105 protein-coding genes, 1 rRNA gene and 1 riboswitch (1 of these 107 running past the window's edge) are annotated in these 115,343 nt (G+C 41.3%); of the genes, 23 read left to right on the forward strand and 83 right to left on the reverse strand.

Translation table 11 applies throughout. From position 1 onward, the window contains the following. Together KJS58_RS18225 and KJS58_RS18230 are read right to left on the reverse strand one after the other, a co-directional pair. Nucleotides 1-200, reverse strand: a 16S ribosomal RNA gene (locus tag KJS58_RS18225); the annotation flags it as partial. A gap of 567 nt (nt 201-767) precedes the next feature. Beyond that, nucleotides 768-1,646 (reverse strand): nucleotidyltransferase-like protein, encoded by an 879-nt coding sequence (locus KJS58_RS18230; protein WP_213534602.1) that lies wholly within the window; start codon nt 1,644-1,646, stop codon nt 768-770. Nucleotides 1,647-1,776: 130 nt separating this feature from the next. Here KJS58_RS18230 and KJS58_RS18235 point away from each other — a divergent pair, with 130 nt between their 5' ends. After that, nucleotides 1,777-2,142: a DUF2614 family zinc ribbon-containing protein gene (locus KJS58_RS18235; RefSeq protein ID WP_213534604.1), complete on the forward strand. Its 366-nt coding sequence runs from the start codon at nt 1,777-1,779 to the stop codon at nt 2,140-2,142. A gap of 166 nt (nt 2,143-2,308) precedes the next feature. Here KJS58_RS18235 and KJS58_RS18240 read toward each other — a convergent pair whose 3' ends face one another. From KJS58_RS18240 to KJS58_RS18290, 11 genes are all read right to left on the reverse strand, one after another. Beyond that, nucleotides 2,309-4,039, reverse strand: a complete 1,731-nt coding sequence (locus KJS58_RS18240) for a glycosyl hydrolase family 18 protein (protein ID WP_213534606.1) — start codon at nt 4,037-4,039, stop codon at nt 2,309-2,311. A gap of 117 nt (nt 4,040-4,156) precedes the next feature. Beyond that, nucleotides 4,157-4,576, reverse strand: a complete 420-nt coding sequence (locus KJS58_RS18245; RefSeq protein WP_213534608.1) for a Fur family transcriptional regulator — start codon at nt 4,574-4,576, stop codon at nt 4,157-4,159. 187 nt (nt 4,577-4,763) lie between these two features. Further along, nucleotides 4,764-6,674 (reverse strand): DUF4097 family beta strand repeat-containing protein, encoded by a 1,911-nt coding sequence (locus KJS58_RS18250; protein WP_213534610.1) that lies wholly within the window; start codon nt 6,672-6,674, stop codon nt 4,764-4,766. Nucleotides 6,675-6,907: 233 nt separating this feature from the next. Then, the gene (locus KJS58_RS18255; RefSeq protein WP_213534612.1) at nt 6,908-7,621 is read right to left on the reverse strand and encodes an MgtC/SapB family protein; all 714 of its coding nucleotides are present in this window, start codon (nt 7,619-7,621) and stop codon (nt 6,908-6,910) included. A gap of 34 nt (nt 7,622-7,655) precedes the next feature. Next, a complete protein-coding gene (locus KJS58_RS18260; RefSeq protein WP_213534614.1) occupies nt 7,656-8,138 on the reverse strand; it encodes a GNAT family N-acetyltransferase in 483 nt (160 codons plus the stop codon). Between the two features lie 74 nt (nt 8,139-8,212). Next, nucleotides 8,213-9,652, reverse strand: a complete 1,440-nt coding sequence (gene gatB / locus KJS58_RS18265; RefSeq protein WP_213534616.1) for an Asp-tRNA(Asn)/Glu-tRNA(Gln) amidotransferase subunit GatB — start codon at nt 9,650-9,652, stop codon at nt 8,213-8,215. 28 nt (nt 9,653-9,680) lie between these two features. Then, nucleotides 9,681-11,138 carry an Asp-tRNA(Asn)/Glu-tRNA(Gln) amidotransferase subunit GatA gene (gatA, locus tag KJS58_RS18270; RefSeq protein WP_213534625.1) on the reverse strand — a complete coding sequence of 486 codons (1,458 nt, stop codon included), beginning with the start codon at nt 11,136-11,138 and terminating at the stop codon, nt 9,681-9,683. A gap of 23 nt (nt 11,139-11,161) precedes the next feature. Then, on the reverse strand, nt 11,162-11,449 hold the full coding sequence (gatC, locus tag KJS58_RS18275) for an Asp-tRNA(Asn)/Glu-tRNA(Gln) amidotransferase subunit GatC (RefSeq protein WP_213534627.1): 288 nt from the start codon (nt 11,447-11,449) through the stop codon (nt 11,162-11,164). 134 nt (nt 11,450-11,583) lie between these two features. Continuing rightward, a complete protein-coding gene (locus KJS58_RS18280) occupies nt 11,584-11,970 on the reverse strand; it encodes an ATPase (RefSeq protein WP_160035831.1) in 387 nt (128 codons plus the stop codon). Nucleotides 11,971-12,226: 256 nt separating this feature from the next. Further along, the gene (locus tag KJS58_RS18285) at nt 12,227-12,862 is read right to left on the reverse strand and encodes an MBL fold metallo-hydrolase (protein ID WP_213534634.1); all 636 of its coding nucleotides are present in this window, start codon (nt 12,860-12,862) and stop codon (nt 12,227-12,229) included. Then, a complete protein-coding gene (locus KJS58_RS18290) occupies nt 12,863-13,429 on the reverse strand; it encodes a thioredoxin family protein (RefSeq protein WP_213534636.1) in 567 nt (188 codons plus the stop codon). A 249-nt stretch (nt 13,430-13,678) separates the two neighbouring features. On the opposite strand from KJS58_RS18290, the gene KJS58_RS18295 reads away from it, so the two are divergent. Then, nucleotides 13,679-14,017, forward strand: coding sequence for a hypothetical protein (locus tag KJS58_RS18295; RefSeq protein WP_213534638.1), 339 nt, complete (start codon nt 13,679-13,681; stop codon nt 14,015-14,017). 42 nt (nt 14,018-14,059) lie between these two features. Here the strand turns inward: KJS58_RS18295 and KJS58_RS18300 are convergent, their stop codons facing one another. The 5 genes from KJS58_RS18300 to yyaC form a co-directional block, all read right to left on the reverse strand. Next, nucleotides 14,060-15,502, reverse strand: coding sequence for an O-antigen ligase family protein (locus tag KJS58_RS18300; RefSeq protein ID WP_213534640.1), 1,443 nt, complete (start codon nt 15,500-15,502; stop codon nt 14,060-14,062). 139 nt (nt 15,503-15,641) lie between these two features. After that, a complete protein-coding gene (locus KJS58_RS18305) occupies nt 15,642-16,808 on the reverse strand; it encodes a class I SAM-dependent methyltransferase (protein ID WP_213534642.1) in 1,167 nt (388 codons plus the stop codon). A gap of 103 nt (nt 16,809-16,911) precedes the next feature. Continuing rightward, the gene (locus KJS58_RS18310) at nt 16,912-17,556 is read right to left on the reverse strand and encodes a DUF6483 family protein (RefSeq protein WP_213534644.1); all 645 of its coding nucleotides are present in this window, start codon (nt 17,554-17,556) and stop codon (nt 16,912-16,914) included. A 134-nt stretch (nt 17,557-17,690) separates the two neighbouring features. After that, on the reverse strand, nt 17,691-18,482 hold the full coding sequence (locus KJS58_RS18315) for an alpha/beta fold hydrolase (protein ID WP_213534645.1): 792 nt from the start codon (nt 18,480-18,482) through the stop codon (nt 17,691-17,693). 126 nt (nt 18,483-18,608) lie between these two features. Then, nucleotides 18,609-19,184: a spore protease YyaC gene (yyaC, locus tag KJS58_RS18320; RefSeq protein WP_249717613.1), complete on the reverse strand. Its 576-nt coding sequence runs from the start codon at nt 19,182-19,184 to the stop codon at nt 18,609-18,611. Between the two features lie 100 nt (nt 19,185-19,284). Here yyaC and KJS58_RS18325 point away from each other — a divergent pair, with 100 nt between their 5' ends. Beyond that, a complete protein-coding gene (locus KJS58_RS18325; protein ID WP_213534647.1) occupies nt 19,285-19,509 on the forward strand; it encodes a DUF1128 family protein in 225 nt (74 codons plus the stop codon). A gap of 139 nt (nt 19,510-19,648) precedes the next feature. Here the strand turns inward: KJS58_RS18325 and KJS58_RS18330 are convergent, their stop codons facing one another. Then, nucleotides 19,649-20,659, reverse strand: coding sequence for an asparaginase (locus tag KJS58_RS18330; RefSeq protein ID WP_213534649.1), 1,011 nt, complete (start codon nt 20,657-20,659; stop codon nt 19,649-19,651). Between the two features lie 177 nt (nt 20,660-20,836). Between KJS58_RS18330 and KJS58_RS18335 the strand changes: the two genes are divergently transcribed. The 4 genes from KJS58_RS18335 to KJS58_RS18350 all read left to right on the forward strand — a co-directional run bounded on the left by KJS58_RS18335 (nt 20,837) and on the right by KJS58_RS18350 (nt 22,927). Next, on the forward strand, nt 20,837-21,514 hold the full coding sequence (locus tag KJS58_RS18335; RefSeq protein ID WP_213534651.1) for a phosphatase PAP2 family protein: 678 nt from the start codon (nt 20,837-20,839) through the stop codon (nt 21,512-21,514). 86 nt (nt 21,515-21,600) lie between these two features. Beyond that, nucleotides 21,601-21,858 carry a GlsB/YeaQ/YmgE family stress response membrane protein gene (locus KJS58_RS18340; protein ID WP_213534653.1) on the forward strand — a complete coding sequence of 86 codons (258 nt, stop codon included), beginning with the start codon at nt 21,601-21,603 and terminating at the stop codon, nt 21,856-21,858. Nucleotides 21,859-21,922: 64 nt separating this feature from the next. Further along, entirely contained in the window at nt 21,923-22,477 is a 555-nt protein-coding gene (locus KJS58_RS25855) for a YtxH domain-containing protein (protein ID WP_483874592.1), read from the forward strand. Nucleotides 22,478-22,570: 93 nt separating this feature from the next. Continuing rightward, nucleotides 22,571-22,927 carry a DUF5665 domain-containing protein gene (locus KJS58_RS18350; RefSeq protein ID WP_249717614.1) on the forward strand — a complete coding sequence of 119 codons (357 nt, stop codon included), beginning with the start codon at nt 22,571-22,573 and terminating at the stop codon, nt 22,925-22,927. Between the two features lie 93 nt (nt 22,928-23,020). Here the strand turns inward: KJS58_RS18350 and KJS58_RS18355 are convergent, their stop codons facing one another. From KJS58_RS18355 to KJS58_RS18405, 11 genes are all read right to left on the reverse strand, one after another. Beyond that, complete coding sequence (locus KJS58_RS18355; RefSeq protein WP_213534655.1) at nt 23,021-24,013, reverse strand: magnesium transporter CorA family protein; 993 nt, start codon at nt 24,011-24,013, stop codon at nt 23,021-23,023. A 107-nt stretch (nt 24,014-24,120) separates the two neighbouring features. After that, on the reverse strand, nt 24,121-24,894 hold the full coding sequence (locus KJS58_RS18360) for a sigma-70 family RNA polymerase sigma factor (RefSeq protein WP_213534657.1): 774 nt from the start codon (nt 24,892-24,894) through the stop codon (nt 24,121-24,123). Further along, nucleotides 24,891-25,343 (reverse strand): anti-sigma B factor RsbW, encoded by a 453-nt coding sequence (gene rsbW / locus KJS58_RS18365; protein WP_213534659.1) that lies wholly within the window; start codon nt 25,341-25,343, stop codon nt 24,891-24,893. The genes KJS58_RS18360 and rsbW overlap by 4 nt, the downstream gene beginning before the upstream one ends. 18 nt (nt 25,344-25,361) lie before the next feature. After that, nucleotides 25,362-25,700 (reverse strand): STAS domain-containing protein, encoded by a 339-nt coding sequence (locus tag KJS58_RS18370; protein WP_213534661.1) that lies wholly within the window; start codon nt 25,698-25,700, stop codon nt 25,362-25,364. Between the two features lie 90 nt (nt 25,701-25,790). Beyond that, nucleotides 25,791-27,446, reverse strand: coding sequence for a response regulator (locus KJS58_RS18375; RefSeq protein ID WP_213534663.1), 1,656 nt, complete (start codon nt 27,444-27,446; stop codon nt 25,791-25,793). Nucleotides 27,447-27,463: 17 nt separating this feature from the next. Then, nucleotides 27,464-28,336 (reverse strand): CheR family methyltransferase, encoded by an 873-nt coding sequence (locus tag KJS58_RS18380; protein ID WP_160035797.1) that lies wholly within the window; start codon nt 28,334-28,336, stop codon nt 27,464-27,466. Nucleotides 28,337-28,432: 96 nt separating this feature from the next. After that, nucleotides 28,433-32,143, reverse strand: coding sequence for a response regulator (locus KJS58_RS18385; RefSeq protein ID WP_213534664.1), 3,711 nt, complete (start codon nt 32,141-32,143; stop codon nt 28,433-28,435). A 4-nt stretch (nt 32,144-32,147) separates the two neighbouring features. After that, nucleotides 32,148-33,320, reverse strand: coding sequence for a SpoIIE family protein phosphatase (locus KJS58_RS18390; RefSeq protein WP_213534666.1), 1,173 nt, complete (start codon nt 33,318-33,320; stop codon nt 32,148-32,150). Nucleotides 33,321-33,546: 226 nt separating this feature from the next. Next, nucleotides 33,547-33,891 (reverse strand): YflT domain-containing protein, encoded by a 345-nt coding sequence (locus KJS58_RS18395; protein ID WP_213534668.1) that lies wholly within the window; start codon nt 33,889-33,891, stop codon nt 33,547-33,549. A gap of 93 nt (nt 33,892-33,984) precedes the next feature. Continuing rightward, a complete protein-coding gene (locus KJS58_RS18400; RefSeq protein ID WP_213534670.1) occupies nt 33,985-34,515 on the reverse strand; it encodes a hypothetical protein in 531 nt (176 codons plus the stop codon). 117 nt (nt 34,516-34,632) lie between these two features. Next, complete coding sequence (locus tag KJS58_RS18405) at nt 34,633-35,157, reverse strand: DUF948 domain-containing protein (RefSeq protein ID WP_213534672.1); 525 nt, start codon at nt 35,155-35,157, stop codon at nt 34,633-34,635. A 355-nt stretch (nt 35,158-35,512) separates the two neighbouring features. Between KJS58_RS18405 and KJS58_RS18410 the strand changes: the two genes are divergently transcribed. Both KJS58_RS18410 and KJS58_RS25860 read left to right on the forward strand, forming a co-directional pair. After that, nucleotides 35,513-35,674: a DUF1328 domain-containing protein gene (locus KJS58_RS18410; RefSeq protein WP_160035785.1), complete on the forward strand. Its 162-nt coding sequence runs from the start codon at nt 35,513-35,515 to the stop codon at nt 35,672-35,674. A 122-nt stretch (nt 35,675-35,796) separates the two neighbouring features. Beyond that, the gene (locus KJS58_RS25860) at nt 35,797-35,949 is read left to right on the forward strand and encodes a hypothetical protein (protein ID WP_483874593.1); all 153 of its coding nucleotides are present in this window, start codon (nt 35,797-35,799) and stop codon (nt 35,947-35,949) included. 495 nt (nt 35,950-36,444) lie between these two features. Here the strand turns inward: KJS58_RS25860 and KJS58_RS18420 are convergent, their stop codons facing one another. Beyond that, the gene (locus KJS58_RS18420) at nt 36,445-37,320 is read right to left on the reverse strand and encodes a cation diffusion facilitator family transporter (RefSeq protein ID WP_213534676.1); all 876 of its coding nucleotides are present in this window, start codon (nt 37,318-37,320) and stop codon (nt 36,445-36,447) included. 322 nt (nt 37,321-37,642) lie between these two features. On the opposite strand from KJS58_RS18420, the gene KJS58_RS18425 reads away from it, so the two are divergent. Continuing rightward, nucleotides 37,643-37,828 carry a hypothetical protein gene (locus KJS58_RS18425; protein WP_213534677.1) on the forward strand — a complete coding sequence of 62 codons (186 nt, stop codon included), beginning with the start codon at nt 37,643-37,645 and terminating at the stop codon, nt 37,826-37,828. A gap of 85 nt (nt 37,829-37,913) precedes the next feature. Here KJS58_RS18425 and KJS58_RS18430 read toward each other — a convergent pair whose 3' ends face one another. Beyond that, nucleotides 37,914-39,539: an ABC-F family ATP-binding cassette domain-containing protein gene (locus tag KJS58_RS18430; RefSeq protein ID WP_213534679.1), complete on the reverse strand. Its 1,626-nt coding sequence runs from the start codon at nt 39,537-39,539 to the stop codon at nt 37,914-37,916. 267 nt (nt 39,540-39,806) lie between these two features. On the opposite strand from KJS58_RS18430, the gene KJS58_RS18435 reads away from it, so the two are divergent. After that, complete coding sequence (locus tag KJS58_RS18435) at nt 39,807-40,943, forward strand: virulence factor (protein WP_213534681.1); 1,137 nt, start codon at nt 39,807-39,809, stop codon at nt 40,941-40,943. 140 nt (nt 40,944-41,083) lie between these two features. Then, a riboswitch (Lysine riboswitch) is annotated at nt 41,084-41,295 on the forward strand. Between the two features lie 105 nt (nt 41,296-41,400). Next, nucleotides 41,401-42,852: an amino acid permease gene (locus KJS58_RS18440; RefSeq protein WP_213534683.1), complete on the forward strand. Its 1,452-nt coding sequence runs from the start codon at nt 41,401-41,403 to the stop codon at nt 42,850-42,852. A 41-nt stretch (nt 42,853-42,893) separates the two neighbouring features. Here KJS58_RS18440 and KJS58_RS18445 read toward each other — a convergent pair whose 3' ends face one another. The 4 genes from KJS58_RS18445 to xylA all read right to left on the reverse strand — a co-directional run bounded on the left by KJS58_RS18445 (nt 42,894) and on the right by xylA (nt 49,795). Further along, nucleotides 42,894-44,015 (reverse strand): transglutaminase domain-containing protein, encoded by a 1,122-nt coding sequence (locus KJS58_RS18445; RefSeq protein ID WP_249717617.1) that lies wholly within the window; start codon nt 44,013-44,015, stop codon nt 42,894-42,896. Nucleotides 44,016-44,209: 194 nt separating this feature from the next. Beyond that, on the reverse strand, nt 44,210-46,570 hold the full coding sequence (locus KJS58_RS18450) for a YcdB/YcdC domain-containing protein (RefSeq protein ID WP_213534685.1): 2,361 nt from the start codon (nt 46,568-46,570) through the stop codon (nt 44,210-44,212). A 262-nt stretch (nt 46,571-46,832) separates the two neighbouring features. Further along, the gene (xylB, locus tag KJS58_RS18455; protein WP_213534686.1) at nt 46,833-48,326 is read right to left on the reverse strand and encodes a xylulokinase; all 1,494 of its coding nucleotides are present in this window, start codon (nt 48,324-48,326) and stop codon (nt 46,833-46,835) included. A gap of 152 nt (nt 48,327-48,478) precedes the next feature. After that, nucleotides 48,479-49,795: a xylose isomerase gene (xylA, locus tag KJS58_RS18460; RefSeq protein WP_213534688.1), complete on the reverse strand. Its 1,317-nt coding sequence runs from the start codon at nt 49,793-49,795 to the stop codon at nt 48,479-48,481. Between the two features lie 343 nt (nt 49,796-50,138). Between xylA and KJS58_RS18465 the strand changes: the two genes are divergently transcribed. Together KJS58_RS18465 and KJS58_RS18470 are read left to right on the forward strand one after the other, a co-directional pair. Next, nucleotides 50,139-51,299 (forward strand): ROK family protein, encoded by a 1,161-nt coding sequence (locus KJS58_RS18465; RefSeq protein WP_213534689.1) that lies wholly within the window; start codon nt 50,139-50,141, stop codon nt 51,297-51,299. Nucleotides 51,300-51,454: 155 nt separating this feature from the next. Continuing rightward, nucleotides 51,455-51,652 (forward strand): hypothetical protein, encoded by a 198-nt coding sequence (locus tag KJS58_RS18470; RefSeq protein WP_211749725.1) that lies wholly within the window; start codon nt 51,455-51,457, stop codon nt 51,650-51,652. Nucleotides 51,653-51,764: 112 nt separating this feature from the next. Here KJS58_RS18470 and nagZ read toward each other — a convergent pair whose 3' ends face one another. Both nagZ and trxB read right to left on the reverse strand, forming a co-directional pair. Then, complete coding sequence (nagZ, locus tag KJS58_RS18475; protein WP_213534691.1) at nt 51,765-53,090, reverse strand: beta-N-acetylhexosaminidase; 1,326 nt, start codon at nt 53,088-53,090, stop codon at nt 51,765-51,767. A gap of 217 nt (nt 53,091-53,307) precedes the next feature. Beyond that, nucleotides 53,308-54,255 (reverse strand): thioredoxin-disulfide reductase, encoded by a 948-nt coding sequence (gene trxB, locus KJS58_RS18480; RefSeq protein WP_213534693.1) that lies wholly within the window; start codon nt 54,253-54,255, stop codon nt 53,308-53,310. Nucleotides 54,256-54,591: 336 nt separating this feature from the next. On the opposite strand from trxB, the gene KJS58_RS18485 reads away from it, so the two are divergent. Next, a complete protein-coding gene (locus tag KJS58_RS18485) occupies nt 54,592-55,323 on the forward strand; it encodes a ZIP family metal transporter (protein ID WP_213534695.1) in 732 nt (243 codons plus the stop codon). 114 nt (nt 55,324-55,437) lie between these two features. Here the strand turns inward: KJS58_RS18485 and KJS58_RS18490 are convergent, their stop codons facing one another. From KJS58_RS18490 to KJS58_RS18575, 18 genes are all read right to left on the reverse strand, one after another. Continuing rightward, entirely contained in the window at nt 55,438-57,387 is a 1,950-nt protein-coding gene (locus tag KJS58_RS18490) for a heavy metal translocating P-type ATPase (RefSeq protein WP_213534697.1), read from the reverse strand. 354 nt (nt 57,388-57,741) lie between these two features. Beyond that, nucleotides 57,742-59,055 (reverse strand): homocysteine synthase, encoded by a 1,314-nt coding sequence (locus KJS58_RS18495; protein WP_213534699.1) that lies wholly within the window; start codon nt 59,053-59,055, stop codon nt 57,742-57,744. Between the two features lie 194 nt (nt 59,056-59,249). Beyond that, nucleotides 59,250-60,092 carry a sugar phosphate isomerase/epimerase family protein gene (locus KJS58_RS18500; protein ID WP_213534701.1) on the reverse strand — a complete coding sequence of 281 codons (843 nt, stop codon included), beginning with the start codon at nt 60,090-60,092 and terminating at the stop codon, nt 59,250-59,252. Between the two features lie 29 nt (nt 60,093-60,121). Further along, nucleotides 60,122-60,874, reverse strand: a complete 753-nt coding sequence (gene kduD / locus KJS58_RS18505) for a 2-dehydro-3-deoxy-D-gluconate 5-dehydrogenase KduD (RefSeq protein ID WP_213534703.1) — start codon at nt 60,872-60,874, stop codon at nt 60,122-60,124. A 19-nt stretch (nt 60,875-60,893) separates the two neighbouring features. Next, complete coding sequence (locus KJS58_RS18510) at nt 60,894-61,646, reverse strand: DeoR/GlpR family DNA-binding transcription regulator (RefSeq protein ID WP_213534705.1); 753 nt, start codon at nt 61,644-61,646, stop codon at nt 60,894-60,896. Nucleotides 61,647-61,684: 38 nt separating this feature from the next. Next, a complete protein-coding gene (gene kduI, locus KJS58_RS18515) occupies nt 61,685-62,515 on the reverse strand; it encodes a 5-dehydro-4-deoxy-D-glucuronate isomerase (RefSeq protein WP_213534707.1) in 831 nt (276 codons plus the stop codon). A gap of 191 nt (nt 62,516-62,706) precedes the next feature. After that, nucleotides 62,707-63,384 (reverse strand): deoxyribose-phosphate aldolase, encoded by a 678-nt coding sequence (gene deoC / locus KJS58_RS18520; RefSeq protein WP_213534709.1) that lies wholly within the window; start codon nt 63,382-63,384, stop codon nt 62,707-62,709. Nucleotides 63,385-63,627: 243 nt separating this feature from the next. Further along, the gene (cyoD, locus tag KJS58_RS18525) at nt 63,628-63,963 is read right to left on the reverse strand and encodes a cytochrome o ubiquinol oxidase subunit IV (protein ID WP_191803969.1); all 336 of its coding nucleotides are present in this window, start codon (nt 63,961-63,963) and stop codon (nt 63,628-63,630) included. Nucleotide 63,964: 1 nt separating this feature from the next. Next, complete coding sequence (gene cyoC / locus KJS58_RS18530; RefSeq protein ID WP_213534711.1) at nt 63,965-64,582, reverse strand: cytochrome o ubiquinol oxidase subunit III; 618 nt, start codon at nt 64,580-64,582, stop codon at nt 63,965-63,967. Continuing rightward, nucleotides 64,582-66,555 (reverse strand): cbb3-type cytochrome c oxidase subunit I, encoded by a 1,974-nt coding sequence (locus KJS58_RS18535; protein WP_213534713.1) that lies wholly within the window; start codon nt 66,553-66,555, stop codon nt 64,582-64,584. The genes cyoC and KJS58_RS18535 overlap by 1 nt, the downstream gene beginning before the upstream one ends. Nucleotides 66,556-66,584: 29 nt before the next feature. After that, on the reverse strand, nt 66,585-67,499 hold the full coding sequence (gene qoxA / locus KJS58_RS18540; protein WP_213534715.1) for a cytochrome aa3 quinol oxidase subunit II: 915 nt from the start codon (nt 67,497-67,499) through the stop codon (nt 66,585-66,587). A 280-nt stretch (nt 67,500-67,779) separates the two neighbouring features. After that, complete coding sequence (locus KJS58_RS18545) at nt 67,780-68,046, reverse strand: hypothetical protein (RefSeq protein WP_249717620.1); 267 nt, start codon at nt 68,044-68,046, stop codon at nt 67,780-67,782. 332 nt (nt 68,047-68,378) lie between these two features. Continuing rightward, a complete protein-coding gene (locus tag KJS58_RS18550; RefSeq protein WP_213534716.1) occupies nt 68,379-69,743 on the reverse strand; it encodes a GH1 family beta-glucosidase in 1,365 nt (454 codons plus the stop codon). Nucleotides 69,744-70,004: 261 nt separating this feature from the next. Next, nucleotides 70,005-71,702, reverse strand: coding sequence for an ABC transporter substrate-binding protein (locus KJS58_RS18555; protein WP_213534718.1), 1,698 nt, complete (start codon nt 71,700-71,702; stop codon nt 70,005-70,007). Between the two features lie 107 nt (nt 71,703-71,809). Further along, nucleotides 71,810-72,709 carry a carbohydrate ABC transporter permease gene (locus tag KJS58_RS18560; protein ID WP_213534720.1) on the reverse strand — a complete coding sequence of 300 codons (900 nt, stop codon included), beginning with the start codon at nt 72,707-72,709 and terminating at the stop codon, nt 71,810-71,812. A 15-nt stretch (nt 72,710-72,724) separates the two neighbouring features. After that, on the reverse strand, nt 72,725-73,708 hold the full coding sequence (locus KJS58_RS18565) for an ABC transporter permease (RefSeq protein WP_213534722.1): 984 nt from the start codon (nt 73,706-73,708) through the stop codon (nt 72,725-72,727). A 170-nt stretch (nt 73,709-73,878) separates the two neighbouring features. Beyond that, entirely contained in the window at nt 73,879-75,435 is a 1,557-nt protein-coding gene (locus KJS58_RS18570) for a response regulator transcription factor (protein WP_213534724.1), read from the reverse strand. Beyond that, nucleotides 75,435-77,228: a cache domain-containing sensor histidine kinase gene (locus KJS58_RS18575; RefSeq protein ID WP_374705834.1), complete on the reverse strand. Its 1,794-nt coding sequence runs from the start codon at nt 77,226-77,228 to the stop codon at nt 75,435-75,437. The genes KJS58_RS18570 and KJS58_RS18575 overlap by 1 nt, the downstream gene beginning before the upstream one ends. Before the next feature lie 191 nt (nt 77,229-77,419). Here KJS58_RS18575 and bacA point away from each other — a divergent pair, with 191 nt between their 5' ends. Continuing rightward, nucleotides 77,420-78,217: an undecaprenyl-diphosphate phosphatase gene (gene bacA, locus KJS58_RS18580; RefSeq protein WP_213534728.1), complete on the forward strand. Its 798-nt coding sequence runs from the start codon at nt 77,420-77,422 to the stop codon at nt 78,215-78,217. A 74-nt stretch (nt 78,218-78,291) separates the two neighbouring features. On the opposite strand, the gene KJS58_RS18585 is transcribed toward bacA, so the two are convergent. The 10 genes from KJS58_RS18585 to KJS58_RS18630 form a co-directional block, all read right to left on the reverse strand. Next, complete coding sequence (locus tag KJS58_RS18585) at nt 78,292-78,618, reverse strand: thioredoxin family protein (protein ID WP_213534730.1); 327 nt, start codon at nt 78,616-78,618, stop codon at nt 78,292-78,294. Between the two features lie 34 nt (nt 78,619-78,652). Further along, nucleotides 78,653-79,561: an aldo/keto reductase gene (locus KJS58_RS18590; RefSeq protein ID WP_213534732.1), complete on the reverse strand. Its 909-nt coding sequence runs from the start codon at nt 79,559-79,561 to the stop codon at nt 78,653-78,655. A gap of 159 nt (nt 79,562-79,720) precedes the next feature. Further along, nucleotides 79,721-80,725: a siderophore ABC transporter substrate-binding protein gene (locus tag KJS58_RS18595; protein ID WP_213534734.1), complete on the reverse strand. Its 1,005-nt coding sequence runs from the start codon at nt 80,723-80,725 to the stop codon at nt 79,721-79,723. Nucleotides 80,726-80,862: 137 nt separating this feature from the next. Further along, complete coding sequence (locus KJS58_RS18600; protein WP_213534736.1) at nt 80,863-81,621, reverse strand: iron ABC transporter ATP-binding protein; 759 nt, start codon at nt 81,619-81,621, stop codon at nt 80,863-80,865. Then, the gene (locus KJS58_RS18605) at nt 81,618-82,565 is read right to left on the reverse strand and encodes an iron chelate uptake ABC transporter family permease subunit (RefSeq protein ID WP_213534737.1); all 948 of its coding nucleotides are present in this window, start codon (nt 82,563-82,565) and stop codon (nt 81,618-81,620) included. Before KJS58_RS18605 ends, KJS58_RS18600 begins: the two co-directional genes overlap by 4 nt. Then, nucleotides 82,558-83,508, reverse strand: coding sequence for an ABC transporter permease (locus tag KJS58_RS18610; RefSeq protein WP_213534739.1), 951 nt, complete (start codon nt 83,506-83,508; stop codon nt 82,558-82,560). Before KJS58_RS18610 ends, KJS58_RS18605 begins: the two co-directional genes overlap by 8 nt. 295 nt (nt 83,509-83,803) lie before the next feature. Next, nucleotides 83,804-84,100: a putative quinol monooxygenase gene (locus KJS58_RS18615; RefSeq protein ID WP_213534740.1), complete on the reverse strand. Its 297-nt coding sequence runs from the start codon at nt 84,098-84,100 to the stop codon at nt 83,804-83,806. Nucleotides 84,101-84,111: 11 nt separating this feature from the next. After that, a complete protein-coding gene (locus tag KJS58_RS18620; protein ID WP_213534741.1) occupies nt 84,112-84,750 on the reverse strand; it encodes a nitroreductase family protein in 639 nt (212 codons plus the stop codon). 24 nt (nt 84,751-84,774) lie between these two features. Next, complete coding sequence (locus KJS58_RS18625) at nt 84,775-85,236, reverse strand: MarR family winged helix-turn-helix transcriptional regulator (RefSeq protein WP_213534742.1); 462 nt, start codon at nt 85,234-85,236, stop codon at nt 84,775-84,777. 166 nt (nt 85,237-85,402) lie between these two features. Next, complete coding sequence (locus KJS58_RS18630; RefSeq protein WP_213534744.1) at nt 85,403-85,966, reverse strand: DUF420 domain-containing protein; 564 nt, start codon at nt 85,964-85,966, stop codon at nt 85,403-85,405. A gap of 410 nt (nt 85,967-86,376) precedes the next feature. On the opposite strand from KJS58_RS18630, the gene KJS58_RS18635 reads away from it, so the two are divergent. Then, nucleotides 86,377-87,549: a cation:proton antiporter gene (locus KJS58_RS18635; RefSeq protein ID WP_213534746.1), complete on the forward strand. Its 1,173-nt coding sequence runs from the start codon at nt 86,377-86,379 to the stop codon at nt 87,547-87,549. 154 nt (nt 87,550-87,703) lie between these two features. Here KJS58_RS18635 and KJS58_RS18640 read toward each other — a convergent pair whose 3' ends face one another. Beyond that, the gene (locus tag KJS58_RS18640) at nt 87,704-87,877 is read right to left on the reverse strand and encodes a GapA-binding peptide SR1P (protein WP_160035697.1); all 174 of its coding nucleotides are present in this window, start codon (nt 87,875-87,877) and stop codon (nt 87,704-87,706) included. 130 nt (nt 87,878-88,007) lie between these two features. Continuing rightward, nucleotides 88,008-88,715: a DsbA family oxidoreductase gene (locus KJS58_RS18645; protein ID WP_213534748.1), complete on the reverse strand. Its 708-nt coding sequence runs from the start codon at nt 88,713-88,715 to the stop codon at nt 88,008-88,010. 312 nt (nt 88,716-89,027) lie between these two features. Between KJS58_RS18645 and KJS58_RS18650 the strand changes: the two genes are divergently transcribed. After that, nucleotides 89,028-90,413, forward strand: coding sequence for a phosphodiester glycosidase family protein (locus KJS58_RS18650; RefSeq protein ID WP_249717623.1), 1,386 nt, complete (start codon nt 89,028-89,030; stop codon nt 90,411-90,413). Nucleotides 90,414-90,498: 85 nt separating this feature from the next. Here the strand turns inward: KJS58_RS18650 and KJS58_RS18655 are convergent, their stop codons facing one another. The 6 genes from KJS58_RS18655 to KJS58_RS18680 all read right to left on the reverse strand — a co-directional run bounded on the left by KJS58_RS18655 (nt 90,499) and on the right by KJS58_RS18680 (nt 95,242). Then, nucleotides 90,499-91,110, reverse strand: coding sequence for a flavin reductase family protein (locus KJS58_RS18655; RefSeq protein WP_213534795.1), 612 nt, complete (start codon nt 91,108-91,110; stop codon nt 90,499-90,501). Nucleotides 91,111-91,145: 35 nt separating this feature from the next. Next, complete coding sequence (locus tag KJS58_RS18660) at nt 91,146-92,096, reverse strand: ring-cleaving dioxygenase (RefSeq protein WP_213534750.1); 951 nt, start codon at nt 92,094-92,096, stop codon at nt 91,146-91,148. A gap of 46 nt (nt 92,097-92,142) precedes the next feature. Then, nucleotides 92,143-92,541 carry a DoxX family protein gene (locus KJS58_RS18665; protein ID WP_160035691.1) on the reverse strand — a complete coding sequence of 133 codons (399 nt, stop codon included), beginning with the start codon at nt 92,539-92,541 and terminating at the stop codon, nt 92,143-92,145. A 211-nt stretch (nt 92,542-92,752) separates the two neighbouring features. After that, on the reverse strand, nt 92,753-93,187 hold the full coding sequence (locus KJS58_RS18670) for a MarR family winged helix-turn-helix transcriptional regulator (protein WP_213534752.1): 435 nt from the start codon (nt 93,185-93,187) through the stop codon (nt 92,753-92,755). Nucleotides 93,188-93,334: 147 nt separating this feature from the next. Next, nucleotides 93,335-94,198 (reverse strand): alpha/beta fold hydrolase, encoded by an 864-nt coding sequence (locus KJS58_RS18675; protein ID WP_213534754.1) that lies wholly within the window; start codon nt 94,196-94,198, stop codon nt 93,335-93,337. A 165-nt stretch (nt 94,199-94,363) separates the two neighbouring features. Then, nucleotides 94,364-95,242 carry a helix-turn-helix transcriptional regulator gene (locus KJS58_RS18680; protein WP_213534756.1) on the reverse strand — a complete coding sequence of 293 codons (879 nt, stop codon included), beginning with the start codon at nt 95,240-95,242 and terminating at the stop codon, nt 94,364-94,366. 135 nt (nt 95,243-95,377) lie between these two features. Between KJS58_RS18680 and KJS58_RS18685 the strand changes: the two genes are divergently transcribed. Both KJS58_RS18685 and KJS58_RS18690 read left to right on the forward strand, forming a co-directional pair. Continuing rightward, the gene (locus tag KJS58_RS18685; protein WP_213534758.1) at nt 95,378-96,589 is read left to right on the forward strand and encodes a sugar efflux transporter; all 1,212 of its coding nucleotides are present in this window, start codon (nt 95,378-95,380) and stop codon (nt 96,587-96,589) included. Between the two features lie 185 nt (nt 96,590-96,774). Further along, nucleotides 96,775-97,530 carry a CPBP family intramembrane glutamic endopeptidase gene (locus tag KJS58_RS18690; protein ID WP_213534760.1) on the forward strand — a complete coding sequence of 252 codons (756 nt, stop codon included), beginning with the start codon at nt 96,775-96,777 and terminating at the stop codon, nt 97,528-97,530. A gap of 174 nt (nt 97,531-97,704) precedes the next feature. Here the strand turns inward: KJS58_RS18690 and KJS58_RS18695 are convergent, their stop codons facing one another. Continuing rightward, complete coding sequence (locus KJS58_RS18695; protein ID WP_213534761.1) at nt 97,705-98,253, reverse strand: VanZ family protein; 549 nt, start codon at nt 98,251-98,253, stop codon at nt 97,705-97,707. 546 nt (nt 98,254-98,799) lie between these two features. Between KJS58_RS18695 and KJS58_RS18700 the strand changes: the two genes are divergently transcribed. Together KJS58_RS18700 and KJS58_RS18705 are read left to right on the forward strand one after the other, a co-directional pair. Next, complete coding sequence (locus KJS58_RS18700; protein WP_213534763.1) at nt 98,800-100,029, forward strand: FxLYD domain-containing protein; 1,230 nt, start codon at nt 98,800-98,802, stop codon at nt 100,027-100,029. A 12-nt stretch (nt 100,030-100,041) separates the two neighbouring features. Then, on the forward strand, nt 100,042-101,175 hold the full coding sequence (locus tag KJS58_RS18705) for a S1C family serine protease (RefSeq protein ID WP_213534765.1): 1,134 nt from the start codon (nt 100,042-100,044) through the stop codon (nt 101,173-101,175). A gap of 393 nt (nt 101,176-101,568) precedes the next feature. On the opposite strand, the gene KJS58_RS18710 is transcribed toward KJS58_RS18705, so the two are convergent. The 3 genes from KJS58_RS18710 to KJS58_RS18720 all read right to left on the reverse strand — a co-directional run bounded on the left by KJS58_RS18710 (nt 101,569) and on the right by KJS58_RS18720 (nt 106,824). Beyond that, entirely contained in the window at nt 101,569-103,041 is a 1,473-nt protein-coding gene (locus KJS58_RS18710) for a glycoside hydrolase family 32 protein (protein ID WP_213534767.1), read from the reverse strand. 124 nt (nt 103,042-103,165) lie between these two features. Next, nucleotides 103,166-104,605 carry a PTS transporter subunit EIIC gene (locus tag KJS58_RS18715; RefSeq protein WP_213534769.1) on the reverse strand — a complete coding sequence of 480 codons (1,440 nt, stop codon included), beginning with the start codon at nt 104,603-104,605 and terminating at the stop codon, nt 103,166-103,168. 26 nt (nt 104,606-104,631) lie between these two features. Beyond that, nucleotides 104,632-106,824 carry an alpha-galactosidase gene (locus tag KJS58_RS18720; protein ID WP_213534771.1) on the reverse strand — a complete coding sequence of 731 codons (2,193 nt, stop codon included), beginning with the start codon at nt 106,822-106,824 and terminating at the stop codon, nt 104,632-104,634. 317 nt (nt 106,825-107,141) lie between these two features. Between KJS58_RS18720 and KJS58_RS18725 the strand changes: the two genes are divergently transcribed. After that, the gene (locus tag KJS58_RS18725) at nt 107,142-107,972 is read left to right on the forward strand and encodes an AraC family transcriptional regulator (protein ID WP_213534773.1); all 831 of its coding nucleotides are present in this window, start codon (nt 107,142-107,144) and stop codon (nt 107,970-107,972) included. A gap of 501 nt (nt 107,973-108,473) precedes the next feature. Here KJS58_RS18725 and glmS read toward each other — a convergent pair. The 5 genes from glmS to KJS58_RS18750 form a co-directional block, all read right to left on the reverse strand. Further along, a complete protein-coding gene (gene glmS, locus KJS58_RS18730) occupies nt 108,474-110,306 on the reverse strand; it encodes a glutamine--fructose-6-phosphate transaminase (isomerizing) (RefSeq protein ID WP_213534774.1) in 1,833 nt (610 codons plus the stop codon). 647 nt (nt 110,307-110,953) lie between these two features. Then, nucleotides 110,954-112,297: a phosphoglucosamine mutase gene (glmM, locus tag KJS58_RS18735; protein ID WP_213534776.1), complete on the reverse strand. Its 1,344-nt coding sequence runs from the start codon at nt 112,295-112,297 to the stop codon at nt 110,954-110,956. 98 nt (nt 112,298-112,395) lie between these two features. Then, nucleotides 112,396-113,844, reverse strand: coding sequence for a CdaR family protein (locus KJS58_RS18740; RefSeq protein WP_213534778.1), 1,449 nt, complete (start codon nt 113,842-113,844; stop codon nt 112,396-112,398). After that, entirely contained in the window at nt 113,844-114,668 is an 825-nt protein-coding gene (gene cdaA, locus KJS58_RS18745) for a diadenylate cyclase CdaA (RefSeq protein ID WP_191803887.1), read from the reverse strand. The genes KJS58_RS18740 and cdaA overlap by 1 nt, the downstream gene beginning before the upstream one ends. Before the next feature lie 240 nt (nt 114,669-114,908). Then, on the reverse strand, nt 114,909-115,343 hold the 3' portion of the coding sequence (locus KJS58_RS18750) for a zf-HC2 domain-containing protein (RefSeq protein ID WP_213534780.1). The gene runs 183 nt beyond the window's last position; 435 of the gene's 618 nt are visible here — the last part of the coding sequence; the start codon falls outside the window, past its right edge; its stop codon occupies nt 114,909-114,911.

The following is a 115,343-nucleotide window of genomic DNA, read 5'->3' on the forward strand; positions in this document are numbered from 1 at the left end:
TCATGCGAGGGAAGAACCTATCCGGTATTAGCTACCGTTTCCGGTAGTTATCCCAGTCTTATGGGCAGGTTGCCTACGTGTTACTCACCCGTCCGCCGCTAAGTCTCAGAGAAGCAAGCTTCTCATTGACTCCGCTCGACTTGCATGTATTAGGCACGCCGCCAGCGTTCGTCCTGAGCCAGGATCAAACTCTCCAATAAAGTTATTGAAAAGAGCGATAAGCTCATTTAGAAAATGCTGACGAGAACTTAAAAGTTCTCTATTTCATTTGTTATGACCAACAAATGAAACTTGTATTAATTCACTCACGAGTTTTACTTGCGTAAAACTCCTCGTTGTTCAGTTTTCAAAGATCAATCTTCAATGTGAAACTCCATTTTTATCATCCGCTTATTTCAAGCGGCGACTTTTATAATATAACACATTGCCGTTTATTTCGTCAAGCAATTTTTTAAAATCTTTTTTCAAACTTTCTTACCGGTATAGTTCATTTAGTAATGACTTAACCTGAAAGTTTGTCGCCTTTTTAACGGGCGATTTATAATTTATCATATTAGGAAGGAATGAGTCAAGCTATATAACTAACTTTTTTAAAGATTTTTTATCTCTCCTTATTCAATTGCCATATTGTACACTTATCAAGGAGATTTGTTAGTAAAAAGAGCTGTATACCAGCTTATACTGTCACACTCTACAATCTTATTCGTCGAAAAGATAAGAGAAGATCATAATCCTCATCTCCTCTATCTTTAACATACGAACTCGAATCAATTCACAAAGTATCGAATCTCTCTCCCGCTTTCAGTTAATGAAGGGATCCAACTGCCCGTTTCCTTGATAATGGAACGATGCACTAACTTACGCAGCATGAGCGGGAGTTCCTCATGAATATACAAAAGATCTGGATGTATCATTAACTCAGCTAAACTTACAGGATGATTGCTTTTGCGAAGAACTTCTATTAATAACTCAGAGCAACCTTCCATTTTGGACATGACCGAAAACTCACAGGCCAGCAAAGTTAATTCCACGCGTTGTTCCAAGGTCTCTTCACTCGCTATAAGCTCGTCATATAATTTGTATACAGCTCTGTCCATATCTCTGATCTGTGCCCATACAGCTTGTTCTGGAGGGATCCCCCTCTCAATTACTACAATTTTTGCCCAGTGTTTGAGTGATTTCATAATACATTGATATGCATCGATTACCTGCCCATCTGCGAGCCAACGTTTTGCCTCAATACAGGTATTTAAAAAACAAGAGAACTCATAAAACATTTTTTGCTTACGCATCTTACTGCCAAACGCTAGCACATCATCTCTAAGCAAATGAAGTTTCTCGTCTCGATCCCATAAGATATCTCCATCCATAAAGGCTTCCGTTACACTGCGATCTTCTCCTGTTATCAAATCCCGATTAAGCTTCACCCAATCCATGTAAACAATCTGATAGCGGAGTTCACCTATAATGGAGTGTCTTATTTTATTATGCAAAGAGCTGTCTTCGTGCAAAATTAACACATACACTTCAAAATCCTGCATAAGAGATCCATGAAAATGCTCTCCCGAATGAGGGTACGCAATAGCTCCAACGACGCCCTGATTATCCGACTCTTCGGATAGAAAAGACAAATTAGTTAATTCCACGCTTTCCCTCCATACAATAAATGGTGATTTTTTACCAATTAAGTTATAATATAGTTCTACATTCTACATAAGAACATAGGTTTCCTGCTATACAGTGAAGACAACTACTCTTACGTTAGGAGCATTTATAATGATTTTTAAATCAGCTAAGATTGAAGCCTTTCGAACTTGGGGATTGCTGCTTACCATGATGGGTATGGGACTTATGGTCCTAGGTACAGCAGGTATTGTCTTTTTTGGTTCTGCTGGTAAGATCGCCGCAGGCATTGGACTTGTTATTGGTCTGATTGCGATGATGGGAAGTTTAGGGATCTATTTTTGGGCCGGTATGATGTCTGTCAGTGCGGTTCAGATCGAGTGTCCCGAATGCCATAAACTTACTAAAATGCTGGGTAAAACGGACCGCTGTATGTTCTGCAAAACCATCATGACGTTTGACCCCGCTAAAGCAAACATTACAGCCGACCAACTTGACGTCCAAAAATCAAGATCCTAGCATTATCATCTTACAGAAAAAAAATAATAGCTACTCTCTTTATACACAAAAAAAGCCGTGCTAACTCTCCAAGGATGGACTGCACTTTAGTTGTTAGATTGTGTCTAACAACTAAAGTGCAGTTCAAAAAAGGAGCCGCAGCACGGCTTTTCTATATAAAATCGTATTAGTTCATATGAATTCGGTTTAGCACAGCCCAGGCGCCTTCATTCGCAAAACTTCTGCTCCAAGAAGCGACTCCTGCTAATTCCAGTCTTTCAGCCAGTTCAACTCTTGCTCTAAGCGATGTCTTATCCTCAAGCCAAATCTTATTAAGGACTCCTTGCTCCTCGTACTCTACATAATGCTGACCTGTATCTTCTAAATACTGAGGGGTCAATTTCTGAGTCGAGATAATTTCCTGGGCAGTATCCATTCCAATTGCTTTGGAGCGCACTTTGATCTCTCCCTCAGCCATTTCCTCAGTCCACACTCTTGTATAGGTTGGCACACCGAGCAGTAGTTTTCCCGCTGGCACTTCATCCTCATCCATAATTTTAGTCATCGCAGCTGTAGTCCACGGTATAGACGATACAGATCCGGCTATTGGACTTGTAGCCCAATGCTCATCGTAAGTCATTACCATCATGTAATCAATAATCTGTCCAAGTGATCTGCGGTCAAGAAATTTACTCCATAGTTCACTATTTGATTTCGGTGTTACTGCTATCGAGAGCACTAAATCATTCTCCTTCGCATAAGGGCGAAGCTCTCTCATAAATTGAGTAACATTAGGACCGTCTTCTGTATATACACTCTCAAAATCAACATTAATGCCGTCCAGCTGATAAGTTTTTGCATATTCAATCATTTGTGTGATAATGGTATTTCGTTTTTCATAAGTGGATAACACTGCTGCCGTTAGGTCGGCATCAAATGCATTACTTATCAGACCCCAAACTTCTATACCTAATGATTTTGCTTTCTTCACATAAGCAGGATCGGCCTTACTTGCTACATTACCTTTGTCATCTGAAATCTCGAACCAAGTAGGACTAACTACATTCACACCTTTAAGAACAGAAAGAGTATCTGGGTCAGCTGCTCGATTGTAAACTGCCTCCCATGTAAGATTAATCGTTTTATCTTTCCATCTTTGTTCTGCCGCTGTTGGCGCCACTTCCAGTTTCGGGACAGTTACCGTCTCTGCCCTTTTCACTTCACTAGCTAAAACATAACCCGCATAACCGCTGTCCAGCTGCACGAATAACCATTTCCCATCAGAAGACCATATTCTAACCCGGTCACCAAGGTTCATCCTTTTCACAATAACCGCTTGATTGTTAGGTTTTTGATAAAGCGAAATGCGTTCTTCCGATTCCTTTTGTTTGCCGTTCCCTGCTGCTACTGCATATTCTATGGTCTCACCTTGATTCATGAGTAAAACAGCTCCTGTATCTGCGCTCTCATGAACACTGATTCCGTACACTTCTTTCAATGCTTGTACTGGAATGTAAAGTTCGCCCTCAGTTTCTTCAGGTACGGTTTGTAAAATATAAGGCTTTCCATTTAGTTCTCCCTGTTCTTCATCTTTTGTTAGCTGAAGTACCTTGTCAGGGGAGGTTAAAATAATTGTACCCTCTGATCCCTCATAACGTATGGATGGATCTACTTTCTCTTGGAGCACGGAAAGAGGGAGCTTCAAACTCTCATTAGAGCCTTTCGCTTCATAATCCATAAGTTCTCCTTGAACGAAGATCGGTTTTTCAAATCCTCTCCAATCCGTAATCTCATCCACGCTACGAATCACAAAGGTCGTTATCAATATGTAAGCAAGCGCGGCGATACAACCTAAGCCCAAGGCCTTTTTCCATAAGGGGACTCTTGTCCCTCGTCTTCGTGTTTTTCTTCTCACCATGTAAGTATCCTCCATTTGATATAACAAGAGTAAAGCACCAAAGTTTGAAAAGAAATAAAAAAAACGTGAGAAATTCCAAAAAAAAGGAATTCTCACGTAATTGTAACAGTTTTCTGCTTACCTACAACTTTTACATACACCATAAAGTTCGAGACGATGACCATGCACTTCAAAATCCGTGCAGGCTGCGGCTTTCTCTTCTACGTCATGCAGTGAAGGATAACTGAAATCTTTAATTGTTCCGCACTTCTCGCAAATAATATGATAGTGTTCCGCTATATTCGCATCAAATCGGCTGGAGTTATCACCATAAGTCAGCTCTCTCACCATACCTGCTTGTGTAAACATCTTTAAGTTGTTATATACAGTGGCCACACTCATACTAGGAAATTGAGGTTCCAGCGCACGATAAATTTCATCTGCAGTTGGATGTCCCATTGATTCCATTAAATAATTAAGAATCGCATGGCGTTGAGGCGTAATGCGGACACCAGTCGTTTTAAGTTGTTCTAACGCATGTTGGACACGTGTTGCCATAAGCCCACCGCCTTACCTTTCTTACATCGCACCCTTACTAGGGATTAAATTTTTAAATTATTAGACAAAATTTTTCCAAGTTAAGTGACAGACTTCATATTTATTGTAAATTGTTACTCTTACAGTTGTCAACGCATATAGGCAAAGGAGAGGTATATTAGACAAAAAAGAATGAACTGAGTATAAATTAAAGTTCATCTCGCGGAGTTGTCTGTTGCTCTGAAATGCCCTCCGTCATTTGGGTCTGATTGATGATCAGATCACTATTTCCCTCGATTGTAATTTTATACTCGCCTTCACCAACGGTTCCTTGAATTTCTCTGTTCTTAACAGTAAATGGCAATTCGCTGTTTAAGTTGCCATATGTGCTGGAACCTTCAAGGGTATAGTCTCCGTCTTCAGGTAATGATAGATTAATATCCCCTACTGCACTATATATATTCCAATTGCCACCTACCATACTTGATGTTACCTGAACGGCTCCATTCAATGTTTCAAGACTCAGGTTATTTAAAGGATTCATTACTTTAATATTCCCATTGCGTGTTTTTGCTTCAATATCTCCTACAATACCGGAAGCCTGGATATGGCCTACCTGTGTTGATAAACTGATTTCTTTGGATACATCTTCCGCTCGGAGATCTCCTCGATTCGTATCTAACGAAGCACTTCCCGTCACATTTGCAACCGATATATTTCCGTTTAGTGTCTTAGCCCGTATATCACCGATTGCACTATGAATATAAATTTTACCGTTACCGGATTCGACGTTAATGTTGTTAATTGCTTGCGGCCGATCCATATATATAGCACCGTTCGATGTTCTAACCTCCAGATCAAATCTGCGGTCGTCCGGGATTGTAATCGTCATATTGAGTCTTGGCTGGCGTTTCGATTCACTCCCATAACCTTGGGGCGAGGTAGAAATGTGAATGGTCTTACCTTCGTTCACCTTCACCTTTGAAGCTTCTGCTACTGCCTCTGCCTCTATTTCTTCCACCTGATCTACCCATACTATGGTGTTAATCTGAATTTGTTCTACGTCGCCTCGGTTTACTCTTATATCTCCATTAACATTCTCAACAAGAACAGCTGCAGTACTCATCTCTACAGGAACTGCAATGGTATCTTTGACAATCCGATTGTCTGTAGCTTCACTATAATCCATCGAAGCAGAGGAGAGATTCAAACTCACTCTATTCCATAGATGAGTGTAATGGTCCTGCTGCGTTACAACAAAGATACAAGCGATAAGCGTAACGGAGAAAATAATACCTTTAAAATCCGGCTTAAATCTCGATTTATATTTTCTTTTACTGGAAGGCCGAAATTGTTGATGCAGAATAAACGAAATAATAAATTCAATTCCCCATATAACTAGAATAAACGGCCAGTATCTTAAAAGCTCAAATGTGTACTCCATCTGATAAATCTGATCAAGCAGCAGAAGGATACCCGTTATCATAATAAATAAAGCAGCTGTATATCGACCAATTCGAATTTTATAAGGTAATGCCATTCTTTTATTTTTTTGTTTCTTCCAAAAGCTTAGCGATAGTAAAATTTCTCTAACGAGAAGAATGCCGCCAATCAAAATCAAGACAACGGCTGTACCCGTGGTCCCATACAGGGCAATGTACTGCTGCAACCACCTCGGTCTCTGAATGAACAGCACCATTAAAGTGCCGCCAACAATAAGGAGTATTCCGAAAGATATTCCTCGTTCCCACGCTAAAAATCTAAAATTAGGAGCTAAAGTTCTGTCCTCTTCGTCGCTCTGCCCGTGGGGCCTGCGCTTGCGCATTACAATCTGATCTGCAAGCTGGAGAACTTCATAAATATTTATGAAATAGAGAACAGGAATAAGAAGACCCAGCAATATGAGCAGCGGTACATTAATTTGTATACCGATCGTAGAGAAATAAAGAAGAGCTGATAAATCAAGTAATAAGAGAAAAATAAAGGTCAGGCCCTTAATGTATACACCAAGATATAAATGACCCAAACCCGGTAATAAAGCAGATAATAGACCTGCTATAAACTTATGTTTTTTTCGTGTAAAACGTTTTGATGAGCCAGATTGCATGGAAGGCTGCATGTGAATATCCACCTCCTGAATAACAAACTATGAACGGTAAGTCCATTTTCTTTTTGATACTACCCTATTCTCTTTTGTCTGTAACTGGAAATCAAATGGGATTTATTAACCTAACCTTGGTAAACAGAATAATTTAAAAGGAAATATAAAAAGAACTGTTCAGTAAGTTTGAACAGTTCTTATATGATCTATATAAGATACAAAATAATAGCCTTTTTATGCAAGCAAGTCTTCTATTCCACTGAAATAGAGCGAAATTGATGCCACTCCTGCAGCTTCGTAACAAGGGACACCGTATTGAAACTGTTTGGAACTAGCACATGAAGAGTAACCTCGACATGTCTTTCTAACTCTGATCGGTAGTTTGATGAACTGATATCCAGATCACTTACTGTCATTTTACGAACGGCAATCTTCTCTTCCTCCATAAAGTGAGAGATCTTCTCGATCAGTACAGGTGTAGATACCGCACTTAGTGTAATAATGTGGGGTTTATTCGCTTTCAGATAACGTCTCTCCACTTTATTAAACACCCATAGGTTAAGAAGGACTAATACAGTGGATACAATAGCAGCAAAATAAAATCCAGCACCTACTGCAAGTCCAATACCTGCAACTACCCAAATAGAAGCTGCTGTTGTAAGTCCTGTAATGGACTTTCCTGTAAATAAAATGGTCCCAGCACCCAAAAAACCAACCCCTGTAATTACAGCGGCGGCTAAACGAGCAGGGTCCATACGTACATTTGCTTCATTCACGAAATCAGCAAAGCCATATGCGGATAATAACATAATAAGTGCAGAGCCTAAGCAAACTAAAATATGTGTCCGAAAGCCAGCTGCATGGTTAGACCGCTCTCTCTCAATTCCAATTAATCCACCAAGTGTCATTGCTGTGAGCAGCCTTAAAAGGATATCCCATTGTCCAATGTACCATGGATCGCCCATTTTATCTTACCCCTTCCGTTAAACTCATCCAGTATTAGGAACGATCGTTTATCCTATTCAAATGAAAAGTCGTTAATTCCACTCCAGGAGCAACCTCCTGTGTTTCTATCGGTTTAAAACCGTATTTTTGATACAAGCTCGAAGCGGGTATATTTTTAAGTCCTGTTGAAACGATGATTTTGGGCACATCCCGGTGTAGATCCAGCACATATTCAATGAGCTGTCCTGCTATTCCTTTGCGAAAATGAAGCGGATGAACCATCATCCGGGAAATGGTTCTGGTCCCTTCCTCTTCTGTCTCTACAGCTACCGCCCCAAGTAGTTCCATATCATCTGTTATATAACCAAAAAACGATTCACCGCAACCCTGAATCGTCTCTACGGTATCTAAAAGCGGCGGAATTTCATTAAAGCCAATCCACTGTGCTTCTAGGCGATATGCCAAGTGCTGAAGTCTCCAAATCTCAAGGACCAAATCTGTGTCCTGCAAAGAGATTGGTATGATTTTGCCTTCCATCTAAGCTAGTTCCTCCTACCATAAAAGAAGCCCGTCATCATAGACGAGCTTCTATCAGTATATTCAAGCATAACCTAGCGGCTTAAAACTTCAACAAGCAGTTTATTGGCTAGTCCAGGGTTTGCTTTCCCCTTACTTTCCTTCATCACTTGTCCAACTAAGAAACCGATCGCTTTTTGCTTTCCTGCTTTGTAATCCTCTACGGATTGCGGATTAGCTGCAACAACCTGTTCAACAATCGTCAGAATGGCTCCTTCATCACTGATCTGTACGAGCCCTTTCTCTTCTACAATCTGCTTAGGAAGTTTGCCGCTTTCGAGCATTTCTTTAAATACAGTCTTCGCAATCTTGTTGCTGATCGTTCCCTTCTCAATAAGGCCGACCATTTCTCCGAGACCTTGTCCAGTCAGCTGGAGTGCCGTGATTTCTACCCCTTCACTGTTAAGGTAGCCAAGCAAGTCACCCATAATCCAGTTGGATACGGCTTTGGCATCGGAAGTGTATTTCATGCTGTCTTCAAAAAGATTAGCCAGATGCACAGATGAAGTAATGACTTCCGCATCATAGGTTGGAAGGCCATATTCCGAAGTATATCTCGCCTTACGCTCATCGGGAAGTTCTGGAATCGAAGCGCGAACGCGGTCTTTCCATTCCTGACTGATATGAAGAGTAACCAGATCCGGATCCGGGAAATAACGATAGTCATGAGCTTGTTCTTTACTCCGCATAGATAACGTTTTACCAGCAGCTTCATCCCAGCGGCGTGTTTCTTGAACAATCTCTTCTCCATCATCAAGCAGCTCCGCTTGGCGAATCTCTTCGTATTCTAATCCACGCTGCACTCCGCGGAAAGAGTTCATGTTTTTCAGTTCTGCTTTCGTTCCGAGTTTGGTCTCACCAAAAGGACGAAGACTGATATTAGCGTCACAACGCAGCGATCCTTCTTCCATCTTCACATCGGATACATCGCAGTACTGCATAACAGCACGAATCTTTTCAAGATAAGCACGCGCTTCTTCTGGAGACGAAATATCCGGTTCGGATACAATCTCAACAAGCGGAGTTCCCACACGGTTGAAGTCAGCAAGCGATGCATATCCGCCGTCAACGTGCGTCAGCTTGCCTGCGTCTTCTTCCAAATGCAAACGAGTGATACCAATACGTTTTGTTTTGCCGCCTACTTCAATGTCAATCCAACCATTTTCCCCGATTGGCTGATCATACTGTGAAATCTGATATGCTTTTGGCGAATCAGGATAGAAATAGTTCTTACGGTCAAATTTACTTACATCCGCAATGGTACAGTTAAGAGCCATCGCTGCTTTCATGGCATATTCTACTGCTTGACGATTAAGTACCGGCAGTACTCCGGGGTGTCCTAAACAAATCGGACATGTATGTGTATTAGGCGGTGCTCCAAATTCTGTAGAGCAGCCGCAGAAGATTTTGGATTTTGTATGGAGTTCAACGTGAACTTCCAGCCCAATGACAGTCTCATATTTCTTTGATGACATATTCTATTTCCTCTCTTTCCTCTGTGAATTACAGCTGTGGACGCTGTTTATGGTAATCGGTGTGCTGCTCAAAAGCATGGGCTACACGCAGAACGGTTGACTCGTCAAAAGCCTTTCCGATAATCTGCATACCAACAGGCAATCCATCTGCAAAACCACAAGGGACGCTGATCGCTGGAACACCGGCGAGACTTACAGGAATGGTAAGAATATCATTCAAATACATCGTTAGCGGGTTATCCACTTGAGATCCAAGTTTAAATGCGGTTGTCGGAGCAGTAGGCCCGATAATTACATCATAGTTTTTAAACACTTCATCAAAATCATTTTTGATCAAAGTACGTACTTTTTGAGCTTTCAAATAATATGCATCATAGTAACCTGAGCTAAGTGCATAGGTTCCCAGCATAATACGGCGCTTCACTTCAGACCCGAAACCTTCACTGCGGGAACGGTGATACATATCCAGCAGATTGTCCGGATTCTCAGCACGAACGCCATAACGTACTCCATCAAACCTTGCCAGGTTAGAGGAAGCTTCGGAAGAAGCGAGCAAGTAGTAACTTGCTACTGCATATTCGGTATGCGGAAGCGAAACTTCTTCCCAAGTAGCGCCCAGGCTTTCAAGCACTTTCAGGCCTGCCATGACCGTTTCCTTAACCGATGCATCGACCCCTTCTCCTATATATTCCTTTGGTACCGCAATTCGCAGCCCTTTCACATCGCCGGTCAAAGCGCTGAGGAAATCAGGTACTTCTACATTAGCTGAAGTAGAGTCCATTGCATCATAGCCGGAAATGGCTTGGAGTACATAAGCTGAATCTTCCACATTTTTGGTGAGCGGTCCAATTTGATCAAGAGAGGATGCAAAAGCAACGAGTCCAAAACGAGAGACACGGCCATAAGTAGGCTTGAGTCCAACCACGCCGCAGTAAGATGCAGGCTGACGGATCGATCCCCCTGTGTCGGAACCTAGTGTGAAATAAGCTTCACCCGCTGCCACAGCTGCGGCTGATCCACCACTGGAGCCGCCAGGTACATGATCTAAATTCCAAGGGTTACGTACGGGATAGAAGCTGGAATTCTCGTTGGAACCCCCCATTGCAAACTCATCCATATTTAGTTTCCCGAGTGTAATCGTATCGGCTGCTTTCAGCTTTTTAACTACTGTTGCATCATAGACAGGGTCGAAATTTTTCAAAAACTGACTGGCACATGTGGTTCGAAGTCCTTCAGTAACGATATTATCTTTGATTCCTGCAGGTAGTCCAAACAGCAAGCCTCGCTCTTCGCCAGCCGCAAGCTTGTCATCAAGACGTCTTGCAGTCGCTTGTGCTCCTTCTTCATCTAAAGTCAGATAAGCACGAACCTGTTCTTCTACTTTGCCGATTCTTGCATAAGATGCAGCCACTAATTCGGAAACTGAAAACTCCTTGGCATGCAGCTTATTATGTATTTCAGGTAATGTAAGATTAAGCAAACTCAACGGTATTTACCTCCCTATTGTATCTATTCAAGTATAGCCGGAACTTTAATCTGACCCTCTTCTTCATCCGGCGCATTCAGCATAACTTTTTCTATTGGCAGACTTTCACGCACTTCATCTTCACGCATTACATTGGATACATGCAGTACATGTGTAGTCGGCTCGATCCCATCGGTGTCTAGCTCGTTCAGCTTCTCAGCATACTGCAAAATCGCGTTCAGTTGCTCCGTTAGCTGCGTTTCTTCCTCTTCGCTTAGGTTAAGACGTGCCAGCTTTGCTACATGCTGTACATCCTGATTAGTAATACTCATACTAGGTTCGTTCCTCCTTCAAATTAACCCTATCTATTGATATTGTGTCCATTTTAACACGTCCATGCAGTGAATCAAATGAAATCGTTATAAAGAAACAAAAGGAGCCGGGAAATTGATCCGGCTCCTTACAATTAAATCCATGCACGTAGATTAACTTGCTTTATAAAATCCGCTTGTGACATTGGTTCGTTCGCGGCCTCTTCTTCCTCTTCCACTAATTCCAGTTCATCGCCATTCAATAACTGACGAAACAACTTCTCATTATGTGTAGCCAGTGCGTAATCAATAAGGGCATCCCTCTCTATACGCTCTGCTTCCTGTCTCAAGATTTGTTCTTCCGGTTCTATATCACCTGATGGAACAAAAAAGTTGCGATTTACCTGAGGAACACGAATCACATAGTCAAAAGCGTTATCTGGATTCCGATCATAAGCAATAATATAACCGTAATCTCCTACAGGAAGATTCTGCTCAAAGGCGTCCGCGACGATGATAATCTTTTCCCCTAAATTCAGCATCGTCTACCTCCTGATTCATTATTGTCTGTATAGTCTACTAAAAAAAAGTAATGATGTCTATGGAAAGAATCGCCCCATGCGAGATAAAAAGATAGATATGGATAAAAAGAGATACATAAAAAAAGAACGCAAACCGGGACGAATCCTCAGTCTGCGTGCTTGTCATAGTTGGGTGTTTCTAATAAAGTTCATTCTACTCATTAACAAGAGTGTTGTCCATACTTTTCGAAGAAAAATGTCGGATTCTCTACTATTTTTAGCGAGAAGCACGAACGTATGGATTATTTTGTTTCTCAAATCCGATGGTTGTTTTCGGGCCATGACCGGGATATACCACAACATCCTCATCAAATGTATAGAGCGTGTTCTGTATGGAATCAATCAGCTCTCGCTCACTGCCTCCAGGAAGATCAGTACGTCCTACACCCAAACGGAATAATACATCCCCGGCAAAAAGATCTTTACCGCTAAGCAGACTCACACTGCCTGGGGAATGTCCTGGAGTGTGGAATACTTTGAAGGTATGTCCTACTAAATTCAAAGTCTGTCCCGCAGCGAGGTCATATTCTGCCGGGCCTGTCATCAGCGGTTCCGTCACATCAGGCCAGCGAAGCGATCCATTCCATTTGGGAGATTCCAGCCATTCTGCTTCCGCTGCATGCAGATAGACTGGGCACCCTTTCCACTTCCGAATTTCTTCTACACCGCCCATATGATCAAAATGAGCATGAGTAAGCACGATGGCTTCAATCTCAAGATCCTCAATCGCCCGGACAAGCGACTTAGGGTTCATACCCGGATCAATAATAAAAGCTTTACTCGCATCTTCTCCTTGCACCAGATATGCATTTGTTTGCAGTGGTCCAAGGTTAAAAGTTCGTATATTCAGCATCTAAAAACCGGAAATCAGTTCACGCAGCTCACGTATAATCGCTGCCTGATACTCCGTACCCTCCCCGTAACGTTGTATAATTTCCTTGCGTGTTTCTGTGAGTTTATCCTGATAATCTGCCGCCTCAGGGTCTTTATTCTCTGTCTTAAATTGAACCATCGCCTCCTGCACATGAGCAGGTCGAGGTCCCCAAGTTCCAAGCACGTGACCACCGGAGTCTGCAAAGATAACTACCGGAATCGAACGTCCTCCCAAGGTTAAGAATTGATCCATAATTTCAAGGTGATTCTCCATAATCAGTACTTCTGTAGGAATTCCTGTAATCTCCATTGCTTGGAATACAACCGGAATATTACGAACAACATCTCCGCACCAATCAGCCGCTAAAATAAGAACGCGCAAATCATCACGATAATTTAAGCTTTCAAAGAAAGCCTGATCTTCGGCATTTGCCCACTTAAACCGTTGATACCAATCCTGAAAAGCCTCTTGGTTCTGAGTCATGTTCGAAACAAATTCTTCTGGTGATAATCCTTTACCGAATTTATGCGATAAATTTGGAGCCATGAGAAGCACTTCCTTTCCGTTTCAGAATGTGATCAATTGATATGATGATTACATATAAACCAAATCGATAAAATACAAACAGAAAAGGAAAATATGTTCATCCTTACTTTATGTAAATACGGAGGATACCCTGTAAAGATCAAAGCCTCTCCTTTTTCCATCATATCATGAAGTTCTTATTTTCTTCTACCAAGACAGGTATCCACTGCAGCTCCGTCCGCATATGGTACAAAAAAGGAGGTCGATGGCATGAATCACTCTGCCCGTCCCGGACAGACCGCTCCCTACGCGAAAGGACCCAAGACGAAGCTGCCTTCAGCTCGAAAAATCCGCAGGGCTTGCAATAAAGAATTGTACCGGACTATCAAGCGACTCAAAGTTTATATTGCACCAGACCTTGTAACACAAGGTGAAAATCTATATTACCGAAAAGTGATTGGCAACCTGATCTGGGTGAACGAAAATCATAATAACCGAAAAGTTCAGTGTGACTGGTGGGACAAAGATGTACTCCCTGAGCTTGCCGCACTTTGGGATATCCCAGAAGCCAAACTTTCCGCAGCATTTCGAGATTCTTACGGAGGTTAACTCCTGCTCCTTATGATGAAGGTACATCTTCTCTCAGGTTCATCACTCCCTAGGGATCCGAACAGGTAAAGCCAGAGCACCCAGTAAGATAAGAATCATCCAGAACACCGTATAACTAAAATCAAAATCAACCCCGCCATGCAGTATAAGAAGCAGCCCGGCAGGTAAGAGTTCCGGCGCGTGCCGCCGCAGAAGTCTTCCTATATAGACAAAGAGACTCGTCATTAGCAGCAGCCCTATCAAACCTGTATCAAGCCACATATCGAGATAGGCGCTATGTATTTCATTTCCTGCATACGGGGCTGATTGCACCGTATGCACGGCATGTTTCCAGGCCTCCCCGCCATGGCCCAGCCAAGGGGAGTGCAGGGCAAATCTGGCTGCATCTTGCCACATCACCTCCCGGGAGACCCAAGTCTCTCCGGAGGTTATTCTTGCGGATGCAGTGTGGATCACGAGCCAGGCACAGCTGGCGAGGCTCGCTGTACTTACTGCGGCAGCGGCCACCCTCCGGCCGCGCGCAAGCAGTGCATGAAGCAGCAGCGCACCTGTGAGCGCTGCGATCTCTCCCCCGGTCAGCCACAGCAGGCCGGGGATTGTTGCCGGCGCAAGGCTCGCGCCGGCAAGTGCTCGGTGCGTGACTGCCGCCGCAAGGAGCGGCGCAGCACCCGCACAAAGCAGCAGCAGGCGCTGTCCGCGCTGCTGCAATAGGAGCATGGCGGCAGCGCATACGCACGCCGCCAGCCAAGCACCGCGCGACTCGCTGAGGAGAAGCGCGGTTGCAGCTGGATATAAAGCAAGAGACGAGAGGATCACTCGCTCTCTTGCCCCTTTTCCACTGCTGCTAAAATCGGATGCTGCCGCCGCAAGGCGCTCGAGTAAAAACATCCCAACAAGCGCTGCATAGGCATTTGGATATTCAAGCACCCCGGATAATCTTGCTCCCGCAAAGCTAATTAGCGGATCATCCGTGCGCAGAATGGTATAAGGTAATACAAACAAGCCGCATACAGCAGACAAACCGCTGATCACAAGAAGCCAGCCTGCTACCTGAATACTTGCAGCAAGCCATCTTTTTCCGAGAGGTTTCGTGCCAAGTACAAAACAGACTGCCGCAAAAACACTAATAAATCCAAACCGGATCATATTTTGAAAAGTACCTTCTAAACTAATCAGATTCCCCCATACGAATTGGACTGCATAAATAACAGATAGAAGTAGAGGAATCACGTATAAAAAAGCTCCTTGGCCGTACAGATGATCATACCAAAATCTACTTTTCTTTCTTAAGTGAAGCCAAACATATAAGTACAGAACAAACAGAGCACAAAATAAGGCCCCTCCGAGTTTATATACATCCTCTACATAAAAAAGGCCACGGTCCATGATCCCCATCACGAGTACAAAGCCAGTAAGAACACCTAATATTGAATACAGCCATCGTTCTTTTTTCGCAGATTGTTCTCTTATCTTTTGATGCATCATGATTTGGACGATTCCTCTTTTCCTGCCTATCTACCTATCTACCTATCTACCTATCTACTATTCCCCAAAAAAAAGAGGCCAACCCTATATTAGGGTCAGCCTCTTATCTAACACTTTTGTTCTATTTTTTTTATGCAATTTATGAGTTAGGAAGCAAATCACGACAAGCCCGTTCCAGGTAAGGATCCACATGTAAAAAGTCCCGGTAAGCCTCGTATTCTTTCCACAGGGTATCCCGGTCGCCTGCTTGTCCTCGAACCGCTCGGATTAGGATGTTTTTTGGTGTATGCTCCATATCAATAAACTCCAGCAGCTGAGTTCGATATCCCATCATATCAAGTAATTTAGCTCGAATGGAATCGGTAGCAAGAGCAGCGAAACGCTCTTTCAGAATGCCATGAGACAATAATGGATTCATAACCGAAGCTTCCATCTGCGCAAACAATTCATGCTGACAGCAAGGTACAGACAAAATAACCGAAGCTCCCCAGCGAACTGCTTTATCCAGTGCGGCATCGGTTGCCGTATCACAGGCATGAAGCGTCACTACCATATCTACTTGTTCGAGCTCATTATATTCCGCAATATCCCCTACCAAAAACTTCAGATTCTGATATCCCAGATTTTTGGCGATCTGACTGCAATGTTCAATGACATCGGCCTTCAAATCAAGACCAACAACTTGAATTTTCCTTCTTTGCTTCACCGCCAAATAATGATAAAGAGCAAACGTCAGATACGATTTACCACACCCAAAATCAACGATTGTGATAGGTCTTTCCTCTGGCAGACTAGGCATGATATCCTCAACCATCTCTAAAAAGCGATTAATCTGCTTGAATTTATCATATCTACGAGCATATACTTTTCCTTCCTCACTCATAATACCGAGTTCAATGAGAAATGGAATCGGCTTGCCATCTTCAAGTACATATCTTTTTTTACGATTATGTGAAAGGTCAATCTCCTTTTTGGACGGGGACCGAGTTAGAATGGAGACCTTGTATTTTTTACTAATCAAAATCTGATAGTCCGCTTCTGGTGTACATAGCATACCTTGTCTAAATGTTTCCTCAAACATAGCAGTCACAGCCTTAACTGCCTGCTCAGGTTCTAAATTTTCATGAATTACCTTATTGTTCTGATGATATGCAAACTGATAGTGCAATTTATTCTTTAGTAATACAGGTTTAATCTGTACTTTTGAATAAAGCTGGCCTTCTCGTTTACGTAATTGGCTGAGTGTAGCATTGATCAGTGCCTGCTCTTCAAATATATCTGTAATTAATTTTCGTAAAGAATCCAAAATGGTACATCTCACTTTCTATATAACTTTATCTTAGTAACGATAACATATTAAACCATTATGTTCAGTAAGTTTATTTTTATCATGGAGTGACCGAATCATACTACTTTCTTTGCAAATGATAAAATCCTTCTTCTACCTCTTGACGAGGCAGGCCACCTTGTTTAAGCATCGCATCTTCTAGTTTTAAAAGACGCTGATAGAATACGCTAGCTTCTTCTTTGTATTGTTCGTCGCGGTCCACCAAACGATACCAACTATTCTCAGCTTCCGCATATTGACCTATTTCTTCCCGGTATAATGCCGATAATCTTTCCGTTTTGTCTGGAAGTTCATATCCTTTCACTTTCACATATAGCTGCTGAATTCGTACCGGTGCTTGCAAAATATCCGGATTGGCTCCATTCAGCATACAGTACAGATATAAATGCAAAGCTTTCATATACCGGATTAAGCCTTCATCTGTGTGTCCTTGATCCTGATATATCTCGCCTTCTTCTTCCAGAATACGGGCAACCTGCTGAACTTGATCTACTTCGATCCCGCTACCTTGACGGAAAAGATCAATAATATCCTCGGTAGGTAATGAATTCAGGAGCTGAGAGTTTAAACGAAACTGACGTTTCAGCCACTCATCCAGTTCCCATAAAGCTTCTATGTGTTTTTTCTTCTGTTTGAGTTCAAACACTTTACCGATCATGTTGGTCATTTCCTCCACCATACGAAGGAGATAATCTCTTCTGAACATATGGATTTTCACTCCTTAGACAGCTTATCCGTACTGTATGTATTGATTTTACCTGCATTCCTTCGAAAAAGCCAAACCACACAAAAAAGCAGACAGGTTCTAACATTCACCTGTCCGCCTATTAATCTATACTTTTATTTCACATTCTTATTCATAAACTCTAAGATAACTCGTGTCAGCTCATCAGGGGCCTCTACCATACTCATATGTCCAGCACCACGAATTAAAGCTTGTGTAACTCCTTCACCATCTGCAGTAAAGGTTCTATCCGGCGGCACGACTCCATCGGATTCTCCAGCGATAAGCAGGACGGGGACAATGGAGTCCTCCAGAACATGACGCCGATCAGGACGTTCTCTCATAGCGATTGCTGTGCTGGTTGCTCCTAGCGGAGAAGTACGATATCCAATCTCCTGAATTTTGTCGATTACGGTGGACATCCGTTCACGGTTTTCCTCTGCAAATAAACCCGGCACGAGAGAATCCACAAAACTCTGAATTCCTTGTGTTTGAATGGTAGAGACGGCTGCTAATCTTTTCTCTTTTGCTTCTTCGCTGTCTGGATAAGCAGTAGAATGAACAAGTCCAAAAGCTTTTACCCGTTCAGGGTAACGTTCGGCAATAGAAAGAGTGATGTATCCGCCAAGTGAATGACCAAATACACTTACCTTAGCTAGTTCAAGTGCATTTAGCACTCCCATTACGTCGTCTGCCATCTGATCTATGCTGTAACTGCTATTTGGAGCATCTGACTGACCATGTCCTCTTAGATCAGGAACAATGCAGCGATAATTCGCTGTGAGTTCAGGCAATATTTCATCAAAATAAGCCGAATTGCCACAGAAACCATGTAATAATAAGATGGCCTCTCCGGCTCCTTGATCCTTATAAGCAATGTTCTGGTTTCCAAGTTCCATTTTCTCCATCCGTTACGCCTTCTTTCTGTTAGCAGTATATAGCCGTATTAAAACTAAAACACCTGGATTAGACTTATCTATTCTATTACTCTTTTTATGACCTATTGAAACACTTACCTTATCTGTAATTATTTCCTAGACCTCAATAGCTAATTCATTTACTTGACTCATTCTCGTATAGTCCACACTTGCTTTTGCAGCGTCTGCAATCTGTGATGCCATATTCATTACTTGATACAGTGAGGTCATTTGCAAGATGGAATACGGTCTGGGACCGTTCCTATTTACAATGCCGGCAATACTATAATTCCCTACAGGAGGCAGTTGTCCTTTTACAGACCGGCCCGGGAACAAGGCAGTTGACTTACTTATAAATCTACCTATATTAGCAGCATCTCCAAGACAGGCATCTATGGCAATAATGATCTGATCAGGAGGAATTTCTGCGAGATGCGACTCTAGATTGGCCGCATCACAAGGACTTGAGAGCGTACCTATCACTCTTGCAAAACCATGATCACACAGATAGGTTCCGGTCAGCGGGCCAAGTGCATCGCCAGTAGAGCGATCTGTTCCAATACATACGAAAGTGATCTCTTCTTCCTTGTGTTTGGTATATATTTGTTTGAAAAAAGAGACAAGCTGATCCGCTGTTACCGCGTTCCCCACTGACATTCCGCTTCGAGAAGTAAAGGAAGTGAATTTAGACAATACCCATCATCTCCTTTTCTGTCTTCTTTTCCTTTCTATCCTGCTCCTTACATGATACAATACGAACAAACTTTACTGTACCGAAAGGAATGGACGGAATATGGATTTATCTCAAAAAAGCCAGGAAAATATTGAATACATGATTGAGGCTATTAAAGAAAAATTAAAAATGGCGAGTGCTTCTGCCCTGCAATCTTCTGCTTTTTCCGTAGAACAATATGATGATATCTATGACCTATATGATGTTGTCAATTCAAAAACAAATCTTAGTATATCTGAAGTGGAAGCGCTAGTGTCTGAGCTCGGTCGGCTACGCCGCGTGTAACACATGCATAGAAAATATAAAAACAGCCCTGTGACTACGATGGCATATAGATCAATTCCTTGATTAGGAAAAAATCTATAGGATCCATGTTAAGTTTACAGGGCTGTTTTTTATAATGAAGAAAGAAACGTTCTACGTTCTATGCATGGGATTCCAGTATGAAAGCAGATTCTGCCTTGCCTACCACAGTACGTGCGTCATTCCGAATCTCTCCAGGGAACTGCTCCGTAAGGCGCTGGATCGTCTCTGCATTGTCATAACCGATCTGTGTAAGAATGGATTTCACAATGAGTCCCCACTCTTCATCCGAGCCATCAAGTACTTTAAAACTAATACCTAGTCGTTCCTTGCGTAAAGCCAAACAAAATACACCCTGAAACCCGCCTTTGGCTACAATGTTATCATCATGGAGCAGAACAGAATCAACCCGGCCTGTCCCTCCGACCATCTCGGGGGCTTTATTCATAGCTGCAGTAATAACCTCTGCCGCTTTGCGGGTTTCTTCATCTTCTATGAGATCTGGGCAAGCCAGTTTAAGAAATGCCGTTGCCATGGTTGAAATGGGCAATGCGAATACGGGAAATCCACAACCGTCCACTCCTGCAGCCATATCACTTGGATCTATTTCACCTAGTTGAGATATAATTTGTTTAATTTCTTGTTGAACCGGGTGATTTGGATCAGCATAGGAAGCAAGATCATATCCTTTTAACTTACTGTACGCAAGAACTCCCATATGCTTACCCGAACAATTATGAAGGAGCCTTCTCTTATCTCCTTGCTGCCGAATATAATCCGTACGGCTCTCCTCATGCAGTGGAAAACTTGGGGCACATACGAGTCCGCCTTCATCCAGGTTTATCTTTTCTTTCATTTGCTCTAATGTACTCCTATGAAAAGCTTCTGATCGATGGGAAGATACCATAAGTGCGATTTCTTCTTGGCTAAAATCGTATGCATCCACAATTCCTGCCCGAATTCCGGGTATTGCCTGAAGCGGTTTGGCAGCAGAACGGGTAAATGTCCTGAAATGAGGATTGCCTACCGAATAAACAACCTGCTTCTTATCATTCACGATACATATATGTCCTCGGTGTGCACTTTCGAGTACACCCGAACGAAATTCTTTTATTAACATTGTGTCCGTCATGCTTGTTCTCTCCTTCTAAATAAAGGGACCATTTTACATTATTATAGGATGCCCTAACATTCACCATAGTACAGTATAGTACAAAGACGATATTTTGACAGAGAAAATAGGTAAACTATTATGAAAGGTTCATATTTTTATGTTGAAGTTTCTAACGATAAAGGAGTTCATTAAAACATGCTAAAAATCAAAAACCATTCGTTATTATGGACAAGTATCGGTCTAGTTTCAAGTTTCATCGTTATCTTTCTGATTGCTTTTCTGTTCTACATTATTGATGTAGATCTCATTCAAAAACTTGATGTCCGTATACAAAACTTCCTATTCCCTTCCGAAAATAGCTGGTACTACAATCTCCTCCCGCTTATGCGGGTTGTCACTTCCTTTGGTTCCTTTTCCTATTCTCTGATGGTCGCACTTGCCTTCGCTTGTTACTACATTATCTACCGAAGTCGTTACCTAGAAGGGAATATCGTACTGCTAAGTTTTCTCGGGATGTGGGGAATTAATGCCCTTAGTAAATACATTGTGCGCCGAGAGCGCCCGGACCTTGACTTTCTGATCAGCGTTAGCGGATATAGCTTTCCAAGTGGACATGCCATGGTAGCCGCTGGATTTTATGGTTCACTGCTATTAATCGCAGTCTATTCGCAGAAACAGAAAAAAGAAGATCCGACTTTACTTATCATGATTGGCATCTCGGCTATTTTCTTGCTTGGATTCAGTCGTATTTATCTTGGTGTGCATTACCCTTCGGATGTGTTTACAGGATTCATTTCGGGGAGCGTATGGGTGGTTTGTATAAACAAGGTCTTTCGAACGGAATTTGCATTATCTCCCTCTGCGAAACACTAGATGTTACCATCCTTGTTTCAATACTGGCAGGGGACGTTTATATATCGAATAGCAAGGCAAATGAGCAAGCAAAGGAGGCGATTGTTATGTGGGCCATCATCTTAAGTATCGTAATGGCGATTCTCATTGGACTTATCGGCGATGCTCTCGTTGGCCATAACATGCCAGGCGGTATTTTAGGATCGATGATTGCGGGATTAGTCGGTGCTTGGATCGGTTCGATGCTATTCGGTGACTTTGGTCCCGTCATCGCTGATTTTGCCGTCGTCCCAGCCATCATCGGAACAGCTATCTTTGTTTTTCTTCTCGGACTTATTGGAAAGTTGTTTAGAAAAGCAGCTTAACGGGGTAAGAAAAGAACAAGAAGTAATGAACTTATAAAATTTATAAATCAGAGGAGCGATTATGATGAATCAAAATGACATGGAATACAATAGATCTATTGCAGACTACAGAAACGAAGATACGGGAAATAGCAGCAACTTTACGAAAGGCTTATTTATCGGAGGATTGATTGGTGCTGCAGCAGCGCTGCTTTTCGCACCGAAACCGGGCCGCGAACTTCGCGGTGACTTATCTTACCGAATGGGTGAAGTATCCGATAAAACGAAAGAAGTAGCTTGTGTAGTTGGCGATAAAGCTTCTGAAATTGCAAAAACTGTTTCTTCTAAAACTACAGATTTGGCTAAAACCGTTAGTGATAACACTTCTACTGTCCTTTCAAGTGTGAAACAAGCAACTGCTGACGTAACGGATGAAGCTAGAAAAGCTTCTGAGAATGTAGCAGAGGAAGCAAAAAAAGCTTCTGAGAATGTAAACAGCGAAGCACAGAAATCTTCAAACAACATTGCTAATGAAGCAAAAAACGCAACCTCTCAGGTTGCTGCAACTTCTGAAAAAGCTACGAGTGAAGCAAATCGTGAACTGAATCGCAGTTCTAACCATTCATCCACTAACCATTAATCTCGATCATTCATCTGCGTAGCGTATAGCCAGCTGTATACAGCTGGCTATTTTTTCATCAATTTAACGATACGGATTAAAGGAGGAGAATCGATGAGCACGATGAACATAAACACAGATAAGAAAAAAAATGAACAAAAGGAGCTCGTTAATGATCATCCTTTTGAGCTAAGACATGAAGTAAAGAATTTAAATTCTCGTCTCGATGGAATCTATAAAGCGATGGAAAGTGTAGAATTCAAAGACTTGCTGGAAAATTACAGCAGCACCAAAAGACGCCTTTTGTCTAATTTCACTGCTGGGATTGCTCGAGGATTAGGTATGTCTCTGGGTACCGTTGTTGTACTCGCTTTATTAGGCTGGTTACTCAGTTTAATTGTGGATATGAACCTCCCAGGTATCGGAAGCTATATCGCTGAACTGCAAGGCTATATAGACCAGGCCAAGTAACCTTCTTTTATGATTCAATAAAATAATCTATATATTCATAAAAGCCTTATTAATTACCTGTCAGAGGTATTTTATAAGGCTTTTTTATTATATTTATTTTTTATTCTCTTTTAGCGCTTTTTTTGTTTTTATTTTTAGAATATCCCCTGTCCAACCCTTAAAGTACATCCATAAGTACATGCTTACCATACTGAGCAAAGTAACCGTAATTGTCACGGTAAATCCCCATGATGTCGTAATCCATGGTAAGTTCTCAAAGTTCATACCCCAAATGGCACCCACCGCAGTAGCTGGAGTAAACACGGAGGTAACAATAGTGAGCGTCTTCATAATATCATTACCTCGAATTGAGGAGGAAGCATCATCGATGGAAATGAGTGTATCAATCTCTTTCTCATAATGTGTAAACAAACTATCCATGCGTTTCATTCGGTAGTAAAGCTTCTTATACGTCAATCTCTTTTCCAAATCCAGCTCATAAAAAGCTTCATTCGCTGCATACATTAATTCCTGAAAAGAAATAAATTGATTACTCCAAAACAATAATTCAAAACGCGCAGTCAAGATTTTATCCATTAATGTCCGGGCATTCTTTTCTTCCATACTTTTTTCCAACTTACGAAGATTAAGTTCAAATTCATCCATACCAATATGAAAATAATGCAGCAGCGTACGCGCCATGACAAATAATCCAGAGATCGCATCGTCTGCTTCCGATAGTACCATTAATCTTTCTTTGGTATAGAGCATCTGCCTAGTGCCTTCATCTATATTTAAGGTAACCAGCGTCCCCGTTTCAACATAAAAGTAGAATTGGCTTTCTATGCCTTCTTCCCCGATATCTTTTTTAATGGTATACAGAATAGAACCGAATAATACCTGCTTCCCTCCTGCTACCGTGCGGGCTGATATATAATTCGTTTCTAAATCAGGTAATTTACTAAGCCATTCTGTAGCTCCAGGCAAAATGTTACTAAGTTCCTTTAGTTCCTCGCATCCAAGGTCGGTTACGTTATAATTTCTCCACTGAAAGTGATCAAAGATCTTCAAATCATGACCCATTTCCTTTAAATCATGCTCTTCCAAAAAAGCCCCTCCCTTCCTTTATAATATCGCAATAAAAGAAGCATGCCCGCATTCCGATGGAAATGCAGGCATGCTTCCAAGCTTACGTAAGCACTTTGATAAGTAAGTTAAAATGAAGATGATTGCGACATAATCTGTTTTAATTTTTCCGTAGCTCTCTTCTGAATACGAGATACGCTCATTTGGGAAACTCCTAGTTTCTGAGCAATAGCCCTTTGCGACTGCCCATCTTGGAACGCGAGCAGCAGTACTTTCTGTTCTTGTTCTTTCAATTGGTTCATCGCTTGCTGAAGATCCATACGTTTCTCTACCGAATCATAGTCATTCACATCTGAACTAATCAGTTCACCAAGCGTAGCTGTACTCTCATCTTGTGATAACGGTGAATCTAGTGAGACATAATGATAAGATTCACGGCCTGCAAGCACCTCTACTGTTTCTTCAACGGTGAGATCCAGATAACTCGCAATTTCTTTCACATCAGGCGAACGTTCAAGTTTCATCGTCAGATCATCAATGGCGTGCTGTACCAGCGCACCTTTCTCTTTGATCCGACGCGGCACTTGTATGTACCAAGATTTATCACGAAGGTAATTTTTCATATGTCCAATCATGCTTTTCATCGCATAAGGCTCGAAAGGAATCCCCAAGGTTATATCGTATTGACTGAGTAACCTAACGAGCGCCATTTGACCAGTTTGATACAAATCTTCATATAAATCCGGTCTATTTCTAGATATTTTCCCAGCAGCCATTTTGACCATAGGCTCGTATTTCTTAATCAGTACGGTGGCAATTTCGTTATCTTTGGTTTGTTGATATTCCCAAATTAACCCTACTGCTTCATCCATAGACTCTTGGGGAGTCGACCGTTCAGTCATACCGTTTCCTCGCTTTTAGTGAGGCGTTTGGTCAGTACAACCTCAGTTCCTTTACCAGACTCACTTGTTACACTTACATCATCCATAAGAGCCTGCATGAGATAAAAGCCTAGGCCACCGATTTGAACGTCATTCAAATCTTTGTCATGCAGTGTAGCGACTCCTTCTCTTTGCTCAACACGTTCAAAGCTCTCCCCTTCGTCTTTGACCGTAATGGCAAGTTCGGAATCGTCAAAATTAAAAATAACTTCTACAACTCCATTTTCCTCACCGTAGGCATAAAGCACGGAATTATTACATGCTTCGGAGACTGCGACTTTCATGTCCTCGATCTCTTCATAGGAAAAACCCATTTTTGATGCAATGCCGTACAAATTAAGCCTAACAATATCAACAAAGTCGGCGGTCGCCGGCAAATTCAGTTTTACACTTTGTGATTCTGCTTTCATTTTACCTTCGTTCCTTTCCTATTGGGTATTCTCCTGTGAGACAAAAAATTTCGAGATACCGGTCATATCAAATAATTTTTGAATATTTGCAGGCACTTCTTCTACTATAAAATTCGCATTCTGACCATGTCTTACTTTTAGGATCGATAGCAAGATACCAATCCCTGTACTATCAATGTATTTCAGATCTTTCAGATTTACGATTAAGTTCTTTTCAGTGTCCCCCACGAGTGGTTCCATTGTATTGCGGAAATCAGGTGCAACGGAGAGATCAAGTTCTCCGCTCAGATAAACCTTATTAGCATTGTCAACCGTTTCCGTACTTACATTAAACTTCTCATTTTTGTTTGTATTCATTAGACATCTCTCTCCCGATAAAAATGTTATCTATATTGAATTAACCTCAGGTATACGATATGAAACACTTTTTATCTTCCATCTTTTTCTTCAAAGTATGGAGGTTGCTCTGGAAGTATTATACGTCTGACGAAACTCACTTATTTTTTGTTTCACATTTGACATTTTGACAGGTTTACTAATGTAACCGTTCATTCCTTCCAGAATACAACGATCTTGTATTCCATCCATTACATTAGCAGTCATTGCTATAATCGCAGGTTGAGGCCTATGTCCAAGCTCAGATCTAATCCGTCGAGTACATTCAAGTCCATCCATAATCGGCATCTGCAAATCCATGAAAATGAGATCATATGAATTCGTTAACGCCATCTCCAGCGCCTGACTCCCATCTTCAGCAATATCCGAAGACAAACCAAGTTTCTTCAGCATACTGGTCATTAACTTCTGGTTAATCGGATGATCATCCACAACAAGAACGGTTGCTTTCGAATTCTCCTCTTCCTCTGAACCTTCTGGGAAATTAGGCAGTTCCTTATCTTCCAACAATTGATTATAAGGAAGCATATTCACCGTAAACACAAAGGTAGCTCCTCGCTCTTCCTCCGTATCCACTCGAATGGTTCCTCCCATCATATCCACTAGATTTTTACAAATAGCAAGACCAAGGCCTGTGCCACCGTATTTCCGTGTCATGGATGAATCAAGCTGTGAAAAAGGTTTAAACAAATGATCGGCTTTCTCCGGCGCAATACCGATCCCTGTATCCTTTATTGTGAATTCGAGTACATAGCGGCACTGGTCAAACTCCTTAAGGGACGCCATTAAATATACTCCGCCATTGTCTGTAAACTTAATAGAATTGGCAATCAAGTTCGTAAGAATTTGTCGAAGTCGGGACATGTCTCCATAGAGAACACTCGGGATAGCCTCATCGATGAAGTAAACAAGTTCCAAGTTCTTCTTGGAAGCTTCCACTTGAAACAAACTGTAAATTTCTTTAATACAAGAAGATAATTCGAATGGTTGTTGTTCAAGTTCCATCTTTCCAGATTCCATTTTGGTGAAATCCAAAATATCATTAATGATAATGACCAAGGCATCTGCACTATTACGAATGATTTCGGTATATTCTTTTTGTTCCTCTTGTAACTCTGTTTCCATGAGCAGATCAATCATTCCGATAACACCGTTCATCGGTGTTCTGATTTCATGACTCATCATCGCCAAAAACTCGGTTTTGGCTTGCACTGCAATTTCTGCTGCTTCTTTCGCCTGAACTAGCTCTTGATTAATCCGTTCCAGCTCCATTGTTTTTTGCTGTAAGAGCATGGACTGAATTTTGAGACGCTTGTTGGATAAGTACATATCCACAAACCCCTCAATTTTGGATTTCAAGATTTGAGGAATAAAAGGTTTTACCATGTAATCAATCGCCCCTGCAGAATAACCAGCAAAAAGGTGCTCTGCCTCTTTACTGTTCGCAGAAATAAAAATGATAGGGATATCTTTTGTTTTATCTCTAGCCTTGATTAATTTGGCTGTCTCTATTCCATCTAGACCAGGCATCTGCACATCCAGAACAATGACTGCAAAGTCATACTTCAGCAGGCATCTAAGCGCTTCTTCACCTGAAGTCGCTTTAACGAGAACATATTGCTCACTTTCGAGGACTGCCTCAAGAGCTAGCAGGTTCTCTGGACGGTCATCGACAAGTAAAATATGAATCGGCTCTTTCATCCCCATAGCCATGGTCCCCCTTACTACTTCAACTTACGATATATTTTTTCAACCCGATCCATCGGTTCATAATCTTCACTATAACCAGAGAAGTGAATCGATTCTTTAGATCCGAGTACCAGTACGCCAAGGCGACTCAAACTTTCATGAAACAAACCGTGTACATGACGCCGTAACTCGTCATTAAAATAAATCATCACATTTCTACAGAATATAACGTTAAATTCGTTAAAAGAACGATCGGTTGCGAGATTATGTTCAGCAAAAATAATATTCTTTCGTAAATAAGGATGAAGCATGACCGAGTTATAACGCGCTGTATAATATTCAGAAAAAGCGCGGGTTCCTCCTGCTTCCATGTAATTCTTGGTATACAACTTCATCTTTTCAATTCCATATACGCCTTCTTTGGCCTGCTGAAGGGAGCGTTCATTCATGTCGGTGGCATAAATACGAGACTTCTCATAAAGCCCCTCTTCGTGCAATAGAATCGCCATAGAATAAACTTCTTCTCCCGTAGAACAGCCGGCATGCCAAATTCGAATATAAGGATATGTCCTAAGCAGCGGAACTACTTTCTCACGGAACATCTTGAACAAGCTGGGGTCACGAAACATTTCCGTTACTGGAATAGAGAGACTTTGCACCAATTTCTTAAATGCAGCACGCTCATGCAGTACCTTATGTTGAAGCTCAGATATTGAATTTACATGTTCTGTATCAACATGATGAAGAATCCTCCTTCTCAGTGAAGGCATTGCATAGTTTCGAAAATCATATCCATACAAACGATGAATCCCTTCCAGAAGCAAATCAATCTCGATTTGCTCCCTCTCTTCCTGTACAGGCTTCTCTTCGAAAGGTCCTTCTGAAATTGTCGTTTCCCCAGTTGTCATAAATTGCTCCACTTCCTTACTTTATACTTCCAACCATAAGTTCTGAGTTCTATTCTCTTAAATAAGGGTACTCACTCTTATACCCACTTTTTAAGCTTACGAATACAACCATACTCGCATTAGTGATAAAAGTTGATCCGTTTGTATCGGTTTTTTCACATAATCTGAGGCTCCTGCCTCTATACATTTGCCTCGGTCGTCTTTCATCGCCTTCGCTGTCAAAGCAATAATCGGCAATTTTTCAAACTCAGGAATTTGTCTGATTCGGGTCATTGCCTCATATCCATCCATTTCCGGCATCATCATATCCATCAAGACGAGATCATAATTCCGGTTCTTTTCAAGAAGTTCTATCGCTTCTCTTCCATTCTCGGCAAAAGTTACATCCATACGGTAGCTTTCTAGTACACTCGACAAAGCAAATACGTTACGAATATCATCATCTACTAATAAAATTCGTTTGCCTTCAAATAAAGTTTCCTTGTTATAAAGATTTTGCAAAATCTTTCTCTTGTCTTCCGGCAAGTTTGCCTCTACCCGGTGTAAGAACAAAGTAGTCTCATCAAGCAAACGTTCGGGAGATTTAACATCCTTAATAATAATGGATTCAGCGTACTTACGCAGTTTCAGCTCTTCTTTACTATCCAGTTCCTTACCTGTGTAAATAATGATAGGAAGGTCATTCAGCTGTGCGTCATCACGAATCTGATCCAACAGTTCAAATCCTGTTATATCCGTCAACATAAGGTCAAGTACCATACAGTCATATCTCACTTTGCGCAGTTCCTCAATTGCTTCTTTCCCCGTGGAAACTGCCGTTATAGCTACATCATCATGACCGATGAGTTCAATAATTGCATTACGCTGTATCTCGTCATCCTCTACAATGAGAAGACGTTTCAATGATTTATCTATATAGGATTCAATGTGAGCAAATGCCTGATCCAATGATTCGCGGGTAGATGGTTTTTTCAGATAAGCAATAGCCCCCATCATAAGTCCCTGTTTAATTTCATCCATTACAGAAATCACATGTACCGGGATATGGCGTGTAGACAGGTTTGCCTTCAATTCATTCAAGACACCCCAACCATCCATCACAGGAAGCTGAATATCAAGAATGATCGCATCTGGCAAATAACGCTTCGCCATCTCAAGACCAATGTCTCCTTGCAAAGCAACGAGTGCTTTGAAATCATGTTGTCTTGTCATATCGAGCAAAATATTAGCAAATTTCGGGTCATCTTCGATAATGAGCATCACACGATCCCCGTTTTGAATATCTTCCCGATCATCTTTAATGTTGTTAACAACAGCTACGGACGAGGAAGATAATACTTTAGGCGTACTAGAAGGAATGGTCATTGATTTATCATAAATAACTCTATCTTGCTTAACAAAACTTTCATGAGTTGCTGCTGATTCTTTATACTCATTCACCGACCCATTAAGTTTCACGGCATCTTCTTCAAGAAGAGGCAAGAACAGAGTAAAAGTGCTTCCTTCTCCTTCTTCTGAGCAGAGCTTAATTTCCCCGCCGAGCAGTTTAGCTAACTCTCTGCTGATGGATAACCCTAGTCCCGTACCTCCATACTTCCTGCTTGTCGTTCCATCCACTTGCTGGAAGGCTTCAAAGACTAAATCAATTTTGTCTTGTGCAATCCCAATCCCCGTATCTTTTACCGACATCGAAATATAAGGAATATCAACATCAAGATATTCTGGCAGTTCTGTTCTCTCAGCTAGCTTCATATTGACCGTAATTGAACCAGATGTGGTAAATTTGAAAGCATTTGATAACAGATTACGTAAAATCTGTTTTACACGATGTCCATCGGACACAAAGGATGATGGTAGATTCTCATCCGTTTTAAAATGAAGTTTCAGGTTTTTGCTCATCGCTACAGGTGCAAAGTTTTGTTCCACGAAGCCCTGTAGATCAGAAATGTTAACCTTCTCATGGTTAACTTCCATTTTTCCAGACTCTACTTTAGATAAATCTAAAATTTCATCAATCATTTTCAAGAGGTCCGCACCTGACATATAAATGGTTTGTGCATACTCTTTTTGTTTTGGTGTCAGATTTCCGTCTTTATTCTCTGTTAGAAGTTGAGATAGAATAAGCAAACTATTAAGCGGCGTTCTAAGCTCATGTGACATATTAGCAAGGAATTCTGATTTGTATTTTGACGTAATAGACAACTGCATCGCTTGCTGTTCGAGTTGACGCTTCGTAATTTCAATCTGTTCATTCTTCTCTTCTACCTGCTGTACTTGCTCTTCAAGCGCTCTCGTCTTACCAAGAAGTTCGGTATTAAAATGCTCCAATTCTTCCTGTTGACGCTGCAATAGTTCTTCCGAACGTTTGAGTTCTTCTGCTTGTTCTCCCAAACTTTCGTTTGAACGTCGCAGTTCCTCTTGCTGGGTTTGGAGTTCCTCGGATTGCATTTGAAGTTCTTCAGTCAGAGCCTGCGATTCACGCAAGAGTTCTTCTACACGCATACGACGATTAATATTGTTAATGATAACGCCGATATTATTGACAAGCTGTTCAAACAGCTGCTTTTGCATGAAAGTAAGCGGTTCAAACGAAGCTACCTCCACTACACCGAGCATCTCTTCTTCAAATAAAATAGGTCTAATGAGAATGCTGGCAGGTGTAGAATGACCAAGACCTGAGCCAATTTTTAAATATCCATCAGGAGCTTCGCTGAGTTCGATCACTTTTTTATCAAGTGCGCTTTGTCCAACAAGCCCTTCTCCAATTTTGAAGGTAGATTTACTGTTTATTTCTCCCCCATCAAAAGCATAAGCTCCGTAACATTTTAACTCGTCTGGATGTTTATTCTCATCATGAAGATACACAGCACCATAATTCACACCAATAATAGGTGCAAATTCACTTATAAATAACTGGGACACTTGTTCTGTTGATCCTACACCCCGCAGTAAATCCGTAATCCGAGCCATATTGCCATTAAGCCAGTTTTGGTCCTCTTGAGCTCTCGTATATTCTTGCTCCAATAGCTGCTTTTGCTCCAGATCTTCAGCCATGTCTTTAAACACACGGGCAATCTGACCAATTTCGTCTTTCGTTTTGACTTTGATTCTTCGGATGGTGCGGAATCTCCCTTTTCCAAAACTCTGAATCATCATCGAAACGGTATTTAACCCTTTTGTAATACTAGGAATAACCCAAAGAATAATAGCAAGAGCAATAAGTAAACCGGCTACCAAAAAGCCGCCAAGCCACTGTACTGTGTTATTTATTTTTTCTTTAGCAGCTTCAATTTCCTGATCTATCAATAAGTCCTGATAGTCATTCAGTTCAGTTAAACTACTCAGTGTAGCCAGTTGTGTTGCTCCTCCGGCATTGTTCCGGTAGGAGTTAGCTTCTGCCACTTTTCCTTCTTCAAGAAACTCCATAATACGAATGGTATAATCCTCAAAATTTTGAAGATTCTCTTTCACTTCATTTACCAGACGATGTTCCTCTGGCGTAACCGCACGTTCCTCAATTTCTTCAAAATTCTTATTCGCACTTGCCTTTTTATCATCCATCTTCGTAGTCGCGGATTGTAATGTATTCGCATCCGGATTCATCATTGCCGTCGCAAGATAAAAGGCAACATCATTCACATCTGCACGTACGCCAGAAGTGTATCTAGTCTTCATATATCGATCGTTATACATATTATCGATTTCGTTCTTCATGTTGTTGGTAGCATTAAAACTGAGCATGGTAAGCACGAGTAAAATCGCCATCATTGCACTGAAGCCAACAAGCAATCGAGTGCGTATTTTCATTCTTTTATTCTCCTTTTAGTGAAATCCATACTAAACAAATATCATCTTCATGTTCTTTCGTCACTTCTTCATCAAAGAACGTCTGGCGCATCTCTTGCTCGTCCAAATTGTGGTCCTTACTTAAGCGCTCTTTCAAAAATGCAAGCTGCTCTTCTGTTTCTCCATCCACCGCTTCAAGCAGCCCATCTGTGTACATCGCAATATGACTATCTCCTGTATAATAGACGGTGTGAGTTTCTGCCTCCATCGTATCAAAAAGTCCAACGGGATGCGTGACACGGTCGAGTGAAATCACTTCGCCATTCCCTTCAAAAAGCAGTGCGGGAGGATGCCCAGCATTGACGTAATCAATCCGCATTTCATTCGTGTCAATCACAAGATATATAGCTGTGAAATAGTACATAACCAGCTGATCATCAAGATAAAGTTGATTAAATCTTCGGTTTAATTTCTTCATGACCCGGTCTGGTTCAATATAAGTGGTTACTGTATCTTTTAAGACAGAAGCAATAAACATACAAAAGAGTGACGAGGAAATTCCATGCCCCATCATATCCAGCAATATAACCCCGTATCTTCCTTTACCAAGCGGGTACCAAGCATATAAGTCTCCAGCAAGTTCAGCAGATGGCTGATACAGAGCATTCACTGTAAACTTGGGATCTTCAATAGCGGGACTAAGTACCGCATTCTGAACAAGACTGGCTAGCTTGAGTTCATCTTGGATACGTTGGTCTCGCTCTTTACGCCAATCTTTCTCCTGCTTTAGACGTAAAGCAAGACGAATTCGGGCCATTAGTTCCACTTTGTTAATTGGTTTCGTAACGTAATCCACAGCTCCTACATCAAGAGCTTCAGCGAGTTTCTTAGAGTCACCAACAGCTGTCACCATAATGATAGGAATATCTTTAAGATGAGGATAGGTTTGTACAATACGACAAGCTTCGATTCCATCCATTTCTGGCATCATCATATCCAGCAAAATGAGATCTACATTAGGTTCCTCCGCTGCATCAGATGGGAGATCTTTATTCTCACCTCGGACTTGAACCCCTAATACATCAAACATTTCAAAAGCAGATTTCGCAGTAACGATATTTTTATAATTTTCTTTCTTTAAAATTTCACGAATAATAATTACATTGGTCGGATTGTCGTCTACGATAAGTATTCTCATAACCCTCTCCTTCTACTAGCAATAATTATACTAGGGTCTTGTTTTCTGTAACAGGAATAATATACTTTCTTAACTATAGCAAATTTTAAAGAGATAAGATATTTAAGATCAACGTTCTATCCACAGCAACACCCTTTCTTAAAACGCACAGAAAGGAATGGGAGTACATTCTCCCATTCCTTGCCCTCGTATTTTTATATTCACTTCATTTCGGTATATACAGAATCTACACACTTCGCTGAGCTATAACAAGAACCTTACCCTTATCAAGCTCTTTTTCGTAATATTCTGCTTCCGTTTCCGTAAATCCAATGGATACAATTTTAGCGCGAAGTTCATCTCCACGGGAGCGGAACAGATTGGCAATCGAATCAAATACGCCTTCTTCTTTCAAACCAATCTCTTTAGCGTTTGCTTTATCAGCAATTCGATCCGTTCGATCTTCACTATGTGCGAGTACGAAAATATCTTTCGCTAGATAATCTGAGTCACGAAGTTCATTTACCGTTTCCACTGCCTGAATTCCGTTCTCAACGAGTTTAGCATACGCTTTCGAATTCGTTGTTTTCATGATATTCACGCTCCTTAGAAACCTCTAGTCTTTCAAATGTTTACTTAGTATATAAACGATCCTGCTTCTTTTGAAACCATGATCTTACTTTCCCTAAAAAGAGGCTTCATCAAAAAATTCCACTTGTTTCAAATGCTGATTTTCATCCAAATAGACTTTTACAGCCTGGTGACCTTTAATGTACACATCTCCATCTTCAGCAATGAAATCTGGTTCTCCAAGCGTATGTTTAATGCTGCGCGGAGTAAGTTCCATATATACATCATTCACCTTTAAGTACGTTGCATCTTTCTTCACCTGAATATAGGAAACCGTTCCATCTATAATACCGATCGTCACATCATCATAAATATACTCTCTACTACCAAGTATTAAGTCTTCTTTCGTCTGCTCGGGATACCCTTTCTTGCTCAGTACCTCTGACTTGGTATCTTGTAAAGAAATATCATTTACCGTTTTAAATTCATTTTGCTGCTCGATCGGCAGTATTTGAGTTGGTGCCGACTTCTTTACCGCCAACTCTACTGATTGATTGCCTTGCCACATTGCGGCAGGTTCAGCCGTAGGTTGAACGGAAAAGGGAGATGTGAGCGCCAACATGATTAGCATAGTTTGTAACATCATCTCTCACCCTTTCTTCTTCTCCTTATGCTGTACCATCCTGCCGCACGTACGTTTATCCTGTTAGGGATCCTTTTTTATATCGCTATGGCAAGATTTTCTACATACATCCTTTTTAAATTAACGTCTGATTTTGTTCCAAGTATCTGCAGCAATATCAACATAATTGAGCCACTTTTTACTTGTTGAGTTCTCATGATGAGCAAGACTCGGTGTTACGATTCCCGCTGAAGTTCCTCCAGCAGCAGGCAAAGCCTTTACTTCGGAAGCTTGTTTTTCTGCTACTCGACTGCTTCTTACCACATTACCGGATTCTTTTTTGTGTTGAAACTTACTCATTACCGTACTTGATACTTGTTTAGCAGCACCTGTTACTTCTGCAAGAACTTCGCCTAAATTTCTCACCGATACCATAACGGGATCAATTTGTTTCATTTTTTGTTCCACATCTACTGTAATTTCATTAGCATGACGAACGGTTTGTTTTACCTCATAACCTAATTCATCGATCGTACCTTGAACTTCTTTCAATGTTTTCGATACATTATCCAGGGATTCTTGAGCTGTCTTTAATGTCTTAATCAGGAAAACAACCAGTACAGCAAAAGCAACCGCAATAATAGCTACGCTAATTTGCCACAACATATTACACAACCTCGCTTTCGTTTCTTCATCATTAATGTTTGTTATTCGAGAATTACCCGCCATGTACCGTCTCGAAACAAGAGGGCGAGCTCACGAAATATAAAAATCGCCAAATTATTTATAAAAGCATCTATCTATTATTTGAAGGGGAAATTCAAACAACGCTGACTCTTATTTGGTATCCTTCCTTTTTTGTTTCACCCGAAGTTCACTCGGTTAATAAAAACTACAAAACGAGAAGAAATTGCTGATGTTCATTGGAATTCACCTACTCATACATAGGATCAGGCACGATCGTTCCTAGGGCCGTTCGGAATTTCTTATCGTAATTAAAAAATAGAAAGGATTGATTCTCATGCTAAAATGGACTCTTATCTTTTTGATTATTGCCGTTGTTGCTGGTATCTTCGGATTCTTTGGTATCGTAGAGGCAGCAGCTTCCATTGCTAAAGTACTCTTCTTTATCTTCTTGGTACTCTTCGTCATTTCTCTTATTATGGGGAAAACGCGAGCCTGACGGGTTATTAAAACATAAATAAAAACATAAAAAAGCTGCTAGCCTTTGCTAGCAGCTTTTTTATGTGATCAAACAAGGAAAATGCATATGATGGATAAATATTGAATTAATTGTTATTTTCTGTGTTTCAATTCCTAGCTAAGTTGGTTATTGTTATCACAGAACAAACTACTACATATATCCTTAGGAGGAAAACAAATGAAAAAAATGATTGCTATTACAGCTGCTCTCGCCCTTACCGCTTCTTTCGCAGGAGCTGCAAGTGCAGCAACTGAAACAACGGAAACGACAACTACACCAACTACGAATGCTGTAACCGTTTCTACCGAGACAACAACTACTACTACTCCAAATGCTACTACTGCAGAAACTACTGTCTCTAACGAGCCAACAAATACTACTGTTGTTTCTACAGAGACAACCGAAGATACGGTCCTTGTAAAACCAGGTGATGGAATTGACCTTCCACTGCTTCCTTTGGAAATTACAGAAACAACATATTTCTACGATACACCGAACGGAAAAGCTCTTGGTGCATTGAGTTCACAATTCGTTTCCGTTACAGGTAACGAAATAACAAACCGCATCACTGGTGATACATGGGTTGAAATTTACACTTGGAAAGGTGTTGCGTGGGTGAACACAGGAAAATAACCTGATCCACAATTAAAATCGTCCTTTATACCATACGTAAGGGTGCCCGCTGTAAGTTATAAACTTACAGCGGGCACCCTTTTTCTTAACATCAATCCTACTAGATCGATGAGATCTCAGTGTATCGTCATTTTAGGTTCTACATGTACATGAACATGCATAATGTTATGGTGCCGTCTCATATTTTCTTCGATGGTGTCACTGATTTTATGCCCTTCCACCAGACTCAAATTCGGGTCTACTTCTACGACGACATCCACCATAACATGGCTTCCATACAGTCTAGCTTTTACATCCTTAATTCCTTGGACTCCTGAAGTTTTGGCAATCGTGCTTCGTAAATCAAGCAGTTCTTCTTCGTTAAAACCATCCGTTAAACTATGCGTTGACTCTCTAAATATATCCCAGGCTGTTTTACAAATTAAGAGACCGACAACAAAAGCCGCTACCGTATCAAGCCATGGCAGACCAAGTTGCGCCCCCAATATGCCAATCCCTGCACCTACACTGACCAAGGCATCCGATAAATTATCTTTGGCAGCTGCCATAAGCGCCTGACTTTTGATTTCCCTTGCAAGTTTGCGATTATATAGATAAACAAAAATCATGACAATGGCTGAAACCGCTGCTACTGCTGCCGACCAAGCGTTTGGAATTTCTCTGCTTCCTTCGAATAATCCTTTGCCTGCATCAATCAATACCTGAATACCAACCATCGCCATAATAAAAGATGCCACCATTGCCGCTACGGTCTCTGCGCGAAAATGTCCATAAGCGTGATCCGAATCAGGTGGTTTTCTTGAGATTTTAAGACCAATCAGTACAGCAATGGAGGCTACAATGTCAGTCATGTTATTTAAACCATCAGCTTTCAGCGCACTAGAATTAAATAGAAACCCACAAAATAATTTAAAAGCAGACAAGACAAGATAAGCTCCGATACTGATCCAGGCACCGCGCTCTCCTCTTTTTATATCTTCATATGCGTTCAACGAAAAAGACACTCCCTCAAATTAACTTTATCCATAAAAACGATAAGTCAGTAAACATGGTCTACCTATGTTACCAAACGGTAAGCGAGTGGGTCTACAGAAACAGTGTTGCCGTCCCACATTGCTGTAGTCAGTGCGAAAAATTGTTGCTTTATAGCAGGGCTGTATGATTAGATAAACTTTTTTTCGTTAGCGCAACTATTCTTCACTTTCCTCCGAACCCACTTTAACTATTCTTTCCCTTGTTCCCGTATTTAAAAACGTATAAAATGAGATGGATATCAGATAAGCAATCTAAACATCTCTTAGGAGGATGTATCGTATGAGTGAAGGTCAAGAACAGCGCAAAATAAGCCTGGCCGATGCGATCAAACAAAAACTGGCACAGAAGAAAGAACAAGCTTCTTCCGGAAATCGTGGTGGATTTCAAAGCGCAGGGACCAAAAAATTAGTCAGTCAAAATAACAAAAAACCGAATAACCAACGTCGTCGTACTGGCGGTTCATAAAAGGTTCTCTGTTAACAGCCTAAAAAAGTCCGTATCTCTTCATCAGAGATACGGACTTTTTGTATTAAATACAGCTAAACTAGACTCAAGCTTCAGCTGGGTACATTTGAGCACGAAGTTGTTTTACTTCTTCACTATCAAGATACTCATCATAACTCATTGTACGATCAATTACGCCGTTTGGTGTAATTTCAATGATACGATTAGCGATGGTTTGAATGAACTGATGGTCATGGGAAGTAAATAGAATCGTACCATCAAAATCAATCAATCCATTATTTAGTGCTGTGATCGATTCAAGGTCAAGGTGATTCGTCGGCTCATCCAAAATCAGTACATTGGCACCGTTAAGCATCATTTTGGAAAGCATACAGCGAACTTTTTCTCCCCCGGAAAGTACACTTGCTTTCTTAAGTGCTTCTTCTCCAGAGAACAGCATACGTCCCAAGAATCCACGCAAGAATGTTTCTTCCTGATCTTTAGAGAACTGGCGCAGCCACTCTACCAGATTCAGATCAACACCATCAAAATATTTAGAGTTGTCTTTTGGGAAGTAAGCTTGAGTTGTCGTAACACCCCATGCGAATTCACCTGAATCTGCTTCTGTTTCGTTCATGAGTACTTCAAACAATGTAGATTTAGGCAAGCTGTTTGGTCCAACAAAAGCAATTTTGTCTCCTTTGTTCACCACAAAGCTCAGGTCATTAATTACTTTTTCACCTTCTACCGTTTTAACAAGGCGATCCACAGTAAGCAGCTGTTTTCCAGCTTCGCGTTCTGGTTTGAAGTTAATAAACGGATATTTCCGGTTGGACGGACGAATATCATCTAACTGGATCTTCTCCAATTGTTTTTTACGAGAAGTTGCTTGCTTGGATTTCGAAGCGTTCGCGGAGAACCGTTGAATAAACGCTTGAAGTTCTTTCATTTTTTCTTCTTTTTTCTTGTTTGCATCACGCTGCAAAGCAAGTGCGAGCTGACTAGATTCATACCAGAAGTCATAGTTACCTACGTAGAGCTGAATTTTACCAAAGTCAATATCAGCAATATGCGTACATACTTTATTCAGGAAGTGACGGTCATGGGATACGACAATAACAGTACCTTCGTAATCCATGAGGAAGTTCTCGAGCCACTGAATGGATTCCAGATCCAAATAGTTGGTAGGCTCATCGAGCAAAAGGTTATTCGGATTACCGAACAAAGCTTGTGCTAGGAGAACACGTACTTTTTCATTACCGCTCAGATCTGCCATTTTGCTATCGTGCATTTCACGAGGAATACCTAGACCAATCAGAAGCGCAGCAGCATCCGGCTCAGCATCCCAGCCGTTCAGCTCAGCGAATTCGCCTTCGAGTTCTCCTGCACGTAGTCCATCTTCTTCTGTAAAATCAGATTTAGCGTACAGCGCTTCTTTCTCTTTCATAATTCCATAGAGTTTCGTGTGACCCATAATTACGGTCTCCAGTACTGGATACTGGTCATATTCGTAATGGTTCTGTTTCAGTACGGCCATGCGCTCACCGGGAGTCATGTGTACTTCGCCTTGGTTTGGTTCAATCTCACCGGACAAAATTTTTAGAAACGTAGATTTACCTGCTCCATTTGCACCAATAAGACCATAGCAGTTACCTGGTGTAAACTTAATGTTTACATCTTCAAATAATGCACGTTTTCCGTAGCGGAGTGTTATGCCGCTTGTACTAATCATGTTAGAAATCCCATCCTTTTATATGAAATTAAATTTATTTCTTAATTGAATCGTAAGGTTCTATGCATGCCTAATGAGCATACATCAGCCATTATGCCGCATTTACCCGTATGGCAACATATTATAGCATAAATATGATGAAGTTTCTCAATTTACCATAGGAATACATAGTTTTTGGATTTATTTCATTCCTCGTGTACAATTAAGTGAGATTCTTAACAGCTTACTATCATTTTTTTTATATATGAACGGAGGTAATTTGAACTTATGAAAATTATATCTATTGAACCTACGCCTAGTCCAAATACGATGATGCTTCACTTGGATGAGCAACTTGAGGCGGGAATTCGAAAAACATATACGCTCGATAATGAACGCTCTGCCCCTGCTTTTATTCGTCAAATGCTTCACATTAGCGGAGTGAAAAGTGTGTTCCACACCGCAGGTTTTGTAGCACTTGACCGTAAAGGAAATGCAGATTGGTCTGAAATCCTTGGAGAGGTTCAAAACAAACTGGGTCAAGAAGGCGCTGAATTAAACTGGACCCAGCCTGATGACGCTGCTGGTGAACATTTTGGTGAAGCTGAGGTGTTTGTTCAATTCTTCCGCGGTATTCCCATGCAAATCCGGGTGAAATCCGGTTCTCAAGAAGAACGGATCTCTTTATCAGATCGTTTTGTCAAAGCTGTCACTGAAGTCGCTTCCAGCACACTCATTAAAGAACGTAAATTAACTGATTACGGAGTACGCTATGGCGAACTGCCTGATATTGCTCGGGAAGTAGAACAAGAACTTGAAGCCGCATTTCCACAGGAAAGACTCATTAAAGTCATTGATCAAGCTATTGCTCACGGTGCCAATCAAGAGGAATTTATAGAGCAGCGTCGGGATCTTACAGATGATGAAATTAAGGCAGCACTACAAAATGAGGACTGGCGCGTTCGTTATTCAGCTTTAGATCAAATGGAGCCCTCTTCAGAACGAATCGAGATGATCCATACAGCTCTGCAGGATGAAAAAATGCAAATTCGCCGCCTTGCGATCATCTATCTTGGTGATCTAAAGACACCGGAAGCGCAGGAACTATTATATGAAGCAATGCAAGATAAATCACCTGCCGTTCGCCGGACTGCCGGGGATACGCTGTCTGATATTGGGGATGCGGCTGCCACACCTGTCATGATTCCAGCTCTCAAGGACAGCAGCAAACTTGTTCGCTGGCGGGCTGCGCGTTTTCTTTATGAAGTAGGAACCGAGGACGCAAAAGCAGCCCTCCAAGAAGCAGTAGAAGATCCTGAATTTGAAGTCAGTCTTCAAGCGAGAATGGCTCTTGAACGTATTGAATCCGGTGAAGAAGCTGCGGGAACGATATGGCAGCAAATGGCCGGTCGTAATAAAAACTAATTTCACACTTAGCTCACATTAAAGGGATTTTGTACCATTGATTTAGAAGTATCCTTCCTTTATACTAGAATCTGTTTTAAATAAGAGTAATGAACAATCAATCACATAATTAAGATACACCTCATCATACGTAAGTTATTCGGTGAGGTAGAGGTCGCGAATACGATCAGTAAACCAGGAGAGGCATATGAGCTGCCGCTGGTATCCGGGCTGAAAGGCGTATTTGCCGAAATCTGCGAGTAATGCTCTATTGAAATATACTCCAGGTTGGGGCTGTTATCCGAAAGGGACAGAACTGTCATAGCATGATTCTCTTTGTGAAAGGGAACAGCTATGTTGAGCTATCTTCACATTTAACAAAGTAACGTATGGTGCCGAATTCATGATATAGACCGCCGGTGCCTGCCCGCGGTCTTTTTGTATTGTTTGACTCAAATCGAAGGAGTGTATTTAGAACATGCAGCACGACTCACCAGCACCCACCCTAAAAAAAGGGCTTAAAGCCCGTCATATGACTATGATTGCTCTTGGCGGTTCCATTGGAACGGGACTATTTCTAGCGAGCGGCGGTGCCATTGCTACCTCTGGTCCCGGCGGCGCGCTAATCGCCTATGCAGCGGTCGGCATTATGGTATATTTCTTAATGTCGAGCCTAGGAGAACTGGCCACATTTATGCCGGACTCAGGTTCATTTAGCACCTATGCTACCCGGTTTGTTGATCCTTCGCTTGGGTTTGCGCTAGGTTGGAACTTCTGGTATAACTGGGCAATCACGATTGCAGCAGAACTTTCGGCGGCAACACTGATTATTAAATACTGGTTCCCAGACAGTAACTCTGCGCTTTGGAGTTTACTTTTCCTACTACTTATCGTTGGACTGAATGTCCTCTCTGTTAAAGGGTACGGCGAATCTGAATATTGGTTTGCTCTTATTAAAATTATTACCGTGATTATATTCCTAATCGTTGGTGTGATGATGATTGTAGGAATCATCGGCGGCGAAGCCATTGGCTTCACTAACTTTACATTCGGAGATGCTCCGATGCATGGAGGATTTTTTGCACTGCTCGGTGTATTTATGGCTGCTGGTTTCTCATTCCAAGGGACGGAGCTCATCGGCGTTGCAGCTGGTGAGAGTGAAAACCCGCGTGAAAATGTTCCGCGTGCCATTCGTCAAGTATTCTGGCGTATTTTGCTTTTCTATATCTTGACGATTCTGGTGATCGGTCTCGTGATTCCATATACCAACCCTAATCTGCTGAAATCGGGAGTGGACAATATTAGTGTCAGTCCATTTACGTTAGTTTTTCAAAAAGCAGGTTTTGCATTCGCTGCATCGGTTATGAACGCTGTTATTCTTACTTCTGTTCTTTCAGCAGGGAATTCAGGCATTTACGCTTCCAGCCGTGTATTGTTTGCTCTTGCTAAAGAAGGTAAAGCACCTCGTATCTTTGGGAAACTAAATGGCAAAGGCGTGCCGATCTATGCCCTCTTAGCCACGGCAGCTGTAGGGATGCTGGCTTTCTTTTCATCTATGTTTGGAGATGGTGTGGTATATACTTGGCTCCTGAACGCTTCTGGAATGTGCGGATTTATTACCTGGCTTGGTATTTCAGTTAGTCATTATCGTTTTAGAAAAGCTTATATCGCCCAAGGACGTGACTTAAAAGACTTACCTTTCCGTGCAAGATGGTTCCCATTTGGACCAATCTTCGCTCTTATTTTATGTATGATTGTCATTGTGGGCCAAATTTTCACTTTGGATCTAGCTGACTTAGGATGGCTTGATATCATCGCAACTTACTTCACTATTCCACTGTTCCTAATCATCTGGTTTGGATACAAATGGAAGTATAAAACAAAAGTAATCCCGCTTGAGGATTGTGATTTCGAAACGGGTCAATCTTAATAATAAAGCCTGCTCTACAATTGTTGTAGAACAGGCTTTTCTTATTTTAACTCCCAGCTGACCTTTACTTTCATATCTCCTGTATCCTCAAAATCAGACACATAGTAGGAGACGGAATTCAGCCCTAGACTATATAAATCCTTAAGTGCCTCTAAGAGTCTTGCTTTCTCCCCGCTGTAGCGAAAAAGCACTGCCTTCTGTTCTTCTTTTATTTTCCCTTTTACAAGACCTTTCAGATCAGCAGAACTGCGTATAATTTTATCTTCATTATAGAGTACATAATCCAGTTTGTTATACAAACGATCATACGCCGCTGTCTTATTCATGTCTGTTTGCTGCAATACAGCCAGTGTTTCACGGTATAGAGATGTTGCTGCAGGATACTGTTTCTGCCATGTATGGTCTTTTCCCATCTCTTCGTCAGTGAGTAAGTAATAGTTATAACTCACCTTCCCTAGTTGATTAGGAGTTGGATCATCCCAGGTGGTGTCCATATGATACCATTTGCCATCAAGCAACAACAGATTCCAGGCATGAAGTTGTCCTCCTGCTTGCCCCTCTACAATTTGGTTCTTAATTCCCGATTGTTCTAACAACTTATAAGCTAGTAACGAGTAACCCTGACATACGGTACTGCCTGTAGCAAGACCATCGTAAGCCGTATATTTTCTCAGGGATACATCATAAGCCAAATGGAGGACAATCCAGTCATGGATGGCTTCTACCTTCTCGTGTGAATTCATTTCGGGCGTGATAATCTCTTCTAATATCTCTTTCACTCTTCGTTCCACATACACGGTTTGGGCTTTGGTTTCACGGTATTTCAGATCAATCGTCACTTCTGCTGATACATTGTTCCCTTTGTAATGATAAGCATAACTTTTAATATTGTATTGAATATAGGGGTCACTTGCCATTGCCTCTTCAATTGCTTTCTGCAGTGTAGCCTTGAGCGTTTTAATTTTTCCTTTATACGTAAACTTCACACTTTCTGTCCTGTCCAGCATAGCTGTCGTCAGTACGGTATGCATGCTCTCTTGTGTAACTATTTTCTCTGTCGAAGCTGCATATAGTGTATCGAGGTCTACTACCCGGGGGATCACAATGATGATCGCAAGGACGAACAGTACAACGATTAACAAACCAAAACGGTTTTTCCTCAAGATCGTCTCCGCCTCTCTTCGGGTAATGGGCTCTAGTCTTTGCAGGAATATTGTAACACAAACGCTCTTGGCATCTCTTTTCTAGTTTTGTCGATCCACATCGAAAAAAAATAGCTCCCTTAGTAGGAAGCTATTTTCTGTATCTAATTATAACTATTCCGTTTAAGTCAAATAAGTACCTGTACATCCATTTATTAATAATAACGATAATAAGACTGACTATTCATGAAAAAATCAAGTTTCCCTTGCAGCTCTGCGAGACGATTCAGTACTTGAGCTGCTTCTGCAACCGTCACATAACGTTCTGGCAGGAAGCGTCCATCAATGAGCGGCAGCAAATCCAGCTTAATCGCTAGTGAAGCAGCACCTTTGTTGGTAATCTGTGAGGCATCTGCTACAGCAGCCAGATCTGTTCCCTGTTGATAGAACTTAGAAAGTTTATCGTACTTCAGCACGCTCATGATCATTTCAGCTAATTCCCCGCGTGTAAGTTGTTTTTCAGGGGATAATTTTAGTTCCGGATCCGCTTCAACCCAAGATTGATTAATAAGAAGATTGAATACAGAGGCATAAGGACTGTCTATATCCACATCCGCGAATATCTTATCTTCATCATTTCCTGAATAATATACGTCATTTCCTACACCAGGATTAAGCCCTCTTGCTAAATACGTATACCAATCCCCTTTGGTAATGGTGCGTTCCGGTTCGATCTTTCCTTCGTCATTCGGTGTTAACACCCCATGGGTAACCATCTTCTGTAATAGAGATTCCGCAGAGTGCCCTTTAATATCTACAATATCGGATACAATGCTTTCCTGTGTAGTTCCATAGAGAAGTTTCCATTTGCCACTCGAAGCATCAAGCGCTTCATTGCTGTAATAGTCCATATCGCTTAAATGTGGATGATACACAAGCTTAATGGATCTTTCTTCTCTATCTCCTTGAATTCCATAATACCCGCCAAATCCTTCGTATTGAAGTGTTGTTTTGGTTCGATCAAGGAAAATCTTTTTTGCTGCCTCTTTCGTCACTGCTGGTTCAGATGGAGCCGGCATATTAGCAGCATCAGCTGAGAACTGAGAATAAAAGCTCTGCACTGCGCCTGCTTTGTCCATTGAGATGCTCACATTATCGCCATACACAGGAATCCCATTTAAGTAACGAGTAAAATTAAAGAAATAACTTGTGTCAGAACTGCTCACCGTACTCAGTTTTAGTTCCTTCGCTGCGTTTGGAACGAGAGCCAGAACTTTATTGATTGCCAGCTTTTTCGCAGCTTCTGCTGTGATTTTCTGTTTGTTCTCTACTGGTTTATCGACCTCAGTCTCATTATCCATACGATGGTTGTAAATGTCGTAACTTTGAATTTCTCCCGTCTTTGCGTTAACTTCGGCGGAGATCCCATTCATGTACATATACGAATTATCCTTATCCTCTTTAGTCCATTGGATATTCCAACTCGGCTCTCCAGACCGGTAACTTCTTTTCTCATAACGGCTTTCCGAAACCTGATACCCCTTAGGAGTCGGGAATGTGTTTTCTACGAATTGCAGGGCTTCCTCAGCGGACAGTTCTTTCTTTGCAGGAACAAAAGCATTTCCATTTGGCAAAGACTCAGTAACATATTCTGTTTTTGTATCTGTTGAATTATAAGCGCTAAAAGTTTCACCAGTATTCGCATCAATGGATTCCATTCCTGTTGAAGGCAAATAACCAAGATAATAATTGCTATGTTTTTTATTGTAACTGTATTTATTAGGGATGTAGGATAGCTCTACATTAAAGTTCTTTTCGAATATAGATCTTGCTTCTTGTGCAGACAATTTGGGATTAGGAGAAGGAAAGTCGGACTGTGGTATGTTTCTCGAATAATTAGTCACAACCCCGCTGTCGTGTACGGTAACATAGACTGTATTTTCACTCGTAGGCAGTCCATTCACATGAAGTTGATAAACAAAATAGTACTGTGCATGACCAAAAAGCGGAGATATCGTATCTCCTCCATTAGCGTCTAATTTAACATAATCATCCTCAGATAATCCTTTGATGGCTTTATGCAAAAATGCTTTGCTGATCGCTTCAGATTCTGCATAAGAAATGCGTTTAGCATCACTGTCTGCTTGTTTCTCCCACAAATATTCAGGCAAATACACAGACAAAACTTCTCCTGTCTCACCATGCACAGTAGCACTGAATCCATGTGAAGATGAACCCATTCTAACTTGGAATTGCAAGTCCCAGACTTTATAATCTGGCTGCGGGTATGAATTCCCTCCACCATAATTAGATGATGTTAACGTTGCTTTTTTTAGTTCAGGAAACAATGCAATCACATTGTTATAAGCTTTTTCTGACGAAATCTTTGCGCCTTTTGGAAGTTTTGAGTCTAGAACAATTGAAGATTGACCACTTCCCGCCTCACTTGCTGTCTCTGTTACAGCGACAGAAGCAGCGGAAACACTATGAATTGCTCCTTGCGTATGTACTCCAAGCATAATAGCCGCCATGGCAGCCGCTACTTTTTTCACAGAAATCGATGACCTTATATCCAAAATTCATACCTCCCCCTAAATTTCCAATCTATTCCATTGTATCATACTATAAACTATCACATTCCATATTTCCCAATTAAAAATTTCAAGATAAACACCCAACTTTTTGCTAGAAAATGTGTTGCAAACCTCATACACTCTAACATAAACTGCCACGCTAATTAAACCCTATCTCTTTAGTTCTTCTTCACATCTCCTAAAAAATAGATACATAAATAACCGCCCCGTAGATCTCGGAGCGGTTATTTGGGGGTGCCACTATCTATCTGTACTGTGCGAGTTTCTCATTTAATTCACGTGTCTGTCCGTAAATCTTCTGATAGAGCGCGAACAGTTCATTGTATACTGCAGCGGTCTCCGGATTTGGCTCATAAGTTTTCGCAGGGCGGATAAATGCTGCCGCACACGCCTGCAAAGAATCAAACCATCCACATCCGTAAGCCGCAAGCATGGCAGCGCCCATTGCAGGACCTTGTTCGCTTTCAAGCTTCACAATTCGGCTGTTGAAAATATCTGCCTGCATTTGCAGCCATGTTTCATTTTTAGCTCCGCCGCCAATCGAAACAACTTCATTAATTGTCTTACCGGATTCACGGATAATATCAATGGACTCTCTTAAAGAGAACGTGATACCTTCGAGTACAGCACGTCCAAAATGAGCAAGAGAATGACTGGCGTCTAAGCCGATAAAGCTTGCGCGAATATTCGCATCAGGATGCGGAGTTCTTTCACCAACGAGATAAGGAGTGAATAACAGTCCTTTACTGCCTGCTTGGATGGCATCAATGCCGCTAAGCAGTTCATCAAAGGAAAGATCTTTTGCAAAAGTATCCTTAAACCAGGTCAAACTATACCCCGCAGCAAGGGTCACACCCATGATATAAAAAGCATCTTTCTCTCCGTGGTTAAAAAAGTGTACTTTCCCTTCAAAATCGAGTTCTTTACGTTCTTCATAAGCTAGTACAACCCCTGAGGTTCCGATGCTGCTCATCGTCTGTCCTTCATTCAGAATGCCAGCGCCAATCGCCCCGCAAGCATTGTCTGCTCCCCCGGCAAATACTTTCGTGTTTGCAGTAAGCTTGGATGCTTCTGCAATCTCTGGAAGCAGGGTTCCCACCTCTTCAAAAGACTCGACCAGTCTTGGACAAAGAGAAAGTGGAAGTGAGAAGGCTTCTGCAATTGTTTGACTCCAGCTTTTGCTTGCTATATCTAGCAGCAACGTTCCCGCCGCATCGGAATAATCCATTGCAAAGTCGCCAGTTAACCGGTAACGAACGTAGTCTTTAGGAAGCAGGAATACAGCTGCCTGCTCCATGATTTCAGGTTCATGCTTTTGCACCCATAATATTTTAGGGAGTGTAAAACCTTCTAATGCCCGGTTTTTCGCAATCTGTAAGAGATCTGCCCCTAACGTTTCCTCGATAAGGCGGCATTCTGCCGTCGTCCGTGTGTCATTCCACAAAATAGCAGGGCGCAGCACCTGACCATCCTTATCAAGTAACACGAGTCCATGCATTTGGCCAGAAAAGCTAAGACCTGCTACTTCCTCAGCCGAAATGTTAGACATTTCCATGAGCTTACGAAGAGACACTAACGTCTGCTCAACCCAATCCTCTGGATTCTGTTCGCTGTAGCCCGCTTTGGGTTGATACAGCGGATACGGCTGTGATGATTCGAATAAAACTTCCCCGCTGCGGTTCACCAGTACCGTCTTCACTGCACTTGTTCCTAAATCTACCCCAATAACATAACTCATTGTATTCCTTCCTCCTCTATGTCCACTTGTTTCTTCCTTTACATAAAAAACGTCCCCGCACCTTTCGCATACGGGCGAAAAAGGCCGGGGACGATCCGTAAAGTCTAACTAACGTTGTGGCGTCCTGTTGGCATGATCAAGGCCGAAAAGTATTAGTCAGCCAAGATATACTGGTTAAGTGTCGCTTTCAGAAGTTCTTGACGACCTGATTTATTAGCACGTGGTGTTTCATTATTCAGAGCGTATTCAGCAAGGGAGCTGAGTGTTGCTTTTCCTTCTACTACATCAGCACCGATACCCTCTTTAAAGCTTGCATAACGATCTTCGATAAAGTTATCAAATACACGATCTTCGATCAGTTTTGCAGCGACTTTTAGACCTTTCGCATACGTATCCATACCAGCAATGTGAGCAAGGAACAGATCTTCTGGTTCGAAAGAAGAACGACGTACTTTTGCATCAAAGTTTACGCCGCCTTTACCAAGGCCGCCATTCTTAAGTACTTCATACATGGTAAGTGTTGCATCATAGATATCTACTGGGAACTCATCTGTATCCCAACCGATTAAGAGATCGCCTTGGTTCGCATCCAGTGATCCAAGCATACCGTTAATACGAGCGACACGCAGTTCATGGTCAAATGTATGACCTGCCAGCGTAGCATGGTTAGCTTCAAGGTTCAGTTTAAAGTCTTTATCGAGGCCATATTTTTGCAAGAATGCAATGGAAGTGGCAGCATCGAAATCATACTGATGTTTTGTCGGCTCTTTTGGTTTAGGCTCGATCAAGAACTGAGCGTCAAAACCGATTTCTTTTGCATAATCTACAGCCATATGGAACATACGAGCAATATTGTCCTGCTCAAGGGCCATATCTGTATTCAGCAGCGTATCATAACCTTCACGTCCGCCCCAGAATACATAGTTTTCTGCACCAAGACGTTTACCTACTTCAAGACCTTTTTTAATCTGTGCTGCCGCATGTGCATATACATCTGCATTACATGTAGAAGCTGCACCATGCATAAAGCGAGGATTTGTAAACATGTTTGCTGTATTCCAAAGCAGCTTTTTGCCTGTTGCTTTCATTTGTTCTTCAATTAGATCTACGATGGTATCAATATTGCTGTAGAACTCACGCAGACTGTTTCCTTCTGGAGCGATGTCTACATCGTGGAAACAGAAGAAAGGAAGATTCATTTTTTCCATGAATTCAAATGCTGCTTCTACACGAACTTTCGCAAGGTCAAGTCCAGAATATTTATTATAAGAACGAACAGCAGTTTCTGCACCAAAAGGGTCAGCGCCGCCCGCTGTTAATGTATGCCAGTAAGCCATACCGAAACGGAAATGTTCTTCCATTGTTTTACCTGCTACGACTTCTTCCGGATTATAAAATTTAAATGCCAAAGGATTCTTCGATTCTTTACCTTCAAATGCAACTTTGCTAACGGATTCAAAATAAGCCATTGTTACAAAGCCCTCCTCTAAATTGGTCTAATGTCCGATTCGCGAAATCGTTTACACCGATATACTAACACACCCTCTGCCACTTTGTCTATTGGTTAAACAAAGTTTGTTTATTCTCTTTTTTTTCTGGTACAATAGACTTTACTTGAATTCATTTCATAACACTGATCATTGCTTTAAGCAGAGTATCTATAGATCAAAATGGTTCCATTTTCTATATAGTTTCAAATTTATCTTTTTAATGAGTTATGAATTCGATTCACTTAAGTTTCTTAATACGATAAGTTTTCGTGAACTTTTCGTAAATCATGTAATGTAAAATCCTGAAGGGACGTGCTGATTCATGGCAATAACCGGAGATCAGGCTCTGGTCAAAAAAATTAATAAAACAATTATTTTAAATACGATCCGGGAACATGCACCTTTATCTAGAGCCAACGTGTCGACTCTATCTGGATTAAATAAAGCAACGGTATCTAATCTTGTGGCGGAACTTATAGATGGGCATTTAGTCACTGAACTTGGTCCAGGTGAATCCAGTGGAGGACGCAAACCGCTTATGCTTCTATTCAATAAACACGCTGGTTATGCAGTGGGTCTTGAAGTCAGTGTGAAACGTATACGAGGTGTTCTAACCGATCTTGCCGGTGCCATTATTGCTGAGGATGTTCAGCCTCTTACAAGTCACGACGTTTCATACGTCTGCAGTTCTATCGTCTCTATGACGAACGGGCTGCAGCTACAAGCGCCTCCTTCACCCCACGGTATCATTGGTGTAGGAATTGGAGTACCAGGTATGGTGGATGAAGAAGGAACCGTTCTATTTGCACCGAACCTTGGGTGGAATATGGTTCCTCTACGAAGTATGTTAGAAAAAGAACTGGAGCTCCCGGTCACGATTGATAATGAAGCCAATGCAGGAGCACTTGGTGAACTTCATTTTGGAGCGGCTAGAGGAACACGTCATCTGATATACATCAGTGCGGGCATTGGGATTGGATCTGGTATTGTAATTGATGGGGAACTTTATAAAGGCGCATGGGGTTATGCGGGAGAAACAGGACATATGTCCATTGATGCAGAAGGAAAGCAGTGCTCCTGCGGAAATCGGGGGTGCTGGGAGCTTTATGCATCTGAAAAAGCATATGATGAAGCCAGCTTGCAGCTTCCTTCCCGTTCCACTTCGGATCTTACGATCCTTGCTGCCAAAGGTGACCCGGTCATTCTTGAACTCTATAAAAGCATGGGACACCGGCTGGGTGTCGGGATAACAAACATCGTAAATAGTTTTAATCCAGAACGCATCATTATTGGCGGACCCTTATCAAAAGCACAAAAATATATAGAGAGCTCACTGCAAAGAGTTGTTGCAGAGCGAACACTTCCCTACCATCGGCGTAGTCTCCATATTGAATTCGCTCAACTTGGAGCAAACTCGACCTTAATCGGTTCTGCTTATGGAGCCATATCCCAATTTCTCGGGCAAATTCGAGTTCGATCATAATTGTAAAAAATTTACTGAAATAGACAAAAATTCGCCCTATTTTCTGGACCGTTACCTTCCGTATCCAAGGTATAATAAGTCTTATTATGTGTCATTTATTACTGCAAAGCTCCAACTTGCAGCTATACTTCACGCACGGAATGGAGAGAACTCTCGTGACTTATGTGGATACTTCCGATATTTCAGCCGCGATGTTCATCACGGTCCTGCTTTTCCTTATTATTATTGCTCCCTTGGTAAGTCTAGGAATTCTTAAGTTATTTCAGGGTAAGAAAAAACAGGCATTATGGTATGTTCTATCGGGTGTAGCCGTCTATTTTATATTCCAGTGGTTTATGTGGTTTGTTTTTTAGCTAACGTTTCACTGCTTATTTCATTATTAAAAAAAGAGAGAGACATGATTTGTCTCTCTCTTTTTGTTTTATCTCAAACAACACGCCCCGCTTCTTCTCTGTGATGTGCTCATCAATTCTGTTTCGTCCGGTTCGCCACTTGCTGATGTTCATCAGAGCCAAATTTGGTAAGTGCGTCTTCCGTTAGCTTCGCATCTGATTGTATATATTTTTCCTTCAATTTCAGTATTCGGAGCACATGTTCATCTATTTCGGCCTCGGTTAACCTTCCCGTTTCTACTGCGGTTCGTATGGCCTCATATGCTTCTGATGCTTTGTCTGGAGTGTGACCAAACAAAAGGATATCGACTCCAGCCTCAAGCGCCAAAACAGCTGCCTCTCCTGAGCCATAATTTTGTTCGATTGCTCCCATCTCAAGGTCATCCGTTATAACAACTCCATCGTATCCAAGATCCCCCCGTAAAATATCTTGAACCATGACAGAAGACAGAGATGCCGGTTTTCCTGAGGAATCGATCTTTGGATACTTGATATGAGCTACCATGATCATGTCTGCTCCTTCTTCTATTGCTTCGCGAAAAGGAATCAGTTCTCTTTCTTCTAGCTGAGCTTTCGTCTTGTTAACAACCGGAAGACTTTCATGTGAATCAACCGATGTGTCTCCATGTCCAGGAAAGTGTTTTATAGCAGAGATCATACCCGTTTTCTGTAGTCCTTTCATTACAGCGATCCCATGAACGGATACTTCTGCAGCGGTGGTGCCATAAGCACGATCACCAATTACCGTATTCGCAGGGTTGCTAAAGATATCAAGTACAGGAGCATAGTCTACATTAAATCCAAAAGCACCAGCCTCTTCTCCAATAACTCTGCCCACTTCTTCGGATAAAGCTGCATCTCCTATCTTCCCAATCATAAGACTGGATGGAAACTCCGTTTTGCCCTCCGGTAAACGAGACACCCGCCCGCCTTCTTCATCCAAAGAGATAAAAAGCGGTCTATTTTCTGCTGGATTATTTGATTTTATATCATTAATAAGTTCTAACAGCTGTTTCTTGCTCTCAATATTCTGCTTAAATAGGATGACACCGCCGATTCGGCCTGAAGCAATTAACTGTGTCTCTTCATGTGAAAGATCTGTGCCCGAGAAACCTGAGATCATCAGCTGACCTATTTTCTGTTCCAAGGTCATCGACATGAGTTCTGACTTATACTTGTCGGACTCATCGATTGAAGTAACACGATTAGGTTCATGCGACTCCGTATAATCGAGACCCTGTTCGGTATTTTCTTCTACTTTATTCGGTTTACTTTCTGCTTGGTGACTATTTAATTCCGTTAGGGAATCGGCTGATTTTTCAGGGATAACTGCTTCCCTAGAACAACCCATCACTAAAAACATAAGTAACAGTACCCATAGATAATAACTAGTTTTCATGGATTATCACTCCTACCCTACCATTCTACTATCGTATGATTCCCTTTATATAGATAAAAAACCGCATCCATAAAGGATGCGGCTTTAAGCTTCCATTGCATTACCTCAACTGAATAAAATTAGTAAAAATTCTATTCACTTATTTACGGTAATCTGAATATATAAACTAGGCGAATCAATTTCATAAATTTAATGAGTTATGAAATTGATTCAGGTACTAATTCGTTACTGCGCTGTGCTCAAGACTTTCGATGAATCTTTCCGTATCCATCGCTGCTTTACATCCACTGCCTGCAGCTGTAATCGCTTGTCTGTAACGCGTATCCTGAACATCTCCGCAAGCGAATACGCCAGGTACATTCGTTTCACTCGTGCCAGGGTTAACAACAATATATCCGTTTGCATCCGTAGTCAGTTGACCACCCAGGAACGCTGTGTTTGGATTATGACCAATGGCAACAAATACACCGCTCGCTTCAATAATTTCTTCTTCGCCGGTAGCATTGTTAAGCACTTTTAAGCCTTTTACTCCGCTTCCATTTTCACCTGCAAGGATCTCAACAGGTGTGCGATTCAGTGCCCATTCGATTTTTTCATTATCGCGAGCACGGTCCTGCATAATTTTTGAAGCACGAAGTTCTTCACGGCGATGCACGAGTGTTACTTTAGACGCGAAACGAGTCAGGAAGTTTGCTTCTTCCAACGCAGAATCGCCGCCGCCGATTACGATAATTTCTTTACCGCGGAAAAAGAATCCATCGCATGTTGCACAAGTACTTACACCATAACCTACGTTTTCTTGTTCTCCAGGAATACCGAGGTATTTAGCAGAAGCTCCTGTCGAAATAATAACCGTCTCGGAAACAATTTCGTCTTGTCCTTCGACCTGAATTTTAAAAGGACGCTCTACCATATCAATACTATTAACCCATCCAGTACGGAATTCTGCACCAAAGCGCTCCGCCTGTTTGCGCATATTATCCATAAGTTCAGGCCCCATAATACCATCAGGGAAACCAGGGAAATTTTCTACTTCGGTTGTTGTTGTGAGTTGGCCTCCCGGTTCTGGACCTTCAATTACAAGTGGTTTCAAATTGGCACGTGCCAAATAAATTGCAGCAGTCAGGCCGGCTGGACCTGTTCCGATAATAACTGATTTATACATTCACTTTACCTCCCGATTTCTTCCGCAAACACTAAAGTAAATGAACTTCGAATGAACCAGGGGCGAACAAGCATACAATAAGTTATTACCTTACTCGCCTGGAAGACAACTTATAACACATCAACGCTTGTCATCCATTCACGAATGGGAAATAATATAATGAATTGCTTTACCCGTTCATGTTATAAGTAAACTTTACGGAAAAGGAATACATAATTTATAATAATTCTAATCTAGATTTAATTATGATCATTTTCAAAGTCGCTGTCAATGCTCTTTGCCCGCCTTAATCCTGATCTAAATAGAAAGACAACAAGAGGAGGTATTCGAAAGTTTATGACAGAAGCAATGATTGGAAGTATTATCTCTGCCTTGTCTACCGGACTTGGGGCAATCCCGATTCTATTTATGACAAAGGTAACTCACCGGCTGCGAGATATTTTGCTCGCTTATGCTGCCGGAATCATGACATCGGCATCCATGTACAGTCTTATCCCTGAGGCTCTCAGCCAATCGAATCTTATTATCCTATCCATTGGAATCATGGCAGGAAGCTGTGTGTTGCTCATCTTAGAGAGGTATATTCCGCATATCGATTTAGAGAATCCGGAATCACGGCCATTTAATATTGAAGGCAAGGCTTTCCTTATCATTGCTGCGATCACGATGCACAATCTTCCAGAGGGACTGTCCGTTGGGGTAAGTTATGCAAGTTCAGACGACAGTCTAGGTAATCTGATTGCCTTGTCGATTGGTCTGCAAAATGCGCCTGAAGGATTTCTTGTAGCCCTGTTCCTAGTGAATCAAAACATCGGCCGATTTAAAGCGCTCGGTATTGCTACGTTAACGGGAGCAGTCGAGATTATTACGGCGTTTATTGGATACTCGCTAAGCAGTGTAGTTGATGGTCTTGTTCCTTACGGTCTTGCCTTTGCTGCAGGAGCAATGATGTTTATTGTGTACAAAGAACTAATCCCTGAAAGTCACGGAGACGGTAACCAGCGTGTAGCTACGATCTCTTTCCTTCTAGGTCTCATCACGATGATTACCCTTACTGAGATTTTCTAGATGCATCTACTACGAAAATAACCTGCACTTTACAGCAAAAAGCGTCGTTTTCACGACGCTTTTTATTTTTCCGATCTACTTTTTCTCGTATCTTATCTGTTTTGCTCTACCGCGTTATTTTAATAATCGCAACCCATTTAGAATAACTAAAATCGTACTGCCTTCATGACCAATAACTCCAAAGGGTAAAGCGACCTCGGTGAGGAAGTTACCTGCAATAAGCAGCGTAATTACGGAAATAGCAAAAACAATATTTTGTTTCACTACTCTCGCTGCTCTTCTAGACTGCTTAATACTCCAAGCGATCTCTTCAATATTGTCATTCATCAGGACCACATCAGCTACTTCGATAGCCGTTCCGCTTCCAGACATGCCCATCCCCATCCCTACTGTAGCTGCAGCTAGAGCTGGTGCATCATTCACTCCATCTCCAACCATAACTACATGACCATAGGTTTCACGGAGCTTACGTACCTGTTCTACTTTTTGCTGTGGCAAGAGTTCAGCATAGACAAAATCTACACCCGTCTCTTCTGCTATAACGTCCGCGGTGCCTTGGCGATCCCCTGTCAGCATAGCGACCTTGACTCCTAATTGTTGCAATCGTTTCACCGCATCCGCTGCCTGTGGACGTACCGTATCACGCATCGCAATGATCCCGGCTATGTCGTCACCTCGCATAATGACGGATACTGTTTTTCCTTCTTGCTCCAGGGATGCTCTCGTATGAACCCAGAACGAATCAACCTCTCCCTGATCGAGCCTATCCGTCTTACCGATACTCCATTTCACACCGTTTACGATTCCTTCAAGTCCCCACCCTGTGATGGACTGAACTTCATCAGCCTCAAGAATTTCAGCTCCTGATATGCGTGCCTTATTTACAATCGCTTCTGCGAGGGGATGCATAGACTGGCTTTCAATGGCAGCAGAGACAGCAAGCAACTGCATTTCGTCATAACCTTCTGCTGGATACAAGTCAGTTACTTCGGGAACTCCCCGTGTAAGCGTACCTGTCTTATCAAAAGCAACAACAGCCGTTTTAGCCATATTTTCCACATGTGCTCCGCCTTTAAAGAGAAGTCCTCTCCTTGCACTGCTTGAGATGGAAGAGAGCATCACTGGCATGATCGAAGCTACCAGCGCACAGGGAGAAGCTACGACAAGAAATACACATGCTTTGTAGAATGAATCTCCCCAGGTCCAGCCAAACAGGAGGGGAAGTGCCCCAATGATAACAAGCGTAATCGCTACAATGAACTTGGCATATATTCCTTCAAACTTCTCTATAAATCGCTGAGATGCGGGAACTTCGCTTTGTGCTTCTTCTACTAACTTAATAATCTTTGAAAAAAGTGAATTCTCGGCCCGCTGAGTCACCTCAATGTACAGTGCACCTTCTCCATTCATCGTTCCTGCAAAAACTTCATCTCCGGTTGTTTTTTCTACCGGTGTAGATTCTCCTGTAATGGAGGATTGATTTACAGCAGAATATCCTTTATAGATTCGGCCATCCGAAGGCATTAGTTCTCCAGGTTTCACTAAAATTAAATCTCCTGGCACAAGTTCTTCCGCCTGGACAAGCTCCATAGTTCCATTATCGATTCGCAGCGCCGTTTCCGGCTTCAATGAAATAAGGGATGAAATATCCTTATGACTGCGTTCTGTTGTATAACTCTCAAGGGCTCCACTCAGTGCAAAAATGAAGATGAGCATAGCTCCCTCATTCCAGTAACCAATCGTTGCTGCACCAACGGCCGCTGCAATCATAAGCAGGTTTACATCTAAATCCCGCTCCTTAACCAGCGTCGCTACCCCTTCTTTTGCTTTGGTCCATCCACCGATCGTGTAAGCTGCAATATACAGCAGAATGGACAGAAATTCATGACTGCCGGAAACTCCCCATGCAACGAGCATCATCACCCCGCTGCCAAGCGCTGCCTGCATCTCTTTGTTTTGAAGCATCATTTTAAAATTCGGACCTCGTTTGCGCCCTGGCTGAGGAGCAGCAGAATTTCCTTTCACTTGTGTAACCGTATTTAATCTCTTATTTATTGCGTCCATGCTGATCACTTCCCTCTCTTTTTTATTGTCACTTTCGGTCGGCTAATTGAGAATGAGATCCATTGTTAGTGCCCTTAAAATGGCACATGCTGCTTCGGGAGGCCCGAAGCAGCATGGATTTATCGACTATTGAGTTGAATTATTCTTCTATTATTGCTGAGAATGATAATCAATATTGCATCAGTACAATTGTTTTTATCTAATGCAACTTTTTTATTATTATATTCCAGATTCCTGAAGTTGTAAACAAAGTTTTGTTAAGTAATGAGCTGAATTTAGAATTCATTTATGAACAAAAAAAAGCACCCCATTAGGGTGCTCACTCATCTATTCAATAATGACTATAACTTTGGTTTAAATACGGGATACAGCTGTTTGCTGACTCGCGGCAATGGCCTGTTCAAGATCTTGCAATATATCCTGGATATTCTCTGTACCAACCGATAGACGAAGCAACTCTGGATGTACCCCGGCTGCCTTCTGTTCATCCTCGCTTAACTGCTGATGTGTTGTACTTGCTGGGTGAATAATAAGTGACTTTGAATCTCCTACATTCGCTAAGTGGGAGAACAACTGTACATTTTCGATTAACTTTGCCCCTGCCTCTGCTCCGCCTTTAATACCAAAGGTAAGAATGGCTCCCTGCCCTCTAGGCAGGTATTTCTGTGCAAGCGAATAGGAAGGATGGCTCGGTAATCCTGCATAGCTTACCCACTCTACATCTGGATGGCTTTCTAAATATTCAGCTACTTGCAGTGCATTGGAACTGTGGCGTTCGAGACGGAGATGAAGGGTCTCAAGTCCCTGCAGTAATAACCATGAATTAAAGGGTGCGATACTCGACCCCAAATCACGAAGCAACTGGACTCTGGCTTTTATAATGTAGGCTAGCTCTCCTACCGCCTCTGTATATTTTAACCCATGATAACTTGGATCCGGTTCTGTCAGACCAGGGAATTTGCCGCTCGCACTCCAATCAAACTTCCCGCCATCAACAATTACTCCCCCAATAGAAGTACCGTGTCCGCCTATGAATTTGGTAGCTGAATGAACCACGATATCAGCTCCATGTTCAATAGGTCTTAATAGGTATGGACTTGGGAACGTATTATCTACGATGAGAGGTATTCCACTATTATGTGCAATCTCTGCGACCGCTTCAATATCAAGTACATTCCCTTGCGGGTTTCCAATGGTCTCTGCATAGATGGCTTTTGTCTTATCTGTAATCGCGGCTCGAAAGTTTTCAGGATCTGTAGAATCTACAAAATGAACGGTAATCCCAAGCTTCTTCAGTGTATTAGAAAATAGATTATACGTACCGCCATATAGGCTGGAAGAAGATACGATTTCATCCCCACTGCCCGCAATATTTAGGATAGAAAAGGTAATTGCAGCTTGACCTGAAGCTGTGGCAAGCGCTCCTGCCCCGCCTTCAAGAGCGGCAATCCGCTTCTCGAACACATCCGTTGTAGGATTAGTGATTCTTGTATAAATATTTCCGAATTCTTGAAGGGAAAATAAATTAGCCGCATGCTCACTATCACGGAATCCATAAGAAGTCGTCTGATACAAAGGAACCGCTCTAGATAAGGTCGTAGGATCAATTTCCTGACCTGCGTGTACAGCGAGCGTTTCAAAAGCAAAATCCTTTTTGTCATTTGACATATTACTTATTCCTCCTTAACGAGATGGCTACCTCGCATTTTCCATATTCTCTCACAACTTGAACCTTTTGAAAAGAATTAAATCCGAGTTTTCCTATAAATATTATAATAAAACCGAATCACGAATAAATTATATAAAAAAAACACCTATCATTGAGTTACGAATGAAAGGTGTTCTCTGAATTTCACGATAGGTTATTGCCCTGCATGCCACAACCGGCGCAGATAGGCGGCTGCATCATCTGCTTGCTCTGCCGTTACCCCTTCGAGAGAGATATCGATGTGAGGTTTATAGGTTTTGAGCAGTTGAAAAAACAAAGGATAATCAAGGATACCTTCACCAGGCAGCGGATTATATTTTTTACCGTTTACATCAAAAGCAACATCTTTGGCATGAATCGCAATCATACGATCAAATAACTTATCGAAGACATCTTTCAAGAAATCGGCCTGATTCACGACATGCTCTAACTTCATCAGGTTACATGGATCGAACAGCAGGCCAACACTGGAGTTCGGAATCTCCTCAAAAAGACGCTGCATATGCTCTGTGGTGTGCATTGTGTGCACAGAAACAGGTTCAATGGCTATATTTACGCCCCATCGATCTGCCTCTTCTGCCAGCTCCATCACTGAATCACGCAGTACAAGGTACCCTTGCTCCTCATAAGATTCGGGATGCGATCCTTGGTAAGTCGTGAGACTTCCTGTTTCCGTTGCCACGATGCTGCAACCAAAATCACGGGCATACCGCAAATGCTCCTTAAACCTAGCGAGTTCAAGCTTTCTTGCTTCCGGATCAGGATGAACAGGATCAATATAGCATCCAAGAACGGCAATGCGAATTCCTTCATTATCAAATTGTTCGCCCACCCAATGAGCAAGTCCTGGGCTCAGCTTCCCGTTCGATGAATCGATATCAGAAAGCGCTTTAGAAAGTGCGAGCTGAACAGAAGTAAATCCGCTGCCCGCAATACGGCGGGCTAGATCTGCTGTTTTCTGTTTACCGAAGGTATGAGCCAGTACTCCAAGTTTCATTCTCGTAATCCTCCTTTAGGCGAGAAATGCTAGCGAGCAAGCCAGCCCCCATCTACATTCAGTACATGACCATTCAAATAATCAGATGCATCCGATGCGAGAAATACAACAGGACCTTTTAGATCGTCTGGGGTTCCCCAGCGACCAGCCGGAATCCGTGCTGTTATATCTTTATACCGATTTTCATCTTCTCGAATCTGCTGCGTATTGCTTGTAACCATATAGCCGGGAGCAATCGCGTTGACTTGGATCCCTTTTCCGGCCCATTCATTCGCCAAAGCCTTTGTCAGTCCAGCTACTGCATGTTTACTCGCCGTATATCCAGGAACGTTGATTCCGCCTTGATAGGAAAGCATAGAAGCAATGCTGATAATCTTACCGCTTCCCCGTTCAATCATATGCCGGCCTGCAAGTTGACTAAGGAAAAACACGGTGTTTAGGTTCAAGTCGATTACGTCGTGCCAATCTGAAGCTGCGTGATCCGCAGCCGGTGTGCGCCGAATGATCCCTGCATTGTTAACAAGGATATCTATTTTCCCTTGGAAACCAAGAGCCTCTTCAAAAACACCAGCCAGCTCTTCCTCTATACTTAAATCTGCTTGAATAGATATCGCCTTACGTCCAAGGGCTTCAATGGCCTGTACAGTCTCTGTAGGCAAAGTGTTCGAAACCGCAACAATATCTGCTCCTGCCTCAGCAAGCCCCAGTGCCATGCCTTGTCCCAGGCCGCCGGTTGTTCCGGTAACCAATGCTACTTTTCCGCTCAAGTCAAAAATACTCATCTTTCCCGCCTCCTGCAAGTTAATAATCGATGGATATCCCTGCATCTTTATAAGGAGCCAGTATGCTCTCATCTAGAGCACGATCACTGATTACCTTATGAACCTCCGGTAGCTGTGCAAATGTACGAAGGGCAAAATTCCCGAATTTATAATGATCAACAACCGCATAGACATGCTGTGCAGTTTGAATGAGTGCTCTTTTTAATGGGACCAGATCACCGGTATAGATCGAAAAACCAAACTCTGGATGAAGAGCCGTAGTAGAAATAAATGCCTTGTGGATGTTCAGATTTCTAATAAAATGCTCCGTATCTTCACTAACCAGCATATTTCTTACTCGCGATCCCCCAGGTACAACGAGGCGGATTTGGTCTTTTTTGGTGAGCTCTGCAATGATAAATAGATCGTTTGTAATCACGGTAAGGGGTTCATTAGGCAGCAGTCTAGCAATCTCGAGCGTTGTACTGCCGCCGTCTAGAGCGATAATATCTCCCGGTGTAATATAAGTGATTGCCCGCTCCGCAATCTCTATTTTCTCCGAGTTATGCTTCTCCAGCGCCCCTCTGCTGGTGAGAATACCATACTGATCCTTCTGAGCCAGCATCGCACCGCCATGTACTCTCATCAGGAGTCCCATTGATTCCAGCTTATCCAGATCCTCACGAATCGTCTTTCCTGTTACATCCAGCTTCTCGCTCAGTTCACTGACTGTAACTTCTTTCTGTGCAAGCAGCGTTTCCATAATCTTTTCGTGCCGTTTCATTGAGTTCATAATTGGTTCAACTTCCTATCTGTATTTCTGTCTTACGTCTATTTTAGCTCGGTCATTGCAACGCCGTCCATATCATCGAACGTTTGGTTCTCACCGGCCATTGCCCAGCAGAAAGTGTAGTTGCTTGTTCCTACACCGCTATGGATGGACCAACTAGGAGAAATGATTGCCTGACCTTGCCGAACAACGAGATGTCTTGTTTCATCCGGCTCCCCCATCATATGGAAAACAGCACCTTGCTCTGGCAGATTAAAATACAAGTAAACTTCAGAACGACGATTGTGGGTATGTGCAGGCATTGTGTTCCACATATTCCCTGGAGCTAGTTCTGTAATCCCAAGTACTAACTGACAGCTTTTGATACCGCCTTCATGAATGTATTTGTAAATCGTTCTTTCATTTGAAGATTCAATGCTGCCAAGGTGACTTGGTGTTGCATCTTCTTGTGTAGCTTTTACCGTAGGATAAGCATGATGAGCCGGTGTAGATACAAAATAAAACTGCGGTGCTTCCTCCGCTCCTGCATGGAAAATAACTTCTTTTACACCTAAGCCGATATATAAGCATTCTTTTGCTCCTACCTCGTATCTCACACCATCAGCTGACACGGTACCATGTCCGCCTATGTTAATAATTCCAACTTCACGGCGAGCAAGGAAGAAGTCCGTACCGATATCCTTCAGCGGAACTTCAAGTTTAATATCTTTGGATACAGGAACAGCGGAACCTACAATATAACGATCTACATGCGAGTACACTGTGACGAGTTCGTCCTTAGTAAACAGCTCTTCGATCAGGAACTCCTCACGTAAACGTTTTGTATCAAATTTCTTCACTTCATTGGGATGGGACGCATAACGGTTTTGCATTTCTCTTCAACCCTTTCCATAGTGAATAATATAATATTTTGGTTCATATAGGTTTATATTAGTTCATTTTGTTTCATTTGTGTATACCTTTTTTAAATAAAGATAAAATAAATCACTAAATCTTAATAATGAAGACAAAAAAAACGACCCCTAAAGGAGTCGTTTTCTACGTTATTTTTAGATCTGAGGTTTTAGTAGCTGCTGTTAGAACGTTCACCTTTTGCAATAGCTACGCCGCCGCTTGTCCCAATTCGGGAAGCTCCTGCTTCGATCATTACTAGTGCATCTTCAGCGCTCCGGACTCCTCCGGATGCCTTTACGCCAACATTAGGACCGACTGTCTTACGCATAAGAGCAATGTCTTCTTTGGTTGCTCCGCCCGTAGAGAACCCGGTTGATGTTTTAACAAAGTCTGCTCCTGCCTGCACTGCAAGTTTGCACGCACGTACTTTCTCTTCCTCCGTTAACAGACAAGTCTCAATAATTACTTTCGTAAGAGCCTTTCCTTTGGCAGCATCAACGACAGCTTTGATATCGGCAGCAACATAGTCATCATTGCCGTCTTTCAGTTCGCTAATGTTAATTACCATATCTACTTCGGTAGCTCCGTTAGCAATTGCATCCTTGGTCTCATAGGCTTTGACCTCTGACGTAGTCGCTCCAAGGGGAAACCCAATTACTGTACATACTTTTACCTGCGGTGTATCTTTCAACACTTCATAAGCAGTCGATACAAATCCTGGATTCACACATACAGAAGCAAATCCATATGTTTTTGCCTCTTCTGCAAGTTTAATAATATCTTCACGGCGGGCATCAGCCTTAAGTAATGTATGGTCAATTAATGGAGCAATCGCGGTTTGTGTCATGATTGGAATCGTCCCTTCTTATATCAATCCTAGATGTGTTAGTTAACATCTGTAAAAGTTCATCTGTAATCATAACAAGACTATCTTCGTAAAGCAAAGGTCATCCTGAATTTATACTACAGTTTGTGTAACCTGCCTCCTTTCCATTCAGCTAGTAAGCAGATTTCATTTCGCCAAGCAAATAAAAAAACACCTTGCCCGCTCGGTAAAAAGCAGACAAGGTGTTTAGGTTAATCATTTTGATTAATGAGCAACCGCGTTGTTCATCATGATCCAGATGGAACCTACAACAATTGTAAGTACCAATAAAAGTCCAAGAATCAAAGCCATGACATTCCATTTTGGTTTACCCGGTTCTCCTTCACGAACATGCATAAAGAAGAAGAGCTGAACAATAAACTGCAATATTGCCATAATCAGAATAATGATCATGTTTACTGTTTTATCGAACATATCGTTCAAAACTACCACAAGCGGGATGATCGTGAGCACGATCGAAATCAAATATCCAATGAGGTAAGATTTGAATGACCCGTGGTTCTCATGAGAATCATGTGTATGGTTATGTTGCTCTGCCATCTTACATCACCCCCATCAAGTAGACGACGGTAAGCAAGAAGATCCATACCACGTCCAAAAAGTGCCAGAACAGGCTAAGTGCCATTACTTTACCGCGAGTTACAGACGTAATGCCGCGTTTCTTGAGTTGAAGTAAGAGTCCGAACATCCAAACGAGACCAAAGGTAACGTGAGCCCCGTGTGTTCCTACCAGGGTAAAGAATGCACCAGTGAAAGCACTTGTTGTAATCGTAGCACCTTCATGAACCATTTCAACAAACTCGAAAATTTCAAGTCCTAAGAACGCGAGTCCGAGTACCCCAGTTACGATAAGCCAGGATATCAAACCTTTCTTATCACCGCGGTTCATCGCGAGTACTGCTAGACCACTTGTAAAACTACTTGTTAATAGGATAAATGTTTCTGCAATAACACCTGGCATCTTAAACAGTTCAGCACCCGTAGGTCCGCCTGCTGTATTATCACGCAGCACGATAAATGTCGCGAAGAATACGGCAAACAGGATAAGGTCAGAAATCAAGAACAACCAGAAGCCGAGCATTTTCAGTTCTTGTGGATCATGATGTCCATGATCGTGATCATGTGCATTTGAATGTTGATTTGTTACTGTATGTGCCATTATACCGACCCCCTCAAGGCTGTTTCGGTACGATTTACTTCTTCAGCCGGAATGTAATAATCCGTATCGTACTGGAATGAGCGGGCAACTAAACATGCCGCTACACCGATGAGACCCGGAATGTACATCCAAGACCAGCCCCACACAAATCCAAAACCAGCAATAAAGAAGAATACTGCCATAACAATCGGAATCCCTGTGTTTTTCGGCATATGAATCGGTTCATATGCTGGCGGTGTTTCAGCCTGTTGGTTAGCTCTACGCTGTTTGTCTTCCCAGAATTGGTCAACAGAGTCAACCTTAGGTACGATAGCAAAGTTATATTCAGGTACAGGAGACGGAATAGACCATTCCAGGGTACGTGCATCCCAAGGATCCGCTCCCACTTTATTTTCTTTATGCTTACGAATACCATCTGCAATTTGCAGAAGCTGGAACAAGAAACCTGCACCCATGAGGAATGCGCCGACGGAAGAAACGAGGTTGAGCGGCATCCATCCTGTATCCCAACCATATGTGCTTAGACGACGAGTCATACCCATCAGACCCAGCGCATATTGCGGCATAAATGTAAGGTAGAAACCAATGTTCCAAGTCCAGAATGCCCAGTGTCCCCAGCGATCCGGTAATGTAAAGCCGAACAGTTTAGGCCACCAGTAGTACATCCCTGCAAAGTAACCGAACACAACGCCACCGATAAGTACTTGGTGGAAGTGAGCGATCAGGAAGTAACTGTTGTGGAACTGGAAGTCTGCTGGCGCTACCGACAGCATTACCCCTGTCATCCCCCCGATAATAAAGCATGGGAAGAAGGCAATCGTCCACATCATTGGAAGTGTAAAGCGAATCCGTCCGCGATACATCGTAAACAGCCAGTTAAAGACTTTAACCCCTGTAGGGATAGCTATAAGCATTGTCGTTATCGCAAAGAACGCGTTGACATCGGCGCCCGAGCCCATGGTAAAGAAGTGATGGACCCAAGTAAAGAAGGACAATACGCTGATAATCAGCATTGCGAATACCATCGATTTATATCCAAACAATTTCTTTCTCGAGAACGTAGCAACAACCTCGGAGAAGATACCGAATGCCGGTAAGACTACGATATAAACCTCTGGGTGACCCCACATCCAGATCAAGTTGATGTACATCATCGGGTTACCCCCGAGATCCAGTGTGAAGAAGTGAGTTCCTGCAAAACGGTCCATAAACAGAAGGAACAAGGTTACCGTCAAAATCGGGAATGCAAACAAGATAATAATGTTTGTTGCAAAAACGGACCAAGTGAACATCGGCATTTTCATCCAAGTCATACCTGGTGCACGCATTTTAATAATGGTTACTAAGAAGTTAATCCCCGTTGCGAGGGAACCGATACCTGATATCTGGATACCCCATATATAGAAGTTCTGTCCTACCCCCGGACTAAACTGTAGTCCTGATAGAGGCGGATAACTCAGCCAACCTGCAGCTGGTGAACCCCCGATAACAAATGAAACGTTAAAGAGCATAGCTCCTAAGAAGAATAACCAAAAACTCAGTGCATTCAAATAAGGGAATGCAACGTCACGCGCTCCAATTTGCAGCGGTGTAACGATATTAAATAATCCGAACATAAATGGCATGGCCATAAACAGGATCATGATTGTACCGTGCGTTGTAAATACGGCATTATAGTGGTCCGCATGAAGGAATTCCATATTCGGCATGGCCAATTGGAATCTCATCATCAGGGCGTCAACCCCGCCGCGGAACATCATTAGGATCGCCGCCAAAATATACATGATACCGATTTTCTTATGGTCAACCGTAGTTAACCAGTTTTTCCAGAGCCATTTCCACTTTTTAAAGTAGGTGAGCCCGACTATGATTGCAATCGATGCAAGACCAATCGAAACTTGTGCCCCTAGAATGAGGGGGTCACCCGTAACGAGGAATTCAGTAGTCAGGAACTCCCAAAACTCACTTAGCATGGATGAGGGCCTCCTTTCGAGCTATTCATTTATTCTTTTGCAGCTTCTTCAGAAGCATTTTCATTCTTATCAACTACATATTTCGTAACGATATTCTGGAACATTTCATCTGGAACTGCAGAGAAATATTGTTCATCTTCGACACTTGGCAATACAAGGTCTTCATAAGATTCTTCGGTAAGAGGCTCGGATTGGACTTTTACTTCTTTCACCCAAGCTTCATACTCTTCATCCGATACTGCATTCACATCAAATCTCATCTCTTGGAAGTATTCCCCGGAGAAGTTAGCACCTGAACCTTTATAAACACCAGGCTCATCCGCTTGCAGATGAAGTACCATAGCCATACCGGACATCGTATACATCTGTCCGCCAAGTTCAGGTATCCAGAACGAGTTCATCGGTGCATCTGAGGTAAGTTCAAAGCGAATTGGTGTATCTTCCGGAATCGTAAGTGTATTCACACTTGCTATATCCTCATCCGGATACATAAACAGCCATTTCCAGTCTAGTGAGACTGCCTGAATCGTAATAGGCTCTTTGTCCGATGCCAGTGGTTTTGAAGGCTCAGTGGCATAGGTGTACCGCACAGTAACCGCACCAAGAATGATAATGATAAGGATTGGAATCCCCCACCAGATCACTTCGGCAGTCGTATTGTGCGACCAATTAGGTGTGTATTTTGATTTGTTGTCTGGTGTATCACGGTATTTCCATACAATGACACCTACGAGTATTAAGGTTGGTACAATAATGATCGCGCACAAAATGGTTGAAATAATGATTAAGTCTCTTTGTGCATCGCCGATCGGTCCTTTCGGATCGAGAACAACGTATCTTCCTCTTTCATCCGCAAACATAGCCCATACCATGACACCAATGGTGACAAGTGACAGGACAACAGCGATAATGATTTTGGAAAGCGACCTAGGTTTTTTGTTCATCTTGATCCCCTCTCCTTACGCGCTATTACAAAACGATACTATAATATCTTCTACCTAAAGATATCAGATATTAACAGGCATAAACGTCTTGTTAACAAATTTGTCGAAATTGATCATATCATTTGTGAATCTTTTCTCACAAATGATTTTCTCCCTTGATTTTTAAACGCAAAAAACCTTAGCCATTGGACACGGTGGGTGCCAACTAACTAAGGTTTTTTACCTTTAGAATATGTTTTTGAATCAATTCTTCTCTTCTTCCCAGATGAACTCATTTTCTTTAATCAGTATCCCGTTCATTTCTTCTAATATTAAGAAGACCCATAGCTTTCCCAATAAAATAAATATAGACGCTTCCTACCAAGAATCCAATGCCCACCATGATTCCTGTATTACTATTCGTCAAAGCATGAAGGTTAAACAAACAAATAACAACTCCAGTGATGAGAGCTACCCAAGCCATAACCGTCATCATAAAAACCATCTGAGTTAAACGAGCATCATTCTCCTTGTTGTCGCTTACACGTACCGGTTTATTAAAAATCATTATTTTTCAACTCCTTCTAATATTTGTAAGTGCTTACTACATTTAATATATCATACTTTCACTAAATTGTTCACTATTTGTTCAAATTTTAGTCAAACTTTGTTCATTATTTTTACACTTTAAGGTTTTTACCCTTATTTTTACATCTTTAATCATGACTTTTGTGGTTGACTTTACTTCGTTTAATGTGTTTTTAAGGTTTTCGTGTTATAAGACCACAGTAAAAAAACCGCCTAAGAGAATGAATCTCCGGCGGTTCTATAACTTATAAGCTATGAATGGTGACATATTGCACTCTTAAATGGAGCGCAGGCCCGATCATTAATGTTATTCTACGATTGCAATTTCAACACGTCTTTCGTTTCCAGCCAATTATTACGAATTACATTCTGATACCAATAGAAGCTTTCTTTTGGGGTGCGAACCAAAGAACGATAATCTACATGCACTAGACCAAATCTCATCCGGTAACCTTCTGCCCATTCGAAATTGTCCATGAGAGACCAGGCCATATACCCCTTTAGATTAATACCGTCACTAATTGCACGGTGGACTTGAGCTATATGCTGCTGCAAGTAAGAAATTCGGCGAAAATCTTTCACTTCTCCATTTTCCACACCATCATTAATGCACGCACCATTCTCGGTAATGTAGATATCTATATTGCCGTATTTTTGCAAGTGATGCAGCGCCTCATATAATCCGCGTGACTCAACCGGCCAGCCTATATCGGTACGAACAAGCCCCATATCGAGCGGCTCCATCTGCAGAATTCCACCATCTGGATTATATCGATCCACACTCATCGTGTAATAGTTGATACCAAGATGATCGATTGGCTGACAGATCGTCTCCATATCCCCTGGCTGAATGTCAGGCTTCGCTCCAGCCGCTTCAAACCAGTCCAGCATAAACTGTGGATAGGACCCTTTAAATACAGGATCTAGGAACCAATCTGCAAACCAAGCAATATGTCGATCAGCTGCAGCCTGATCCGCTTCATTTTTGCTATAAGGTACTGCCCACTCCATATTGGGTGCGATACCAATCTTGCCGTCTATTCCGAGCTCACGGAATTTTTGTACAGACTTACCATGAGCAACTAAAATTCCGTGTCCTACATTTAAAGAAACTTGTAAATCTCTATTCCCGGGGGCATGAGCGCCAATGAAGTTAGATAGAAAAGCAATGCACCACGGTTCATTAAATGTAAGCCAATATTTGATTTTACCACCGAATTCACGGAACATGACTTCAGAGTATTTTACAAAGGCATCTACTGTCCGTCTGTTCTCCCAACCTCCGATATCTTGAAGAGCTTGCGGGAGATCCCAGTGATAGAGAGTACAGAAGGGTTCAATATCATTTTCAATCAATTTATCTACAAAGCGATGATAAAAATCGAGTCCCTTTTGATTAATCTCTCCGTCCCCGTCAGGGATAATACGAGGCCAAGCTATAGAGAACCGATACGTTTTAATACCAAGTTCCTTCATTAGAGCAATATCTTCTTCGTATCTGTGGTAGCTGTCACAAGCTACATCCCCGTTGTCGCCATTAAAAACTTTTCCAGGCGTCTTTGCAAAGGTATCCCAGATAGAAATTCCTCTTCCATCCTCTTTCGTTGCTCCTTCGATCTGGTATGATGCCGTTGCTGTTCCCCACTTAAAATCACTTGGAAACTGAAAAATTGTCAATGTAATTCCCTCCATTTTTTAGTTCAACAACCTATGTAACTATCGTTTTTTGACACAAAGACCAAAAAATATCTAAAACGTTTTCGAAATACATATAAAAAAGATAAACCTATTTTTAATTATCATTTTTATATGTATTGTAGCTCCCACTCATACCTTGAACGCTTTCGTTATACTTCGATCGCATCTATCGGTGAATGAAAATCCGTTATTTATTATAGAAAAGGGGACCTTTCAGAATCCCCTTTTCCTTTACAAATCTTATTTCACGTCTTTACCTGTCCACAATCTTACTCTTTCTTTAATCCACTCTGTATATTGTTGCTCCATTTCTACTGCGCCTGCTTTATCAAGTTCAGCTAACATGTTGTCATAGACTTGATCAAATTTATCTGTGGTAGAAACGATCGCTTCTGGAACACGTTTTTGAACGATATCTTGAGTTTTTTGATAGATAACTTGGTATTTACCGTCAGAAGGTACTGGCATATTGTAAGCCGCTCCCCACTCTTTCACTTCGAAATCCTCTTCCGTTGGGAACAGCTCTTTCCAAGTAGAAATACCGTATCCTTTTAATGCTTCTTTTTCTCCTGCCGAATAACTGGCTACAATTTGTTCAGGGAAATTCGTAGTGTAGTAGTTGCCTGATGGATCTTTTACACCATCTCCATAGTGTGGACCAAAGACAAAGTATAGCCCAATTCCGCTTTCTTTCGTGAAGTTTGCGTTATCATTATTCTTACGTTCCTGTACATCAGCTGGAATCACACGAACGCCGTCTTCTACATTATAGTGTTCTCCTTCAACACCCCAGTTACGAAGTACCTGTGCTTCATCCGAAGCCATCCAGTCTAAAAATTTAATTGCACGAACTGGATCTTCACAGTTTTCTGTAATTCCGATACCATAACCATCGGAACCAACCGGTTGGAAGTCTGCACGTTTAAATTCGGGAGTAAGCGTTACAGGATAATGACCATAAGTCATTTCGTCTTTACCTGCATTTTTTAATGCTACTTCTGCATCATTGTAAGCCCACTCCTGATCGATCAAACCAAGAACACGACCACTTGCGATTTTTGCTTTATATTGATCTTCTTTTTGAATAAAGGTATCTTTGTCGAGAAGACCTTCGTTATACATTTTGTTCAACCAGCGGAAATATTCTTTTTCTTCTGGACGTTTGTAATGAAGCATGGCTTCATACGTTTCTGGATTAATGTAGTATTCACCATCATCAGGTCCACCTGTAGCAGCAACAGCAGGGTTAGTCACTGTGATCATACTTCTCCATCCATCTGCACTAAGGGTAAGTGGAATCGTTGGCTGACCGTCTTCTGTTGTTGGATGCGCTTTGTAGTATTCACGCAGTGCGTTCTCGAAATCCTCCACTGTTTTGATCTCAGGATAACCGAGTTCTTTTACCACACGGTGCTGCAGTTCAAATCCGCCTGTATTATCAAAAGTCTGTTGATCTACAGATCCATTCGTAGGAATCGTATAGATCGCTTGATCCTCATTACTATATTTCAAACGATTCATTTCTTCGCCATACATTTTTTTAATATTAGGTGCATGCTCTTCAATAAGTTCTGTCAGGTCAATCATAGCCCCTGCATCGACTAGTTTAGATAAGTTTCCTTTAGGAAAGATCATATCAGGATAATCGCCGCTGGCAGCCATTAATGCAATTTTATCATCCCCGCCACCACTAGCAATATCATATTCTGCGTTAATCGTAACGCCCGTTGCTTCCGTAATCTTCTTACCTACCGCATCTTGCATTTTATTCCAATATGGACTTGTATCTGCTCCAAAGAAGCTGAACGTAATCGGCGCGTTTGAATCTGGATCCGCCGTAGTTGGTTCCTCTCCTTTAGTGTTTCCACAAGCAGCAGTAAACAGCATGGTACTGGCAAGTAGCAACATTGCTATTGTTTTCGGCGCTTTATGTTTCATTTGACATAATCCCCCTTAATATAAGTAACTTATATATGCATAACAGGTCACCCTGTATATACCAAAGAAAGTACTCGTTCAATTGTAAATTTATAAGTGAACTTCGATTACGCTTTTACTGCACCTAGTGTCATACCGCCAACAAAGTATTTTTGAAGGAATGGATATACAACCAGGATTGGTAAAGTGACAACAATCGTAATTGCCATTCGAATGGATTCAGGTGATACTTGCGCCATTTGTTGAGCCAGATCATTGGCATTAATATTAGATCCGCCTTGCTGTGTACTTTGCAGAACTTTCATCAGCTCATACTGAAGTGTCGTAAGTTCAGGTTTTGAACCGTTGTAAAGATACGTATCAAACCAAGCATTCCACTGACCTACTGCGAGGAACAATGCAATGGTAGCAAGTACAGGCTTACATAATGGCAGGATGACTTTGTAATAAATAGTGAGGTCATTTGCACCATCAAGTTTCGCTGATTCTTGAAGAGCATATGGCAAACCGTCAATAAAGGATCGGATAACGAACACGTTAAACGCGCTGACCATCATCGGCAAGATATAAATCCAGAATGTGCCGATGAGATGCAAGTCTTTCATCAGAATGTATCCCGGAATCAAACCACCAGAGAAATACATCGTAAGTGCAAGGAATGTGGATACAAATTTTTTGATTCTGAAATCAGGACGACTTAGTGTGTAGGCAATCATTGAGGAGCTGAGCAGTCCTAGAAACGTTCCTATAATCGTTCTAGCAAATGAAATCTTGGCTCCCTGGATCAGTCCATCATATTGAAAGATTGTTTTGTAATTTTCCAGTGTAAATTCTCGAGGCCATAAGTAAATGCCCCCTCGAACCGTATCGGTTGAATCGTTCAAGGAAATGGCTAGTACATTCAAAAAGGGATACAAGGTTACCGTCAGGATCGTTGCCATTAGTATATAATTTGCAATATCAAATACCTTCTCCGATTTTGTCGCATTAAAAGCTTTAACACTCATGTTATTTCCTCCTTTCTACATGATGCTTTCTTTCGTGAATTTCTTGAAGAGACCGTTTGCAACGAACAACAAGATTACGCTGACAACCGAATTGAATATGCCGATGGCTGTACCGTATGAGTACCTGCCCATTTGTAAACCATAATTAAGCGCATAAAGATCAAGTACTTCTGAATAATCAGTTACCAGACTGTTTCCTAAGAGGAACTGTTTCTCATATCCGATACTGATCAAGTGTCCGATGGACATAATGAACAATACGGAAATGGTTGATCGAATACCCGGCAGTGTAATGTGCCACATTTGTCTCCAGCGGCTTGCTCCATCCACTCTTGAAGCTTCGTATAATTCTTGAGAAATCCCCGTAATTGCAGCTAAATAGATAATTGCGTTCCAACCCATTTCCTTCCACAGATCGGAAGCGGTTACAATGTACCAGAACAAATTCCCTTGCGCCATAAACTGAATAGGTTCATTAATAATATTTAATCCGATTAGAATATCATTTACGATTCCGCCATCCGTAGAAAGCATTTTTGTTACAATCCCAGCAACAACGACCCAGGATACAAAGTGAGGCAAATAGGATACGGTTTGCACGCTTCTTTTGAAGATCGTACCGCGTAGTTCATTCAACAAGATTGCAAAGAAGATCGGGGCTATAAATCCTACTAGAAGTCCTAATAAACTCATTGCCAGTGTATTTCTGAGTACTAGATAAAACCGCTCATCACTAAACAATTCAATGAAGTGTTCAAATCCGACCCATTTTTGTTCCGTAAAGGTCTTGGCAGGTTTGTAATTCTGGAAGGCCATTGTCCAGCCCCAAAGAGGTAAGTAATTAAATATGAAGACCCAGATCACAAAAGGTAAGGACATGAGTAATAAAAATTTCTGATCTTTCACAGTTTTCCATAAACCGTTCGGCCACTTTCGCTTAACTTGTTTCGCGGCGGAGGCCTCGGAATCCGTGGAAGCGGGCTTTGTTAGCGTTTCCATAAAATAACCCCTCCTCTGTTTGATAACATAATCATACTCCAAGATATTGCAGATCAATACCCAATGAATTTCAGAGAAAATCATATAAAAATTAGATATATTTCTAATTCTCATTGTGCAGAATGACTAAAAACAAAAAACGTTTTCGTGAGGGAGTATGAAACGATGCTCTACTTTTGACGCTGTTTATGCTGATCTCGATAGGCAGAAGGAGAAATCCCCATATATTTTTTAAATTTGGTATGGAAGTAATCTACGTTAGCATAACCGATTTGATCCGATACTTGATGAACTTTTTGCCCTTCTTCAAGAAGTGACTTTGCTTTCTCCATACGAACCTTATCTAAGAACACATTAAAAGACTCACCCGTATAATTTTTGAACAATTTTCCCAAATAGCTGCTATTGTAATTAAAAACTTCAGCAAGAACCTCCAGCTTGAGGTGATCCCCCGGATTCCTTTTAATAAAATCAATCATCTGTTTGATTACGGTATCTTTACTATTTACACCAAGCTGCTGAATCAGTTCCGAAAATTGAAGTTGTAATGTATCCAAAAGCGCAACGAACGTGGGCTGCTGATATAATGCCGATAACATAGCTGTATGTTCCGTCGCAATGAGTTTCGTCTCGGAATTTACTAGAGAAAGCTTGTTCAAAGCAACCGCAGCAATTTTAGTAATCATGTTCTTAATCTCATGTTCCGTGTAGTCCTCCGTCAACACCCACTGCTGGAATTGATCCAGGACACGTGATAATAAATCTTTACTTCGTATGTCTAAAGCATAGTAAAGTGTATCCGTGATTTTATTTTCGTCTAGTCCTTGCAATTCTTCTTCTCTCTCTTCGATAGGCATACTTAGCCCATAACCTTCATTTCTCATTAAAACCGTTTGTTCGGTAAAAAAGAACCGCTCCTCAAGTAGGTGTACAGCTTCATCATACGATGTCTTTATTTCTTCCATATGTAATACACCCGTCCCGGCAGCTATATATACAGGGCTTGAAAATCTTTTAAGAGTCATAATCGTTTCAATATAAAAGCGATGCCGTTCATCACTAGTAAGCAGAGGTGAATTAAGCAAACAGCCAATGTACTTTCCCGCTGTAAAAACAATCCCGCTCTTCGATGAAGCAAGCAGGTCTGTCATTTCCTTCTTTATTTCTGCGCTCATGTGAGTAGAAGACTCATTAAATACTTCAATAAGGACTACCTGATAGGAAGGCCAGTATAAATCATATTTTTTCAGATCTTCCGCTGCCCACACCTGTCCACCGTGCAGTATAGACTCAATTACATGTTCACGATAAAAAAAATCTTCATTCGTATTGCGCTGCTTTACACTTTGTTCTTTATCTAGACGTGCTTTAATACGCTCCAGTTCTTCCACCATTTCTTCTTCATCTACCGGTTTTAATAAGTAGCCGCCTACACCAAAACTGATCGCTTTTTTGGCATAATCAAAATCTGCATGTCCACTTAAAATAAGAAATTGACCCTTTTTCCCTTCACTGCGCAGATGTTCAATAACTTCAAGTCCAGTAAGACCTGGCATCCGGATGTCTAGGATCGTAAGGTCCGGGTTCAACTGATGATGCTTTTCAATAGCTTCTCTTCCGTTAGAAGCAGTATCGATCACCGTATAGCCCTCTTCTTCCCAGTTAATAATCGTTTTGAGCCCTTCTCTAATCATAGGTTCATCATCAACTATTAATACACTATACATTATTTGCTGCCTCCTTTAGGAACCGTAAAATGAACTTTTGTACCTTTACCGGACTCACTGGATATGATCAGACCATGCTTTTCCCCATAGGACAAGGTTAGACGCTGATGAACATTCCGCAGACCAATTCTACTTTTCTCTTGTTCATCAGAGCCTGTTATCGACGTGACTACTTCCTTCAGCCGTTCTGGGCGAATGCCCGCTCCATTATCTCGCACTGTAAAATGGACAAGGTCATTATCTTCATATAGAGAGACCTCTACTCTAACCCCATCTTCTTGATTCTCGAGACCGTGTACAATCGCATTTTCTACAAGCGGCTGAATAATAAGCGGCGGTATTTTTTCTTTCTCTATTCCTTCCTGGATGGTAAGTTCAAAATCAAGACGGTCTTCATAACGAAACTTTTGAATTTGCAAATAAGATCGAACGATTTCCATTTCTGCTTTAATGGTTGTTTTACCACTACCAATTTCCAGATTTTTACGGATGAGTTTGCCTAGTAAACGCACAATGTTTGCAATCTCTGCTTCGCCTTTAATATGCGCTTTCATTCGAATAGACTCTAGTGCATTAAATAAAAAATGAGGATTGATTTGACTAGCCATCATTTTAAGCTTAATTTCCTTTTGTGCGATCGCAAGTCGGTTGTTCTGCTCACTTGTCTCCACGACTTGTTCCATAAGCCCATTAATACTGGATACCATATGATTAAACTGTCTAGATAATTGACCAATCTCATCATTACCATCTACTTGCGATACGACCTTTAAATCTCCTAGTGCTAATCGATTAAGCTGCCTGCTGAGACGCAGTAAACGATTGGTCGTAAGCAGCGATATAACGTATACAAGAGCCATCGCGACAAAAAGCACAAGAATAATAAACAACATCCCGATTAGACTGATTTGCTTTGCGTTGGTTACTATACTTTCCTTCGAAAAAATAGAAACGATTTGAAACCCATTCATACTCGAAGATGGGGTCATTTCATCGACAATAATATTCGAAGGTTCATCATACACGTTTGCTTCGATAAGCCCTTTCTTTTGAGATCGAAGATCAACCCCCATATGAAGGGACTCAAAAGTAGACCCTACAAGTTTCGTATCTTTTGCAGCGACAATATACCCCTGAGTGTCTACAATCATGGTATTAAAAGGTTCCTGGCTCAGCATATTATTGAGTACATCACGGTTAATGAGAACCATGAGCACGCCTCGTCTCTGATATTCAGGAAATTGAACGCCTCGCACAAGACTCAGTGTATCTGCCGGATAGTCTTCTGAATTCGGAATAAAGAACCAACCAATACTCGTTGATTCCATTGCTTTCTGAAACCAAGGAGCATTCTCTATCTGAGTATCAACGGGTATAAATTCATAATTATTAACTAAGGTTGAGTTAAAAGAGAAAAAGCGAATCCCATATAATTCTCTATATTGCTGTATATAGTCGTTAAACAAGGTAAAAGAGCGATAACTTCGCGTCAGCTCTAGCATATTTTCAAACTTCGTGTTCGCAATTTCTTTTATCTCGCTATTAAACAAAAGCAGATTAGAAATATCCATAGGTACTCGAAGCAGCGTCATGGTCTGATTTTTGATACGCTCTACATTGTTTTCTGCCTGCTGCACTGCCTGATCCATCGCCTGCTGTCTGAAATAGTAGGTCACCCCTACACCAATGATGAGTACGGGAATCATGACGACAAGCACATAGCTGATAACAAGCTTATGTTTAAGCTTCATATCATTCGTACGCCGTACAATCTTTGACAGCAATCTACACACCCCTGATCTATATAAGCGCTTACACATCTATACTACTTATTTTATCATAAATTGTAATGTTCAGATTGTCATTATCGACAAATAAATACAGTTTTCATTAGTTCTTACAGGACAAACTATTGAGTACTATATATTGATGAGTACGGAATTTCTCTGATTGCTAATTTACTGATGGGGAAGGGGGACAAGCAATGGATATTTTTTCATCCATTATAATGGGAATTGTGGAAGGGCTGACTGAGTTTCTTCCTGTTTCCTCGACGGGTCATATGATTATCACAGCTCACTTGCTCGGACTCTCTACGGATCAAGAAAATGTCAAAACGTTCGAAGTTGTTGTCCAGCTCGGAGCTGTACTTGCTGTTGTCGTTCTTTACTGGAGAACCTTTGTCGGTTTTTTCACCGTCAAACCTGGTGATCGTGTGATGCCTCGTCTGAACCTGCTTCACATCTTTCTAGCGATGCTGCCTGCTTCTATTACTGCGGTACTGTTTCGTGATGTAATAAAACAATATTTATTTGGTCCAACTACTGTTGTCTACAGCCTCATTGCCGGCGGACTGCTTATGATTGCAGCAGAGAAATGGCACAGGAAACCCACAGCACAAACCGTAGATGATATCACCTACAAGCAAGCATTTATGATTGGACTGTTTCAAATTTTAGCGCTTTGGCCAGGGTTCTCTCGTTCCGGTTCCACGATTTCAGGCGGACTTCTTGCAAGAGTCAGTCATACAGCAGCGGCTGAATTCACTTTTCTTGTCTCCGTGCCTATTATGTTCGGCGCTACCGCTCTCGATCTATGGAAAAGTGCAGACATTTTGTCCGTCAAAGATATCCCTTATTTTGCAATCGGGCTTCTGACTTCTTTCTGTGTCGGTATGCTGGCGATTAAAACATTCCTTTCTCTTTTGAAAAAATGGAAACTTTCCACCTTTGCTTATTACCGGTTTGGCCTTGCCCTTGTTCTTTTGTTTATCATCTTATAAAAATAGGAGCCTCTCCTTTTGCTGCTGATATCAGCCCAAGGAAAAGCTCCTTTTTCATTGTTCATCATCTTGCATTACTGTTTGGATTCCAAAGTCTCTAAGTAATCAGAGATTTGGGTTGGTGTTTTCGCCCATTTACTGTGCAAATGTGCGATTTTCTCCCCGTCTTTGAACACAAGCAAGCTTGGAATACCGCGTACCTGATTTTGTTCTGCAATCGTCAGGAATTTCTCAGCATCCAGAGCAAAAAATTGCTTATCTTGATGCTTGTCTATTACATCACCGATAAAGCGGTCTAGATTTTTACAGTCTGGGCACCAGTTCGTGTCAAATTTAATGACTGTCAGACGGTCACCGTTAATTAACTCCTGATACTGTTCTTCACTTTGAATTCGTTCCATGTCTTTTCCTCTTTTCTTTACCTATAGGATCTTATTATAAATGCTGGGTATATTGATTAGCTCTAGTCAATCTTCTAAGCTTATCTTTTTCTTTATCCGTTAGCGGCTCTGTCATGGAAGCCCCTATATTACTAAGCAATTGTTCCCTGGAGCTAGCTCCAGGAATCACAGTAGCAACAGCAGGGTGTGAGAGCGCATACCGAATTGCTAGCTGTGACATACTCCGTTCTTCCGTAACAAATGCTGCTAATTTCTCGCGAATCTCTTTAATTTGCTCAGGTGTATATTCGAGATACCCTTTTAGAGCTTTATCATCTCTGCCATCTGCCAGTGCACCGCCAGCCACCGGCCCTCTCGCTATGACACTTACCCCATGTTCATGAAGAGAAGGAAACACCTCTTCTTCTCCGCGACGATCCAGCAAACTATACTGATTCATTACACTAACGATCGAAGAATGCTGGGTATATTCCCGAATCACATTCGGACGTATCGACGAAATTCCATAATAACGAATGAATCCGGCTTGCTTTAATTCCTCAAAGGCCTCAATTGTTTCTTCTATATGATCTTCTATCGTACCGCCATGCAGTTGATAAAGATCAATGTAGTCGGTCTGAAGCCTGCGTAAACTATCTTTTACAGCTTCTTTAATATGCTGTTTACTTGGGTCCCAGCGGAGTCCCTCTTGACCGGTCAAACGCCTGTTTCCTACTTTTGTAGCGATGATCACATCTTGTCTGCGCCCTTTAAGTGCCTTCCCCACCAGTTCTTCATTACGTCCGTCATCGTAAATATCAGCCGTATCCAGGAAATTAACACCATGAGCAATCGCTTCATGTATAAGCGGGATCGCTACCTTCTCATCTATTCCTAGTGACATGCATCCGAGTCCAATTTCACTTACCATTAAATCAGATGAACCAAGCCTATTCATTTTCACTTGTGAGACCTCCTTCCAATTATAGAAATAAAGATAAGATGACAATATTAGTATTGTAGCATGAAGAATAAAGAACACAAAAATACGCAGAGGGTAGAAGGTAAACCTTCCTTTACCTGTACCCTATGCGCATCCATCTTCAACTATTAGTCTTTTTAATTATTCTTCAAATGCAGCACTTACTTCTTTTACCATTTCAGATACAGAAGCAAGGCCTCCACCGGACAAGTACCAGTAGTTTGCATCTAGATAAACAATGTGACCTTCTTTATATGCTTTTGTATTCTTCACCAAGCTGTTTTCAACCAAATCTTTAGCAGAAGAAGCTTTTTCGTCAGATGTGATAACACCGCGGTCTACAACAAACAGGTAGTCTGGATCTTTTTCTACAATGTATTCAAACGATACGCTTTGACCATGTGTTGAAACTTCAATCGCTTCATCTACTGGTGTAAAACCAAACACATCATGAATAATTCCAAAACGGGAACCTGCACCGTACGCACTGATTTTACCTTCATTAGCAAGGATGATCAGGGCATTTTTACCGCTTGCTGTTACTTTTTCATTTAGTACCTTAATTTCATCTTCGACTTTGGCAATCTCTGTATTTACTTCTTCTGTTTTGTTAAAAATCTGTCCAAGAACTTGCATGTTTTCTTTGTAAGAATCCATGTAGCGAGTTGTATCTACTCCAAGATAAATGGTTTTTCCGATTTTGCTGAGTTCTTCGTAAGAATCAGATTGACGTCCAGAGATAATGATCAGATCAGGACTAATTTCCGCGATTTTTTCGAAATCCGGTTCTTTCAAGCTTCCTACATTCGCATATTTGGAATCATTATATTTTTCTAGGTATGGAGGAATGTTCGCTTGTGGAACCCCTGTTACTTCAATGCCCAATTTATCGAGGGAATCCAGAATCCCCATATCGAATACGACTACTTTTTCAGGATTAGTCTCAAGTGTGGTTTCACCCAGTTTATGGGCAATCGTTACTTCCGATTGTTGTGCTTGTTCTGCTGTTCCATTACTGCCAGCCGCTGCGTTCGTCTCAGCGCCGCCTTCTGCTTCTTTGGAGTCAGTGCCGCAAGCTGCCAGTACTACCGTAAGCATCATAACCATAACCAGTGTGAAAATAGAAGATAACTTGAATTTTTTCATTACAATCACCTCGTATATTATTTTTTTAATAGTGAATTAAATATCACTTTTTTACACCTGAAGATATAAGACCCCTGCTTATCTTCCTGAATAGGGATTTCAGCCTGCTCTTTTATCATAAGATTTGAGCTGTTTCTTTACCGGAAGTACACGCAGATTTTGTTCCCATCAATGATCTGGACAGGTATATCCATCTCATAGATTTCTTTCAGCACCACAGGATCAATAATTTCATCCGTCGTACCTTCTTTTACGATTTGGCCATCCTTTAGTGCTACGATGTAATCGGAGTAACAGGATGCAAAATTGATATCATGGATAACAATGACAACCGTCTTGCCCAGTTCATCTGCAAGCTTCCGCAGTACTTTCATGATCTGAACTGAATGTTTCATATCCAGATTATTCAGCGGCTCATCCAGCAAAATATAATCGGTATTTTGGGCGATAACCATGGCGATAAAGGCTCTTTGGCTCTGGCCTCCGCTCAGCTGATCCAAAAATTTGTGCTGCATATCCTGAAGTTCCATGTACTCGATTGCCTCATCAACAAATGCCCAATCTTCTTTGGTTAGCTTGCCTTGAGAATAAGGAAACCGGCCGAAACTAACCAAATCACGTATTGTTAATCTTACATTTATGTGGTTGGATTGCTTGAGAATTGCTATTTTCTTTGCAAGATCTCCACTTTTAGAGTTGCTTACATCCATTCCATCAATGAAGATTTCACCGTGATCTTTGCTTATGAGCCTACTTACCATAGACAACAAGGTACTTTTTCCCGCACCGTTAGGCCCGATAAAAGAAGTAATTTTCCCTTTTTTGATGTTGGTAGTTACATTCTCCACCACATACTTGTTACCGTATAGTTTGGATACCTCTTTCACATCTATCACGATTTATTCTCCTTAAGTAGCAGATAAATAAAGTAAACCCCGCCGATAAAATTAATGATGACACTCAGTGTAGTTGAAAAAGTAAAGACTCGCTCAACAATCATCTGACCGCCTACGAGCGCACTAATACTGATTAGCATCGCTGCTGGAATCATTACTTTGTGCTGATAAGTCTTAAACATTTGATAAGTTACATTGACGACAAGAAGTCCTAGGAAAGTAATAGGTCCAACAAGTGCTGTAGAGATGGATACGAGGATCACGACAATGATCAGCATCCGGCGCACAACCAGATTATAGGGAACTCCAAGATTAACGGCATGTTCCCGCCCTAGCGACATAACATCCATATACTTACTGAATCTTGTGAAATAAACACCAATTGCGGCAAAGGCAATAATCGATACAATGACAAGATCTGTATTCACGTTATTAAAGCTTGCGAACATGCGATCCTGCACAATTAAAAACTCATTCGGATCCATAATAACCTGCATAAAGGTCGACATACTCTGGAATAACGTTCCCATGACTAAACCGATGAGAAGCAAGAAGAATAAGTTTCTTCCTTCACGTTTGAACAGCAGTTTATACAAGACCCCTGCAAACATCACCATAAGACCTACCGAAATAATAAAATTCATGTTCTTGCTAAGGGAAGATACTTGTGCTGATCCGTACATAAAAATAATAAAGGTTTGGATAAGCATATAAAGTGAATCAAGCCCGAGCACACTTGGTGTTAAAATCCGATTATTCGTGACGGTCTGGAATATCATGGATGAGAACGCGATGGCGCTTCCTGTTATCACAATAGCGAGAATCTTCATGGCTCTTCTAGGAAGAACATAACGCCAGCTACTGCCTAGATCGACAAAGACAAAGATTCCAATAAGAGCAACAGCAAGAGCAGCGAGAAGTGTAATCTTAGTCTTGTTATTCATAGGCCTTTCTCCTCATCAGCAAGAAAATAAAGATGATACTGCCGAGCACGCCAACCGTTAAACCGATCGGTATCTCATATGGGTATATAATGATCCGTCCCAGGATGTCGCAGATCAATACGAAAATTGCACCCACTAAAGCAGTGTGAGAGAGACTTTTCTTAAGGTTATCACCCATATACATACTCACGATGTTAGGAATGATCAGACCAAGAAAAGGGATCATACCTGCCGTCAAAATAACGACAGAGGTAACCATCGCAACGATGATAAGACCGATATTGACAATCCACTTATAGTTAAGTCCGAGATTGACAGCGAATTCCTCTCCCATACCGGCTACCGTAAACTTGTTCGCATAAAAGTAAGCGAGAATGACAAGCGGTATACTGATATAGATGAGCTCATATTGGCCAGAGATGATCATGGAGAAATCTCCTTGCAGCCAAGAGGAAATATTTTGGATCAGATCGTGTTTGTATGCAAAAAAGGTAGTGATCGAACCGACAATATTACCAAACATGATTCCCACGAGTGGAATAAAAATCGTATCTCTGAATTTAACTCTCTCTAGAATCTTGGTAAATATAAATGTCCCTGCCAGTGCAAATGCAAAAGCAACCAGCATCTTCACTAACGGAGGAGCAGTAGCGAACAGCAACATAGACACCAAAATGCCAAGTTTAGCTGAATCTTCTGTTCCCGCTGTGGTTGGAGAGACAAATTTGTTTCGTGTAATCTGTTGCATAATAAGTCCGCATATACTCATGCTGATCCCAGCAATGAGTAGACTTACAAGCCTCGGTAATCGGCTTTCCAGTAAAATCTGCTTCTGAATCTCATCTAAGTTCAGTAAATGCCAAGGCTGGATATCCTTTACTCCGATAAAAACGGAAAGAAGGGATAAGATGATAAGTAAAATAAATAAGTATCGCTTCTTCATAACCGTTCCTTCCTCTTCTCCGTTTATTCAGGAGGATAGGGTTACTACTTGCATCTGAAAAAAACGGATGAATCATTATGTAGGAAACTCTGGTATTAATTGTCTCAGATAATGATATTCATTATCAATTGGACACAAGATTCATTGTATCATTCCATTCTCATCTGTCAATGCTATTACGCAAAAAATTTGAGTGATAAAAAAAGCGGAGAAACTAGATTAGCTAGTTTCTCCGCCGTCATAACGAATCCTATTATGAATAGACCATTTCTTCCTATCTTCTTAGGCCAATATCTTACTTATTAATAAGCTGACCTGCATAAGCTTGAACATTCAGTGGAGCTGTCAGATATTTTGAAGCTTTGGCTACAAAACCCTGAAAGTGAGCACTCGCATTATGAGAAGCCACAGCTTCTTGATCTCTCCACTCTTCGATCATTTGATAGGTGTTCTCTTGTTCTGTATCCTTAAAAAGCTTGTATGATACATTGCCTTCTTCAGCGCGTGAAGACTCTACTAATTCATTTACTGCTTCAAGAAACTCAGACTCTACAGCATGGTTCACTTTCATTTCCGCATGAATAATAATCATAGTTATCCTCCTCACTTCCACTGTGCAACACGGTCTATTGGCAGACGAGTTGTCTTACGTGCTTCTTTAGCTGCTTTACCGATGGAAATCAGCATTACAGGTACATAACGTTCTTTATCCATTCCAAATGCTTCTGCAATTCGGGATTTATCGTAACCACCGATTGGGTTTGTGTCATATCCATGAGCACGAGCAGAAAGCATGAGCTGCATGGAAACCAATCCGCAGTCGATTACGATCATTTCGCGGAATGCACCTGCTGAAATACGACCAAACAGATCTGTGTAGTTCGCCATGATCTTTTCCTTCACATCTTGTGGCATAAATCCGCGTTCTACTGCACTGCTCATAATTTCGTCAGCATTGTCAAATGCGTTCATGTCTCCAAATACAGCAATGACTGCAGAAGAAGTTTTCACTTGGTGCAAGTTTCCTGGTGCCAGCTCTTCCAGTGTTGCTTTACCTTCTGGGCTGTCAATAACTAGGAATCTCCATGGTTGAAGGTTAACGGAAGATGGAGCAAGTGTTGCCTCCTCCAAAATTTCTGTCATTTCTTCACGGCTAATTTTAACCGAAGGGTCGTACACTCGCACCGAACGGCGGGAGGAAATTACTTCGTTGTAATCTTTAATTACTGTATTTACAGTCATGGTTATAAGCTCCTTTTATCTATATCATTTATTCGTCTTTCTGGGATCTTTCATTTGGTGGATCTGGTTGTTCAGCTTCTGTAATGTTTCAATAAACTGAAGGCGCTCTGCTTCCGTGAGATCAGATTGCAGTTCCTCCATAAATCGTTCTTTTTCCGCTGTAAAAGCCGCTACTTTGTTTTTTCCTTCTTCCGTCAGCTGAACTAACGTAATCCGGTTATCGTTCTCGCTTCTCGTGCGGAGTAGTATCCCTTCCGCCTCCAGTTGCTGAACATGACGCGTCACTGCAGCAGGATCAATTGATACTGCTTTCTGTAAATCCGATTGGCTGATTTCTCCACCCGTCAGTTTACATAAAAGTTCAAGCCGATTAGGACTTACACCCGCACAGCGTTCAAACCGGGTAGCGATGTGCTTATTAAGATGCATAAGCAAATACAATAGGTCTTCCGTACGACATGTAGAAATAATAAAGACCTCCTTCAAATCATTGACTCCTCAATGGTTGATGGGTCAATCATATCCCTTATTTTCTTAAAATGCAAGTTTTTTTGCAAAAAAAACCGAAACGCCTCTATGAAAAGAGACATTCCGGCCTTTTATACATCCATATTTCTTAGACATTATAGAGACTGAATACAACTACTCGGTCTTAATAATAAGGTGCCATCATAAGATACACAATTACACCTGTAAAGCTTACGTAAAGCCAAATAGGCATCGTCCATCGCGCAATCTTCCGGTGTTTTTCTACCTGCATTGTCCAGCCCCACACGAGTGAGAAAAGAGCAAGCGGCACAATGACAGCAGCTAAAAAGCTATGCGTGATCAAAATGGTAAAGTACACAGGACGAATAAATCCTTCTCCCCCAAACTTTGATGTCTCCGGAGAAATGTAATGGAAGGTAAGATAGGTTACTAGAAATAACAATGTAGAAGCAAATGCTGCAATTACAAATCGTTTATGAATCTTAACATTTTTCTTTAGAATAGCAATGAGTGCTGCTAGCAAAAAGATAAACGTAAAACTGTTGAGTACTGCGTTAATCCGTGGAAGTATTGTATAATCAAAATGCACTTCCCCGTTATAACCTACTGGCGCAAAAAAGAGCAGCAATATAATAACATTGGCAATCAATGAAAAACTAATAATGATTCCCGCAAAATTCTTCTTCGTCGTCGGGACGTAGTCACTCTCTTTCATACCTTTGCTCATAACGAACGTTATCCTCCTCTATAGGTAAATCCTTACTTCAATTATAAACTTCATAATAGGGAATTGTTAAGTGACAACACTCTGAACTTTATTCAGGGTATTTTTGTGATGGGATTCTTCTCCGTACTTAAAACACAAACCTATTCATTATACGAAAGGTTTTGATTCTAGGGATGGATACGAATTCCCCTTCCCATTTGATATAAAAAAATGTACAATAAAAACAGTAACGTAAAACACAACACAATTACATATATTGTTCACAGGAGGAGTCTGGCACACAAGGCCCCCTTCTGTCTATTTTCAGGCGTATTTATGGGGATCTTGCGTAAATAGGCTTTTTTTGTGTGTAAACATAAAAACTCCCTCACTGGCGGACAATATAAACCTACTTCGAAAGGGGAACAACGATGGATTTTATATTTATTTTACACCTCGTGCTCATTCTTATTTTCACCAAAATTGCAGGTCATCTATCGGTCAAATTAGGACAGCCTTCCGTCCTTGGTGAATTAATTGCAGGGGTTATTCTCGGACCGGCGATCCTTGGCTGGGTTCAACAAACGTCGTTTATCCATGAATTCTCAGAAATCGGCGTACTTGTTCTTATGTTTATTGCTGGTCTCGAAACTGACTTGGATCAGCTTCGTCAGAACTGGAAGGCTGCTTTAGCTGTTGCCGTAGGCGGGGTTATTTTACCTTTCTTCGGGGGATATGGAGCAGCACTGAGCTTCGGTATGGAGAATCATCACGCCCTATTCTTCGGCCTTCTATTCTGTGCTACTTCCGTAAGTATCTCTGTACAAACGCTAAAAGAAATGAATCAACTAAGTTCAAAAGAGGGTACCACCATTCTTGGAGCCGCTGTTGTTGATGATATTCTCGTTGTCATCTTGCTGGCAATAATGATGAGTGTTCTCGGAACAAGTGGAGAAAGCGTAAGTATTGGTAGTCTTATTGGAAAGAAAGTGCTCTTCTTTGGAGTCATCATTGCCGCGTCCATCTGGGTAGTACCTATAGTGATGAAATGGTTCGCCAAACTGAAAGTAACAGAAACTGTGATTTCTGGCGGAATCATTATTGCACTCGCCTTTTCCTATTTTGCTGAATGGATGGGTATAGCAGGTATTATTGGTGCATTTGCCGCAGGGATTGCTATTTCACAAACCGAATTTAAGCACACGGTTGAAAGCAAGCTTGAACCGATCGCTTACAGTTTATTTGTTCCTGTATTCTTTGTAAGTATTGGACTAAATGTCGACTTTGAAGGCGTCGGTTCTCAGATTGGATTCATTATCGTAATTAGTGTTGTTGGTATTTTGACGAAACTGCTGGGCGGAGCCTTAGGTGCGCGTCTGACTGGGTTTAATGGACGTTCTTCTTTTTCCATCGGAGCTGGTATGATTTCTCGGGGAGAAGTCGCTCTGATCATCGCAGGTACAGGTCTTGCAGCAGGTCTGCTTGATCCTGAATATTACACTTCGCTCATCATTATGGTCATTGTTACAACCCTAGTAACACCACCGCTTCTTAAAATCATGTTCTCTAATAAAAAGGAAGTTAAGTTAGAGAACAACCGTTAATTATATATAAATGAATCAATTGAAATGGATTCAAATAAACAGGCTTATACATCACAGTAAATAAGGATGTATAAGCCTGTTTTTAATTTTTATATGGGTTATTGCCTGGTATCCTGTATCATCATCTTACGTATATAAGAGTAATATAAAGTCATTATTCGTCCATATATTGTTCGTACTCCGTATTCAGTCTTGTTTCTTTGCAATGGACTGAACCGCAAGATGAGTAGAAAATCTGGACACGGTCTGTCTCCTGCACACCGAGCTCACTATAACAGTCCCGACACAAAATCACACCCAGCGGATTAGAGCTCTTGTATTTCTCCACCTAAGTAAACCTCCTCTTTGTTCATTTCTTCTCTTCATATATAGTAAGCGTTATCAATTTTTATGACTCTCCTGTGATAAAAAAAATGCCCAGCAGAAACTGCCAGACATTTGTTATGAGGATCATTTTTTTATTTATCAGGTAAATTGCAAGAATCATCCGTACATAAAGCAGCATCACTGCCTCCGATAACCTTCAGTGGCTGAGATTCAGACCAAGCCTGCGTTAATGCATCTGCAAACACTTGAGGTGGCTGAGCACCCGAAATACCATATTTACGGTCAATTACAAAGAAAGGAACACCTTGAATCCCAAGCTCAGCACCCTGCTTCTCATCTCTGCGTACATCCTCAGCAAAGGTCGATTCTTCCAGAATCTTCTCTACCTGTTTGGTATCCATTCCAACTTCTCCAGCAAGACGAATGAGTACTTCCCTGCTGCCAATATGTTCACCTTTTTCAAAATAAGCGGAGAAAAGTAATTCTGTCATCTCACTCACTTTCCCCTGCTCTGCAGCATAATGAGTTAAACGGTGCGCATCAAACGAATTGGTTGGTTTAATAACGTCAAAATTATAGTTCAGTCCAACCGTACGCGCTTGCGCTACGACATTTTCTGTCATTGATTTTGCCTCTTGAGCAGACATTCCGTACTTCTTCGCAAGACTGTCGTAAGTTGTCTGATCTGTATCGCGTGATTCGTTTGGATTCAGTTCATAACTACGATAAACGACTTCAACCTGATCTTTATGAGGGAACGACTCCAAAGCTTCTTCAAAGCGGCGTTTTCCAATATAGCAAAATGGACACATATAGTCCGACCAAATTTCGATTTTCATTTTACACCCTCCCAAAAATATTGTTACTTACTTATTGTAACTCATTTAGGTGATCATATCATATATCCTTTCTATAAATCCACAAAAGACCTATTTTCATTAGTTACATTTCGTGGATAACACAACTTATCCCTTTAATGTTTCAGATGATTAAATACAAGAATATAGTTGCTATAGAATGATAGTTAACCATAATCAATAACAGTAAATTAATGGTATAAAATAAAAATACATCCTGCCTTGTAAGTAATCCCTCCACACTGACCGATAATAACTTAGATTTCATATTATAAAAGGAGGATTTACTCTTTTATGTCGTCATATTACGCTTATGTAAGAAACTCTATTTTCATTTTATTCACGTCTTTATTCCTGTCATTATTACTTCCTGCCTCACTTTCTTTTCAGATCTCTCATACGGAGGCTGCTCCAGCACCTATTCAGGAAGTTCAATTGACTTATCCCGCCTCTTCCATAACATTAACGATGGATAAACGTCTGCCTTTAACAGCTAAGTTAAAACAATCAGAGGAAGTGCGGGTTGCCTATTCTTCAGGAAATACTAAAATTGCCCGGGTTAATTCTAAGGGAGTCATCATTCCGATCTCTAGGGGTACAACCAACATTAAAGTGACGGTTACTACTCCCGGTTACAAAGGAACACTCTCCTTACCTGTGACCATTAAGAAAAGCACCTCCTCTGCAAAACCGGTATATGCTGCCAAGAAAGTAAAAGCAGCAGGCAGAACATTTACGGTACAGACGGTTACTTTACCTAAAGGAATGCCTGTCACTGCTGGACTAGCTAATGGAAAGGTTGGTGCTACACAGTCCTTATCCTCTATAGTAAATAAGTATCAAGCGCAGGCTGGGATAAACGGAACTTACTTTGAAGCGTACGGCGGCGTACCTGACCCGTATGGGATGATCATCAGTGACGGAATTATCGAACATATTGGTAACAGCGGTACTTCGATTGGGTTTACATGGGACGGATCTGCGGTAATGGATACCCTGCGCGTAAGACTTCTCGGGACCGTAAAAGAGGACCAGGGGCGTTCGCAGAATTGGTATGTCTATTTTGTTAACCGCACTCCGACAAAAGGAAAAACTTCTGCGGTATTATATACGCCAAAACGTGGAACAAACGTTGGATTTGCCTACGGAACAGCTGTAACAGTCCGAAATGATAAGGTCACGAAAGTAGCCAAAAATTCGAATGCCTCTATTCCTAAAGATGGATATGTACTGGTATTTACCGGCACAGAAGAGAGAATGGCAGAGAAGTTTAAGGTAGGTTCCTATGTTGACTACAATATAACGTTCAATAATGCTGCAGGAAAGAAAATCGAATGGGATGACGTTCATACAGCCATCGGAGCAGGACCGAGACTCGTAACGAACGGTAAACTTAGCGTTAATCCGACCAGTGAAGGATTCAGCAGTTCCAAAATTCTAACTGACAGCGGTGCTCGCAGCGCAATAGCTATTAAGAAAGATGGCTCACTGATGCTTGCGACCGTATCTGGAGCAACCATGAAGCAGTGGGGAAGTATTATGCTTAAGCTTGGTGCATATCAGGCTATGAATATGGACGGTGGCGCTTCGTCTGGACTTTATGTTAGTGGAAAAGCAATTACTTCCCCCGGCAGACTGATTAGCAATGGACTTGTTTTTGGGAATTCTCTAGTGTGGTAACATTCTGAAATCAACCAAGTAAGCCTCTTACCATGATGGTAGGAGGCTTACCTCTATCTATATAAGGAGCAGTTTCATTCGTTTATTATTTAGGGCGCTCTAGTGAAAACATCGGACCCAGCTTCGAGTAATGATTCCCTGCAAGGCGGCTAACCGGCTGAAGTTCGTTCGCATCAATTCGGCCATGATCGATTAAGGAATCAGCTACATGAAAACGAACAACCCGGCCGATGATTAAATCGCAGGAAGGAGCACTCTCTGTTCCTCCTAAGGGATACGCTGCTTCAAGCACACACTCCATACGAAATTTTGCCTCTTTTACTCCAGGAACTTGTATTAGGTCGCTTGGAACCACAGTTAGTCCGGCCTTTTCAATCTCACTTTCGGAAGGAGGTAAACTCTCCGCAGTCTGATTAATCTTATCAACATTCATCTCGTCGGTTATATGAACGACAAACGCCTTCTGGTACATTGCATGACGTGCAGTGTCCTTGGGATGTCCATTTTTCCGCTGCACCGAGATCGAGATCATTGGAGGATCGGCGGTTACGATATTAAAATAGCTAAAAGGAGCTCCATTGATCGTTCCCTCTTCCGATAAAGTTGTCACAAAAGCAACCGGTCTCGGAATAATACTTCCTGTAAGAAGCTTATAATTTTCTCTTTCTGTTTGAGTAAGAGGATCAATCGTTCGCATAGACATGCCCATTTGAAAATCAGCTCCTTTTCTACTTACATCTGATCCTGTTCCAGCACACGAACAACAATGGGGATAAGATTCTGTTCAAGCGCAGGGCGCTTATTCTCATACCATTCTGGAAGCATTAAACTTTCACCAAGCTCTGCCTCAGGTTCATCCACAGTAAATCCAGGAGGATCTGTAGCAATCTCGAACAGAATTCCCCCTTGTTCCCGGAAATACAACGCTTTAAAGTAATTCCGATCCTTTACAGGGGTTAGCTCAAATCCGTCTGCTTTTACGGCAGCACTCCAGCGGAGATGATCTGCTTCATCCGTTGCTCTCCAGGCAATATGATGAACAATCCCGGTACCGTTTCTCCCCGGTGCTATCTGTATTTTGCTTACATCAATCAAATTGCCTAAATTTCCTGTTGAGCGGAAACGAACAGCACCCTTATCTTCACCTACTTTGGTCAATCCGAGTGTATTCTCGAGAGTCATCATTGTTTTCTCTGGATCTGTGCTATACAGCAAAGCCCCGCCGAATCCTTTAATGGCTTTCTCAGGAGGTACTCCGCCAAAGGTCCACTGGCTTGCAGGTCCTTCTTCTCTCTCTACAAGTTCAAGCTGTAGTCCATCGACATCTCGGAACTGTACATAACTTTCAGAAAAACGTTCTACCATGGTATATGAAATACCAAATTTATTCAATCGTTTCTTCCAGAACTCAAGTGAACCGACAGGCACTGCATACGTTGTCCAGCCGACCTGTCCTCCGCCTATTGTTCCTTTACGTCCCATAGGGAACGGGAAGAAAGTGATAACCGTGCCCGGGCTCCCTTGTTCATTACCAAAATAAAGATGATAGACATCCGGAGCATCAAAGTTAATTGTCTTTTTTACAAGTCGTAATCCTAGAACCCCTGCGTAGAAATCTACGTTTTTCTGAGCGTCCGATACGAAAGCTGTTATATGATGAATTCCTGCCGTTTGTTGTCTCATCTTGTTCACCTCTTCTAATATAGTAAGTTCATCCTATTTATTCGTTTTACTGAATCAAAGCATCAATAGAGTAAGCTCCTGCCCCTGTAAAAGCGACACCGATCAGCACTGCCATGAGAATGACATTAAGCTCAACACCATTTGCTGTTGCCCAGAAACCATTGGGTCCATGCACCTTGACCATGGCTACAATCATCGTAAGTGCAAGCAGTACAGCGACAACTGGAGTGAAGAGTCCTGCTGCAAAAGCAATCCCGCCTACGAATTCAACAAGTCCTGCCATTACAGCTGCAGCCACCCCTGGTTTAATTCCAATGGACTCCATCCATCCCCCTGTACCTTTCGGTCCATAACCGCCAAACCAGCCAAATAATTTCTGTGCTCCATGTGCTGCAAAAATAAGTCCTACCACCAAGCGAATAATTAGCAATCCTGTTCCTACCATTTGTAATTCCCCTTTTCTTTGTTCGTTTATGTGTTTGAAATATATTCATCAACGGTTAGTTTAGAATCATTTATCTTTAATTTAAGATATTTACGTAAAAAAAAATAGATTCTTCTTCCTGTTGATTGTTACTTTGATCAAAATCACCAGTACAGTGATCTACAAGTTTAACACCGGCTTTTGCTATTCTCTTATGTAATCGTATGAGCAGCTAAGTGTTCTGAGCGGATAAACCAAGTTTCTTTAGCAAATCAATTACCTCTACCTTTTCTTCATCAGTCAGTCCGGTCATTGTGGATTCGATTACTTTCTGGTGTGCTGGAAAGATTTCATGAAACATTCCATTTCCCTGTTCCGTAATCTCCGCGTAGGTTACCCGGCGGTCAGACGGACAAGCAACCCTTCTAAGAAGCCCTTTGTTCTCAAGCTTATCCGCAGTATAGGTAATGCCACCGCTCGTAATCAGCAGCTTCTCGCCCATTTGCTGCATAGGAATTTTTCCTTTATGGTACAAAAGTTCCAACATCGCAAATTCAGTCTCAGATAATCCATGTCTCTTCATATCCTTTACTGCTTGTTCCATAATTACCCTGTAAGCCTTAGAGAGAATAACGAACAATTTCAATGATAATGAGTCATTATTCATTACGTTCATCCCTCTCTCATAATTTATCTTAAATTTAAGATATTATTAATATACATCCTTTTTATCTAAAATGCAACCTTCTTTTTTCACCAAAGAAATAAGCCGAATCCTCCCAAAGAAGAAAATAGAAAAGGAATCGGCCCATTTTTATTTTGACACGGCATTTTCATGCTCTATATCTTCGCCTCTATGAAGCAAATCCTCCGTGTTTAGAAAAAGCAGAAGTTCTTCATTAAATTTAGCCTGCTCGTCAAACATCATGGCATGACCGCTTTCTTCAAACATGATCAGTCTGGAACCAGCAATTGCTTCACTTGTAAGTTTAGCCAGATTCGGTTCACAGATTTTGTCCTTTGCTCCATGAAAAATAACGGTCGGCACCTTGATTTTAGACAAGTCCGAACGCAAATCTTCTTCCCGTAAAGACAAAGCTGCCTTAACTGTTCCATGGTGCGAAGCTTGTAAACAAAGAGATTGGAGCCAAATCATCATACCTGCTTTTGTTTTGGTTTTTGTAAATTGAAGTCCTAATTTAGTCAGCATCTTCGGCCGATCTTCAAAAGCAGCAACAATCATCTGTTCGGTGAACTCCTCAGGATTCATTCCATAATCAAAATCATCTCGTTTCGTAAATACCGGTGCTGCTGCTCCTGCCAATACGAGACTTTTAATCTCATGTCCGTTATGCCGGGCCATATATCTTATCGCAACCGCGCCCCCCATGGAGAAGCCAAACAATGTAGCACCTGTAACTCCGAGCTCATCAATAACCGTCCTTACATCATCGGCAAGCCGATCGTAGGAATAGCTCTCCCATGGGGCATCGGACTTACCAAATCCACGAAAATCAATACCAATACAACGATATCCATTAGCGGGCAAACGAGAAAATTGATATTCAAACATTTTATGATTAGCAGGCCATCCATGAAGGAAAATAACAGGAGTACCTTCCCCTATATCTTCCACGTAAATTTTTACGTTTTCTTCGACTTGTATATAGCGTCCCATCGTTTCTCCTCCTAACAGGAATAAATAAACTCCGATCCTTTTTACTGATATAACTTTCCCTTATCATCACGTAGTTTCTGAACTAACCTTGTGAGTATATTTAACCTTGGTCTGATGTATCCAAACGCAGCAGGTAACAAAGGAAAGAAGCATTCCTGTTTAGGCTTAGGAACGGAGAAACCGATAAGCATCCGGCGAAATTCCGGAAAAAGTCTGTATCGTACCATGGTGCTGATCGTCTCTTCCAACTAAAGCAGGGCGTTTACGGAACTCGCTTGGTGAACATCCCACTTTTTCTTTAAAACATTTATGAAAATAAGAGTACGTACCGAATCCGCAGGAGTATGCAATACTTTCTAGACTTGCTTCTGTATACTGAATCCGCTCGATAGCATGAGACAGACGGATCTCACCAGCGTATCCGATGATTGTATAACCCGTGACCTCTTTAAATAGATGCACAGCTCTCGATACACTCAGTCCAGCATGATGAGCCACTTCTTCCACCCGGAGAGGACGAAGTGCATGATCATTAATATATTGCTTCATCTTGACAACCAGTTCATTACTCCGAACGGAATCCTGCCCTTGCTTCTGACCAGTGACCCATGTTACCTGATCCATCGTTAGTAGTAACGTACATAACAAGTGACCTATGATCTCCTGGTTGTTCTGACTTACACGGTGCTGTTCGATGGACAACTGCTGCCATAGATACAAAAGATGATCATCTAATGGAATTCGCTTTAGCGTATCGCGCTCATGTCTTCTCCACCATTCGTCCATCCAGCTTCCGTCACACAGTAAAAAGTAGTCTCCACTTTCCGTATCCTCCCCCTCTTTTCCTACCCTTAAATGATAAGGTTCCCCTGGAGGATACATGAGAAGATCTCCGGGTGAAACTTGTTTCATTTCTCCATGAACTAGAGCTTTTGCAAAGCCCAGCACCTGAAGCCGAATTAAATAGAATGGGGGTGGATTATAAGATGTTTTAAAAGGACGATTATGTAAAGAATAAGAACAAGCATGTAATCTTATATCCATCGTAAAATAACCCCTTTAGCCAAATAGTTGAGGTTTTCAGTTAAATACCGTATATATTATTATTGTCTTTTTCAAGTATACTATAACGCGATTGACTATCTAATTCTAAACAACATAGAGGAGTAACTTATTATCATGATAAAAAGACTCACTGAACTATTTTCTATTCCTTCTTATGCCCTGCTCTTTTTGTGTATGCTGCTGCAGGGAATGGCTATCTCACTCAGTGCACCCTTTCTATCGATTTATTTTACAGAGCAACTCGGTGTATCTGTAGGCGTATTTGGTGTTTTTCTTGCTGTCACTTTAATTGCCGGGATCTGGGTCAGCATACTTATTGGGAAACGTTCTGACCTCGGTTTGAATCGGAAACATATCTATATCGTCTCCACCCTCTGTAATGCCTTGGCTTTTAGTGGATACTTGCTCATTAAAGACTTTACCATCCTGTTCATATATATGACCGTGTTCACAGCCCTTGGTGCACCGGGTATGCCCCAATTGTTTGCGATTGCTAGAGAAGCAGTAACGAAGAGCCAGTCTACTGATCATTCATTTGCTAATTCTACCTTACGTTCTGCCTTCTCACTTGGTTTTATTACAGGTCCATTATTCGGTACCCTGCTTCTAGAAGTTGTTGGTTTTAGTGGCATTTTCTCAGGGACGATCGGCATTTTTCTTCTTGTCGCTTTTCTCGTCTTTACATTCCTGAAATCAAATGTTGAACTAAAGACCAGCGGCACAGGAAGTACGGCACAAAGTATACGACTGCATCAAAATCGGACGATCTTGTTTCCTTTTCTTATCCTGACACTGCTTTATATAGCTCACTGGATGAGCAGCCTAAATACGGCTCTCTTTATTACTAACAATCTAGGCGGGACAACAACAGATGTCGGTCTTGTCAGCAGTATTTGTGCTGCACTGGAAATTCCTTTTATGATTATGCTGGGTCTCCTAGGCTCAAAATATAGTAACCGTATCCTGATGTTGTATGGGGCTATTCTCGGAGGAGCTTATTATCTCGTTGTCGTCATCTCAGGTGAGATGTGGCAAATGCTTGCTGCACAGTTACTCCTTGCTTTCTTTGTTGCGGTTATCTCTGCCATCGGCATCAGCTATATGCAGGATCTGCTTCCAAGCATGCCTGGATACGCATCAACGCTCTACTCCAATTCATCTACGATTGGCAGACTGGTGGGCAGCCTTGTTGGCGGGGGAGTAGCCAGTATTGTAGGGTACCGTTATTCATTCTTGCTCTGTTTTGTACTTGTTATTGTTGCAGCCATCATGCTTGTAGTAAGCGAACGACACTCGAAAAATGGGACACAGGAATTAGCGGTATAAAATTCCGTCTCCACTATAAACTTTCCGATAACTCGCTCATTCTCTTTTAGGAGAGGATGGGCTTTTTTATGTAAAAATTTATACATTTAACTTCTTATAACAGAGATTTTAGAATATAATTAAAATAGATAGTTATTTAACAATTTATTTTAATAACTAAATTATACATATCGGGGGCAGTCATTTTGCGAACAAACACAAGGATTATTCTCAGTATTATTGGGCTCGAATTATTATTAATGGTCTTCTTTACAGCAAACGGAGCCTTTGTATCCATTACTTCTCCTGAGAGTCCTCTGCTTCAATTTATTGGGGTGATCCCGCTCGCACTTGGTATTCTCATCTATTTGCTTGTGGGGAACAAGTGGAAATACTATTTCTTTACCTCCCACTCTTCAGCTAAAAAAGCTTTACTTTACTCCTTGCCGCTGATCCTTGTACTTATCCTCATCGCTTACGGAAATCACGGGCTGAACACCTCCTCTTTACCTGATCTTTTTATCATGCTCCTTATACAGATTCTAGTCATTGGTTTGGTAGAAGAAATGTTCTTCCGTGGCTTTATGCTTAGGCTTCTCCTTTCCAAAGGCTTTCGTGTTGCCGTCTTTACGACGAGCTTTCTATTTGCAATTACCCACTCTCTTCAGCTGATTGGCGGGCAATCTCTCATTGATACCCTTTTTCAAATTATTTATGCATTTATGGTCGGACTGGTCCTTTCCCTGCTTGTTGTTCATTGGCAATCCATCGTCATTCCTATCCTCTTTCATGGACTGAATAACTTCCTTCAATTTATGGGTAATGCTATGGGTAATGCGAATGAACCTGCCGCTATAGATTACCTCATTATTTTCATTATGCTGGTGTATTCTATCTATCTATGGCGAGGTATGGCTGCCAAAACAAAGAACATATCTGATGCCTGGAACGTAAGTATGTGAAAGATTAATGTACATACAACAGGGCTCTTTCTACATACCGACTTCATGGTGTTAATCATTCATGTCATTTATTGTCTATAGGGTTAATAGTTAATGAGCCTAATAATTCGTTGGATTAACCACACTAATTAATAAGGTGATTGTTTTATACATTTAATACTAAAAGCCTGCCACTTAGTGGCAGGCTTTCTCCGCTTTGACTGGTGCTGATAAAGAAATCGTAAGATGAAAGACTTCTTTTATCGCAACACATAAATAATAAGCTATATACCCTGCAACACCGCCAAGCGTGTTTAGCAAGAGGTCATCTACATCAAAGTTCCCCATTGAGAGTATAAGCTGTAGACTTTCCAGACATAGGCTCATTCCAAACGAGCCAATTAATACAACAATTCCCGAGCTTGCTTTCTTTATTCCCATCGAAACTAAAAAACCAAACGGAATAAAGATAACAAAATTTCCTATTATGTTAACTATATTTCGGAAGTTAAGGTGAGCTGCCTGCCGTCTCAGTGTTCTGAATAGATCTAGATTAGCCGTATCCAATCGGTCTACAAGAGAGCCTGGGTCTAACAGTGTTTGATGAATTTTGCTGAGCAAAGGCCATATTTCAATTGAACCAAACTTGAACAATATGACTTTAAATAAAAAACAAATATATAGCAGTAATACTATCCAGACAAGATATGTTTTATTTTTTCTTTGTTCCGTCTGTTTTTGCATCTTGAATTCCTCCCGCCTTGTTATTTTCATTATTAGGATTTAAGAATTGTTCAAACTAATAGACTTCACTTGGATAAGCAAAAAGCCCACGTCTTCACCAATCGTTCCCCATTGTTCTTGATTATAGAATAGTAGAAACATCTTAAATAAAGAGTAGATTATATTTTAAATTTTTCTTAAATTTATTGTTTATTAGTCATCGGTTGGACTATTGCTAGAAGGCGTAAATCAAACACACTTGGATTATATTATCTCTAATGCGATCACGTGTTTCTCCCTATAAAAATCCTCAGCCTATGTCTTCTTTTGTCGGTCTATCCTTCAGTTCTTCATCTGCATTTTACATCTGACACTACTAACTTAATGACAAAAACTATTGTTTAGATAAACTATTAAATTTTCCTTCTCTCTTAATTCCACAATATGGTATATTAAAACAATGATCTAGGTATATAGAATCATTAATAATACTTATGACCTAAGCATTCATAGTGCCAGTGTTCTATTTTGCTGCCGGTTATAAAAAATCAGGCTGGAGGTAGCAAGGTGTATTGTCATCAATGTGGGGCAAAATGTACTTCAGAACAGAAATTGTGTAAAATATGCGGGGCAAGATTATTAACCACTGATTTACAAAAAGCTGTTATTGAATTAGCAGCGGGTAGTGGGCTGAGCAAGTCGGAAGCTAATACCGATCCTAAGAATCAGAAAACAGAGCCACATAAAGAGAAAATTAGTGTTTTCCATTGGCTAATTCCTCTTCTTCTCGCTGGAGTGGTGAGTCTGGGTTTACTAATTTTTTATCAGTATGAACAATCTATAAACCAAGAAACTTTGGGTTTACAGCTGCAGGCGAAAGAAGAGGCACTTGACGGCAATTATTCAAATGCCGTTAATCTGCTGGAGCAGGCTGAACAAAAACGCCCTAATTTCGCCGCGCTGACGCGTGATCTGGAGCTTGCAACCAAAGCAGCTCAGCTTCAGACGAAGCTTGATAACGCTTCTGCGCAGCTAAAAACACTGAAATTAAATGAAGGTGAGAAGCTCCTGAAGCAAGTTCAAGCCACCATTGGTAAACGAAAAGAACCACTGTTTGAACATCTTCAGAAAGAACTCGCAGCTGATCAGGACAAATTGGCGGTTCTTCGAGTCAAAGGTGAGCTGGATAAGCTGACCACAGTGGATGAGCTATCCGACAAACTCGACAAAATTAATGGCCTCAGTGGAAAAGAAGCAAACGCTGTTAAAGTGCAAATTATTAATAAAATTGTAGGTCTTAGTTATACTTCCGCGGAAGAAAAACAGCGAAAAAAGGATTTTGTCGGTGCCCTAAATGTTATCGATAATGGGCTTTCCTATGATTCAGATAATGAGAAACTTACAGTGTACCGGAAGCAGATTGTAGAAGCAAAGCGAGAGTTTGAAGAAGCAGAAGAAGAGCGTATACAACTTGCTCAGCAGAAAGCAGAAGAAGAAGAGCTAAACAACCGCACAACTGCGGTTGAAGTAAATGATCTCAAAGCTATGCTGGACGATTATGGCGACCTATCTATCACCGGAATCGTCACGAATACGGCGACTCGTCCGATCTATTCAATCAGCATTGATCTTGCTATTTACAGCACCTCCTCCGGTGCCTACATCGGCAATGCATATGCTGACGTTTCTCCTTTTAGACTGGAGCCGGGTGAATCCGGGCTATTCTCAACCTCGAATTACGGGGTATACGAACAGGCAGAAATTTCGGTAACCAACGTATCTTGGTATTTAGAGTAGGAGGCAAAAAGCATGAGTAAAGGAGTATGGATCAGCACACTGACCTGCTTAACCATCCTCGGTTTAGGAGGCGGAGGAATGTATTTTATTCACACATCGGCAGAGAACCATCTGAACGGGCAACCGCTGCTAGCCTTACAGACTTCAACAAAAACCACAACAACGACTGCAGAGAATAAAACAAAAAAAACACGCAAAGAGATTATAGAAGACAGCCAGAAACGTGTTGTTACCATTGAGAGCGGAAACAGCCTTGGTTCCGGGTTTCTGTATAACAAACAAGGTGATCTCTTAACCAACGCCCATGTAGTAGATGGTTCAAAGCAAGTTACAGTACGTACCTTGTCTAAGGAAGAATACGAAGGGACCGTGATTGGGATCAGCACAGATACAGATATCGCTGTAGTACGTGTGCCTGAATTAAAAAAACTCTCTCCTCTTCCTTTAGCTGAAGAAGGAAAAGCAGAAATTGGTGATGAAGTACTTGCGCTTGGCAGCCCCCTCGGATTAGAGAACACGGTAACTACAGGAATTGTTAGCGGCCTTGATCGAAGCTTTGATAGCGCTCCATATACATACAGTAATCTATACCAGATTTCTGCACCCATTACCCACGGTAATAGCGGCGGACCACTCATTAGCAGCGATACGGGAAAAGTACTGGGCATAAATTCAGCAATTGCAGGTGAAGATTCTACCATTGGATTTAGCATCCCTATTCCCAGCATACTTGAGCAGGCAGCAGAATGGTCCAAGACACCCATGACTGAGCTTCCTAACTTACCGAATGATGACTACGATCCTAACAGCGATGTACAAATAGGAGACGAGCGAGATATTGTCACATACTTTTACCAAAGCCTGAACGATGGCGATTATGTCACCGCATACTCTCTTCTGGGAAGTGATTGGCAAAGTGGGATAAGCTATGAGGATTTTCGGGCAGGTTATCTAAATACGGGGTATATCAATATCGGACCTGTTACTCTTCAAGAAAAGACAGATGAAGCTACAGTAGAAATTGAAATTACAGCGGAAGAATGGCGCGACAGCGGTACCATATATCAAAATTACCGGATGAGTTACACAGTCGGTTATGAGAATGGTGATTTGAAGATACTTCATGGAAAGGGAAAAAAGATATAAAAAACTGTAAATTAGCACATTAAATTTTTTCGAAAAGCACTGCTATAAAAAGATGTTCTTAAGAAATATCCAATTGAGAAAAGAAAGATTTTACATACGTTTAAGTCTAATTAAGAACGTCCACCGGATCTTTTCGGTGGTGTTCTTATTTTTTTAATATAATTGTATGCTTCTTCACCTATTCCTGTCAGTTTCTAACTTAGTTATAAAGCGAAAAATACCGTCGTATTAAAGGACAAGAAGAGCCGAGCAAATGTCAGGAAATAGTCCTGGATCTACTCGACTCTATTACGAATACTTCGATTTCAACTGGATTCATGATCTTTCTCCTTTTGAGTCCAGTTACTTGTCAGTATGAAGCTTATTATTTCTTGATTTCCAAATTAGAATTTCTTAGTAATCCCACTTAACGGCTTTGAAATTCACGCTTCCCTCTGTTACAAAAAAGCGAATATCTTTGCTGTCTTGACCGGGGAAAATCCGACTTGTAAATACCTCAATACCGTCATTCACAAAAATTTCTACCGAAGAGGAATCAACAAATAAGTGGAATTTTATTTTGTCTGCCTCCAAATTACACGATCTTGTTGTTCCATAAGCGGCACCCACCTCTTCGCCTGATAAAGTACGGTCAAGGATTACTTTTTTCTGAGAAACGTCATATTTAATTACTGTTTTTTCTTCACTGCTTGCGCGAAATTCAATTCCAAACGTCATTGCATCTGCTTGTTCAAATTCACAAATCAATTCATAAGTGGTTCCCTTAAACCCATCAACCATTTTTGTTTCATCAAAAAGTGTACCTTCTGCTTCATATTTGTGTTGGCGAAGAGCCTGAAGCTCCTTAACCGGCTGTTGTACCAACTTACCATCCCGAATAAATAGCTGTCTCGGTAATGTGAGGCAATGTGCCCACTCATTCCGGTCCGTTGGATATTCAATATCCGGTAAGCCCATCCATCCAACAAGGATTCGGCGCTCTTCTGGATCTATCATGGTTTGCGGAGCATAAAAATCAAAACCTCGATCAAGCTCTATGAAGTCACCATGCTGTAATACTCTACTCTGTAAATCGAGCTTCGCACCAAGGACATAACCCGATTGATAAATATTATGGAATTGGTCTCCCTCTGGCTCTAAGCCTTGTGGTGAGAAAATGAGTACTCCTTGATCTTGAAGTTCAAAATAATCGGGACACTCCCACATGTAACCGAAGGAATCTAACTTTGTCTTGATTTCCCCTTCAAACTCCCAAGTTAATAGATCCGCCGAACTGTATAAGACTACACAGCCTGTTTTATTGACTCTCTGTGCTCCGATAACAAGATAGAAAGTATCGCCTGTTTTCCAAACCTTTGGATCTCGATAATGATCTGTATATCCGGCAGGAACATCAGCAATAACAGGTTTATCAAGTTTTTTGGAAATTTCCCCTTGCTGATTCATGATTGCCATACATTGATAAGGATATCTTATCCACTGCTCATCCCGTGTATTCCCTGTATAAATTAAATGTAATTTATCATTATGCTCGATAGCACTTCCTGAATAAGCCCCATGACTGTCAAATTCATCTCCAGGTGTTATTCCTATTCCAACGTTCTCCCAGTGAACAAGATTTTTAGATTTGGTATGATACCAATATTTCAGTCCATGTACTGGCCCAAGTGGAAACCACTGATAAAATAAATGATATTCCCCATTATAATAAGAGAACCCGTTCGGATCATTCAAAAGCCCGGTTTCCGGTTGAATATGAAACGTTTGCCGCCATGGACAATGGTTAACTTTATTTTTCAGGTTATTTATTTCCTCTGGACTAACTTCTTCTATTTTTCGGTATCTCTGTTCTCTCGTCCAATCCATATAATTAACTCCTTTAAATAAAACCAGAATCATCCTTATAGCGAAGCGCTTTCAACAAGTCTTTGTTTATAGATTTGTTAAATCCGCTTCGCCATCAAGGACTTTATTTATTTGTACTATCCTGTTATGAGCTAAGTTCTGTCTTTTTCTTGTTAATGTTCCCGTATATTATAGTGAATAAAGCACCACATGTTAATGCGATCAAATGAGCGATAATGTAATGAAGATGCCCGTTATTTTCAGCAGATACAATAGCTAATCCCGGAAGAGCCGTGGTTCCAAATCCAATTGAAGTAAGCTTAGCTAAATATACATAACCACCTGCAATCGCTCCTCCAATACATCCAGCGATCAGCGGGAATTTGTATTTTAAAGTGACCCCAAAAATAGCTGGCTCTGAAACACCAAATAAGACGGAGCCAAATGCTGAAATCCCAAGTTCTTTTACTTTCGTATTTTTACGATGTAAAAGGACATATCCTAGTACCGCTCCTCCTTGTCCAAACAAAGCTACCGACATTAATGGATTTATAAAGTTTCGCCCTGTATCGATAAGAAGCTGTGCTTCTACCGCACCTATAACATGGTGTAACCCTGTAATTACGATGATTTGCTGAATTCCTGCAAAGATCATATATCCAAAGATGCCTAAGTTTTGTGTAGTCCATAATAATGAAGTGGTTACCAATTGAGCTAATTCGCGGCCAAGCGGCCCGATGATTGTAAATAATAGTATAGAAGAAACGAGTACAGTTAACATCGGTGCTAAAAACAACTTGATCATGTCAGGTACTTTTTTAATAAAGAACTGATCTAGTTTGGCTACTACATATCCCATCATTAAAGCAATAATTATACCGCCTTGAAATCCAACAAGTTCAATATTTAACCCAAAAATATTAATAACCTCAGGATCAACATTGCCTTTAGCTACTTCATAAGCATCTGCTAAGTTCGGATGCAGCATGATCGCGCCAATAACTAATCCAAGAATGGGTCTACCGCCATATCTTTTAGTTGCAGAATACGCTACTAACAATGGTAATATGGTGAATATTCCAGAAGATACAATCGACAGCAGCCGGTTAATCCCTTCTAAAGCCGGGTACATTTCTATAACTGATTTTTCTCCAAATAACCCCTGTTGTCCTAACAAACCTGTAATCCCCATTAATAGTGCAGCGGCAAGGATGCCAGGCATAATCTCAATAAATACATCAGATAAAGATTTGATTGCTTGCTGGAAAAAATTCTGTTTCTGAGAAGACTTTGTCTTCACATCACTTAGGGACATATTTTCTGTTTCTGTGAGCTTAGAGAACACAGCATAAATGTCGTTTACTAAGCCTGCACCAAAAATAATTTGAAGCTGATCTCCAGCTATAAAGACCCCTTTAACTAAATCTATATTTTCTACTTTCTTTAAATCAGCTTTATCATTGTCTTCTAATACGATTCTTAGTCGAGTCGCACAATGTGCGACCCCGGCTATATTTTCTTTTCCCCCTATATTCTCTAATATCTCTTCCGATATCGTTTTGTATTGTTTCTTTTTGTCTTTCATGTCGCTTTTCCCTCTTTCCTGACTGCTCAATTATGATGTTTTGTAAATCTCCAGAACATACTTAGAAAGTCTTGCTTGATCCTTGGCAGTGTAATCCCTGCATTCATTAGCTCGTCTCCACCAAATAGCTCACCCGTCTCGACATTTTTATAAATATAGTCTGGATTGAGCCCTTTGAATTTGAGGGTTCGAAGGGAAGCACCTGGTTGCGAGAGCACTTTGAAATAACTAGCTACTACTTCTGATTGATCCTCGGAAACAAAGTTCCATGCAGCTTCATTTCCTTCAAATGGACTGAGTATTCGATGAAATTTACCGAATTGGATAATCGGCCGAATCTCTTTATATAAAGCAACTTGATTTTTGATTTCCTCTTTTTCTTGATCTGTTAATTTGGTGAGATCTAGCTCGTAACCAAAGTTTCCAGCCATTGCGACATGTCCTCTTGTCTCCAGGGGAGTTATTCTTCCCACTTGGTGATTAGGTACAGTGGATACATGCGCACCCATGGTAATCGGCGGATAAACGAGACTTGTACCATATTGAATCTTAAGTCTACACATCGCATCTGTATTATCACTTGTCCACGTTTGCGGCATATAGTAAAGCATTCCTGGGTCAAAACGCCCTCCACCACTAGAACAACTTTCAAACAATATATTAGGGAATCTCGATGTGATTTCTTCCATTACCTTGTACAGACCTAGCATATAACGGTGAGCAGTTTCACGTTGTCTTTCTGGTGGCAGCGCAGCTGATCCTATATCTGTCATATGCCGATTCATGTCCCATTTCACATAGGTAATCGGTGCACTTGCTAAAACATCTGATACAGATTCAATAACGTATTGACACACTTCCTCACGCGATAAATCCAAAACAAGTTGATTCCGGCCTAGTGTGTGCGGACGATCTTCTACATGCAGACACCAATCTGGGTGTTTTCTATATAAGTCGCTGTCAATTGAAATCATTTCAGGCTCAAACCATAATCCAAACTCCAGGCCGAGCTCACAAATCCGATTGGCAAGATCTAATAATCCGTTTGGAAGTTTACGCTGATCGACGACCCAATCCCCTAGTGAACTGTTATCATCGTCTCTTTTTCCAAACCAACCATCATCTAATACAAGCAGCTCTATACCTGCCTTTTTTGCTTCTACCGCAATTTCTTCAATTTTTTCCGCATTAAAATCAAAATACGTAGCTTCCCAGTTATTAATGAGTATAGGCCTTAGCTTATCCCGGAATGTTCCGCGGCATAATCTTTTACTGTATAGCTCATGAAAGATTCTAGACATATCCCCCAGCCCATTTGCTGTGTAAGCCATTACAACTTCAGGAGTTTGAAAGGTTTCTCCCGGTTCTAATAACCATGAGAAATCAAAAGGATTTATACCTATAGATACTCTTGTATTTCGATAGGGGTCTACCTGAACTTGAGCTGTGAAATTCCCACTATAAACAAGGTTAAATGCATACACTTCCCCTTGATCTTCATCGGTCCCTTTTCTTACTAATGATAAAAATGGTGCTTGTTGAGGACTGCTCGCCCCCCGGCAGCTATCAACTAACTGAATCCCTGGAACAATTCTGCGTCTCTCCATATTTTTTTCATTGTTATGAGCACCATATAGTGTAATTAATTCATACTCATCATCCCGAAAATCAACGCTTGCACTCAGCGCCCGAAGCATCTTCAAATTTTGTGACCCTTCATTGTTAAAATGAACCGACCTTGTGATTACATCTAATTCCGGGTACAGGCTATAGGTTAATGTCACAGTCAATCCCAGCAGCTTATCCTCCATGATAAGCTCCAGTGTTTCTGCCTCATTCTCATCCTCTACATAAGTAGATGGCAATCCTTCTAATTTAGGCTTTCCTTTATACAATTTGTATTCTTTATAACGAAGATCCGTTATCGTTGAGCCATTATTTAGCTGGATTTGATAAGCCGGAATTCTAAAATCCCCATTCCCATAAGCGGGATATTCTTGAGGCAGCGTATCGAGTGAAAATGTTCGATCAGATGCGTCAGGATTAGGAGAAAACCCTCTATCCATATAAATAATTTTGTTGCTTCCACGATAGGTGTGAACTCTTTTCCCCCAATATAAATGTGCTAAATATCCATCCCGAACAACCTGCATTACATAACTTGTATTTTTCCCTTGCAGATGAAATAAAAGCTGCTCGTTATTGATGTGAATTGCCATAAAATCCTCCTTCAAGTTAAATAGTCATTGATATACCTTAGATAATAGATAGCAGAACTGAATAGTAAATAATGTAGTATTTGTTATTCCTCATAATCTATTTCGCAACGAATAAAACGAGATAATGAAAAATATAAAAATGATAAGAAAGCGTTTTAACTATTGCGTACTCTTGATAAAAGCAAGGATATCGTTTTTATACTAGATTTAATATAGTTTTATTTTATAACTTTACATTGAAAATAAATATGGAATAATGTAGATTGAGTATTAAACTATGTGATAACTTTCTAGCATTATTAATGGAGGGGACAAGAATGACCTCGAGTTTTTCTAATCATTTTTCTAATCATTCCTACAGTAATCTAGATCTTAACTTGTACACATGCGGTAGAGAAGCTTGCGAGGGAAAACATTCATATGGCCCAGCGATTCGCAGCGGGTATATGATTCACTATGTATTAAAAGGAAAAGGTGTTTTTAAAGTACAAGACAAAACTTATCAGCTCGGTCCACAAGAAGCCTTCTTAATAGAGCCAAACACTTTAATTTATTATGAAGCAGATGCGGATGACCCTTGGGAATATATTTGGATTGGTTTTAGCGGGGTAAAAGCAAAAGAATATCTGAACAGGACAAGTTTATCTACAGACAATCCCATCTTCACGTTTGAGCAAACGCACAGTCTGGCTGATTGTATGAAAAGCATTATAAGTATGACGGCACTGATTTCTAATAAAGACCTGCTGCTGACATCAAAGCTCTATGAATTTTTCTATGTATTATGTGAGCTTTATCCGAATCGTGAAATTACTAGTGAAGTAAAACAACAGAAGTATATTGAAGATGCGCTTCAATTCATTGAACAAAATTATGCAAACCATATTACTGTAAATGATGTGGCTAAACATATTTCCATTGATCGTTCCTATCTGCACCGGTTATTTAAGCAATACCTTAATAAATCGCCCCAACAATTTTTACTGAATCTAAGAATCGAAAAATCATGTTTTTTATTAGCCAATTCTTCACTTAAAATCGGAGATATTGCGCGGTCGGTAGGGTATAAAGATGTACTTTTATTCTCAAAAATTTTCAAACAAATAAAAAACTGTACGCCCTCAGAATATAGGAAGAGGCTGCTTTAATATAATGCTGACGGCTTCATCCTTTGAAGCCGTCAGATTCATGCACTGAACAACGATGAAGGTTACTTAATTACATTTACTTTTTAGGTAATGATTTTATATTACAGCATTTACGAAGGCGTTAAAGGAGTAGGAAGCTCGTAACACGTATGTAACGAAAATAAAGTCGTATTGCTCCTCCTCCAATCTCCTCACCTTCAAAAAAAACCGCCACTACACCCTTTTCACCTATTCACCCTAAATTATCTGACAATTTGAGCAAATAAAGTCGTATCAAAGGTCAGGTAAAAGACAGGGAAAAGATTCGGCTAAAGGGTGCGGGAATAGCCCTATCCCTAATCCCTTTCCCCTGAAACAAAAGAAAAGCCGAGCAAATGCCAGGAAATAATCCTGGATCTGCTCAGCTTTGATATGACTTTATTTGCTTTAATACAAGTTTGGGATCACTGATATGAGTTTATTTCCTTCTCACATCAAACATCACATTGACTTTAATCTAGACTATTCTACAGTTACACTCTTCGCAAGGTTACGTGGTTTATCCACATCAAGACCCAGAGCAAGAGATGCGTAGTAAGCAAGCAATTGAAGTGGTACAACAGCTAGTGTTGGAGTCAAGATTGGCAATGTTTTAGGAATTGCATAAGCTTGATCTACGGATTTAAGAAGAGTTGCTACATTCTCTTCATGGGTAATAACCATAACATCCGCACCGCGTGCTTTCACTTCTTTGATGTTACTTACTGTTTTCTCAAGAACATCTTCTTGTGTAGCTAGAGCAATAACAGGAATACCTTCTTCGATCAAAGCAAGTGTTCCGTGTTTCAATTCTCCAGCTGCATAAGCTTCAGAGTGAATATAAGAGATCTCTTTCAGTTTCAAGGAACCTTCTTGTGCTACAGCGTAGTCAACGCCACGGCCGATGAAGAACAGGTTCTTGTGTGTGGAGATTTGCTCTGCATATTCTTTGATTGTGTCTGCTTGTTCAAGCATTTGCTCAACTTGCTCAGGCAGAGCTTGCATTGCTGCAATAATGTTTGCAATTGTCTCTTCTGTTTGTGTTCCACGAACTTGTGCAAGATACAAGCTAAAGAGTGCAAATGCAATAAGCTGGGAGCTGTAAGCTTTGGTTGAAGCAACAGCAATTTCTGGACCTGCAAGTGTAGCAAGTACATCGTTCGCATCACGAGCGATAGAGCTTCCTACTACGTTGGTAATTGCAAGTACGTGTGCACCGTTTGCTTGAGCTTCACGGAGTGCAGCAAGCGTATCTGCAGTTTCACCAGACTGGCTGACAACAATTACGAGTGTGTCAGAGTTCACGATTGGTGAACGGTAACGATACTCGGAAGCCACATCTGTTTCTACCGGAATACGTGCCAGTTGTTCAATCATTGTACGTCCTACAAGACCAGCGTGGTATGCAGTTCCGCATGCAATGATTTGAATGTTTTTAATATTTTTAATTTGCTCTTCTGTCAAATTCAGATCAGGAAGAACAATCTTTTTATGATCTTCAGAAATACGGCCAAGCATTGTTTCACGGTATGCTTTTGGCTGTTCGTAAACTTCTTTCAACATGAAGTGATCGAATCCGTTTTTCTCAGCTGTAACAGCGTCCCAATCGACACGAGTCATTTCCCGAGAAATAAAATTCCCTTCGATTGTCATCAATTCGACAGAATCCTTTGTCAGTACTGCCATTTCACCGTCATTTAGGATATACACATTACGAGTATATTCGAGAATTGCTGGAATGTCAGAACCAATAAAGTTCTCGCCTTCACCAATACCAATGATCAGTGGGCTTGCTTGACGAACAGCAACCAATTTATCTGGCTCATACTCAGTAAGTACTCCAAGTGCAAAAGCACCACGCAGGTGTTTAATCGCTTTTTGTACTGCTTTTACGATATCGCCGTCATATTCACGTGCAACCAAGTGAGAAATAACTTCTGTATCCGTTTCAGAAGTAAAGTTGCATCCTTCGCTGATCAATTCATCTTTCAGTTCCAAGTAGTTCTCAATAATCCCGTTATGAACTACAGAGAATTTCATGCTGTTATCTGTATGCGGATGAGAGTTTTCATCCGAAGGCTTACCATGAGTAGCCCAACGTGTATGTCCAATTCCTGCATTCCCTTGCAGCGGAGCTGTTTCCAGTTTTGCTTCCAGGTTTGCAAGACGACCAATTGTTTTTTTAATTTGAAGACCATTTGGAGTAAAAACAGCGATTCCCGCAGAATCATAACCACGGTACTCCAATTTCTTCAAACCTTCTACTAATACATTTTGCGTATTTTTAGTTCCGATATATCCAACGATTCCACACATAGGTAAATTCCTCCGATTTTGAATCATGCGAAGGAGATGGATGCATACTTTGCAAAAATAAGCATGAGGAAATAGTTGTCTGATATGCGGGTGACAAACCCTTTACGGTAAATTTCACAGCTTTTCATAAGACCATGTCCTGAAATCATAGCACCTAGCTACTTTAGCTAATCCGTATTTTCTATAGTGTTTCATGTCACGATGAATGCATATCAACCTCATGTAGTATTAAGCAAAGATGCTCTCCTCGTGCATGTTCTAATTTTGTATTTTAGTTAATCACCTATCGATTCGTTGTAAAAACAGTCACCTGTTTCTTTTCCGTACTCGAATTAGCGGTATGGTGGAATACCGGGAGGTCCCCGCCGAACAATCCGAACACCTCCACCTCGTCAACTTGCCCATCCGTCCAATTGTTATGACAACAACTGGTTCCGTACGCTGGCACAAGTTCTGGCGCTTTTAAAACGTTGTAACCTCACGATCCTCACTTTCTGTATCTGAATCACACAACTCATTATATGCATCTCATGTACGTTTTGCAATGGCGCTTTATACCTTACATCAATTTTCATCATTTATACCCAGAAAAGAGAGCCTGGGAAACAATTATTAGTCTCGCAGGCTCATTTTTACAGCTTATTTGTTTATACAGAAAGCTCTTTTTTCACGACAACTGCAATTTGCTCCACAAATTGTTCCAATTCGTCACGGTCTGGACCTTCTGCCATAACACGAATCAATGACTCGGTTCCAGATGCACGTACTAGGACACGGCCGTTATCACCGAGCTTGTTCTCTACTGCAACAATAGCTTCTTCAATGCCTTTATTTCCTTCAAACTTACTCTTGTCTTCTACACGAACATTCACCAGAACCTGAGGATATTGTTTCATGATCGATTTAAGCTCACTGAGTTTTTTGCCAGACTCTTTAAGTGTATTTACCAGCTGAATACCTGTCAGCATACCATCACCCGTTGTGTTGTAATCAAGGAAGATTACATGCCCGGATTGTTCTCCGCCCAGGTTATATCCCCCGCGGCGCATTTCTTCCATCACGTAACGGTCGCCGACTGCAGTTTTGGCCGTTTTAAGTCCTAATTTCTCAGTTGCCTTATAGAATCCAATATTACTCATAACTGTGGATACGATGGTTCCGTCTTTTAATTTGCCTGCACGGTTCATTGCATCGCCGCAAATACACAGAATAAAGTCCCCGTCCACTTCTGCACCAGTTTCATCAATGGCAATCAGACGGTCTGCATCACCATCAAAGGCAAGTCCAAGATCTGCACCATGACGCAGAACTTCTTCTTTTAATTTCTCAGGGTGTGTAGATCCACAGTGATCATTGATATTAAGGCCTGTTGGTTCAGCACCAATTGTAATCACTTCAGCCCCAAGATCTGCAAACAGCTTAGGAGCAAGCTCATAAGCTGCACCATGTGCACAGTCTAGAACAATTTTCAAACCATCAAAACGGGATGAAACTGTCGTTTTCAAGAAATCAAGATATTCGAATTTCGCATGATCATTAACGGTAAGCGCACCTAAATTACCCCCGATTGGACGTGGGAGTTCATCTTCATAAGCATCCATCAACTCTTCAATGCGATTCTCTGTCTCATCAGAAAGTTTAAAACCATCGCCACCAAAAAATTTGATGCCGTTATCTTGTACCGGATTATGAGAAGCTGAGATCATTACCCCCGCATCTGCTTTAAGAGTTCGCGTCAAATACGCTACTGCTGGTGTAGAAACGACACCAAGACGAATTACATCTGCTCCAATGGACAATAGTCCAGCGATTAGTGCAGATTCCAGCATGAGTCCAGAGATTCGAGTATCCATACCAATCACAACTTTTGGACGTTCTACTCCTCCAGCTAATACATAACCTCCACAGCGGCCAATACTGTAGGCCATTTCAGCTGTTAATTCTTTATTGGCAACTCCACGAACTCCATCGGTACCAAAATATTTCCCCATTGTTTGTTTACCCCTCTTTTTTTATATCATCTTTATCAAAAATTCGTTTTCATATCTGCTTTTTAAAAAAAATTATAATGGCTTATACAATGTTTCTATTACGGTGATGAAAAATTTGCTCCAGCTGAGCTATCGTTTTCTTCTGAATCGCTTTCCGTATTTTCATCAGTGCTCCCGTCAGAGGTTCCATTATTTGAATTCTCTTCGGATTCTTGATTATCCGGTGCTTCCGTTCCGCTATCTTCATCCGGCTTCGTTTCAGGTTCAGCCGGAGTTGTAGACGTTTCTTTCGAATCATCCTTAACCTGTATGGAAACTTTAAGATCCGCCGAAGAAGATTTAACCGTCACGTACTCAGGTGCTTCTACCTGTAACGCAACTACATGGTTACCTTCCTTGAGGTTTCTCGCGTCCGCAACAAGTTTAATATCACTAGCATCAACATTATCCAGCATATCACTCGGACCCGAAACCGTTATATCTTTATTTCCACTCTGGGGACGAGTTATTGTCGCAGTGAAACTGCCCCCAGGTTCCTGAAGAGTAACGGGAACGTTACGAATTAATTTTTCGCTAACAGACGATTCTTCCGATGCAACAACAGTTACCGTAAGTACAACGGAGCTCGGCTCGATTTTCTCAAAACCAGAGGGCGGCGTCAAGTCCACATTAATTGTCTCTGTACCGGCCTCTTTTAGTGTGCTAAGGTCCAAAGTCACTCCACTATAGGACTCTATCCCTACTAGTGCTTCTTGGCTTCCAAACAACGTTACCTCACTCACATTGGAATCCACTTTGGCTAAAGTAAGCCCTTCGGGGAGCTGACCTTCATACTGAATTTTTAAAGGAACTTTAGCAAACTCCTCAGTTATCGGAATATCAACAGAGACTGCAGCTGGTTCAATAACCGCTCCTTCTATCTCTTTTCCTTCCAGATCATAAGCTGCTAACTTCACTTTTTTCTCAGTTACATTTTCAGTTGCCCCATCAATATTAACCGTGCCTTGAACTTTCCCGACAGCAGCAAGTTGACTATCCGGTAATGTGACTTTTACAGGTTCATTTGGCGTAATAACCGGTGTCCCTGCTGCATATCCCTCTGCCGGTGTTCCTGTGGTAACCACATTCACTTCAAAAGTTTGGGACGATAATTCCTCAATCGTAACGGTTACACTCGAAGGTTCCATAGACACAAATTCCACACCTTTTGGAACCACATGACTAAGAGGAAGCGTCGTAGTGCCCGGACCAACATTGCTTAAATCCAGTCTTACTTTATATTCATCCGTAAATACAGAAGTGAGTACTGAGCGTTGACCTCTAACCTGCATTTCCACTTCCGTTTCACTCATGGATGTCAGTACATATTTAGACGAATCAATTCCATAAGCTTCGATTTTGACATTATCGATCGCACGAGGTTCTATGGAAGTATTGGTAGTTGGTGTCGGTGTAACATCGTTCGAATGAACCATAGCCCACAACAAAAGACTGACAGCGAGCGCCAATATTTTGGCAAAATTGTTATTATTGAACCATTTATCCATTACTGACGTCCCCCCTTCCGTTTCCAGAACGGGTTACGTTTCTCTTTAAGAGTAGAAGATGGACGAAGTTCTTCATGTAATTTGGAAATGAGTGATTCTTCTTTAATATCTCTTACCACCTGACCATTAATCGCAAGTGAAATCTGACCCGTCTCTTCAGATACGACAATGGCAACAGCATCGGCAACTTCACTGACTCCGATGGCTGCCCTGTGACGTGTACCAAGTTCCTTACTAATAAAAGGGTTCTCTGATAAAGGTAAATAACAGGCTGCCGCCGCAATCTGTTTCCCTTGTAGAATAACAGCCCCGTCATGTAGCGGTGTATTCGGAATGAATATATTAATGAGCAGTTCCGAACTTAACACAGAGTTCATCTTAATACCTGATTCCGTGTATTCATTGAGCCCCGTTTCTCGTTCAAAGACAATTAAAGCTCCGATCTTTCGGCGAGAACAGTAGTTGATGGCTTTAATTAATTCGTTCGTAAACCTGCTAAATTCCTCATTATCTGCACTGATCCGATTAAACCATTTACCTCGTCCTAGCTGCTCAAGCGCACGGCGGAGCTCAGGTTGGAAGATGATGAATAGACCAACCACACTGAACGTAAAGAATTGGTTCATGAGCCACTTTAATGTGTAGAGATTAAACCAGGTACTGACAACCCAAATCACCACAAGTAAGAGTATCCCCTTCAGCAATTGCACAGCACGTGTACCCCGAACAAGCAGGATGATTTGGTATATAATGTAGCCTACAATTAATATATCTATAATGTCTTTAATGGACTCTTGCCATGTTAAGTCCGCAAAATAGTTCATCCTTTTGCCCCCGTTATCCCCTTGTTGAGTAAACGCTACGCGCTATTTAAGTTGTAGTTATAGTATGTTCTTCTTTATATCTAGGTTATAACGTTAAAGTACAACTTGCAAGCGAGCAACCATCAAATTACCCATTTATTATAAATATGCCCTGTTCTATGAAAAAAAGAGCCCCTCGCAGTCGAGGTGCCCTGGTAATGTTTATAAGATATAGCTTAACGAATACCAATAAATACCTTCTTAGCGATACGCTACAACAGACATGATGTTTGTTACCTTATACCAAATCCAATCAAGTGCCTGGTCTATGCTCTTGATCTGCCCGGAGACATGTGCTGTAGAAGCTTGCATATTGTAAGAACCATCAATAACCGTAAGATTCCCTTCTACGTTGCCGTATATCTGAGCTGTTCCATTTTCCACGGTTAAATCGCCGTTTATAGACTTACCTTCTGGAATAATAACATTATTCCCTTCAATTACGATTTGATCCAGATCACTGCCTTTAACGATCAGCTGATCGCTCTGATCCCAGAAGCTAAGAGTACTGGACAACATGACTAACAAAAATACAGCAGCAGCAGTAAATGCAGGATGTCGTTTCACCCATTTCAGCCAAGGTTGCTGCTTCTTCGGTTGTGGTACAGCACTCATGATCCGATCAGTCAGCTCATC

Origin of the sequence: Paenibacillus sp. J45TS6 (assembly GCF_018403285.1) — a bacterium.
Taxonomy (GTDB): domain Bacteria; phylum Bacillota; class Bacilli; order Paenibacillales; family Paenibacillaceae; genus Paenibacillus.

Bases quoted from the DNA above. Each gene is read 5' to 3' on its own strand.
- nagZ (WP_213534691.1), bottom strand. From the start codon at position 53,090: ATGAAAACTAGTTATTATCTATGGGTACTGTTACTTATGTTTTTAGTG.
- glmM (WP_213534776.1), bottom strand. From the start codon at position 112,297: ATGGGGAAATATTTTGGTACCGATGGAGTTCGTGGAGTTGCCAATAAA.
- KJS58_RS18615 (WP_213534740.1), bottom strand. From the start codon at position 84,100: ATGATTATTATTCATGCGGAAATGAAAGTGAACCATGCTGTAGAGTCT.
- KJS58_RS18385 (WP_213534664.1), bottom strand. From the start codon at position 32,143: ATGAAAATACGCACTCGATTGCTTGTTGGCTTCAGTGCAATGATGGCG.
- KJS58_RS18330 (WP_213534649.1), bottom strand. From the start codon at position 20,659: ATGACGGACACAATGTTAATAAAAGAATTTCGTTCGGGTGTACTCGAA.
- xylB (WP_213534686.1), bottom strand. From the start codon at position 48,326: ATGAGTTATGTTATTGGGGTAGATTTAGGAACAAGTGCAGTGAAGACG.
- KJS58_RS18500 (WP_213534701.1), bottom strand. From the start codon at position 60,092: ATGAAACTTGGAGTACTGGCTCATACCTTCGGTAAACAGAAAACAGCA.
- KJS58_RS18395 (WP_213534668.1), bottom strand. From the start codon at position 33,891: ATGAAAACAACGAATTCGAAAGCGTATGCTAAACTCGTTGAGAACGGA.
- KJS58_RS18410 (WP_160035785.1), top strand. From the start codon at position 35,513: ATGCTAAAATGGACTCTTATCTTTTTGATTATTGCCGTTGTTGCTGGT.
- qoxA (WP_213534715.1), bottom strand. From the start codon at position 67,499: ATGAACAAAAAACCTAGGTCGCTTTCCAAAATCATTATCGCTGTTGTC.
- KJS58_RS18405 (WP_213534672.1), bottom strand. From the start codon at position 35,157: ATGTTGTGGCAAATTAGCGTAGCTATTATTGCGGTTGCTTTTGCTGTA.
- cdaA (WP_191803887.1), bottom strand. From the start codon at position 114,668: ATGAACTATTTTGCGGACTTAACATGGCAAGAGTCCATTAAAGACATT.
- KJS58_RS18250 (WP_213534610.1), bottom strand. From the start codon at position 6,674: ATGCAGCCTTCCATGCAATCTGGCTCATCAAAACGTTTTACACGAAAA.
- gatC (WP_213534627.1), bottom strand. From the start codon at position 11,449: ATGAGTATTACTAATCAGGATGTACAGCATGTAGCAAAGCTGGCACGT.
- KJS58_RS18670 (WP_213534752.1), bottom strand. From the start codon at position 93,187: ATGAATAATGACTCATTATCATTGAAATTGTTCGTTATTCTCTCTAAG.
- KJS58_RS18675 (WP_213534754.1), bottom strand. From the start codon at position 94,198: ATGGGACGCTATATACAAGTCGAAGAAAACGTAAAAATTTACGTGGAA.
- KJS58_RS18260 (WP_213534614.1), bottom strand. From the start codon at position 8,138: ATGGAAGGCAAAATCATACCAATCTCTTTGCAGGACACAGATTTGGTC.
- bacA (WP_213534728.1), top strand. From the start codon at position 77,420: ATGGATATTTTTTCATCCATTATAATGGGAATTGTGGAAGGGCTGACT.
- KJS58_RS18560 (WP_213534720.1), bottom strand. From the start codon at position 72,709: ATGAGTGTTAAAGCTTTTAATGCGACAAAATCGGAGAAGGTATTTGAT.
- KJS58_RS18370 (WP_213534661.1), bottom strand. From the start codon at position 25,700: ATGAATACAAACAAAAATGAGAAGTTTAATGTAAGTACGGAAACGGTT.
- KJS58_RS18595 (WP_213534734.1), bottom strand. From the start codon at position 80,725: ATGAAAAAATTCAAGTTATCTTCTATTTTCACACTGGTTATGGTTATG.
- KJS58_RS18295 (WP_213534638.1), top strand. From the start codon at position 13,679: ATGAATCACTCTGCCCGTCCCGGACAGACCGCTCCCTACGCGAAAGGA.
- KJS58_RS18655 (WP_213534795.1), bottom strand. From the start codon at position 91,110: ATGCGAACGATTGATCCTCTTACTCAAACAGAAAGAGAAAATTATAAG.
- KJS58_RS18255 (WP_213534612.1), bottom strand. From the start codon at position 7,621: ATGGGCGATCCATGGTACATTGGACAATGGGATATCCTTTTAAGGCTG.
- KJS58_RS18325 (WP_213534647.1), top strand. From the start codon at position 19,285: ATGGATTTATCTCAAAAAAGCCAGGAAAATATTGAATACATGATTGAG.
- KJS58_RS18340 (WP_213534653.1), top strand. From the start codon at position 21,601: ATGTGGGCCATCATCTTAAGTATCGTAATGGCGATTCTCATTGGACTT.
- KJS58_RS18630 (WP_213534744.1), bottom strand. From the start codon at position 85,966: ATGAGCAAAGGTATGAAAGAGAGTGACTACGTCCCGACGACGAAGAAG.
- KJS58_RS25855 (WP_483874592.1), top strand. From the start codon at position 21,923: ATGAATCAAAATGACATGGAATACAATAGATCTATTGCAGACTACAGA.
- KJS58_RS18555 (WP_213534718.1), bottom strand. From the start codon at position 71,702: ATGAAACATAAAGCGCCGAAAACAATAGCAATGTTGCTACTTGCCAGT.
- KJS58_RS18685 (WP_213534758.1), top strand. From the start codon at position 95,378: ATGATAAAAAGACTCACTGAACTATTTTCTATTCCTTCTTATGCCCTG.
- KJS58_RS18440 (WP_213534683.1), top strand. From the start codon at position 41,401: ATGCAGCACGACTCACCAGCACCCACCCTAAAAAAAGGGCTTAAAGCC.
- cyoC (WP_213534711.1), bottom strand. From the start codon at position 64,582: ATGGCACATACAGTAACAAATCAACATTCAAATGCACATGATCACGAT.
- KJS58_RS18315 (WP_213534645.1), bottom strand. From the start codon at position 18,482: ATGGAGAAAATGGAACTTGGAAACCAGAACATTGCTTATAAGGATCAA.
- KJS58_RS18290 (WP_213534636.1), bottom strand. From the start codon at position 13,429: ATGGCTCCAAATTTATCGCATAAATTCGGTAAAGGATTATCACCAGAA.
- KJS58_RS18390 (WP_213534666.1), bottom strand. From the start codon at position 33,320: ATGAGAATACTTATCGTAGACGACAATCCGACCAATGTAATTATTATT.
- KJS58_RS18375 (WP_213534663.1), bottom strand. From the start codon at position 27,446: ATGGGGATGAAAGAGCCGATTCATATTTTACTTGTCGATGACCGTCCA.
- KJS58_RS18535 (WP_213534713.1), bottom strand. From the start codon at position 66,555: ATGCTAAGTGAGTTTTGGGAGTTCCTGACTACTGAATTCCTCGTTACG.
- KJS58_RS18360 (WP_213534657.1), bottom strand. From the start codon at position 24,894: ATGACTGAACGGTCGACTCCCCAAGAGTCTATGGATGAAGCAGTAGGG.
- KJS58_RS18335 (WP_213534651.1), top strand. From the start codon at position 20,837: ATGCTAAAAATCAAAAACCATTCGTTATTATGGACAAGTATCGGTCTA.
- KJS58_RS18300 (WP_213534640.1), bottom strand. From the start codon at position 15,502: ATGATGCATCAAAAGATAAGAGAACAATCTGCGAAAAAAGAACGATGG.
- trxB (WP_213534693.1), bottom strand. From the start codon at position 54,255: ATGTATAAATCAGTTATTATCGGAACAGGTCCAGCCGGCCTGACTGCT.
- KJS58_RS18465 (WP_213534689.1), top strand. From the start codon at position 50,139: ATGGCAATAACCGGAGATCAGGCTCTGGTCAAAAAAATTAATAAAACA.
- KJS58_RS18695 (WP_213534761.1), bottom strand. From the start codon at position 98,253: ATGCAAAAACAGACGGAACAAAGAAAAAATAAAACATATCTTGTCTGG.
- KJS58_RS18620 (WP_213534741.1), bottom strand. From the start codon at position 84,750: ATGACTGTAAATACAGTAATTAAAGATTACAACGAAGTAATTTCCTCC.
- KJS58_RS18665 (WP_160035691.1), bottom strand. From the start codon at position 92,541: ATGGTAGGAACAGGATTGCTAATTATTCGCTTGGTGGTAGGACTTATT.
- KJS58_RS18310 (WP_213534644.1), bottom strand. From the start codon at position 17,556: ATGTTCAGAAGAGATTATCTCCTTCGTATGGTGGAGGAAATGACCAAC.
- xylA (WP_213534688.1), bottom strand. From the start codon at position 49,795: ATGGCTTATTTTGAATCCGTTAGCAAAGTTGCATTTGAAGGTAAAGAA.
- KJS58_RS18495 (WP_213534699.1), bottom strand. From the start codon at position 59,055: ATGTCAAATGACAAAAAGGATTTTGCTTTTGAAACGCTCGCTGTACAC.
- KJS58_RS18245 (WP_213534608.1), bottom strand. From the start codon at position 4,576: ATGGCAACACGTGTCCAACATGCGTTAGAACAACTTAAAACGACTGGT.
- KJS58_RS18635 (WP_213534746.1), top strand. From the start codon at position 86,377: ATGGATTTTATATTTATTTTACACCTCGTGCTCATTCTTATTTTCACC.
- KJS58_RS18545 (WP_249717620.1), bottom strand. From the start codon at position 68,046: ATGATTTTTAATAAACCGGTACGTGTAAGCGACAACAAGGAGAATGAT.
- KJS58_RS18400 (WP_213534670.1), bottom strand. From the start codon at position 34,515: ATGATGTTACAAACTATGCTAATCATGTTGGCGCTCACATCTCCCTTT.
- rsbW (WP_213534659.1), bottom strand. From the start codon at position 25,343: ATGAAAGCAGAATCACAAAGTGTAAAACTGAATTTGCCGGCGACCGCC.
- gatB (WP_213534616.1), bottom strand. From the start codon at position 9,652: ATGTCATCAAAGAAATATGAGACTGTCATTGGGCTGGAAGTTCACGTT.
- kduD (WP_213534703.1), bottom strand. From the start codon at position 60,874: ATGAGTATTTTTGACTTGAGCGGAAAAGTAGCATTGGTTACCGGAACA.
- KJS58_RS18565 (WP_213534722.1), bottom strand. From the start codon at position 73,708: ATGGAAACGCTAACAAAGCCCGCTTCCACGGATTCCGAGGCCTCCGCC.
- KJS58_RS18240 (WP_213534606.1), bottom strand. From the start codon at position 4,039: ATGGTGAGAAGAAAAACACGAAGACGAGGGACAAGAGTCCCCTTATGG.
- KJS58_RS18435 (WP_213534681.1), top strand. From the start codon at position 39,807: ATGAAAATTATATCTATTGAACCTACGCCTAGTCCAAATACGATGATG.
- KJS58_RS18430 (WP_213534679.1), bottom strand. From the start codon at position 39,539: ATGATTAGTACAAGCGGCATAACACTCCGCTACGGAAAACGTGCATTA.
- KJS58_RS18570 (WP_213534724.1), bottom strand. From the start codon at position 75,435: ATGTATAGTGTATTAATAGTTGATGATGAACCTATGATTAGAGAAGGG.
- KJS58_RS18705 (WP_213534765.1), top strand. From the start codon at position 100,042: ATGAGTAAAGGAGTATGGATCAGCACACTGACCTGCTTAACCATCCTC.
- KJS58_RS18680 (WP_213534756.1), bottom strand. From the start codon at position 95,242: ATGGATATAAGATTACATGCTTGTTCTTATTCTTTACATAATCGTCCT.
- KJS58_RS18650 (WP_249717623.1), top strand. From the start codon at position 89,028: ATGTCGTCATATTACGCTTATGTAAGAAACTCTATTTTCATTTTATTC.
- KJS58_RS18585 (WP_213534730.1), bottom strand. From the start codon at position 78,618: ATGGAACGAATTCAAAGTGAAGAACAGTATCAGGAGTTAATTAACGGT.
- KJS58_RS18720 (WP_213534771.1), bottom strand. From the start codon at position 106,824: ATGGCAATTCACATCAATAACGAGCAGCTTTTATTTCATCTGCAAGGG.
- KJS58_RS18660 (WP_213534750.1), bottom strand. From the start codon at position 92,096: ATGAGACAACAAACGGCAGGAATTCATCATATAACAGCTTTCGTATCG.
- glmS (WP_213534774.1), bottom strand. From the start codon at position 110,306: ATGTGTGGAATCGTTGGATATATCGGAACTAAAAATACGCAAAATGTA.
- kduI (WP_213534707.1), bottom strand. From the start codon at position 62,515: ATGCAAAACCGTTATGCGTCCCATCCCAATGAAGTGAAGAAATTTGAT.
- KJS58_RS18380 (WP_160035797.1), bottom strand. From the start codon at position 28,336: ATGACAACTGGGGAAACGACAATTTCAGAAGGACCTTTCGAAGAGAAG.
- cyoD (WP_191803969.1), bottom strand. From the start codon at position 63,963: ATGGCAGAGCAACATAACCATACACATGATTCTCATGAGAACCACGGG.
- KJS58_RS18645 (WP_213534748.1), bottom strand. From the start codon at position 88,715: ATGAAAATCGAAATTTGGTCGGACTATATGTGTCCATTTTGCTATATT.
- KJS58_RS18235 (WP_213534604.1), top strand. From the start codon at position 1,777: ATGATTTTTAAATCAGCTAAGATTGAAGCCTTTCGAACTTGGGGATTG.
- KJS58_RS18490 (WP_213534697.1), bottom strand. From the start codon at position 57,387: ATGGACGCAATAAATAAGAGATTAAATACGGTTACACAAGTGAAAGGA.
- KJS58_RS18710 (WP_213534767.1), bottom strand. From the start codon at position 103,041: ATGGATTGGACGAGAGAACAGAGATACCGAAAAATAGAAGAAGTTAGT.
- KJS58_RS18280 (WP_160035831.1), bottom strand. From the start codon at position 11,970: ATGCTGAATTTAGGGGAAAAGATTATCATCGTCGCGGACGCCTTTGAG.
- deoC (WP_213534709.1), bottom strand. From the start codon at position 63,384: ATGACACAAACCGCGATTGCTCCATTAATTGACCATACATTACTTAAG.
- KJS58_RS18510 (WP_213534705.1), bottom strand. From the start codon at position 61,646: ATGAACTCAATGAAACGGCACGAAAAGATTATGGAAACGCTGCTTGCA.
- KJS58_RS18285 (WP_213534634.1), bottom strand. From the start codon at position 12,862: ATGCTGAATATACGAACTTTTAACCTTGGACCACTGCAAACAAATGCA.
- KJS58_RS18610 (WP_213534739.1), bottom strand. From the start codon at position 83,508: ATGAAGAAGCGATACTTATTTATTTTACTTATCATCTTATCCCTTCTT.
- KJS58_RS18605 (WP_213534737.1), bottom strand. From the start codon at position 82,565: ATGAATAACAAGACTAAGATTACACTTCTCGCTGCTCTTGCTGTTGCT.
- KJS58_RS18740 (WP_213534778.1), bottom strand. From the start codon at position 113,844: ATGGATAAATGGTTCAATAATAACAATTTTGCCAAAATATTGGCGCTC.
- KJS58_RS18485 (WP_213534695.1), top strand. From the start codon at position 54,592: ATGACAGAAGCAATGATTGGAAGTATTATCTCTGCCTTGTCTACCGGA.
- KJS58_RS18725 (WP_213534773.1), top strand. From the start codon at position 107,142: ATGACCTCGAGTTTTTCTAATCATTTTTCTAATCATTCCTACAGTAAT.
- KJS58_RS18715 (WP_213534769.1), bottom strand. From the start codon at position 104,605: ATGAAAGACAAAAAGAAACAATACAAAACGATATCGGAAGAGATATTA.
- KJS58_RS18350 (WP_249717614.1), top strand. From the start codon at position 22,571: ATGAGCACGATGAACATAAACACAGATAAGAAAAAAAATGAACAAAAG.
- KJS58_RS18425 (WP_213534677.1), top strand. From the start codon at position 37,643: ATGAGTGAAGGTCAAGAACAGCGCAAAATAAGCCTGGCCGATGCGATC.